Raw genomic sequence first — 112,925 nt, 5'->3', positions numbered from 1 at the left:
GGCTGGCAGCAGCAGCTACGATCTGCTCAAGAAACGCTTGAGCGATCAGGGCGATGTGCTGCTGGCCCAGGCTTCTGCGCTCAATGCTGCGCGCGTCGCAGCCTTCGGCAAGTCTGATCAGGCGCTGATCCTGCGCGCGCGTGCGCGCACCGAAAACAACTGCGTGGCGCGCGACATCGTGCGCATCGGCGAGCTGCTGCTGTTCGGTTTCAACGTCACCCTGGGCCTGCGCCGTGAAACCGCGCCTGGCGACGTGTTTGCTCTGTATCGGCTGGCCTCCAGCGAGGGCGCCGATGAGCTGGAAAGCGTGCCGCTGGCCGGCAGCTTCCTCGAGGACACGCGCTTCGGTTCCGATTTTCGCGAGCTCTACGCCTACTACAAGCAGGCGCAGCTGATCCAGTTGCGGGTGACGCAGGACAAGTTGCTCGCGGCTTTCCGGATTGGTGCACAGCTGGGTGATGTGCGGGTGTTCCGCTGGAACATCGATCGGGATGGCGCGCTTACTTACATCGACAATCGTGGTGAGCGCGACATGGCTTTGCCGCCGACCCACGATTTCGAGTGGATTCCCACCACCCGCGAAGATCACGTGGGCGGCAAGCATCCGCATGTGAACATCCTTGACACCGTGTTCGTGGAAACGGTTGGCGGGGATCTCACGATCAAGATCGAGAACAATAGCGAGACCGGGCTGGGCATCCATTCCGAGCCGGTCGAGGATCGTAATCAGTCTCTGGCGGACGCCGAGATTGCCTATGCCAGGCTCGGTTCGCTGATCCTGCTGCGCGTGCGCCCGTATCGCGAGCAGCTCGAACGTTATCTGGTCTACAACATCCGCACCCAGCAAGTGCTCCGCATCGATGCCATTGGCAAGGCCTGCGTGCAGTTGCCGGAAGACCACGGCATCATTTTCCCCGGTGGTTATTACCTGCAGTCCGGCGAATCGAAGCGTTTCGACATGCCCGGTGAGGTGGTCGACAACCTGCGTTTCAAGCGCATGATCCGTTCGCCCAATGGCGAGGATGTGCTGTACGTCTTCTATGCGCCGGGCATCGGCCACTACGGCCTGTTCACCTACAACCTGATCAACAAGAGTCTGGCCACGCCCATTCTCGCCAATGGCTACGCACGCTATCCGGATGGCCGGGTGCTGGTCTTCATGGCCGATAGCGGTGAGCCGACCCGCGTTCACCCCATGCAGCTGTGGCAGACGCCCTTTTGCAGCGAGGAACACGCGGCGGCTTCCCCCAAGGCGCAAGGATTTTTTGGTCGCGTCGGCAATGCTGAGCTGGTTCGCGGCATATCCGAACTGATGGCCATTGCGCGTGCCCTGCGCGAACAAACCCCTACCCGCACGGCCTACGAAGATCTGATCCGTCAGTGTGTGCGTGTGCAGGACGCTTACTTCTGGCTTGATGCTAACGAGGCAGGCGGCCTGCTTTCCGGCCTGAAGCAGATTGCAGAAGGCGCCCGGCAGACGCTCGACGAGTTCGAGAAAGTCGACAGCATCCGGCGCGAATCGGCGGCGGCACTCACGCGTGCCCAGAGTGAGCAGCGGATATTGATGACCGATGTGGCCAGCATGCTCTGGCACAAACCGGATGATTTCGTGCAGGCCTTGGGCCGCCTGCGTGAGCAGCGTGGCAAGTTGCTGTCCCTGCGCGAGCTGCGCTATGTCGAGCTGGGCGTGATCGATACGCTGGATGCCGATCTGGCGGCCGAACAGGGCCGGGTGGGCGAGCGTGCCGTGCAGTTCCTGGCGGGGGATGCCGCCTTCAATGGCTATCGCGAGGCGCTCGCCAGGCAGGCTGGCGAATTGTTGCAGGCTGCCAACACCAGCGAGATTGATCGAATGCTGGCGGCGCTGGATCAAACGGCCAGCGGTCTCGATCTGCTCACCGAGCAGCTGGGCAGCCTGCCCGGTGGCGATGCGGTGATGCGCACCCGCATCCTGGACCAGATTGGCGCGGTGTATGCCGAAGCCAACCGCCTGCGAGCCGAAGCACGTCGCACCCGTAAAGGGCTGGGGGCAACTGAATCCGCGGCGGAGTTCGGCGCGCAGTTCAAGCTGTTCGGGCAGGCTGTCGAGAACGCGCTGGATTTTGCCGACACGCCGGAGAAGTGTGATGACGCGCTGACGCGTCTGCTGGCCCAGCTTGAGGAGCTTGAAGGGCGCTTCATCGAGCAGGAGGCTTACATCGCCGATATCGCCAGCAAGCGCGAATCGGTCTATGAGGCCATCACCGCGCGCAAGCAGAGTCTGCTCGAAGCGCGCCAGCGCCGCAGCCAGGCGCTGGTGGATGCGGCCGAGCGGATCCTGGAGGGTGTGCAGCGGCGTGTCGCGCAACTGATTGATCTGCCCGCCGTGCATAGCTACTTTGCCGGTGACCCCTTGCTCGGCAAGCTGCGCAAGCTGATCGAAGAGCTGCGGGCCATGAACGCCGCCGTGGCCGCAGATGAGCTGGATACGCGCCTGAAAACTGCACGCGATCAGGCCCAGCGTGCAGTTCGGGATCGCGCCGAACTGGTCAGTGATGGTGGCAATGCACTGCGCCTGGGCAAGCACGCTTTCACGGTCAGCCGTCAGGCGCTGGATATCACGCTGGCGCCGCGCGATGGCAGCCTCTTCTACCACCTCACCGGTACCGACTATTTCGCGCCGGTTGCGGATGCGCGTCTGGATGCACTCAAAGCCTACTGGCAGCAAAGCCTGATCTCCGAGAGTGCAGCCCTGTACCGTGCCGAGTACCTGGCTGGCAGCTTGCTGGAGTCCGTGCTGGAAGGCCGGGGGCCGGTGGCATGGGATGCGCTGCAAACGCTGTGCTCACAGTCGGAAGGCGCGGCACAGCTTGCTGAGCTGGTGCGCAAACACGCTGCCGAGCGCTATCAGGATGGATATCAGAAGGGTGTGCACGACAGCGATGCCCTGCAGATCCTGACGCATCTGGTCAGCATGCAGTCTGAAGCGGGTCTGCTCGCGTTTGGGCCGCTGGAGCGGGCCTGGGCTCAGCTGTTCTGGTTCCACGGCTGCTTCGATGCCGAGCGTGACACCTGGGCGCGCGGAGCCCGCGCCGCCGAGCAGATGCGGACGCTGTTTGGCGCACGGGCCAGCTTTGAGCGTCTGGTGGGCGAGGTGGCCCGCAGCATGGCTGGCTTCATGCTGCGCTTTGGTTTGCCAGATGGACTCGATGAGGCAGCGGTGCTGACGCTGCAGGAGCGCGCTGCCGAATATCTGGTCAGCCAGCTGGCCAGCGAGCGTGGCGTGGAGGCCTGGGTGATTGCGGCTGCCGGGGAGGATCTGGCGGCTGAACTCGTCCGCCAGCTCGAGCGGGCCGGCAAGCTCAGCGCCTGGCAGCAGGATCTTGCCCACGCCCAGCCTGCCGAGCGTTGGGCGCTAGCCTGTGAATGGCTGCGCGCCTTCGATGCGGCACAAGCGCAGTCGGCTGCAGCCTGGGTGCCCGACGCGGCCATCCAGCTGGCCCAGCCGGCCCAGCGCCTGCGTGTGAACGCCCAGCTGGACCGGGAGCTGCAAGGCCTGCTCGGTGAACATCCGTGTATCGTCGGCGGTGTATTGCGTCTGAACCTGAATGATTTCTGGCAACGCTACATCGCGCACTGCCGCAGCGTGGTGCCGGCCTTTACTGCCTTGCAGGCCTTGCGCCAGGAACTGATCGGCCGCGAGAAGACGCGCCTGCGTCTGGCCCAGTTCCAGGCCAAACCTCTGGCCACCTTTGTGCGCAACCGCCTGATCGATGAAGTCTATCTGCCCATTGTGGGCGATAACCTCGCCAAGCAACTGGGTACGGTGGGTGAAGGCAATCGCACCGATCGCATGGGCATGCTGCTGCTGATCTCGCCACCGGGCTATGGCAAGACCACCCTGATGGAGTATGTGGCGGACCGTCTGGGCCTGGTTTTCGTGCGTATCAACTGCCCGGTGCTGGGGCATGAGGTGACCGGGCTGGACCCGGCCAGCGCTGCCCATGCTGCGGCCCGGCAGGAGCTGGAGAAGCTCAACCTCGGCCTCGCCATGGGCAGCAATGTGATGCTGTATCTGGATGACATCCAGCACACCAGTCCGGAATTCCTGCAGAAATTCATTGCACTTGCCGATGGTACGCGCCGCATCGAAGGCGTATGGGACGGCCAGCCTCGCACTTACGACATGCGCGGCAAACGCTTCGCCGTGGTGATGGCAGGCAATCCCTATACCGAGTCGGGCGATGTGTTCCGGATCCCGGACATGCTGGCCAACCGCGCGGATATCTACAACCTCGGCGATGTGCTGGCGGGCCGCGAAGCGGTGTTTGCGCTGTCCTACATCGAGAACGCGATCACCGCCAATCCGGTATTGCTGCCGCTGGCCTCGCGCGACCCGAAGGATGTGCACCGCCTGGTGCGCCTGGCCGAAGGCGAGGAAGTGGCAGGCAGCGAGTTTTCGCATGCTTACAGCGCTCAGGAACTGGATGAGCTCACAGCCCTGCTGCAGCGCCTGTTCCGTGCTCGCAACATGCTGCTGAAGGTGAATGCCAGCTACATCGCGTCAGCCGCGCAGCAGGAGGATTACCGCAGCGAACCGCCTTTCAAGCTGCAGGGCAGTTACCGCAACATGAGCAAGCTTGCCGCGCGGATTACGCCCCTGATGACGGATCAGGAGCTGGATTCCCTGCTGCGTGACCACTATCGCGGTGAGGCCCAGACCCTCACGACCGGCGCCGAAGAGAACCTGCTCAAGCTGGCCCACCTGCTTGAAGCGCCAACGCCTGAAGAGCAGGCGCGCTGGCAGGAAATCCGGGAAGAGTTCATGCGCCTTCGCAAACTCGGTAGCAGCGATGATGGCAGCACGCGAATTGCCAATACCGTGCTCGATCTGGCCCGGGCCGTCGACGGTCTCAAGCGCGATTCGCGCCTGGATGACAGCCTGCGCCAGGGGCTTACGGCACTGGCGGAAACGCTTGGCGCGATCAAGCCCAAGATCACCATCACGAACGCTGCGCCGGATCTGGCTGGCTTGGGCGAGTCCCTCAAAGGCATGACGGACGCCTACGATCGGGTGCTGCTGCCGTTGGTGACGGCCACTTATCACAAGATGAAACTGGACCATACGCTGTGGGAAGAAATGAAGCGCATGTCCGGTTACGTTGAAAAACTTGAAAAATCACTCGAAGCCGGGGCTGTCCGCAGCAAATCCGGTGACAAGGCCTGAGCGAGGAGAAGCAAGCGAATGAAGCGAACCCAGTATGCCTGGCCCCTGCCAGAGGCTATCAACGCTCGCCTGGGCAGCGAGAGCTGGGGCGCCCAGCGTGCCATCTTCGAGGCCGGGCATTTGCTGCTCGTGCTGCACACGCCGCCGCGTGGCGATGGCAACGAGCGTGAGCACGAAGTCTTCCTGCGGCTGCCCGAAGGCAAGTGGATGCACAAGGGGCTGGATCGCGGCGAGCATGCTCTGAACAAATACCTGGAGGACTATCTCGGCCTGCATGCCGAGTTGGAAGGGCGCTTCGAGAAAGCACACGGCATCGACGCGCTGTTTGCCATCATTGACAGCCTGATTCCGATTGCACGTGCCTCTGCCAACATGAAGGCTGCTCTGCAGTCTGCCCGCGAGCAACTGGGCAACGACCCGCGCATCATCGATTTTCGAGATCGCAGCGTCGAGATCGCGCGTGGTTTCGAGCTTCTGCTGGCGGATGCCCGCCTGGCGCTGGAGTTCCGCCTGGCACGCAGCGCTGAGGAACAGACCCGGGCCGCAGAGGCTGGCAACCGGGCCCAGCACAAGCTCAATACCCTGGCCGCTATCGCCTTTCCGTTGATGAGCGTATCGGCCGTATTCGGCATGAATCTGCACAGCGGGCTGGAACAGATGCCGGCGCTGCTTTTCTGGCTGGTGTTCATTGGCGGGCTCGGGCTCGGCATGCTGGTCAAGAGCTGGATCGGCGTCAGCGCGCCCGAAGCGGGCAGCAAGAAGAAGTCCGGACGATCCTGAGCGCCGCCATGCACGCCCACCTTGAAGAAGCCATTAACCGGCTCGAAGCCAGTTTTGTTGATCAGCGCCTCAGCGAAGAAGAGCGGCGCGGCCTGACTGAAGTGCTGCGAGAGGTACGGCCACTCGAAGAGAATCTGCGCCATGTGCGCAAGCTCGCGTTTGCAATTGCCCGCCAGCATCTGGGCGAGGACGCTGCCGTGCAGGATATCTTGCGTTGGCTGGAGGGCGTGATGCGGGCGCTTGATTCCGCGCGCCCAGCCCCTGCTAGCGCCAGCCACGCGGTTTTCTTCAGCCCGGGCCAGGACTGCCTGAACGCCATCCTGCAACGCCTGCGCCAGGCTGCCAGGCAGATCGACATCTGCGTGTTCACGATCTCGGACGACCGGATCAGCGAAGAGATCCACGCAGCATATCGGCGTGGCGTACGTATCCGCCTGATTACCGACAACGAAAAGGAAGACGATGTCGGCAGTGACATCGCCGCGCTGCGGCAGTCCGGCATTCCGGTCCGCGTTGATCGCAGCACCGCCCACATGCATCACAAGTTCGCGCTGCTCGATCAGAGCTACCTTCTCAACGGTAGTTACAACTGGACGCGCAGTGCCGCGCACAGCAATGAGGAAAACCTCGTCGTGAGCAAGGATGCGGCGCTCGTGGCGGCCTTCTCCACCCAGTTCGAACAGCTCTGGAGTGCTTTGGGCAACTGAAGTTTGCCTACGCCGGCCTTCCGGGCAGTCTCCGGCGGCGGCTCTTCACTTCGGGTCTGGCCCGCCGTCAAGAAAGAGACTCTGTTTCTCTTTGCGGAATCATCATGCATCCCATCCCGAGGTATTTCGTTCTTGCAGGGTTGAGCCTCTTTGCGCTGACGGCCGCCGCGCAGGAATCCCTGCGGCTGTGTCACAACCAGGACGAATCTTTTCCCTGGCTGCTTAAGCGTACGCCCGGAGTCAGCCAGATCATGGCCACCGAAGCGGCCAAGGCGCTGAAGATCAAGCTGGTTCTGCTGCCGATGCCGGGCGCCGGCTGTGTCGAGGCGGTGCAACAAGGCCGCGTGGATGGCGCGATCAGCATAGTCTTCCTGCCGGAACGGCTGACCAGCATGGTGTATCCGGGCCCGGCCAGCGGACCCGCCGATGTCCAGCAGCGCATGTACAACAACAGTGTCAGCCTGTTTCATCGCAAGCAGGACAAGCTGCTCTGGGACGGCAAGAAACTGCAGGTGAGCGGGGTGGTCGGTGTCCGGCGCGGCAATTTCGCGGCTCAAACCCTGCTGGCCATGGGGATCAAAGTGGATAGCACGTCCACGTCCTATGTGGAACTCTTCAAGCGCCTGGAGCGTGGCGAGATTGCTGCCGCTGTCATCGAGACTATCGACGGCAGCGAAATGCTTCGCCATACCATCAGCCTGCGCAGCCTGATTGAAATGCACCCGCAGCCCTTTGAGCGCGAGGCTTTTTACACCGTCTTCTCCAAGGCTTACGCGAGTCGCAAACCTCAGCTCGTGAAGGACTTCTGGAAGCAGTTGCAGCAACTACGGACTTCTCCGGAATTCGCCGGAAATGTGCAGTACCTGGTGCGCAATCTGGATTGAGCGGGCAGGTACCAGCCCTTCAACGCAAGGTGGAGCTGGCCAGCTTGGCGGCCAGGGCCAGCAGCACCGCACCGATACAGCGTTCGAACCAGACCATGCGGTGGCGCAGCCAATTCAGCACCTGAGGGGAGGAGAACAGGCTCGCGACCAGCCCGAACCAGAGCAGGGATTCGCCCACAAGCAGGATGCCGATCAGGGCGGTTTCGGCGTGCCCCAGCTCTGGCGTCAGCACCTGCGAGAGGATGGAGCCGAAATAGAGCATGGCTTTCGGATTCAACAGGTTGGTCAGGAAGCCGGTCACGAAGGCACGGCCGCCGGCTTGAGCGGCCTGAGCCTCGGGCAGTGCGCCACGCGAGCGCAGGCACTGCACGCCCAGCCAGCCCAGATAAAGCGTCCCGACGATGGCCAGCAGGCGGGAGAGCCCCGGCAGCGCTGCCAGCACCAGCGATAAGCCCAGCGCACAGATCAGGACATACACACCAATGGCACTGGCTACGCCGGCTGCGGCCCATAGCCCCGTCTGCCGTCCCGAGACGATCGAAAGACGCGTGACCACCGCGAAGTCCGGCCCCGGTGAAATCAGCGCCAGCGCGTGGATGCTCAGGACGAACAGCAGGGAGTCGAGGGACATGGAGAGGTTTCTTGAAACGCGAGGGCTTGCCGAATGCTACGCCGTCTCTCTCAGGTGCGGATGGCCCCCGGCAATTTCAATCTCCTATCGGCTGTCTTTGCGGCGGATTGCACTGTGTTCCGTGTCGTCCTACACGTTTGCTGTGGAGGGTAGCGGGAAAAGCCGGCTGACCCCGTAGGTGCAGGCTGCAATGGTGGCAAGAAATCCGGCCAGAAACCACGGGAAAGGCAGCACTCCGTAGGCCAAGGGCTTGGCGACACCGAGGAAGCTGCCGTAGAGCAGGCAGCCCGCTGAAATCCCGAACATCAGCTTGCGGCGCAGCGCCGAAGCCGTCTGGATGGTTTTCCTGATTCCCCATGAGTTCAAGCCCCACAGCAGCACGAGGCTCACCTTGGTCCACAGCTTGGGATTGTTCAGGTATTCGCTCAGCCCGTTCAGGTAGATGCCGACGCTGATCAGGATGGCGCCCGAGATCCACAGATGAGCTTCGCCCCAGTTGAAGACGTACCGCCAGACGGGGTGGCTGCTTTCCTCTCCACGCAAGACGCGGGCGAAGTGGAAAATCGCCATCATGGCCGCCACGGTTGCCATGAGGTGGTAGAAGGCCGCAAGTGCGACGATGAATTTTGCAGTCATTTTCAGGCCATCAATATCAGGGGCTTGTCGGGTGTTGTCGGCTCGCAGTGAGGCCGGCGCGATGGATCGTGTTCTCGGCTGCCCCGTTGTGGGAGCCCCCCGGAATCGGCCGGCACAAGCATTTGGCGGCAGATCAGGATGCCGTGCACACCAATGGCTAACCCAAGGAAAGAACAGGACTCCGTAAATGATAATGATTCCTGATTGGAGTTCATTTACGTATATCAATAAAGCCGGCCTGCGCGGAGCGAAACGCTCTGCCTGAACCTGCCGTCCTCCGCTCGTGCGTCAAATCGCGCCGGAGTAAAGCGGCAGGAATCCGCCCGGTGCGCGCGCTGCAGTTCTGATCAGCTGCGTTGGTGAGCGGCGCGACCAATCCCCGTCTTGCCTGGGGGTACGGCTTCAAGCTGTGTGCTTTGCGGAGTGATGTCCCAAGAGGGCGCGGTGCGTGCTGGCGCGTGAAGACATTCGCTAGCATCGATGGCTTCAACCCTTGCTGCCACTGGCGCCGAAAGGACACCGCATGATGGGTCGTATGTCGCCTCCGCCATGTACCACGGCTTTGCTATCGCATCTGGGGGCATTCTTGTGTGGCGTACTGGGGCTGGTACTGAGCGCCTGCGGCAGCCCTCCGGCGCCGCCTCAGCAAGCCGGCGTGCAAATGCACAAGGGTCCGATCTTCAACGAGGCGTTCACGGATGGTTTCATGATTGCCGTGGATGAACAGCGCTATCAGTTCCGCCCTCAGCTCATTGGCGAAATCCGCCTTGAAAGCGGCCAGCTCGTGGCCTGCGATCCGTTGGTCAGTTGCGATCTCCCCTTCACTCAAGCCGTGCCCGCCGGGCGTTTCCCGCTTCAACTGGCGATAGCCCGCAACGGGGAAGATGAGCGGATCGGTTTCGCCCGAATCGTCTTTGCCCCGGGGCGGATCGAGGCCTGGGAGCTGGCGCTCACCGCCGGCCAGGATCGCGCCAGCCTCAAGCCGGGCGAATTCTTCGGCTACGGCGTGGACAGCGGAACCGGCGCATTCATGGATCTGGCCGCCTTGCGCGAATTCGAAGCGCGGCGCCAGCGTGAGGGCGAGGAATTCGACGATGCTTTGTTCGAAGAACTCGACAAGCATTACCAGCACACGCGCAGCTGGCACCTGCTTGAAACCGCCAAGGGAACAGTGGCCATGTTCTCCAGTGGCTATGGCGATGGTGTGTATTCCACCTGGTTCGGTTACGACAGTCGCGGCAAGCTGATCGCTGCGATCACTGATTTTGGTCTGGTGCCTTGGGAGTGAGGGCTGGCAGGGGCAAAAAAGCTGGAATTCAAGGCTGTGTGGGGGGGAGCGTGAGGACCGGAGTAGCCTGAATTTAGGCTCCGACAATCCCCCAGATTCATACCTTCAGCCTGCGTCTGAACCACTCGCACGCTTAATTTTTTGACGAAATTGAGCCACCCTTACCCTAAGGTGTCTCAAAGAGTCTTTTGTGTTTTGGGGCATTAATCGACGTATAGCCCTGTCAAACTTACCTGCAGAAGCCCAACCTTTTTTGCTATTACAGGCTTTACAAGCCAACACAATGTTAAGGATAGAGTCAGTTCCTTCGCTGGCCAAAGGCTCTACGTGATCGCGACTGAAAGACTTCTTGCCTTCGTTATCAATAAGCTCGGAAAAACAGTAATAGCAACGTCCATCCTGTACTTGGTAAAGCTCAAAAATTTCTGATTTGGAATGACTAACTCCTCCCGCCTTAATCAGTGCAGATCGACGGTTGTGATTATGGTGCGCTTTGCGCCGGCGCGTTTCCTTTTCACACTCATTACGAAGCTGAGCTTGTTTGGCATACGAAATTTCAAGAACTACAAACCCCAGACCTTCTCTTCGGCTACATGCCAAATGCTTGGTTAAGTCAACAGTAGCACGGCGGCAAAAATGACATGTGGTTTCATTCCCAAGAAAAGCGGCAAACATTTCGGATGTCCCGTAGCTTTCAGAAGAACCATCACCCGTTGAGCGTAGATAGAGCCAAATTTCTTTGTGGTGACAAAGAATCTGGTCCAGAAGAAAGTTCAGTCGTGGCATGTAAATCTGCAATTAGATTTGATTTCATCAAATTTTGCTGCAAATCAGCATCCAAAACAAAAACCCCGCCGAAGCGGGGTTTTGTCTTTGAGGCTTTGGTGCAAAGCGCGCACCGGTCGCGGGGAAATCGTAGCGAGCGGGCCGAGGTCGAAACGCGGAGCGGAAACGTACGAATAGTACGTTGAGCACCACAGTTTCGAGATCGGCACGCGCAGTAGATTCCACGCGTGCCGGAGGGGTCACATGCCCATGCCGCCCATGCCACCCATACCGCCCATGTCAGGCATGCCGCCGGCCGGCTTGTCTTCAGCCAGTTCGCCGATCATGCAGTCGGTGGTGAGCATCAGGGATGCGACGGAAGCAGCGTTCTGCAGTGCGGTGCGGGTGACCTTGGTCGGATCCAGCACGCCCATTTCAACCATGTCGCCATACACGCCGTTGGCAGCGTTGAAGCCGAAGTTGCCCTTGCCTTCCAGCACCTTGGAGACGACCACGGAGGGCTCGTCACCGGCGTTCTGAACGATCTGGCGCAGCGGCTCTTCGATCGCGCGCAGCACGATCTTGATGCCGGCTTCCTGATCGGGGTTGTCACCCTTCACAGCGCCGATTTGCGAGCGGGCACGCAGCAGGGCCACGCCGCCGCCGGCCACGATGCCTTCTTCCACTGCAGCGCGGGTAGCGTGCAGGGCGTCTTCAACGCGAGCCTTCTTTTCCTTCATTTCGACTTCGGTGGCAGCGCCAACCTTGATCACAGCAACACCGCCGGCCAGCTTGGCCTTGCGCTCTTGCAGCTTTTCCTTGTCGTAGTCGGAAGTGGAAGCCTGGATCAGTGCTTCGATCTGGGCGACACGCGCCTGGATGGCGTCAGCCTTGCCCACGCCGTCGATGATGGTGGTGTTTTCCTTCTCGACTTCGATGCGCTTGGCTTGGCCGAGGTCAGCCAGCGTGGCCTTCTCGAGCGACAGGCCAACTTCTTCGCTGATCACTTGACCGCCGGTCAGGATGGCGATGTCTTCCAGCATGGCCTTGCGACGATCGCCGAAGCCCGGAGCCTTGACGGCAACAGTCTTCAGGATGCCACGGATGTTGTTCACCACCAGGGTGGCCAGCGCTTCGCCATCGACGTCTTCAGCGATGATCAGCAGCGGGCGGCCAGCCTTGGCGACTTGCTCCAGAACCGGCAGCAGGTCACGGATGTTGGAAACCTTCTTGTCGTACAGCAGCACGAAGGGGCTATCCATCGTGGCGATCTGACGATCCTGGTTGTTGATGAAGTAGGGCGACAGGTAGCCGCGGTCGAATTGCATACCTTCGACGACGTCCAGCTCGTTGTCCAGGCTCTTGCCGTCTTCAACGGTGATCACGCCAGCCTTGCCAACCTTGTCCATCGCGGTAGCGATGATTTCGCCGATGGAAGCGTCGCTGTTGGCGGAGATGGAGCCGACCTGAGCGATTTCCTTGCTGGTGGAACAGGGCTTGGAGACCTTCTTCAGCTCTTCGATCAGGGCTGCAACAGCCTTGTCGATGCCGCGCTTCAGGTCCATCGGGTTCATGCCGGCGGCCACGAACTTCATGCCTTCGCGCACGATGGCCTGGGCCAGCACGGTGGCGGTGGTGGTGCCGTCACCGGCGATGTCGGAGGTCTTGGAAGCGACTTCCTTGACCATCTGGGCGCCCATGTTCTCGAACTTGTCCTTCAGTTCGATTTCCTTGGCGACGGAGACACCATCCTTGGTCACGGTCGGGGCGCCGTAGGAGCGCTCCAGCACCACGTTGCGACCCTTCGGGCCGAGGGTGACTTTAACGGCATTGGCGAGAACGTTAACGCCAGCAACCATGCGTTCGCGAGCGGAATCGCCGAACTTGACTTCTTTAGCAGCCATTTATAGCTCCAGTGATATTCAGAAAATTCGTGGAATGAAAGGAGGTGCGCTGCGTGAGCGGAGCCTTTAGCCCGACCCGCATTCGTTGCGCGAAACCAGTCCTTACTCGATGACGCCGAAGATGTCTTCTTCGCGCATCACCAACAGTTCTTCGCCGTCGACCTTGACGGTCTGGCCGCTGTACTTGCCGAAGATGACCTTGTCGCCAGCCTTCAGTTGCAGGGCGCGCACGGAGCCGTCATCCAGCAGCTTGCCGGTGCCGACGGAGACCACTTCACCCATGTCGGGTTTTTCAACGGCAGAGCTGGCCAGAACGATGCCGGAAGAAGTCTTTTCTTCGGCTTCAACGCGCTTGACGACCACGCGGTCGTGCAGGGGACGAATCTTCATATCCACTCCTGTTAAGGGTTTGATTTAAAAAATCTTGGGTGCGTGGCACCCGGGGGAACCCGGGGAGGGCCGGGGCGGCTGACGCCGCGCTGTTAGCACTCTCCCCTGACGAGTGCTAATGATAGGGGCGGGGTGGGGCGGTTTCAAGGGACGACCGTTAACTATTTTTGTTACGCACCAACGGCTTGGGTAAGCCAAGGCGGCCCAAAGCCGCTGGCAGAGGGGCTGCCGACAAGCCTCTGCTGGGGTTGGCGATGCGTTACGGCGCCTTCTGTGCAGACACCGCTGGAGGTTTGCAGGTACTCGTCCCGAGCGGGCTCAGTCTGCGTGTTCGGCCTTGTGTCCGCGCCACACAGCGGGGTGGGTACTAATCAGGCTGGCGACGATGATCATGGCGATGCCCAAGATGGAGAGCAGGGAAATCCGGTCTCCCCACAGCAGCGTGCCGTAGAGGCTGGAGAAGATCACCGTCGAATAGCCTACGCTGGCCGTGACGATGGCCCGCCCGCGCCCGAAGGCCCGGCTCAACGTGAGCTGGCCGAGGCCGCCGCACAGTCCGACGGCGATCAGGTAGCCCCACTCAAGCTCACTCGCCTGCGTGGCAGAAGAAGATAGCCACAGCGCCACGGGCAAGGCCAGCAGGGCCGTAGTCAGGGAAAAGATGCACACGGTGCGCCATTCAGGCTCGCCGGCACGCCCCAACTCGCGCAGGTTAAGCTGCGCTACGCAGGTCAGAAAGGCCGACGCCAGGCCATAGGCTGCGCCCACCCACTGTTCCTGGGCAAAGCTTGGCTGCAGCACCAGTACCACACCGGCAAAACCCAGCGCCAGCGCGCCAAACACCGCGCGCGGTGGCGGCTGACGGAAAGACAGGATGCCCGCGAGAAACAGCGCCGAGGTGTTGTTAAGCGTGACTGCCGTGGCCAGCGGCAGGTGCGTGATCGCCAGGAAGTACAGCAGCATCGACAGGGTGCCGGCGGTGGAGCGGTACAGATGGCTTTTCCAGTGTACCGAGTACAGCGAACGCTGCTGCCACAGCACCCATGCGCCCAGGATCAGGGCCGGCACCAGACCACGTACACCCACGATCTGGCCGATGTTGAAATGGCTGCCAACGGATTTTACGCAGGCGCCCATGGTGGCAAACAGAAAGCAGGTCAGCAGCATCCACAGCGCGTTCATCTCGGCATCCCCTGAAAGGAGGCGCCATTCTTCGCCAGAAGACGTCGTATGACAAGCGCTGTTGTCAGCCCTCTTTCCTGCGCTCGGCTTCTTCGCTGGCCAGGCGCAGCCGCTCGCGGCTGTTGGAGAGGTGCAAGCGCATGCCGGCCCGGGCGTTTTCAGGATCACGCCGGGCGATGGCTTCGAGGATGCTCAGGTGCTCCTCGTTGGAGCGGCGCAGATAACTCTGCCCCGGCGCCGAGGAAAACACCGAGGTGTCCAGGCGCGTACGCGGAATCGTATTGATGCCGAGCTGACGGTAGAAATTCTCGAAATACGGGTTGCCGGTGGCCTGAGCCACGAGCAGATGGAACTTGAAGTCTGCGTCGACCGAGCTGCCGCCTTTGCTGAGCTCGTCGTCGAACTCGCGCAGGGCCTGACGCATTTCCTCCACCTGCGCATCCGTGCGACGCAGCGCAGCAAGACCTGCCGCCTCGGTTTCGACGCTAATGCGCAGTTCCAGCATGGCCAGCAGTTCGCGGATGGTCATGGCCGTGGCGCTGTCCATGTGCAGCGGCGAAGCCACTGGCTGGGCCAGCACGAAGGTGCCCACCCCATGGCGCGTCTCGACCAGCCCGGCGGCCTGCAGGCGCGACATGGTTTCGCGCACCACAGTGCGGCTCACGCCATGTTCGGCCATCACTTCGGGTTCAGTCGGCAACTTGGCGCCGGCCCGATAGACACCGTTGCGGATCTTGCCCGCCAGGTCGTTCATGACTGTCTCGACCAAGCTGGGGCCGCGTTTGCGGGCTGGCAGCAGCGAGCCATCTGCTTTGTTCATAGGGTTTTCCGCAGTCAGAGACAACGCTTATAGGAAACATTCATGCGCTCATTATACTGGCTGATAAGACGTACGACGACATACGACATATCTAGCTGAAGTCTGCGGCACCTGCCAGGTTTCATAAGGGCATTCGCCGAAAACCCTGATCCGAGGTCAGCATGATTGCAACGCACAGCAGCACCCCGATCGTGACCGAAATGCGGGTGATCCCGGTCGCCGGGCACGACAGCATGTTGTTCAACCTGTGCGGCGCGCACGGCCCCTATTTCACGCGCAACCTCGTGATCCTGCGCGACAACGCCGGCCACACCGGCATTGGCGAGGTACCCGGCGGCGAAGGCATCCGCCAGGCGCTGGAGCGCTCGATCAGCCTGGTGCTTGGCAAGCCGATCGGGCTCTACAACAGCGTACTCAACAGCATCCGGCGCAGCTTCGTGAGCGGCCACACCGCCCACCAGGCCACGGTGCATCAGGTCACCTCGGAATCCGAGGCGCGCGTGCTCAAGCAGCCGCACGAAATCAACCTGCGCATGGACAACGTGATCACCGCCGTCGAAGCCGCCCTGCTGGACCTGCTCGGCCAGCATCTGGGCGTGCCGGTGTGCGAGCTGCTCGGTACGGGCAAGCAGCGCGATGCGGTGCGCATGCTCAGCTACCTCTTCTATATAGGTGAGCGCCAGCGCACCGACCTGCCCTACCTCGCCGATGGCGGAGCGAAGAGCGAGTGGTATCGGCTGCGCAACGAAGTGGCCATGACGCCGGAATCCATCGTGCGGCTGGCCGAAGCCTCGGCCGAGCACTATGGCTTCAATGACTTCAAGCTCAAGGGCGGCGTGATGGGCGGCGAGGAAGAAATGGCTGCCATCGCCGCCATCAAGCAGCGCTTCCCGCAGGCCGGCGTCACCCTGGACCCCAACGGCGCCTGGTCGCTGAATGAGGCCATCGCGCTGTGCAAGGGGCAGGGCCATGTGCTGAGCTATGCCGAAGACCCCTGTGGGCCGGAAGCCGGCTACTCGGGGCGCGAGATCATGGCCGAGTTCAAGCGTGCCACCGGCATCCGCACGGCCACCAATATGGTCGCCACCGACTGGCGCCAGCTCAACCACTCGCTGAAGCTCGATTCGGTCGACATCCCGCTGGCCGACCCGCATTTCTGGACCATGCAGGGCTCGGTGCGCGTCGCCCAGATATGCGACGAATTCGGCCTCATCTGGGGCTCGCACTCGAACAACCACTTCGATGTGTCACTAGCCATGTTCACCCATGCCGCCGCAGCTGCGCCGGGCCAGATCACCGCCATCGACACCCACTGGATCTGGCAGGAAGGCCGCGAGCGCCTCACTACCGAGCCGCCGCGCATCGTCGGGGGCTGCGTCGAGGTGTCCGCGAAACCGGGCCTCGGCATCGAGCCGGACATGGATCGCATCCTTCAGGCCAACGAGCTTTACAAGAAAGTCGGCAGCGGCGCGCGCGATGACGCGATGGCCATGCAGTACCTGCAGCCCGGCTGGAAGTACGACCCCAAGCGCCCCTGTTTCGTTCGCTGAGGAAACTCGCTCATGACCCCCGCACAGCCCTACTCCGCCTTTCCCAACCAGTTTCGCCGCAATCTCATCGCCGGCCAGAAGCTGACCGGCTGCTGGTGCGCACTGGGCAGCCCGATCAGCACCGAAGTGCTGGGCCTCGCCGGTTTCGACTGGATCCTGCTCGACGGCGAGCACGCCCCGAACGACGTGCTCTCCTTCATCCCGCAGCTGATGGCGCTGAAAGACAGTGTCAGCGCGCCCGTGGTGCGCCCAGCCTCGAATGACGCTGTGCTGATCAAGCGCCTGCTCGACATCGGCTTCTACAACTTCCTCGTGCCCTTCGTGGAGAGCGCCGAAGACGCGGCCCGCGCCGTAGCCGCCACGCGCTACCCCGGTGCCGGCATGCGCGGCGTATCGGTGGCGCATCGCAGCAACCGATACGGCACGGTGAAGGATTACCAGCAGATCATCAACGACAACATCAGCGTGATCGTGCAGATCGAAAGCACCCTGGCGCTGAGCAATATCGAAGCCATTGCCGCCGTCGAGGGGGTGGACTGCCTCTTCGTGGGCCCCTCCGATCTGGCCGCCGGCATGGGGCATCTGGGCAATGCGGCCGATCCCGCCGTGCAGGCAGCTATCACCCGCATCTTTGCTGTGGCCAAGGCCGCCGGAAAGCCCAGCGGCATTCTGGCGCCGGCAGAAACCGATGCGCGTCGCTATCTTGAGATGGGCGCCACTTTCGTCGCTGTGGGCAGCGACCTGGGCGTATTCCGCAGCGGCACGCAGGCCCTGCGCGACAAATACCTCTGAACGACACGCCATCACCCATTCGCACAAGGAGTTTCGCAATGAGCAAGCTGGGTTTCGTAGGGCTGGGCATCATGGGCACGCCGATGGCGGCCAATCTCATCAAGGGCGGCCATGAGCTGGCGCTGTTCACCATCGGCCCGGTGGCCCCGGCGCTGACCGAGGCGGGCGGCAAGGTGTATGCCTCCGCCAAAGAGGTTGCGCAGCATTCCGACATCATTTTCATCATGGTGCCGGATACGCCGCACGTAGCCGCAGCCCTGTTCGACGAGCACGGCATTGCCGCGGGCCTCACCGCCGGCAAGATCGTGGTGGACATGAGCTCGATCTCGCCGATCGAGACCAAGGAATTCGCCGCGAAGATCCGCGCGCTGGGCTGTGAGTATCTGGACGCACCGGTTTCCGGCGGTCAGGTCGGCGCCGAAGCCGCCACGCTCTCCATCATGGTCGGCGGCAGCGAGGCCACGTTTGAAACTGTGAAGCCGCTGTTCGAGCTGATGGGCAAGAACATCACCCTGGTCGGCGGCAATGGCGACGGGCAGACCGCCAAGGTGGCCAACCAGATGATCGTGGCGATGAACATCCAGGCCGTGGGCGAGGCGCTGCTGTTTGCCTCCAAGGCCGGTGCCGATCCGGCGCGGGTGCGTCAGGCGCTGATGGGCGGCTTCGCCTCCTCGAAGATCCTCGAAGTGCATGGCGAACGCATGATCAAGCGCACCTTCAACCCGGGCTTCCGCATCGAGCTGCACCAGAAGGATCTGAACCTTGCCCTCACTTCGGCCCGCAAGCTCGGCGTGGCCCTGCCCAACACGGCCACCTGCCAGGAAATGTTCAACACCTGCGCAGCGCACGGCGGCGCGGCCTGGGATCACTCGGCGCTGGTGCGCGCGCTGGAGATCATGGCCAATTTTGAAGTCGGCCAGAAATCCTGAACCACGAACCCCCGGCTCCGCCCCCTGCAGCCCGGGCGGGTCGCTTAACAGAGCAGCCAGAACGCAGCACGGCTTTACCCGATGGCGTTGCACCCCTCCAGGTCAGCGCCGGACCCACACTCCAGGAGGACTCTTGATCATGAAGAAGGCAATCGGTTTCACGCTCGCGGCCATGACGCTTGTCATCGGCTCCACTTTCGCCCGGGCCGCAGATGTTGCGTGGCCGACGCGCCCTGTGCAGATCATCGTGCCGGCCGGCGCCGGTGGCGACACGGACTTCAACGCCCGCCAGATGGCACGTTACTTCGAGAAGATCACCGGCAAGACGATGATCGTCACCAACGTGAACGGCGGCGGCGGCACGATTGCCATGTCCCAGGTGGCCGGCGCGGCGCCGGATGGCAACACCATCTTGTTCGCCCACACCGGTCACCTGATCGTCAATGAAGTCTCGGGCCTGACCAACGACAAGTTCGACGCCAAGTTCGACATTTCCTGTATCGCCGCGGTCGACAAGAGCGTGGTGCTGGCCGCCGGCAAGAAGTCCGCCCTGAAGGAAGTGAAGGACATCGTCGCCAAGGCCAAGGCCGCACCGAACTCGGTGATCTACGGCACCGAGCTGGGCGGCTACTCGCACCTGCAGGGCCTGATCTTCCAGAAGCAGGCCGGCATCCAGATGAAGTTTGTCGACGTCGGCTCGGCTTCCGACAAGATCACCTCGTTGCTCGGCGGGCGCATCGATCTGGCCTCGATCTCCTACGGCCCGGTGAAGGATTACCAGGCCACCGGCGACATGTTCATGGTTGGCCAGTACAACAAGGCCCGCAACCCGCTGCTCGGCGAGATCAAGACCTTCAACGAACAGGGCATGACGTTCGACATGGAGAAGCCCTACATCGTCGCGTTCCCGAAGGGGACCAACCCGGCCATCATCAAGAAGATGTCCGACGTGATGGCCCAGATCACCAAGGATCCGGCCTACGCCAAGGCCCTGGAAGAGGGCTTCAAGCAGCCCGTGGCTTTCTACCCGACCAAGGAAGCGATCACCGAGCTGAACGCGGTGCGTGACGATTACATGCAGTACAAGGATCTGCTGCGTCAGAAGAAGTAAGCCTGCAGAGAGGGGCGCGCACCACGGCGCGCGCCCTTCGGCGCCCGGCTCTCAACCTTCTCCAGGAAAAACATCATGAGCAACATCCGAACACGCGAATTCGCGGTAGGCATCGTCTTTCTGCTGATCGGCCTTGGCTATCTGTACATGACCAGCCAGTTGCCCCGCAAGCAGTTCATCGACGCGGCCTTCGTGCCCTATGTGCTGGCCATCACGATGTGTCTGCTCGGCGGCTTCCAGCTGTGGGACGCCAGCAAGGTCGGCACCGACGCCCCGGCCAAGGCCGACGACAAGGCGGACTACCGCACCGTCGTGAAGACCCTCGGCCTGATCATCGCCTATGCAGCCCTGCTTGAGCCGCTCGGCTTTCCGGTGATCACGGCGATCTACCTGTTCGCCCAGTTCATCGTGCTGACGCCGAACGACCATCAGGTCAGCCTGCCGAAATATGCGCTGATCGCGGTGCTTACCTCAGCCATTGTCTACGCCACTTTCCGCTATGCCTTCGACATGCTTCTGCCGGTCGGTGTGCTGAGCGCCTTCCTCAACTGACAAGGGGCCCACCATGCTTGCATTGTTCCAGCAGGGCATCGAGATCGTTTTCACCTTCCAGGTGCTCGGACTCATCTTCTTCGGTACCGTGGTCGGCATCATCTTCGGTGCCATCCCCGGCCTCACCGCCACCATGGCGGTGGCGCTGTTCCTGCCCATCACCTATTCGCTGAGCGCCACCTCCGGCATTGCGCTGCTGGTGGGGCTCTACATCGGCGGCGTGTCCGGCGGCCTGATCTCCGCCATCCTGCTGAAGATTCCGGGTACGCCCGCCTCGGTAGCCACCACCTTCGATGGTGGGCCGATGATGGAAAAGGGTGAGGGTGCCAAGGCGCTCGGCGTCGGCATCTTCTATTCCTTCGTCGGTACCTTCGTCTCCATCCTGGCCCTGATCTTCATCGCGCCCACGCTGGCCAAGATCGCCCTGAGTTTCGGACCGCACGAGTACTTCTCGATCGCCATCTTCTCGCTCACGCTGATCATCACACTTTCCACCGGCTCGATGGTCAAGGGCGTCTTTTCCGGCGCCTTAGGCTTCATGTTCTCGACCGTCGGCATCGCCCCGGTGGATGCCATCACCCGCTTTACCTTTGGCCAGACCGAGCTCAATAGCGGCTTCGACATCCTGCCCGTGCTGATCGGCCTGTTCGCGATCTCCGAGATCATCAAGGTCGCCGAAGAGGTGAAGAGCGAGCAGCATGCCCAGATCCAGGTGGTCAAGCTGAAGGGCTTCGGCTTCTCGCTCAAGGAGTTCTTCGAGCAGGGCTGGAACTGCATCCGCTCCATCCTGATCGGCACCGGCATCGGCATCCTGCCCGGCATCGGTTCGGGCACCTCGAACATCGTGGCCTACATGGTGGCCAAGAAGCAGTCGAAGAACCCGGAGAAATTCGGCACCGGCTGCATCGATGGCATCGTGGCATCCGAAGCGGCTTCGTGCTCGGCCGTGGGCGGGGCCATGATCCCGCTGCTGACCCTGGGTATTCCGGGTGACACGGTGACGGCCATGTTGCTCGGCGGCTTCATGATCCACGGCATCCAGCCGGGGCCGTTGCTGTTCATGTCGCAAGGCCCGCTGGTGTATTCGATCTTCATCGCGATGATCGTTTCTGCCGTATTCATGCTGATCTGCGAGCTTTACGGCGTGCGCATTTTCGTGAAGATGCTGGCGATCCCGAAGCACATCCTGCTGCCGATCATCCTCGTGCTGTGCGTGGTGGGCGCCTTCGGCCTCGGCAACCGCATCTTCGACGTGGGCACCATCGTGTTCTTCGGTCTGGTCGGCTACGCCTTCGTGAAGTGCAAGATCCCGCAGACGCCCTTCATCATCGGCCTGATCCTCGGCCCGATGGCGGAGACCAATCTGCGCCGCGGCCTGATGCTCTCGGATGGCAACTTCATGGGCTTCCTGACCGAGCCGATCTCGGCCGGCTTCCTGGCTGTCGCAGTCGCGTCGGTGGTGCTGCACATTTACAAGACCCACGCTGCCCGGCGCAAGCAGCGCGCCGCCAGCCTGGCCTGAGCCAGCCCCCTCAGCAGACCGGTGATGCGCTCACCGGTCTGCTGCGTTGAATGTCATACGCCCTTCAAGCAGGCTTCGAAGGGCTTTGTGTCTTGTCAGGATGCGCCGGAGAACATGATGTTCGAGTTGAGCCAGATCCGCTGCTTCGTTGCCGTCGCCGAAGAATTGCACTTCAGTCGCGCCGCCGAGCGCCTGAACATGACCCAGCCGCCCTTGAGCCGCCAGATCCGTCTGCTGGAGCACAGCGTCGGCGCGCAGCTGCTCGAGCGCAGCAACCGCTCGGTGCGCCTCACCGCCGCCGGCAAGGCCTTTTTCCCCGAAGCCTCACGCATCCTGCGCATGGCCGAGGAGGCCGCCACCCTGGCGCGGCGGGTGGGCAAGGGCGAGGCAGGCTCGCTCGCCATCGGTTTTACGGCGGCCTTCGGCTATCACCTGCTGCCGCAGCTGGTGCGCCGCCTCAAGGTGCGTGCGCCCGGCGTGTCACTCACGCTCAAGGAGATGGTGAGTGCCGCCCAGCTTGAAGCCCTGAGCGCAGGCCAGCTGGATGTGGGCCTGCTGCGCCCGCACCCGGGCCACGGCGAGCTGGAAACTCACGCCCTGGGCGGCGAAACCCTGCTTCTGGCGATCCCCGAGCAGGACGCCGCGCTATGGCCCGCCGAGGTGGCGCTGAAGCTGCTGCAGGATCGCAACTTCCTGATGTATTCGCCCTACGAGGCGCGCTATTTCCACCAGCTGCTGGTGGGCTGCTTTGATCGCGCCGGCGTGGTGCCGCGCGTGGTGGAGCATGTGGGGCAGATCCACACGATGCTGGCACTGGTGGCCTCCGGCGTAGGCGTGGCCCTGATCCCCGAATCGGCCAGCGGCCTGCATCTGGAAGGCGTATTGCTGCGCAAGCTGCCTGAGTTGGGGCCGATGGTGGGGCGCGTGGTGTCGTTCCGGCGCGATAACGACAACCCCATGCTGACGCTGTTCCGGCGCGATGTGCTGGCCCCGCTGATGCTGTGAGCGCTCGCTTGTCGACCCTATCCAGAACTGCCGTAAACCCTAGTCACGATACAAAATCTGAATCAATTCAATCATTCATTGGTTTGATGGACGCATAAGCCAGCTCTAGGATTCGTCTCATACCCATCTGCCCTGTGCGGTCGATTTCCGGCCCGCAGGTTTGACTCCCGGAGGAGACAATGACTCAGACCCAAAGCGTAGCAGCCACCCTGGACGGCCCCGTACCTGCGGCCCAAGCCCCGGCGGCAAGCACACCGAAACTGGATTCCAAGGCCCGCTGGGGCATCCTGGCGATGCTCTTCCTGGTGACCACGATCAACTACGCCGACCGTGCCACGATCTCGATCGCCGGCCCGGAAATCCGCCGCGTATTCGAACTCTCGCCGGTGGAGATGGGCTACATCTTCTCGGCTTTCGGCTGGTCCTACGTGCTGGCCCAGCTGCCCGGCGGCTGGCTGCTCGACCGCTTCGGCTCCAAGATCACCTACTTCTTCTCGATCTTCCTGTGGTCGCTGTTCACGCTGATGCAGGGCGCCATCGGTTTCTTTACCGGCGGTGCTGCGGTGGCAGCGCTGATCTGCCTGCGCTTGCTGGTAGGCGCCGCTGAAGCGCCGTCCTTCCCCGGCAACAGCCGCATCACCTCGGCCTGGTTCCCGACGCATGAGCGCGGGCTGGCGGCCGCCATCTTCAACTCGGCGCAGTATTTCGCCACCGTGCTATTCGCCCCGATCATGGGCTGGATGGTGCATGAGCATGGCTGGGAAAGCGTGTTCTACGTGATGGGCAGCCTCGGCTTGCTGGTCGCGCTGCTGTGGCTCAAGATGATCCATAGCCCGAAGGCCCACCCCTCCATCAGCAAGAGCGAGCTCAGCTACATTGAGGAAGGCGGCGGTCTGGTGCATCTGGATGCCGGCCAGGGCGCAGCCAAGAAGGCCGCGCAGGTCGATACCTGGGCTTGTATCAAGGAGCTGCTGTCCAGCCGCATGCTGCTGGGCGTGTATATCGGCCAGTACTGCATCACCACGCTGACCTACTTCTTCCTGACCTGGTTCCCGGTGTATCTGGTCACCGAGCGCCACATGACCATCCTCAAGGCTGGTTTCGTGGCCTCGCTCCCGGCTGTGGCCGGCTTCCTCGGTGGCGTCTTCGGCGGCTGGCTGTCCGACCGCCTCACCCGCAGCGGCTGTTCGCTGTCGGTGGCACGCAAGACGCCCATCGTGTTCGGCATGCTGATGTCGATGAGCATGATCGCCTGCAACTACATCTCCACAGATGCACTCGTCATCGCCATCATGTCGCTGGCCTTCTTCGGCAAGGGCGTGGGCGCACTGGGCTGGGCCGTGGTGTCCGACACCTCGCCGAAGGAGGCCGGCGGCCTCTCTGGCAGCCTCTTCAACACCTTCGGCAACACCGCCGGCATTACCACCCCGATCGTGATCGGCTACATCGTGCAGGCCACTGGCTCCTTCGCTGGCGCCCTGGTGTATGTGGCGGCCTGCGCGGCCCTGGCGATCGCCTGCTACCTCTTCGTGGTGGGTGACATCAAGCGCGTGACGCTGAGCAAATCGATCCGCAACTGAACCTGACTCTCAGCCATGGCGGCCCGCATGGATGGGCCGCCAAGCACCCTCCCCCTCATTTTCTTCCTTGTGGAAAGAACGCCATGAACACACAAACGCACAGCACTCCGGTCATTCGCGAACTGCAAGTGATCCCCGTCGCCGGCCGCGACAGCATGGAGCTGAACCTCTCCGGCGGCCACGGCCCCTTCTTTACCCGCAACATCGTGATTCTCAAGGACAGCGCCGGCAACACCGGCCTGGGTGAAGTGCCCGGCGGTGAGAAGATCCGCCAGACCATCGAGGATGCCCGCCCGCTGATCATCGGCCGCACCCTCGGTGACTACAACGCCGTGCTGAATGCCATGCGCCGCACCTTCGCCGACCGCGATTCCGGCGGCCGCGGCCTGCAGACCTTCGATCTGCGCACCACCATCCACGCCGTCACGGCCGTGGAGTCGGCCTTCCTCGATCTGCTGGGGCAGTTCATGAACGTGCCAGTGGCGGCACTCCTCGGCGAAGGCCAGCAGCGCGATGCCGTGCAGATGCTGGGCTATCTCTTCTACATCGGCGACCGCAACAAGACCACGCTCGGCTACCGCGATGAAGCTGGCGCCGACAACGACTGGTTCCGCCTGCGCAACGAAGAAGCGCTCACTCCCGAAGCCATCGTGCGCCTCGCCGAAGCCACGCACGAGCGCTATGGCTTTCAGGACTTCAAGCTCAAGGGCGGCGTGCTCTCTGGCGAAGAAGAAATGGAAGCCATCATTGCCCTGCACGAGCGCTTCCCCGAAGCCCGCATCACGCTGGATCCGAACGGCGCCTGGTCGCTGGCCGAAGCCATCCGTCTGTGCCGCGATAAGCACGGCATCCTGGCTTACGCTGAAGACCCCTGCGGCGCCGAGAACGGTTATTCGGGTCGCGAGGTGATGGCCGAATTCCGCCGCGCCACCGGCCTGCCGACCGCCACCAACATGGTCGCCACCGACTGGCGCCAGATGGCCCACTCCTGCCAGTTGCAGTCCGTGGATATCCCGCTCGCCGACCCGCACTTCTGGACCATGCAGGGTTCGGTGCGCGTCGCCCAGATGTGCGAGATGTTCGGCCTCACCTGGGGTTCGCATTCGAACAACCACTTCGATATTTCACTGGCCATGTTCACCCATGTCGGCGCTGCTGCACCGGGCAAGGTCACCGCCATCGACACGCACTGGATCTGGCAGGACGGCCAGCGTCTGACCAAGGAGCCGCTGAAAATCGAAGGCGGCTACATCAAGGTGCCGGAGAAACCCGGCCTGGGCATCGAGATCGATATGGCCGAAGTGGAGAAGGCCCATCAGGCCTACAAAAACATGGGCCTGGGCGCGCGCGACGATGCGGTCGCCATGCAATTCCTGATCCCGGGCTGGACCTTCAACAACAAGCGCCCGTGCCTGGTGCGCTGAGGACATGAGCATGAATAGCCCTGCCTACACCCCCATCCCCAACAGTTTCAAACGCCGCCTGCAAGAGGGCGAAAAGCTGATCGGCTGCTGGCAACAGCTGACCAGTCCTTTCTCGGTTGAAGTCATCGGCCTGGCCGGCTTCGACTGGATGCTGCTCGACGCTGAACACGCGCCGAACGACATGCAGAATCTGGTCATGCAGCTGATGGCCCTCAAGGACAGCGCAAGTGCGCCGGTCGTGCGGCCACAGTCGAATGATCCGGTGCAGATCAAGCGTCTGCTCGATGCCGGCTTCTACAACTTCCTCGTGCCCTTCGTCGAGAACGCGCAGCAGGCCACCGCCGCCGTGGCCGCCACGCGCTACCCGCCCGAAGGCATCCGTGGCGTATCGGTCGCCACGCGCAGTAACCGCTACGGCACGGTGCCGGACTACCAGAAGGTGGTGAACCACAACATCGTGGTCGCCGTGCAGATCGAAACACGCTCGGCCGTGGCCGACATTGAGGCGATCTGCGCCGTGCCGGGCGTGGATGTGCTGTTCATCGGCCCCTCGGATCTGGCTGCCGGTTACGGCTACCTCGGCGATCCGGGGCACCCCGAGGTGCAGGCAGCCATCGCGACTGTCGTGGCCGCCGGCAAGAAGCACGGGGTGGCCGTGGGCATCCTTGCTCCGGTGGAGGCCGATGCGCGCCGCTATATCGAGATGGGCATCACGATGGTCGCGGTGGGCAGCGACATCGGCTTGCTGCGCGCCGGCAGCCAGACACTGCGCGACCGCTATGCCGGCGCTTGAACAGACATCATTCATTTTTCAGGAGAAGCAAATATGAGCAAGCTGGGTTTTGTTGGACTGGGCATCATGGGCACGCCGATGGCGGCCAATCTCATCAAGGGCGGCCATGAGCTGGCGCTGTTCACCATCGGCCCGGTGGCCCCGGCGCTGACCGAGGCGGGCGGCAAGGTGTATGCCTCCGCCAAAGAGGTTGCGCAGCATTCCGACATCATTTTCATCATGGTGCCGGATACGCCGCACGTAGCCGCAGCCCTGTTCGACGAGCACGGCATTGCCGCGGGCCTCACCGCCGGCAAGATCGTGGTGGACATGAGCTCGATCTCGCCGATCGAGACCAAGGAATTCGCCGCGAAGATCCGCGCGCTGGGCTGTGAGTATCTGGACGCACCGGTTTCCGGCGGTCAGGTCGGCGCCGAAGCCGCCACGCTCTCCATCATGGTCGGCGGCAGCGAGGCCACGTTTGAAACTGTGAAGCCGCTGTTCGAGCTGATGGGCAAGAACATCACCCTGGTCGGCGGCAATGGCGACGGGCAGACCGCCAAGGTGGCCAACCAGATGATCGTGGCGATGAACATCCAGGCCGTGGGCGAGGCGCTGCTGTTTGCCTCCAAGGCCGGTGCCGATCCGGCGCGGGTGCGTCAGGCGCTGATGGGCGGCTTCGCCTCCTCGAAGATCCTCGAAGTGCATGGCGAACGCATGATCAAGCGCACCTTCAACCCGGGCTTCCGCATCGAGCTGCACCAGAAGGATCTGAACCTTGCCCTCACTTCGGCCCGCAAGCTCGGCGTGGCCCTGCCCAACACGGCCACCTGCCAGGAAATGTTCAACACCTGCGCAGCGCACGGCGGCGCGGCCTGGGATCACTCGGCGCTGGTGCGCGCGCTGGAGATCATGGCCAACTTCGAAGTCGGCCAGAAGGCCTGAGCGGAAAGGGGATGCACATGAGCAGCCAGCGTTCTGCCGAAAGTCTCCTGCGGGACATGTTCCTCGCTGCCATCGAGGCCGCGCAGCCCGCTCACTGCATTCCCGCCTTCCTGCCGGAAGCGCCGCGCGGGCGGCTGATCGTGATCGGGGCCGGCAAGGCCTCGGCCGCGATGGCCGCTGCGGTGGAAGCGGCCTGGCCGGGCAAGCTCGAAGGCCTGGTCGTCACCCGCTACGGTTACGCCGTGCCCTGCCAGCAGATCGAGATCGTCGAAGCCGCCCATCCGGTGCCGGATGAAGCCGGCCTCACGGCCGCGCAGCGCATCCTGGATCTGGTCAGCGGCCTCACGGCGGACGACACCGTGCTGTGCCTGATCTCGGGCGGTGGCTCGTCCTTGCTGCCGCTGCCCCTGCCGGGCCTCACGCTGGCCGACAAGCAGGCCGTGAATCGCGCGCTGCTGGCCTCGGGGGCCTCGATTAGCGAGATGAACTGCGTGCGCCGCCACCTCTCCGCGATCAAGGGCGGACGCCTCGCCGCCGCCTGCCATCCGGCCAAGGTCGTGACCCTGCTGATTTCCGATGTGCCGGGCGACAAGCCCTGCGACATCGCCTCCGGCCCCACCGTGGCGGATATCACCACCTGCGAAGACGCGCTGGCCATCGTGCGTCGCTATGGCATCGCGCTGCCGGCGAACGTGCTCGAAGTGCTCGCCAGCCCGGCGGCTGAATCCATCAAACCGCTCGATCCGCGTCTCGAATATTGCGAGACGCACCTCATCGCCACGCCGCAGATGGCCCTCGAAGCCGCGGCCAAAGTGGCACTGGATGCCGGCGTGACGCCTTACATCCTCGGCGACAGCATCGAAGGCGAGGCGCGCGATGTGGGCAAGGTCATGGCTGGCGTGGCGCTGCAGGTCGTCCAGCATGGCCAGCCTTTCCGCACCCCCTGCGTGCTGCTCTCGGGCGGTGAAACCACGGTCACCCTGCGTGGCCAGGGGCGTGGCGGGCGCAACGTGGAATTCCTGCTGTCGCTGGGCATTGCGCTCGACGGCGCCGCCGGCGTGCATGCGCTGGCTGGCGATACCGACGGTGTCGATGGCGTCGAAGAAATCGCCGGAGCCTATCTCGCCCCGGACACCCTGCAACGCGCCTGGGAGCAGGGCATCCGCCCCAAGGACAGCCTCGCCAATAACGACGGCCATGGCTTCTTCGGCGCACTCGGCAACGCGGTGGTGACTGGCCCAACCCTGACCAATGTGAATGACTTCCGCGCCATCCTGATTGAGGAGCCACAGGCATGAAAACCGTGACCCTGCCTGGCGGCGAAGCAGTGCCCGCACTTGGTATGGGCAGCTGGATGATGGGTGAAGTGCGCGCCAACCGGGCGCGCGAGCTGGCGGCTCTGCAGGCCGGGCTGGATGCGGGGCTGAGCCTGATCGACACTGCCGAGATGTATGGCGATGGTGAATCGGAACGCCTCGTCGGCGAAGCCATCCGGGGTCGGCGCGACGGCGTCTTCCTGGTCAGCAAGGTTTATCCCTTCAACGCCGGGCACCGCAGCATGATCAGCGCCTGCGAAGCCAGCCTGAAGCGTCTCGGGACCGACCGGCTCGACGCCTATCTGCTGCACTGGCCCGGCTCCATCGCGCTGGACGAAACCCTGGAAGCCTTCGAGCGCCTGCAACGTGAAGGCAAGATCCGTTACTGGGGCCTGAGCAATTTCACCGCGCTCGGTATCGACGATGTGCTGAAGGCCTCTCACGGCAAGCTCCCGGTGTGCAATCAGGTGCTCTACAACCTTGGCCGGCGCGGCATCGAATGGGATCTGCAGCCCTGGTGCCGTGCGCACGGCATTCCGCTGATGGCCTACTCGCCGCTGGAGCAGTCGCGCCTGCTGCACGATCCGGGCCTCGGCCGCATCGCTGCCTCCCTGAACGTCACTCCGGCTCAGCTCGCGCTGGCCTGGCTGCTCGGTAACGAGCAATGCATCATCATTCCGAAGGCCTCGAGCCCGCCACGCGTACTCGAAAATGCCGCCGCCCTGTCACTTGAACTGGATGCCGCCACGCGCGCCGCCCTGAACATTTTTTTTCCACCTCCCGCAGCGGCCACGCCGCTCGAAATGCTCTGATGCAGGCTTGCTTCAGGCGTAAAACAGGGCAGGGCGCCGAACACTGTGCCATGGCACGGCAAGGCGATCCAGGCAAGTTATACGCTCGAAGGCAACTCCGCAGGACAAGACGAAAGTGAAGGAAACGCCATGAATATCCCGAATACCGGCAAGGCCCCACTGATCATTCGCATGCACCCGGCCGACAACGTGGCCGTCATCGTCGGCGTGGGTGGCCTGCCCGCCGGCACCGAAGTCGCTCCCGGCGTGGTGCTGCGCGAACATGTACCGCAGGGCCACAAGGTGGCGCTGGAGCCGATCGCCAAGGGCGAGGTGGTGCGCCGCTACGACGTGAGTATCGGCACCGCCCGCGAAGATCTCGCCAGCGGCCGCTGGGTGAATGAAACCCTGCTCGCCATGCCCGAGGCCGTGGGCCTCGAAGGCCTGCCGCTGGCCACCCGCAAGCCGCCGCAACATGCGCCGCTTGAAGGCCATACCTTCATGGGCTACCGCAATGCCGACGGCAGCGTCGGCACGCGCAACCTGCTGGCCATCACCACTACCGTGCAGTGTGTGGCCGGCGTGGTCGAACATGCCGCCAAACGCATCCGCGAAGAGCTGCTGCCGCAATATCCGAACGTGGATGGCGTAGTGGCGCTGAACCACACCTACGGCTGTGGCGTGGCGATCGACGCGCCCACCGCGATCATCCCGATCCGTACCGTGCGCAACCTCGCCCTGAATCCGAACTTCGGCGGCGAGGTGCTGGTGGTGAGCCTCGGCTGCGAAAAACTGCAGCCCGAGCGCCTCGATCTGCCCAAGGCGGTGATGCTCAAGCAGGAGAAAGACGACACGGCAGGCCTCGACGTGGTGTGCCTGCAGAACGAGCAGCACATCGGCTTCGGCGCCATGATCGATTCAATCATGCAGCGTGCTCGCGTCCATCTGGAGCGCCTCAACGCGCGTCAGCGCGAAGTCTGCCCGGCCTCCGCACTGGTCGTCGGCATGCAGTGCGGCGGCTCGGATGCCTTCTCCGGCATTACCGCCAACCCGGCGCTGGGCTATGCCGCCGACCTGCTGGTGCGGGCCGGCGCCACCGTGATGTTCTCCGAGAACACCGAGGTGCGCGATGGCGTGCGCCAGCTCACCGAGCGTGCCGCCACGCCCGAAGTGGGCCAGGCGATCATCCGCGAACTCGGCTGGTATGACGAATACCTGAAGCTGGGCCAGGTGGACCGCAGCGCCAACACCACCCCGGGCAACAAGAAGGGCGGGCTGTCGAACATCGTCGAGAAGGCCATGGGCTCGATCGTGAAGTCCGGCTCATCGGCGATTTCCGGCGTGATCTCGCCCGGTGAGCGCCTGGCAGACCGCGGCATCACGTCGGGCCTGGTGTATGCCGCTACGCCGGCTTCGGATTTCATCTGCGGCACGCTGCAACTGGCGGCCGGCATGAACCTGCACATTTTCACCACGGGCCGTGGCACGCCTTATGGCCTGGCCGAATGCCCGGTGATCAAGGTCGCCACGCGTACCGATCTGGCCCGCCGCTGGCACGACCTGATGGACGTGAATGCCGGCCGTATTGCTGACGGCGAGGCCAGCATCGAGTCCCTGGGTTGGGAAATCTTCCAGCTCATGCTCGAGGTGGCCAGCGGCCGCAAGACCTGGGCCGAGCAGCTGAAGCTCTACAACGCGCTGACTCTGTTCAACCCGGCGCCGGTGACCTGATCCGCCGCAGCCCGGATAGCAGAGAAGCCCGCAAATGCGGGCTTCTCTGTTTTTGTACCGGCCCTGCTGCGGGTACAAGGCTCATGGATTGTGCAAGGCCGCGCTGCGTAGCAGGCGTGCCTTGCTTTCGGAAAGATGCATGCGCAGTGCCGCGCGGGCAGCTTCCGGATCCTGGCGTTCGATGGCGAAGCAGATCTGCTCGTGTTCGCGCTGGGCGTGGTTCAGGAACTCCTCGGGCGAACGGCTGCTGAGGCGGCCCGGGCGCATGCTGGCACGAGTCATCAACAACTCGCTGACATAGTGGAAGAGCTTCAGGAAGTGCGGATTGCCAGCCGCCTCGGCAATCAGGCGGTGGAAGCGTAGATCCGGCTCGAGCGCATTTTCATCCCGCAGGATGGCTTGTTCGATGTCGCGCAAGGCCTGCTTCATGGCCTCCAGCTGCTCCGGCGTACGGCGTTGTGCGGCGAGCACCGCGGCTTCTGATTCCAGCCCGATACGCAATTCGAGCAGAGACACCACTTCCTGGATGTCCGTGAGATGGCCCGAATCAATATGGAATCCCTTGGCCGCTTCCTGCTGCAGCACGAAGGCGCCGGAGCCCTGACGCGTCAATACCCTGCCGTTGGCACGCAGGTTGGCAATGGCCTCGCGTACGACAGTACGGCTCACCCCGAACTCGCTGATCATTTTTTGCTCGCTCGGCAATTGGGTGCCGACAGCGTACTGGCCGGAGGTGATCCGTTCGGCCAGGGTGCGGGTCAGCTGGCCAGTCAGGGTTTCGCGCGGCCGGGCTTTAGTCATGCCGTACTCCTGTGGGCTACCTGTCATGATGACTTTTAACTCGTGTGACGTCTTGAACTTATTATATGACTAGTTTCCAGTGCTTTTTCTCCCCAAGGGAAAGCCCTGATGAAGACGTTCTAAGGCCGTATAAATCCAAAAATAGACATTTATTCAAGGATATATGTAAAAAACCTAGGGTAAACGTCTAGGGGTTTAGTGGGTTTGACGCCTTGGCTTCGTGCTCACTACTATTCAGCTCAACACGTATGACGACTGACAAGATGCGGCCCAGGCTCGCAGAACCAGGAGAAATGATGAAGATCGAAAGCATCCGCGGCACCGTATTCACCTACCCGAGCAAGCGCTCGGTGGATAGCGCGGGCCACTCCCATCCGGGACCGGAGAAGGACGCCAAGCTGGCGATGCTGACCATCACCTGTGATGACGGCAGCGCAGGCCATGCTTTCGGGCCGGTCGAAGTGATTCGCCAGCATGTGCTCGACGCTTTCTTCCGCAAGGTGATGATCGGCGCCGATCCCTTCATGCGCGAACAGATCTGGCAGGACCTCGCCCACTGGCAGCGTGGCAGCGCCGGCCAACTCACCGACCGCGCGATGGCGGTGGCTGATCAGGCGCTGTGGGATCTGGCCGGACGCAAGCTGGGCCAGCCGGTGTACAAACTGATCGGTGGTTACCGTGACAAGGTGCCGGCCTACGGCTCCACCATGTGTGGCGATGAGCTCAAGGGAGGTTTGTCCACTCCCGAGGAATACGCCGACTTCGCCCTCAAGCTGGTGGCGCGTGGCTACAAAGCCATCAAGCTGCACACCTGGATGCCGCCGGTGGCCTTCGCGCCGAATGTCGAGATGGACATCAAGTGCTGTGCCGCCGTGCGCGAAGCGGTCGGCCCGAACATCGACCTGATGCTCGACGGCTATCACTGGTACTCCCGCACCGAGGCGCTGAAGATCGGCAGAGCACTCGAAAAGCTCCAGTTCGCCTGGTTCGAGGAAATGATGGACGAGCAGAGCATGTCCTCCTACGTGTGGCTCACTCAGCAGCTGGATATCCCGATCCTTGGCCCGGAATACATGGGCGGCAAGCACCACACCCGCGCCGAATGGATCAAATCCGGCGCCGCCACCATTACCCGTGCCGGCGTGCCGGGCGTGGGCGGCATCACCCCGACCCTCAAGGTGGCCTACATGGCCGATGCCTTCGGCATGAATTGCGAAGTGCACGGCAACGGTGCGGCCAACCTCGCGGTATGCGCGGCGATCAAGAACTGCCAGTGGTACGAGCGCGGCCTGCTCCATCCTTTCCTTGAATACGACGAGGTGCCGGCCTATCTCAACAGCCTGGCCGACCCGATGGACAAGGATGGTTTCGTCCATCTGTCGCAGCAGCCCGGCCTGGGCGAAGACATCAACTTCGACTACATCGCCGCCCACACCGTCACGACTTACTAAGGACCTTCAAAGGCCCCGTCCGACAGAGACAACCAAGGAGACCCGCATGAAATTCAATCGCCTGCTTATTGCTTCCGCCGTCGCACTGGCCCTGGCCAGTGGTCTGGCCGCGGCCAAGACGCCGAACGATCAGCTGATCGTCGGCATGAGCATGAACAATCTGCTGTCGCTCGATCCGGCCGGCGCTACCGGCAATGATGTGGTCGAGGTGAATGCCAACATGTACGACTCGCTGGTCGAACTGGACCCGGCCGACACCTACAAGATCCTGCCGGGTCTGGCCGAAAGCTGGACGGTGGCACCGGACAACCGCAGCATCACGTTCAAGATCCGCAAGGGCGTTAAATTCCATTCGGGTAATCCGCTGACTGCTGAAGACGCCGCCTGGTCACTGCAGCGTGTGCTGAAGCTAAACCTCGCGCTGGCTTCGGTGTGGAAGAGCTATGGGTTTTCCGCTACCAATGTGGAGCAGAACATCCGCGCGCTGGATGCCGAAACCTTGGTGCTGACCCTGCCCGAGCCGACCGATCCGAAGCTGGTGATCTACACCCTCGGCACCTCGGTGGGCGCCATGGTGCTGGATCGCAAGAAGGTGTTGAGCAACGAGAAGGATGGCGACATGGGCAAGGCCTGGCTCACCACCAACGAAGCCGGCTCCGGCCCCTTCGCGCTGAACGACTGGCGCCAGAAGGATGTACTGCTGATGAGCCGCTTTGACGGCTACTGGCGCGGTCCGGCCAAGTTGAAGCGCGTGGTGCTGCGCCACATGACCGAATCGCAGACCCTGCGCCTGATGCTTGAGCGCGGTGATATCGATGTGGCCGCCGGCATGTCGGTGCCCGATGTGGAATCGATGAAAAAGAATCCGAATGCCGTGATCGAGGCGGTCAAGCGCGGCAATGTGTACTACGTGGCGGTCAGCGTGAAGGATCCGAAGTTCGCCGACAAGCGTGTGCGTCAGGCCATCCGTGCGCTCATCGACTATGACGGAATCAACAAGACGGTGATGCCCAACTACGGCCTCTACCATCAGCGCCCGGTGCAGATGGGCCTGCCGGCCACACTGCCCAACCCTGGCTACAAGCTCGATGTGCCGGCGGCCAAGAAGCTGCTCGCCGAAGCGGGTTTCCCGAACGGCTTCAAGACCACCATCCGGGTGCTCTCCGATCCGCCTTTCATCAACATCGCCACCAACCTGCAGGCCACGCTGGCCATGGGTGGCATCGAGGCCAGTGTGATTCCGGGTACTGGCAACCAGGTGTATGGCGCGATGCGTGATCGCAACTTCGAGATCATCGTTGGCCGTGGCGGCGGTGGGGCCGAGCCGCATCCGCACAGCAGCCTGCGCTCGCTGGTCTATAACCCGGACAACCGGGATGAGGCCAAGCTGACCAACTTCCAGGGCTGGCGCACCTCCTTCATCAGCCCCGAGATCAATGCCCTGATCGAGAAGGCCGAGATCGAGCAGGACGAGAAGAAGCAGATCGTCATGTATCAGGAAGTGCAAAAGCTCTACGACAGTCAGGTGGGGGCGATCCAGCCGGTGTCGCAGATGGTGGATACCGTGGTCTTGCAGAAGGATCTGCGGAATTTCCACAGTCACCCGGCTTCCACCACGCGCTGGCGCGAGGTCTACAAGCAGCGCTGAGTTCCCGATCGCTCATCCGCGCTCTGCGGATGAGCGCCTCCTGTTGCAACGGAGCATTCCATGTCGATCTTCTTTCCTTCTGGCCGTTCCGCGCGCCGGCTGACCGGTTTCGGCCATCGCCTGGGCATCGTGGCAGTGACCCTGCTGGGCTTGCTGGCCATGACCTTCTTCATCGGCCGCGTGATGCCGCTGGACCCGGTGCTGTCCATTGTCGGTTCGGACGCTGACCAGTCCACCTACGATCAGGTCTTCCACCAGCTCGGGCTGGATCAGCCGCTCTACATGCAGTTCGCCTACTACCTGCGCGATCTGTTGCACGGTGATCTGGGCCGTGCGCTGCTCTCTGGCAATGCCGTCACGGCCGACATCGCCCGCGTTTTTCCGGCCACCATCGAGCTGGCCACCATCGCGATTCTCTTTGGTACCTGCGTCGGCGTGCCGCTGGGCGTGTTCGCCGCCACCCGCAAGGGCCGCATGGGCGACCAGGTGGTGCGGGTGATCAGCCTGTGTGGTTACTCAGTACCCGTGTTCTGGTTCGGCATGATGGGCCTGATCATCTTCTACGCCTGGCTGGGCTGGGCCGGCGGCGCCGGGCGCGTCGATCTGGCCTACGACGGTCTGGTACAGAGCCGCACGGGCCTGCTTCTGATCGACTCGGCGCTGGCCGGCGAGTGGGAAGTATTCCAGAGCGCCATCCGCCACATCACCCTGCCGGCCTGCATCCTCGGCCTGCACTCGATGGCCTACATTGCCCGCATGACGCGCTCCTTCATGCTCAACCAGCTCAACCAGGAATACATCATCACCGCGCGGGTCAAGGGCCTCTCGGAGTTCGAGGTGGTCTGGCGCCATGCCTTCCGCAACATCCTGGTGCAGTTGCTGACCATCGTTGCCCTGGCCTACGGCTCGCTGCTCGAAGGCGCGGTGTTGATCGAAACCGTGTTCGCCTGGCCCGGCTTCGGCAGCTACCTCACTTCCAGCCTGCTGCTGGGCGACATGAACGCGGTGATGGGCTGTGTGCTGCTGATCGGCATCATCTTCGTAACCCTGAATCTGGTGGCCGATGCGCTCTACCAGGTGTTTGACCCCCGCACTCGATAAGGCAGGCACCATGACCACGACAACTCTTCCCGCTGTGGCCCGTGAGCAAACGCCGCAATCCTCCGCCCAGGCCCTGCGCCAGAATCTGGCGCGCAACCTGCGCAAGCTGGTGCGCAACCCGCTGTCGGTGGCGGGCCTGGTGGTGATCGGCGCACTGCTGCTGCTGGCCGCTTTCGCGCCCTGGATTGCCACCCACGACCCGCTGGCTCAGGATCTGGCCAACACCCTCAAGGCGCCGGATGCCGCACACTGGTTCGGCACCGACGAATATGGCCGTGACATTTTCAGCCGCCTTGTGTATGGCTCGCGCATCACGCTCTACATCATCTCGTTGGTGACCGTGATTGTCGGCCCGGTGGGGCTCGCCATCGGTGTGATCTCGGGCTACTTCGGCGGCTGGGTGGATACGGTGTTCATGCGCATCACCGACATCTTCATCTCCTTCCCCGGCCTCGTCCTCGCGCTGGCTTTCGTCGCTGCGCTCGGCCCGGGGCTGGATCATGCCGTGATCGCCATCGCACTCACCGCCTGGCCGCCGATCGCGCGTCTGGCGCGCGCCGAAACGCTGTCACTGCGCAAGGCTGACTACATCGTCGCGGTGCAACTGCAGGGCGCCTCCTCCACCCGCATCCTGCTGCGCCATGTGGCGCCGATGTGCCTGTCTTCGGTGGTGGTGCGCCTGACCATGAACATGGCCGGCATCATCCTCACCGCTGCCGGCCTCGGCTTCCTGGGCCTCGGCGCCCAGCCGCCGGTGCCGGAGTGGGGCGCGATGATCTCGGCGGGGCGCCGCTACATGCTGGAGTGCTGGTGGCTGGTGGCCATGCCCGGCGCCGCCATCATGTTTGCCAGCCTGGCCTTCAACCTCTTCGGTGATGGCATGCGCGACGTGCTCGACCCGCGCTCTGAATAAGGGAGTCTCCATGATGAATCTCGATCAAACCAATCTGGACCCCCTGCTGCAAGTGGAGGATCTGCACGTGAGCTTCACCAGCGGCGGCTCGCTGGTCGACGCGGTGCGTGGGGTGTCCTTCGACCTCGGCCGCGAGAAGCTCGCCATCGTCGGCGAATCCGGCTCAGGCAAGTCCACCGTGGGCCGTACCCTGCTGCGGCTGCATCCGAAGAGCGCCCGGATCACCGCCAGCAAGATGCAGTTCGGCGACATCGATCTCGCCACCTGCTCCGAGAAAACCATGCAGTCCATTCGTGGTCAGCGCATGTCGATGATCATGCAGGATCCGAAGTACTCGTTGAACCCGGTGATGCGCGTCGGTGATCAGATTGCCGAGGCCTATCTGGCGCACCACAAGGTCGCGCGTGCCGAGGCCAATCAGCGCGCGCTGGCGATGCTCGAAGCGGTGCGCATCCGCGATCCGCAGCGCGTGTTCCGCATGTATCCGCACGAAGTGTCCGGCGGCATGGGCCAGCGCATCATGATTGCCATGATGCTGATCACCGAGCCCGAAGTGGTGATCGCCGATGAGCCGACTTCCGCGCTCGACGTGTCGGTGCGCCTGCAGGTGCTGGCTACGCTGGATGATCTGGTTTCCAAGCGTGGCCTCGGCCTGATCTTCATCAGCCACGATCTGAATCTGGTGCGCAGCTTTTGCGACCGGGTGCTTGTGATGTATGCCGGCCGCGTCGTCGAGTCCATCGCCGCCGCCGATCTGGAGCATGCGAAACATCCTTATACCCAGGGTCTGCTGGCGTCCTTGCCGAGCGTGGACGTGCGCCGTGAGCGCCTGCCGGTGCTGCAGCGTGACCCGGCCTGGCTTACCGAATCCGTCGGCGTCTGAGGAGAAACAAGATGGCAATGATCGAAGTCGACAAGCTCAACCTGACCTTCGGCGAGGGCGAAGAGGCCAACCAGGTTCTGCATGACGTGAGTTTCGAAGTCGGCGATGGCGAGGCCTTTGGTCTGGTCGGTGAATCCGGCTCCGGCAAGACCACTGTGCTGCGCTGCCTTGCCGGCCAGTACAGCCACTGGAGCGGGAGCCTCGCCATCCACGGCGAGAAGCTTGGCCGCCAGCTCGATAAGGCGCGCTGCCGCAAAGTGCAGATGGTGTTTCAGGATCCCTACGGCTCGCTGCATCCGCGCCATACCGTCGAGACGGCACTGCGCGAACCGCTGGCGATCCACGGCATCGGCGACGCGAGCCGGCGTATCGACACGATCCTCACCAAGGTCGGCCTGCCGACCAATTTCCGCTATCGCTATCCGCACCAGCTCTCCGGCGGCCAGCGCCAGCGCGTGGCGATTGCGCGTGCCCTGATTCTTGAGCCGCGCATCCTGTTGCTGGATGAACCGACCTCGGCACTGGATGTGTCAGTGCAGGCCGAAATCCTCAACCTGCTGGCCGACCTGCGCAAACAGGAAGGCCTCACCTACCTGCTGGTGACGCACGATCTGGGCGTGGTCGCGCATCTGTGCGACCGCGTGGCGGTGATGCAGCAGGGCCGCATCGTCGATCTGATCGAGAGCGCCAGTCTGGTCGGTGCGGTACCCGAGCACCCCTATACCCGCATGCTGGTCGAAGCGAGCCGCCACTACAGCCGTGAGATGGCTGAAGTCGGGGCCGACCTCACTCCCGCTGAAGCCGTCTGAACCCAGGAGAATCCACCGTGGACATGATCCTCAACCGTTTCAAACGCGGCCTCGCTGAAGGCCAATTGCAGATCGGCCTGTGGTCGCATCTGTCGAACCATGTCAGCACCGAAGTCATCGGCGGCTCTGGCTTTGACTGGATCGTGCTGGACGCCGAACACTCGCCCAACGAAACCTTCCAGTTGCACCAGCAGCTCCAGGCCCTGTCCGAGGGCGGCAGCAGTGCCGTGGTGCGCGTGGCCTGGAATGACAAGGTGCTGATCAAGCGGGTGATCGACATTGGTGCCCAGACCCTGCTCATCCCGCAGGTGCAGAACGCTCAGGAGGCCGCCGAAGCGGTGGCCGCCACACGCTATCCGCACGACGGCGGTTTGCGTGGTTTCACCGGCCTGTCGCGCGCTTCGCGTTTCGGTCGCATCAAGGATTACCACCAGCGCGCTGCAGATGAAATCTGCGTGGTGGTGCAGGTGGAAACCGTTGAAGCCCTGGAGCAGATCGAAGCCATTGCTGCCGTCGAAGGTGTTGACGGCATCTTCATCGGCCCCGGCGATCTCTCGGCGGCCATGGGCTTCATCGGCAACCCCGGCCATCCGCAGGTGCAGGCCGCGATTGCAGACGCCGTGAAGCGCATTCGTGCCGCCGGCAAGCCGGCCGGCATCCTTACCGGCGACGAGGCCCAGGCGCGTCAGTACATCGAATGGGGCTGCTGTTTCACTGCCGTGGGAGCCGACATTGCACTGCTGGCGCGGGCCTCCGAGCAACTCGCGGCACGCTTTGCGCCGCTCAAGAACACTTGCCCACAGGCCGCCTGAGGCCGCGTTTCAATCACCGGACAGTCACAGGAGTTTCGACATGGAAAAAATCGGTTTCATCGGCCTCGGCATCATGGGCACGCCGATGGCGGGCCACCTCATCGCCGCGGGCTACCCGGCTTATCTGCACACTGTTGGCGAAGTGCCGCCCTCACTCGTCGCCGCTGGCGGCATCGCCTGCCGCAGCGCGGCCGAAGTCGCGGCGCAGGCCGATATCGTGATCATCATGGTGCCGGACACCCCGCACGTCGAAGCCGTGCTCTTCGGTGAAAACGGTGTGGCGGAGAGCATTTCTGCCGGCAAGGTGGTGGTGGACATGAGCTCGATCTCGCCGGTGGCCACCCAGGAATTCGCGCAGAAGATCGAAGCCCTCGGCGCCGACTACATCGACGCGCCGGTGTCCGGTGGCGATGTGGGCGCCAAGGCCGCCAGCCTGACCATCATGTGCGGCGGCAAGGACAGCGTCTTCGAGCGCGTGCGCCCGCTGTTCGAGAAAATGGGCAAGAACATCACCCTGGTGGGCGAGGCCGGTGCCGGCCAGATCACCAAGGTGGCCAACCAGATCATCGTCGCGCTGACCATCGAAGCGGTCGGCGAAGCGCTGTTGCTCGCTTCCAAGGCCGGCGCCGATCCGGCCCGGGTGCGTCAGGCCCTGATGGGCGGTTTTGCCAATTCGCGCATCCTCGAAGTGCATGGCGAACGCATGATCAAGCGCAACTTCGCACCGGGCTTCCGCATTGCCCTGCATCAGAAGGATCTGAACCTCGCCCTGTCCACCGCGCGTACGCTGGGCCTGTCGCTGCCCAACACTGCGACCTGCCAGGAGCTCTTCAACAGCTGCGCCGCACGGGGCGGTGACGCCTGGGATCACTCCGGCATGGTGCGCGCGCTGGAGCTGATGGCCAATTTCGAAATCGGGCAATCCGCCTGAGGAAAGGGCACGCGTGACGCACGATCCTCAGGTGCTCCTGCGCCAGATGTTCGCGGCGGCGGTGGCCGCCGCTCAGCCGGCACGTTGCCTGCCCCCCTTTCTGCCGCCGCCCCCGCGCGGGCGCTTGGTGGTGATCGGTGCCGGCAAGGCATCGGCCGAGATGGCGCGGGTGGTTGAAGGGCATTGGGCGCGGCCGCTCAGCGGGCTGGTGGTCACGCGCTACGGCTACGAGGTGTCCTGCCAGCGTATCGAGATCGCCACTGCGGCGCATCCGGTGCCGGATGAGAATGGCCTCAATGCAGCGCGCCGCATGCTTGAACTGGTGGGTGGCCTGACGGCCGACGACACCGTGCTGTGCCTGATTTCAGGCGGCGGCTCGGCCTTGCTGCCGCTGCCGCTGGAAGGGCTGACGCTGGCCGACAAGCAGGCGATCAATCGCGCCCTGCTGGCCTCCGGGGCCACGATCAGCGAGATGAACTGTGTGCGCCGCCACCTCTCGGCGATCAAGGGTGGGCGCCTCGCTGCAGCCTGCTATCCGGCGCGCGTGGTGACCCTGCTGATTTCCGATGTACCGGGCGATCATCCGGTGGATATCGCCTCCGGCCCAACCGTGGCTGATCCTACGAGCTGCGCCGATGCGCTGGCCATTGTCGAGCGCTACGGCGTGGTTCTGCCGGCCGCCGCACGCCGCTTGCTGGAGAGTGGCGAGGGAGAATCGGTGAAGCCTGGCGACCCGCGCCTGGCGAACAGCAGCTGTCACTTGATCGCCACTCCGGCGCTGGCGCTGGAAGCTGCGGCGAAACTGGCGCGCGAGGCCGGCTTTGCCGTCTTCAATCTTGGCGACAGCCTGGAAGGCGAGGCGCGCGACATGGGCAAGGTGATGGCCGGCATCGTACGCAACGTGGCGCTCAATCAGCAGCCCTTTCCGTCGCCCTGCATCCTGCTCTCCGGCGGCGAAGCCACCGTCACTGTGCGCGGTGATGGGCGCGGTGGGCGCAATGTCGAATTCCTGCTCTCGCTGGGCGTGGCGCTCGATGGCCTGGCCGGCGTCTGGGCCATGGCGGGTGATACCGACGGCGTTGATGGCCAGGAAGAGATCGCGGGCGCAGTGCTTACTCCGGATAGCCTGCAACGCGCCTGGGCACGGGGCATTCGTCCGCGCGCAGCACTGGACGCCAATGATGCGCATGGTTTCTTCGGTGCCCTGGGAGACTCCGTGATCACCGGGCCGACCCTGACCAATGTGAATGACTTCCGCGCCATCCTGATCGGGGCTGCGGGCTGATCGGCGGTGGCATGCATCCTGTTTTCCCTTGTCTGGAGCTGGTCATGAGAAATCCTGCCGGGCCTGTGCTGACCTTTCTGCTGGGCTTGTCCCTGAGCGGCTGCAGTCTGCTTGCGGCGCAGCCAGTATCGCCACAGGTCGCGCCTGGGAGCGCCAGCCGCCCTGTGCTCAATGCCGAGGAAGCTGGCCGTTTCACCCGGGAGCACTACTTCGCGCACAAGGGCCGGCTGTCGGCCCCCGAGCATGATCCCTGGCAGCCGCAGCCCATTGATCTGGCTGGCGTGAAGGCCGACTTCGTGGTCGGCGCAGGCGGCAGCCATGCCACCGTTCAGCAGGCGGTGAACGCAGCGATTTCCAGTGGCAAGCGCAGCCGTCAATACATCCGCATATTGCCCGGCACCTATACCGGCGCAGTGTATGTGCCGATCGATGCTGGCCCGCTGACCCTCTACGGCAGCGGCAAGCCTGAAGAGGTGAATATCGAGCTCACCCTGGATGCGCGCACCCCGCCGTCGGCCTACATCGCAGCGCTGAATCCGGCCGGTCAGTTCAAGGCGGGCGACCCGGCCTGGGCCATGTACCAGGTGTGCGCCGGCCAGGCCGCCGACAAGCCGATGGATACGCCCTGTGCCGCCGTGATGTGGGTGCAGGCCGATGGCTTCCAGCTCAAGAACCTGACGGTGACCAACACCCTGCTCGAATCGGTGATCGACGCCAAGCGCGAAGGCCATCAGGCGGTGGCCCTGCGCAGCGATGGCGATCGTGCCCAGTTCGAGCAGGTGCGCCTGATCGGCCGTCAGGACACTTTCCTGGTGAACGTCGGCGAGGCGCCCACGCCCACCAACAAGGTGGGCACTTATCCGCTGGACAAGATTGCGCGGGCTTACATCCGGGATGCCTACATCGAGGGTGATGTGGACTTCGTGTTTGGCCGCGCTAACGCAGTGTTCGAGCAGTGCGAGTTCCGTGTGGTGTCCACCCGCCGCAGCGTGCCGGCGATCGTCTTCGCACCGGACAGTGTGCCGGCCTCCTCGCTGGGCTTTCTGGTCATTCACAGCCGTATCACGGGTGACAAAGGCCATCAGGCGCTGAAGTTCTCCAAGCTCGGTCGCTCCTGGGATCAGGGTGCGGGCGGCACCGGCTATCTGCCGGGCAGCTCGCCCAATGGCCAGCTGGTGATCCGCGACAGCTATATCGACCAGAGCTTTGATCTCGCTGCGCCCTGGGACAAAGCGGCCACCACTGGCCGGCCGCATCGCGGTAATGTGGCCGCCAGCCGCAATTTCGATGACCCCGCCTTCAACCGGCTGTGGGAGTTCAACAACTACGGGCCAGGGGTACAGCTGGTGCCGTGAGCATGCGCCTGGCACTCTGAGCTTCCCTGATTCCTGCCATTTTCTGTCCTGTGGAGTATCTGCATGTCCTTCAAGAAATCTCATTCCCTGATCTGTCTGGCGATGGCTGCACTTGCACCGAGCGCCTGGGCCGTTACCGACATTCGTATCCCGGCCAAGATTTGCGACGTGACCGCTTACGGTGCCAATGGCGAGCGTCAGCAGATCGTGCTCAACACCACGCCGATCCAGCAGGCCATTGATGACTGCGCGCTCGCCGGTGGCGGCACCGTGCTGTTTCCGCCCGGCAACTATCTGACCGATCCGATCTTCCTCAAGAGCAATGTCCGCCTCAAGCTGGAAAAGGGCGCCATCCTGGTCGCCTCCAGCATTGAATCGAGCTATCGCGCCACGCCTGAAACCAAGTACGCCGAAGCCGAGAACGGCTGGCTGCCCTTCATTAGCGTGGCAGGCGCCGAGAACGTGGCGATCAGCGGCGAAGGCACGATCGATGGGCAAGGCGCGGTGTGGTGGGAGCGCTGGCGCAGCAATGTGCGCGCCAATCCGGCCAAGCGCGGCTCCACTGATCGTCCGCGCCTGATCTACATCCGCAACAGTCATAACGTGCTGGTGGAAGGCGTGACCATCACCAACTCGCCGAGCTTCCATGTGGTCATGCGCTACTCGGAAGACATCGACGTGACCCGCACCCGTATCGTCAGCCCGCCGTTTGCGCCGCACACCGATGCCATCGACCCGATCGACAGCCGCAACATCCGCATCACCCACAACTACATCGACAACAACGACGATCACGTGGCGATCAAGGCCGAGAAGGCCGATCCGCGCTATCCCGATGGCGTTACCAGCAACATCTACATCGCCCACAACACCATCAAGGGCGGCCGTGGCATCTCCATTGGCAGCGAGTCTGCGGGCGGCGTGTCGAATGTGCTGGTCGAGCACAACAGCTTCGAAGGCTCGATGTACGGCCTGCGCATCAAGAGCCCGCGCGGCAAGGCCGGCAAGGTGACGAACATCACCTACCGCGACACGAAGATGGTGAACGTCGGCGTGCCGCTGGTCTTCTCCGGCTACTACAAGAGCGCACCGGAGAATGCCGAGGAACTGGCCAAGGCCCTGGCCGAAGGCGGCTTCGTGGTGGGTGACCAGCTCTACCCGGCGGATTCCGATCCGGCCCAGGCCTTTGATGCCGTGAAGACGCCGCACTTCAGCAACATCCGCATCATCAATCTGGTGTCCACCGGCAAGAGTAAGGCTGCGGGTTACATCGTCGGCGTGCCCGAAGCCCCGATCAGTGCGTTCAGCTTCGAGAATGTGAAGATCGAGGCCGAGCGTGGTCTGCTGATCCGCAATGCCAGCGTCGAGGCACGCAAGTTCTCGCTCAAGGCGCGCATGGGTAACCAGCTGATCCTGCAGAAAGATGCCAGGCTGAACCAGAAGTAAGCAGCGTTCGAACCGGGGCCAGCCGAGCGGGCCCCGATCCACAACAAGAGAGCCCTCATGAAATACATCCGCAGCCTGCGCACGCTGTGTGCCGTTTCGTCCTGCCTGGGTCTGCTGGCCTGCGCGCCGACCAGCACCTATGTGTACGTATCGAGTTCGGTCAGCAAGAGCATTCTGGTTGCTGAGCTCGATCGTGCCCGTGGCACCCTCACGCCGCGCCAGACGGTCGCCGTCGATGGCACGGTGATGCCACTGGCAATCAGCCCGGACAAACGCTTCCTGTTTGCCGCCCTGCGCTCCAAGCCCTATGCCGTGGCGGCCTTCGCGATCGATCCGCAATCCGGCCAGTTGCGCCACCTCGGCAACTATCCCTTGCCTGAGAGCATGGCCAGCATTGCCACGGATCGCAGCGGTCGGTTCCTGCTGGCCGCCTCCTATGGCGGCAATCTGCTCAGCGTGAGCCGCATCAGCGCCAGCGGCGAAGTAGCGCCCGCGCACCAGATCATCCCGACTCCGCCGATGGCGCATAACCTGCAGGCCACGCCGGACAACCGCTTTGCCTTTGCCACCAGCCTCGGCGGCGATGTGTTGCTGCAATTCAGGCTGGATGCCACGGAGGGGCTGCTGAACCCGAATGCGCCGGCCGAGCTGGCTTTGCCGGCCAAGTCTGGTCCGCGCCATCTGGCGTTTCATCCGGGCGGCCGCTTCGTCTATCTGATGGATGAGCTCGACGCCCGTGTGCACTGCTTCAGCTTCGACGCGGCCAGCGGCACCCTGAGCCCGGTCGCCAGCTTCGGCAGCCTGCCGGCCGGCTTCAGCGGCAAGGTCGCCGGAGCGGATATCCACGTTACACCGGACGGGCGCTTCCTCTACACCTCGGACCGGGGTTCCAACACCCTGGCGGGCTTCAAGGTGGATGCCGAGACCGGTGCCTTGAACCTGATCGGCCACTGGCCCAGCGAAACCCAGCCGCGCGGCTTCAACATCGATCCGGCAGGCCGTTACCTGATCGAAGCCGGCCAGAGCTCCGGCATGCTCGGTGTGCATGCGATTCGCGCCGACGGTAGCCTTGAAAAGCTGGGCCGTTACCCGGCTGGCCAGGGCCCGAACTGGATCGAAATGATCAGCCTGCCACGCTGAAGTCTGCGACAAGAAAAAAGGGGGCTCGCCGGGCGAGCCCCCTTTGTTTGTCTGCAGTCTCGCTCAGGCCTGCGGATAGTCGACGTAGCCGACGCGCGGATCCGGCTGACCGTAGCCGTAGAAGCTCTCTGGCTTCGGCGTGTTCAAGGGCTGCTCGCGCAGGAAACGCAGCGGCAGATCCGGCGTGGCGATGAAGTCCTTGCCGAAGGCCACCGCATCGGCTTCGCCGCTGCTCAAGAGGGCATCGGCCTGGCTGCGGCTGAGGCCCTGGTTGGCGATATACACACCGCCGAAGGCCGCCTTGAGGGCCGGGCCGAGGCGCGGCGCATCCTGCGATTCGCGGGCGAACAGGAAAGCAATCTGGCGCTTGCCCAGTTCGCGGGCGACGTAGCTGAACGTGGCCAGCGGATCGCTGTCACCCATGTCGTGCGAGTCGCTGCGCGGTGCGATGTGCACGCCGACGCGGCCGGCGCCCCACACGCTGATGGCAGCGTCGGTCACTTCGAGCAGCAGGCGGGCGCGGTTTTCGAGACTGCCGCCGTACTGGTCGCTGCGCTGATTGGTGCTGTCCTGCAGGAACTGGTCGAGCAGATAGCCATTGGCACCGTGGATTTCGACGCCGTCAAAACCAGCGCGCAAGGCATTTTCGGCGCCCTGGCGGTAGGCTTCGACGATGTCTGCGATCTCGGCGGTGTCGAGTGCGCGCGGGGTCACGTAATCGCGCATCGGGCGCAGCAGGCTGACATGGCCGGCCGGTTGGATGGCGCTAGGGGCCACCGGCAGCTCGCCGTCCAGATAGTCCGGATGGGAGATGCGGCCCACGTGCCAGAGTTGCAGGAAGATGCGCCCGCCGGCGGCATGCACTGCGCGGGTTACCAGCTTCCAGCCTTCAACCTGGGCGTTGGACCAGATCCCCGGGGTATCCGGATAGCCCACGCCGAGCGGGGTCACCGAGGTAGCTTCGCTGAGGATCAGGCCGGCGCTGGCGCGCTGGGCGTAGTACTCGGCCATCAGCGCGTTGGGCACGCGGCCCTCGCTGGCGCGGCAGCGCGTCAGCGGGGCCATCACGATGCGGTTGGGCCACAGCAGATCGCCGGCCTGGAGGGGTTCGAAGAGGATGCTCATGGTGTGGGGTTCCTTGTGGGCTGCGGGGAGGGGGTCAGAGCTCGTGCTGCATCTTGCGCAGGAAGGCGGCGATCACCGATTCGTTGCGCGAATAGAAGATCCACTGGCCGATCTTGCGGGTGCTGACCAGGCCGGCGCGCTGCAGGCTGGCCAGATGCGCCGAGGCGGTGGAGTGCGAGAGGCCGGTTTTCTCGAAGATCTTGCCGGCACACACGCCCATTTCGAGCGGATGGGCCTGATCGGCGAAATGCTGCTCGGGCGTGCGCAGCCAGGCCAGGATCTCGCGCCGCGCCGGGCTGGCCAGCGCTTTGATGATCTCTTCCAGCTCGGTTTCGGCGAGCGTGATTGTTTCGTCGGAAGTGGAATTTTCTTTCGTCATGTAGCGAATCGTAATTCGCCATTAAACGAAATACAAGCGCGCGACAAAAAAAACCAGCCCGATGGAGGGGCTGGCGGGTGTGGATCATCCATGTGGTGGATGCGCCAATGCGGGTTCAGGGGGCTGATGTGGCGGCCTTCTTGGCCTTTTTCTCGGCCGCCTCGCGGGCGCGTTGATCGTAGCGGGCCGCGTCGGCCTTGGCTCGAGTGGCGCGTTCGGCCGCTTCCTGCTCTCGTTCTTGGCGGGCTTTCTCGGCCTCTGCCACGCGCGTCTTCTTGTCGGCATCGGCCTTGGCCTTGGCCTCCGGGCCAGGCTGGGCTGCCGGTGCCGGTTTCAGCGGGGGCGGCACGATCGGCGTGCCACCTTCCGGCGCCTCACCCCGGGGCGTGCCGCTCTGCGTAGGCACCGGCGGGCGGGTCGGCTGCGGGGCGGACTTCTCTGCATCCTCAAGTTCCAGCACCTTGGATTTGGCGCGTCGCTCGATCAGGTTGGCATCGATTTCGTACTGACGCACCACCTTCATGCGCTCGATATTGGCGAGGCGCGCCTTTTCGCGGCAGGCGTTGACCAGGAATTTGGCGTAGCAGGCGATGTCGTCGCGCTTGAACGCGGCTTCGGATTCGCTGCGGCGGGCATCCGCATCGCGCCGCAACTCCGCCGCCAGCTGTTGCTGCTCCTTCGCCTCGGCGAGGGTTTGGGGCGGCATCGGCAGGTCGGCCGAAGGCTGCGGGCCAACGGCCTGGGCCAGCGGGCAGGCGATCAACAGGAGGAACACAAGCTTCTTGATGGACATGGGGAGCTGGGCCTCGCGGGCCGGTAGAATGCGCATTGCTTCCAATTCTCCCAGACCCTACGGCCTTGATCCAGTTCCGTAATCTTGCGCTCGCGCGCGGCGCTCGTCGCCTGATCGACAATCTCTCCCTGCAGATCCACCCCGGCTGGCGCATTGGCGTGGTCGGCGCCAATGGCACCGGCAAGTCCAGCCTGTTCGCGCTGCTGCGCGGCGAGCTGCAGCAGGAGCAGGGCGATCTTGATATTCCTTCCGCCTGGACCATTGCCCATGTGGCGCAGGAGACCCCGGCGCTCACCTGCTCGGCACTGGATTACATCCTCGAAGGCGATGCCGAACTGCGCCGCGTGCAGCGGGATCTGGTGGCGGCTGAAACCGCGCACGATGGTCACCTGATCGGTGAGCTGCACACCCGCCTGCAGGAAATCGACGGTTACTCAGCCAATGCACGCGCCTCCACCTTGCTGCATGGGCTGGGCTTTGGTGACGCGGACTTCAGCCGGCCGGTGTCGGATTTCTCCGGCGGCTGGCGCATGCGCCTGAATCTGGGGCAGGCACTGATGTGCCGCTCCGACCTTCTGCTGCTCGATGAGCCGACCAACCACCTCGATCTGGATGCGGTGGTGTGGCTGGAAAAATGGCTCGCCGCCTATCGCGGCACTTTGCTGCTGATCTCGCACGACCGGGATTTTCTCGATGCCTGCGTCACCCACATCGCTTTTCTCGACGCGCAGAAGCTCACCCTCTACACCGGCGATTACGACGCCTTTGAGGATCAGCACGCCGCTCAACTCGCCCAGCAGCAGGCGCTGTTCGAGAAGCAGCAGCGTGAAGTCGCGCACCTGCAGAAATACATCGACCGCTTCCGCGCCCAGGCCACCAAGGCGCGTCAGGCGCAGAGCCGGATCAAGGCGCTGGCGCGAATGGAGCGGATCACCGCTGCGCACGTCGACACGCCTTTCGATTTCGCCTTTCCCGAGCCGGACCGTGCGCCGGACCCGATGGTGACGCTCAAGGATGTGCAGCTGGGTTATGGCGACAAGACCATCATCGCCAAGCTCAAGCTCGAATTGCGCCCCGGCGCGCGCCTGGGCCTCCTGGGGCCGAACGGCGCGGGCAAATCCACCCTGATCAAGCTGCTGGCCGGCGATCTGGCCGCCCAGAGCGGCACGGTACTGCTCGGCAAGGGCGTGGTGCTGGGCTACTTCGCCCAGCATCAGCTGGAGCAGCTGCGGCCGGATGAATCGCCGCTGCAGCATCTGATCCGCCAGGAGCCGATGACCCGCGAGCAGGAGTTGCGCGACTACCTCGGCGGCTTCGATTTCCGTGGCCCGATGGCCGACGCCAAGGTCGGGCCGTTCTCGGGCGGCGAGAAATCGCGCCTGGCGCTGGCCCTGCTGATCCGCCACAAACCGAATCTGCTACTGCTCGATGAGCCGACCAACCACCTCGATCTGGAGATGCGCCACGCGCTGACCCTGGCGCTTTCCGAATACGAGGGCAGCATGGTGTTGGTGAGTCACGACCGCGCACTGCTCAGAACCGTGTGCGACGACTTCCTGCTGGTGGCCGATGGCCTCGCGCAACCCTTCGATGGCGACATCGAGGACTACCTGGTGTGGCTTGATGCACGCCGCTCACGCGAGGCGGCTGCCAGGGTGGATGTGCAGGCGGCTGATGACAAGGCCACGCGGATTGCCAGCCGTGAAGCCGAAAAGGCCGACCGGCAGGCGCGCATCCAGCGCCGCCGACCCTTGCTCAAGGAGCTGGAGCAGCTCGAGCGCAAGTTGCAGGGCTGGCAGGGCGAGAAGAAGCTGCTCGACGAGCGCGTGTCTGACCCGGCGCTGTATGCCAGCGGCGATGGTGCGCTGGTGCAGAGCCTGCTCAAGCGTCAGGGCGAGTTGGGCGCCAGCATTGATGCCGGCGAGGAACGCTGGCTGGAGATTCAGACCGAGCTGGAGGAAATCGGCGAAGTCTGACAGCCGGACAAAGCAGACCGGTTCCAGAAAACACAAAGCCCCTGCCGGCGAACCGGACAGGGGCTTTTGCTTGCTGCGTGCTCAGCTTACTTGGTCGAGCACTTGTTCGGGTTGCCCAGCGGGTCGGAACCGAAAGCAGCCACGGTACAGGCGATGGTCTTGCCCGAACCGACGTACTTGCTGACCCACGAACCCTTACGGCCGAAAGCCACCCAGCCGGTGCTGCCAGCGGTACAGGTGCCGCCCAGATCGGCACACTTGCTGTAGCCGCTCGGATAATCACCGGTGCCGGACAGAACCGGTGCAGTGCTGGCCGAGGACGAAGCGGCAGCACTGGAGGCGGCGGCGCTCGAAGCAGCGGCCGAGCTGGCGGCAGCCGAGCTGGACGCCTTGCTGGACGACGCAGCGCTCGAAGTGGCAGCGCTGGAAGCCGCAGCAGAAGACGCAGCAGCCGAGGAGGTGGAGCCGCTACAGGCCGAAGCCGTCAGCACGGCGCCGTTCTTGCCCACGCCAGCGTAGGACGCCAGCTTGTCCTTCACGCACTGAGCCGGAACCGGCTCGTAGGTGTAGGTCAGCGAAGGCTTGGTGGTCAGCGTGGAGACCCAGGTGTCGGCGTTGATGCCACCCGATCCAGCAGAGGTCCAGGTGATGCCATAGGTAGCATTGCTGGCGGCGCTGGTGGTGTTGTTGCTGTCCAGATACCAGGTGCCGCAACCCACTGTGTCATAACGGCAGGTTACCGGTGAGATCGAGTTTTCGAAGTAGTTGCGTTCGATCAGCGCCTTGCCACCCGCACGAACGTTGATACCCGAATCGGTGATCTTGCTGTACAGGTTGTTGTAGGCATGCACGATACCGCCACGCTGCAGCGGCAGGCGGGCATTCACGTTGTTGTAGATGTTGTGGTGATAGGTCACGTTGCGCTGGAAGTCGGTAGTGCCACTGCTCTGGGTGTGGCCATCCAGGCCGACTTTCTTGCTGTCGTGAATGTAGTTGTAAGAGACCGTGGTGTGGGTCGAGTTCTTCTTGATGTCGATGGCCGACTCAAAGGTCAGGTCACCATCGGGCGAGCCATTGCACTCGTTGTTGACCGAGAACAGCTCGTTGTGGTCGATCCACACGTTCGGCGAGTTGTCGACGCGGATCATGTCGGCATCGTTGTTGGCACCGGCCAGCGCACCGATCTTCATGTTGCGGACGATCACGTTGCTGGAGTTGATGATCGGGATGCCGAAGTTGGCCGAGGAGCCGTTGGCGCCCTGAATGGTCAGGCCGTAGGTGAAGTCCTTGACCTCAACCTTGCGGTAAGCGTCGTTCCAGCGCGGGGTCGGGCAGTTGTGGTTGGCATCGATGGTGTGATCTTTGATCACCTGAGCGATCAGCGCGTCCTCGTTACCGGTATAGGTCAGGATCAGCGGCAGTTTGGCAGCCTTGGCGGCAGCGATTTCGGCGTTCATCTGGTCCATGGTGGCCGCGCTCTTGACGAGGGCACCGGCCACATTGCCGCCGTCGGTGGTGGCGAAACCACCGGTGTTGGCTGCGAATGCTCCGCCAGCCAGCAAGGCGGCGACGACTGCGACGGATGTCTTGAGGGTGAAGCTCATTGACTTGTCTCCTGCTTATATAGGTATGTTTTTGTGCAGCGCCACGCTTCGGATCGTTGCGCGGTGGCTGCGCCGACGCACTGTTTTTCGTGCGACGGCGTGAAATAAAACATTTTGTTGGGCGGAAAACAAGCCCTTATGGGCATAAATTATTGTTTCCTGTGACGGAACGCATTTGTTTGTTTTTGGCGCGGACAAACCCTGAAAAAAACGGCCCGATGGTTACACCTTGTCTGGCAAAAACAGGCTTGTCAGTTGGTTTTTGCGCTCATGTTGTCGGACTTTTGTTGTTGTTGTCTGTCTTGTTGTCGAGCAGGGGTGCAACACGTAAGGCAGTTTTTCCTGGTCCGGATGCACTCGTCAGACTGCCATTCCCGCAGCGTAGCCGCTGGCCCAGGCCCACTGGAAGTTGTAGCCGCCCAGCCAGCCGGTGACGTCCATGACTTCACCGACGAAGTGCAGGCCGGGCTGGCTGCGCGCCATCATGGTCTTCTGGTCCAGCGCGCGAGTGTCGACGCCGCCGAGCGTCACTTCGGCCTTGCGATAGCCTTCGGAGCCTGAGGGCTTGAGCTCCCACTGGTTGATGCTGGCGGCAAGCTGCCGCAGAGCTTTGTCGCCCGCCTCGGCAATCGGGCGGCCAGCGAGGCCCGCGCGCTCCACCAACAGCTCCGCCATGCGTCGCGGCAGCCATTGCGCCACCACGCTTACCACATGCTGGCGCGCGCCGTTCTTGGCAGCAAGCAGTTCGCTGTCCACCTTCAGGTCCGGCAGCAGATTGATGCGCAGGGCGTCGCCCGGCGTCCAGTAAGAGGAGATCTGCAGGATCGCCGGGCCGGACAGGCCGCGGTGGGTGATGAGCAGGTCTTCGCGAAAGAAGCCGGCGTTGCAGGTGAGCTCGACTTCCAGTGCAATGCCAGCCAGCTCGGCGAAGGGCGCGCTGCCGGCGTCGAAGGTCAGCGGCACGAGGCCGGGGCGCGGCGCGATCACCGGAATGTCGAACTGGCGGGCGATGCGGTGGCCGAAATCGGTGGCGCCGATCTTGGGGATCGACAGGCCGCCAGTGGCGATCACCACGGACTGGGCGAGTACGCTGCCGGCGTCGGTATCCACCCGCCAGCCCTCGTTTTCGCGCTGCAGGGCCTCGACCTTGCAGGGCTGGCGCCAGGCGACATTGCCATTGCTGCATTCGGCGACCAGCATGTCGATGATGTTCTGCGCGGAGTCGTCGCAGAACAGCTGGCCCTTGTGTTTTTCGTGCCAGGCAATGCCATGGCGGGCTAGCAGGGCGAGGAAATCCTGCGGTGTGTAGCGCGCGAGGGCGGAGCGGCAGAAATGCGGATTCTCGGAGTGGAAGTTAGCTGGGCCGGCCTGCAGATTGGTGAAGTTGCAGCGCCCGCCGCCGGAGATGCGGATCTTCTCGGCCAGCGCGGTGGCATGGTCGATCACCAGCACGCGCCGGCCGCGTTGCCCGGCCACGCTGGCGCACATCATGCCGGCCGCACCGGCACCGATCACCACTACATCGAAAGTCTCAGTCACAAGGCTTCTCCTCAATGGGCAGCATGATAGCCGGCGGCTTGCTGCCAGCCGGTAGAATGTCGCTACCAACAGGATTCCGGGGGCCCCATGAGCGAGGCTTATCTAGTCAATTTCACGCCACAGGAGACGCGCGTCGCGCTGCTCTACAACGGTGTGGTGCAGGAACTGCACATCGAACGCGAACATGCGCGCGGTTTCGTCGGCAACATCTATCTCGGCAAGGTGGTGCGCGTGCTGCCCGGCATGCAGTCCGCCTTCATCGATATCGGCCTGGAGCGCACCGCCTTCCTGCATGTGGCGGATATCTGGGTGGATCGCTCGGCCGGCGAGCAGCAGCGCCCGATCGAGCGCATCCTCACTGAAGGCCAGAGTCTCATCGTGCAGGTGCTCAAGGATCCGATCGGCACCAAGGGTGCTCGCCTGTCGACTCAGCTCTCCATCGCCGGCCGCCTGCTGGTGTATCTGCCGCAGGACAAACACATCGGCATCTCCCAGCGCATCGAGAGCGAGGCTGGCCGCGAAGCCCTGCGCGCCCGTCTGCAGGGATTGCTGCCCGGTGAGGAAAAAGGCGGCTTCATCGTGCGCACGCAGGCAGAGCAGGCCAGCGACGAAGAACTTGCCGCCGATATCGCCTACCTGCGCAAGCTGTGGGCCGAGATCCAGCTTCAGCGCACTGAAGGCAAGCCGCCTGCGCTGCTCTACCGCGACTTGAACCTCGCCCAGCGCGTGCTGCGCGATCTGGTCGGCAGCGACACCGAGCAGGTCATCATCGACTCGCGCGAGAACTTCCAGAAGCTCAGCCAGTTCGCCAGCGATTACATGCCGCGTGTGGCGCATCTCCTGGAGCACTACTCCGGCGAGCGTCCGCTATTCGATCTGCATGGTGTGGAAGACGAAATCCAGAAGGCGCTGGCGCGGCGCGTCGACCTCAAGAGCGGCGGCTACCTGATCATCGATCAGACCGAAGCCTTGTGCACCATCGATGTGAACACCGGCGGCTTCGTTGGCGCACGCACCTTCGACGACACCATCTTCAAGACCAATCTCGAAGCGGCTCAGGCCATCGCCCGCCAGCTGCGCCTGCGCAATCTGGGCGGCATCATCCTGCTCGACTTCATCGACATGGAAAACGAGGAGCATCGCCTCACCGTGCTGGCCGAGCTGACCCGCGCCCTGGCCCGTGATCACACCAAGGTTTCGGTCGGCGGCTTCACTTCGCTGGGCCTGGTGGAGATGACGCGCAAGCGCACCCGCGAGTCACTGGCCCATGTACTGTGCGAAACCTGCCCCACTTGCGGCGGGCGTGGTGAAGTGAAGACTGGCCGGACCGTGGCCTACGAAGTGATGCGCGAGGTGGTGCGTGAGGCGCGTCAGTTCAACGCGCGTGAATTCCGCATCCTGGCTGCGCCCGGCGTGGTCGATCTGTTTCACGACGAAGAAGCGCAGGCGATTGCCAATCTGCAGGATTTCATCGGCAAGCCGATTTCCTTCCATGCCGAAACCAGCTACACCCAGGAGCAGTTCGACATCGTGCTGCTCTGAGAAGCTGTTCCCGACCTGACTGCGAGGCCGCTCATTGATAACCGAGAGGACTCATGCGCAGCTCGGACTCCTCATTGATCAACGTAAACTCCGGTTCCTGTGCTGCGCTGCTACAGCCCCTGCTGACGGCCTCTCGCTACAGATCGTGAACAGCTTCCGAGCGTCTAGTGTCGGCCCATGAAAAAGCCCCCGCCGGGTAACCGGACGGGGGCTTTGTTTGAGTGCTGCCGATCAGTTACGGAAGGAGCACTTGTTCGGATTGCCAGCCGGGTCGGCGCCGAAGGCGGCGACGGTGCAGGCGATGCTCTTGTCCACACCGACGTACTTGGTCACCCACTTGCCCTTGCGGCCGAAAGCCACCCAACCGGTGCCACGACTCGGCGTGCAGGTCTTGCCTTCGTCAGCACACTTGCTGAAGTTGTTGGGGTAGTCACCCGTGCCGGAGAGGACCGGAGCGCCAGACGCTGCGGACGATGCAGCCGACGAGCTGGCTTTGCTGGACGAAGCGGCGGAGGAACTGGCCTTGCTGCTGGCTGCGGCGCTGGAGGCTGCCTTGCTCGAAGCAGCGGCAGAGCTGGCGGCTGCCGAGCTCGAAGCCTTGCTGGACGACGCGGCGCTGCTGGCGGCTGCAGCCGAGCTGGCGGCCTTGCTCGAGGCCGCGGCCGAAGAGGTTGCGGCGGAAGAGGCAGCAGCCGAGCTGGTGGAGCCGCTACAGGCGGCAGCCGTTAGCTGAGCACCGTTCTTGCCCACGCCGGCGTACTGGGCCAGCTTGTCCTTCACGCACTGCGGGCTGACCGGCTCGTAGGTGTAGCTGAGGGTCTTCGGGAAGGCGCCAGTGGTGGTCCAGCTGTCGGCGTTGATGCCGCCCGAACCAGCGTCGTTCCAGGTGATGCCGTAGGTAGCGTTATCCGCTGCGCTGGTGGCGTTGTTACCACGCAGATCCCACTTGCCGCAGTTGGCGGTGTCGTAACGGCAGGTGATCGGGTTCTTGGCGTTCTGGAAGAAGTTTTTCTCGATCAGTGCATAGCCACCGGTGCGCACGTTGATGCCCGAGTCGGTGATGCCGTCGTACAGGTTGTTGTAAACGTGGATCCAGCCACCGCGTTGCAGCGGCAGGCGGGCGTTCACGTTCTTGTAGTAGTTGTGGTGGTAGGTGATCTCGCGGCCGTTACCGATGTCGGAAGCCGAGGAGCCATCCAGGCCGACCTTCTTGCTGTCGTGGATGAAGTTGTACGACACGGTGATGTTGTGCGAATCCTTCTTGATGTCGATCGAGGATTCGAAGGTCAGGTCGCCGTCGGGCGAGCCATTGCACTCGTTGTTCACCGCAAACATTTCGTTGTGGTCGATCAGCACGTTGGAGGCGCTGTCGATGCGGAACATGTCTGCGTCGTTGCTGGCACCGCCCAGGGCACCGATCTTCATGTTCTTGACTACGACGTTGCTGGAACCACCGTTGATCACAATACCGAAGTTGGCCGAAGAGCCGTTTGCGCCTTCGATGGTGATGCCGGCGGTGTAGTTCTTCACCTCGACATAGCGGTAGGCATCGCTCCAGTGCGGAGCCGGGCAATTGTGGTTGGCGTCGATCGTCGAGTCCTTGACGATTTGGGCAATCAGCGCGTCTTCATTGCCGGTGTAGGTGATGTGCAGCGGATAAGCGCCGGTGGCCACCTTGCTGCCAGCGTCATTCACGCGGGCATTGGCGATGATGGTGTTGATTTCGGCGTAGGTCTTGGCGGTAAACTTGCGGGCGCTACCGATGTTGCCGTCAGCCGTGGCGAAACCACCGGTGGAGGCCGCGAAGGCGCTGCCGGCCAGCAGCGCTGCGACAACTGCAGCGGTGGTTTTGATCGTGAATCGCATGGGATTGCTCCTACTTCTAAAGTTTTATTCCGGGGGTGGCGCGGTAACACCACGAAGGCGTGCTTCTGCCGGGGTGAATTTGGACATGCGCAGAGGTATGTTCCCAAGCGCTTTCTTATGACCGTTCCTACACGGCGACGAACGGCTGTTGTAGGAGTTTGTCCTACAAAATCAGGCGGGATAATGTGAACGGTCCCACCCGTATTGACTTATTTTTCAAGGGTATACCGCCTATGCTGAGCCTTTCCCGCCCTCGCGCTGTCATATTCGACATGGACGGCCTGCTGCTCGATTCCGAACGTGTGGCCTTGCGATTTTTCGAGCAGGCTTCGCGTGAGTTGGGTACGCCCTGGTCCGCTGAGGTCGGCCTGTCGCTGGTCGGGCTTAATTCGAAAGATGCCAATCTTTTGATTTTAAAAGCCTTTGGCGAAGATTTTCCGCTCGAAGCCCATCGTCAGCGTTTCGGCGAACTGTACGAGGCGGCCATTGTGGCGGGGGACATTCCGCTCAAGCCCTATGTGCGTGAATTGCTGGATTATCTCGTGGCGGCGGACATTCCGCGTGGCGTGGCGACCTCCACGCGGCGCACGCGCGCCGAGGCCAAGCTTGCACGCGTCCATCTGCTGCCTTATTTCGGCGCGCTCACCTGTGGGGATGAAGTGGTGCGCGGCAAGCCGGCACCGGACATCTATGAACTGGCCGCCCGTCGGATCGGTGTGGAGCCACGTGATTGCCTAGCTCTGGAAGACTCGAATGCCGGCGTGCGCGCTGCGGTGTCTGCCAGCATGCCGGTGGTGATGGTGCCCGACCTGCTGCGCCCGGAGGCGGATATCCGTCGCTACGGCGTACCGGTAGTGGATTCGCTCAAGGATGTGCTGATCGCGTTGATGTAGTTTGACCACCAGCAGGCTGACACCCATACTCGAAAAGCCTTCATTCGACTGACAGGAGCTGCACACCATGGAGCCCAACCGTTTTCTCGTCATCGAATTTCTCGACGGCAAGAAGGAAAGCTTCACATTTCCCGCGCCGCCCAGCAGCCCGGCGGCCCGCAAGATGCGCCTGGAAGACTTCATGCAGGGCCAGTTCGTGGTGATCCAGCTCGAGCACGAGATCCAGCTGTTTCCGCTCAGTGCGATTCGTTCTATCCGCCTCTCGGGCTTCATGGGCCTTGGGCCCAACGATGAGATTGGTTTGCCGATCTCGGCAATCCGCGGCGCTGAGCAGATCTGAGCGCCTAGCTCAAAGCTGCATTTCCGGCACGTCGGCCGGGATTTCAAGTTCCGCTTCGGTGGCCGCAACCACCTCGGCCACGCTGACGCCCGGTGCGGTTTCGAGCAGGCGGGCACGGCCGTTGGCGAAGTCGATCACAGCCATATCGGTGACCACCAGATCCACGATGCGCGCCGAAGTCAGCGGCAGGCTGCATTCGCGCACGATCTTGGATTTGCCCTTGGCATTGTGCTGCATGGCCACGATCACCCGCCGTGCGCCGGTCACCAGATCCATGGCGCCGCCCATGCCGGGCACCATCTTGCCGGGAATGGTCCAGTTGGCGAGGCGCCCGCGCTGGTCTACCTGCAGGCCGCCGAGCACGGTCATGTCCAGATGGCCGCCACGGATCAGGGCGAAGGACATCGCGCTGTCGAAGGCGCTGGCGCCGGGCAGGGCGCTCACCGGCTTGCCGCCGGCATCGGTGAGGCGCGGCTGGGCCATGCCGGGGTCCGGTACGGCGCCGGTGCCGATGAGGCCGTTTTCGGACTGGAAATGGACGTTCATGCCGGCGGGCAGGTAATTGGTGACCAGGGTCGGGATGCCGATGCCGAGATTCACGAGCATGCCTTCGCGCAGTTCGCGGGCGATGCGGCGGGCGATTAGTTCTTGTGCGTCCATGGCTCTCACTCGTGGGCTATCAGGTAATCGACCAGCACGCCGGGGGTCATTACGTGATCGGGGCTGATCACGCCGGTCGGCACGATGCTTTCGGCATTCACGATCACGGTGTCGGCCGCCATTGCGACGATCGGGTTGTAGTTGCGCGCCGTGAGCGCGTACTGCAGGTTGCCGAGGTAGTCCGAGAGAAACGCGCCGACCAGCGCGAAATCTGCGCGCAAGGGCGTTTCGAGCAGGTATTCGCGCCCATTCACCTCGATCTTGCGCTTGCCTTCTTCAACGCTGGTGCCGATGCCGGTGGGCGTGAGCACGCCGCCCAGCCCGGCGCCGCCGGCACGGATGCGCTCGATCAGGGTGCCCTGCGGCACCAGCTCGCATTCGAGTTCCCCGGCCAGCATCTGTTGCTGGGTTTCCGGATTCAGGCCAATGTGGCTGGCGATCAGGCGGCTCACGGCGCGTGCCGTGATCAGCTTGCCGATGCCGCGGCCGGGCGCGGCGCTGTCGTTGGCGATTACGGTGAGATTCTTGCGGCCCTGACGGACCAGTTCATTGATGATGGGTTCGGGTGTGCCGACGGCCATGAAGCCGCCGATCATCAGGCTGGCTCCATCCGGGATCAGGGCCACGGCATCGGCAAGGGAAATGGTCTGCATCGCGTGTTCCGTCTGGAGTTGTCGGGGCGGGGAGGGCGCAGCCACCCCGCAGACAGGCGTGAATCAGGCCACGATGTGCAGGCCGGCATCCACGAAGATGGTGTCGCCGGTCATGCCCGAAGCGCCACCGCCGACGAGGAAGGACACCACGCGGCCGACCTCGTCGATCGATACCATGCGCTGGCCCGGTGAGCGCGTCACGGCCATGTCGATCAGCTCGTCGAAGTGGGCGATGCCGCTGGCGGCGCGGGTCTTCAGCGGGCCGGGCGACACGGCATAGACGCGGATGCCATGCTGGCCAAGCTCGTTCGCCATGTAGCGCACCGAGGCCTGCAGGGCGGCTTTTACCGGGCCCATGATGTTGTAGTTGCCGACGACCTTGTCGGCGCCGTAATAGGTCATGGTGACCAGCGCGCCGCCATCCTTCATCAGCGGCTCGGCGTAGCGTGCCATCTCGATGAAGGAGTGGCAGGAAATCTGCATCGACTGCAGGAAGCCTTCCTGCGAGCAATCCACGATCCGGCCGTGCAGATCATCCTTGGGGGCGAAGGCGATGGAGTGGATCACGAAATCCAGCTTGCCCCATTCGGCTTCGATCTGCTCGAACACGGCCTTCATCTCACCGGGTTTGGCCACGTCCATCTGCATCAGCAGCGAGCAGTCGATCTGCTTGGCGAGCGGCTCCACGTACTGCTTGCTCTTCTCGTTGAGGTAGGTCAGCGCGATGTCGGCGCCGAAAGCGCGCAGCTTGGCGGCACAACCGAAGGCGATGCTGTCGGCGTTGGCCACCCCCACGACGAGGCCCTTCTTGCCCTTGAGCATGTCGCCCACGCGGGAATTTTCGTCCCAGACCTTGGGCAGGGGGTCGATAGAGTTCGGATCGGTGAAGGTGGTGGCCATGCTTGCTCCTCGGAATCGGTTCAGGGAATGTTGCAGCGGCGGATGCTGCAAAGCAGCAAATTCAGGATAGCAGCCCTTTTCAGCATATGGCTATGGATGCTGCCTCGCGGCAATGACGCCAGCGTGACGATTGCCCGCAAGGGCCTGCCGCGATCACTTGCCTTGAGCCGCTTCAAGTTGCCGGCAATACAAAACCACTACAATGCGGATCCTGCTGTCTCCCCGCAGGGTGTTCACCGGTTTTCATGGAGCGCGGCCAGGCCGCGCCCTGCAAGGCTTTTCTCTTTCACGTTCGAGGAACAACACGATGTTCAAGATCCAGACGCTCAACAAGATCGCCGCCTGCGGCCTCGACCGCCTGCCGCGCGACAACTACGAATCGGCTACCGAGATCGTCAATCCGGACGGCATCCTGCTGCGCTCGGCCGACATGCACAGCATGGACATCCCGGCCTCCGTGAAGGCCATTGCTCGCGCTGGCGCTGGCGTGAACAACATCCCGCTGGACAAGTGCTCCGAGCGCGGCATCGTGGTCTTCAACACCCCGGGCGCCAACGCCAACGGCGTGAAGGAAATCGTCATCGCGTCCCTGCTGTTGTCCTCGCGCAATCTCTATGAAGGCATCACCTGGGCCAACACGCTCAAGGGCAAGGGCGACGAAGTGCCGCCGCTGGTGGAAAAGGGCAAGGCCCAGTTCGTTGGTCCGGAAATCCAGGGCAAGACCCTCGGCGTGATCGGCCTCGGTGCCATCGGCGTGCTGGTGGCGAATGCCGCCAACGCACTGGGCATGCGCGTGATCGGCTTCGATCCTTTCGTCAGCGTAGATGCTGCCTGGAAGCTGTCGCATGAAGTGCAGAAGGCCGCCAGCCTGGACGCGATGATCGCCGAGTGCGACTACATCACCATCCACGTACCGGCCACCAAGGACACCAAAAACCTCTTTAACGAAGAGCGCATTGCCCGCATGAAGAAGGGCGCGCGTCTGATGAACTTCAGCCGTAATGGTCTGGTCGACAACGCCGCCATCAAGGCCGCGATCGCTTCCGGCCATGTCGCTGGCTACGTCATCGATCTGCCCGAAGATGAACTGCTGGGCGTGGACAAGGTTCTGTGCGTGCCGCACCTGGGTGCCTCGACGCCGGAGTCGGAAGACAACTGCGCGGTGATGGCGGCCGACCAGACGCGTGAATTCCTCGAGCGCGGCAACATCAGGAATTCGGTGAACTTCCCGGCCTGCGAAATGGCCCCCACTGGCAAGACCCGCATCACGATCAGCAACAAGAACGTGCCCAACGTGATCAGCAGCCTCACCGCCGCTATCGGCGCCTCGGGCCTGAACATCGACGACATGCTCAATAAGAACCGTGGCGACTACGCCTACAACATCATCGACGTGTCCGGCGACGTGAGCGGCGATCTGGTCGCCAAGCTGCAGGCCGTGGATGGTGTGATCAATGTGCGCGTGATTCCGAACTGCAAGTAAGTCGTCGCAGCTTCCGCTAATCTGGAAAGGCCCGTCCGTGAGGACGGGCCTCTTTCCTTCTGGGCCGTACGTAGCCCACTTTGCTGGACCGGTAACACCCTGATGAAGCTTTCCTACCCCGTACTGGCCGTGCTGATGGCCTTCCTGAATGCCATCGGCCCCTTCGCCATTGATACCTATCTGCCCGCCTTCCCGGCCATGCAGGCCTCGCTGCAGACCGACGCGGTCGCCATGCAGCAGTCTCTCACCGCCTACATGATTCCCTTCTCGGTGATGATGCTGTGGCACGGAGCCATCTCTGATTCACTGGGCCGCAAGCGGGTGATCCTGGCCGGGCTGGTCGTCTTCCTGATTGCCTCCATCCTCTGCGCCAGTGCCGGCAACATCCATGTGCTCCTGCTCGGCCGCGCCCTGCAGGGCCTCTCGGCAGGCGCCGGCGTGATCGTGGGCCGCGCCATAGTGCGCGATCTGTTTGACGGCCCGGCCGCGCAACGCCTGATGTCCCACATCGCAATGGTGTTCGCGATTGCCCCGGCGATTGCGCCGATCTTCGGCGGTTTTCTCACCGAGCATCTGGGCTGGCGTGCCATCTTCTGGTTCCTGACCCTGCTGGCGGCGGTGCAGATCGTGATGACCTGGCGTGTGCTGCCCGAAACCCTGCCGCCCGAGAAGCGCCAGCCGTTGGCCGCCGGCCACATGCTGGCCGGCTACCGCGCGGTGCTGGGCAGCGGCCCCTTCGTATTCATCGCCCTGGCCATGAGCTTCATCTTCCTGGGCTTCTTCCTTTACGTGATGTCCGCGCCGGTGTTTCTGATGCGTCATCTTGGGCTGGGTGCCACCGAGTTCGGCTGGCTCTTCGTGCCGCTGGTGTGCGGCATGATCGGCGGTTCGATGACGGCGGTGCGCCTCTCGCACCGCTTCACCCAGTTGCAGGTGATCAAGCTCGGGTTCGCGATCACCGCCCTCGCAGCGGTATGGAATCTGGCGGCCAATTTGCTGTTGCCGGACAGTGTCGCGACCCGCATTCCGCAACTGGCGCTGCAGAGCTTTGCCATGAATCTGGCCTTCCCCAGCCTGACCCTGATCGCGCTGGATCTCTTCCCGGCGCGGCGCGGCATGGCCGCCAGCTGCCAGGGCTTCATCCATACGATGATCATGTCGGTGCTGGCCGGAGTGGTGGCCCCGATGGTGTGGCACTCCACCCTGACCATGGCGTGGACCATGGCCGGCTTCTGGGTGTGTTCGGTGGTTTTCTTCGCCTGGAGCCGACACCTGAGCGTTAAGCCCGGAAATGCACCGGAAAAATCCTGAAAAGCCGCTACAAGGGGATGTTTCTCCAGACTTAGAATGCTGACATCGTCATGAAAGCCGCCTGCCATGAAAAAACTCGTTCTTGCTTCGAATAACGCCGGCAAGTTGCGCGAATTCCAGGCCTTGCTGGCCCCGCTGGGCTGGACGGTGCTGCCGCAGGCCGAACTGGGCGTGCCGGAAGCGGATGAGCCACACTGTACATTCATCGAAAACGCCCTGCTCAAGGCCCGCCATGCCGCCGCGCATACCGGGCTGCCGGCCTTGGCAGACGATTCCGGTATCTGCGTGAATGCTCTGCAGGGGGCGCCCGGTGTGTATTCGGCCCGCTTTGCCGGTGCGCCGAAGTCCGACGAACGCAACAACGCCTTGCTCATTGAAAAGCTCAAGGGCGAGGTGGACCGCCGCGCCCACTACGTTTGCGTGCTGGTCATGGTGCGGAGTGCCGAGGATCCGCAACCACTGATCGCTGAGGGCGAATGGCACGGCGAGATCATCGATGTGCCGCGCGGCGCCGGTGGTTTCGGTTACGACCCCTATTTCCTGCTGCCCGAGATGGGCCAGACCGCCGCCGAACTCGATGCGGCACTGAAGAACGCCCTGAGCCATCGTGGCAAAGCCAGTCGCCTGCTGATCGAACGCCTGCGCGGACTGGGCTGAGATCATGGACGCCCTGCTCGAGCAGTGCCGCACGCGTTTTGCCGACACCCTCGCAGCCGCGCTGGCCGAATGTGGCTTGCGTCTGCCGGCCGTGCAGGAAGTGATACGGCGGGAGGCCGCCAGTGCCTTCCGTGAGCTGGCTGGCCTGCACAGCAAGGAGGAATACCAGCGCCTGCGCAGCGTCACGGCTTCGCGTATCAGCCTGGTGCACCCGGAGGATATGGACCTCACGGTGGCCCTGATCAATCTCAGCCACGCCCTGGGAGACGCCTGCGAACGCGAGTTGCCACGCCTGCACCTGCTCTTCATGCGCCTGCTCGGGCAGGACAGCTCTGTGCTGGACCAGCTTCCCGTGGGGCCGGATGCCGTCTGCGTGGCTTTGCGCGGGGTATGTGATTCCGGCGAGATCGCGCCGGAGCTGCGTCTCGAGCTGCCGGACCTGGTCCGGCCCTATCTGAGTGTGCTGCTCCGCGAGCTCTACAGCGGGCTCACCGAAACCTTGCAGGCGGCTGGCGTGGAGCCGGTGTCCCTGCTGCGCTCCGGCCAGGACGCAGGTGGCAGCGGCTACCAGCCGCTGCAGGAGCGGGTGCCGCTGGCCAGCGGCGATGGCAAGGGCTACGGCGGCCCCGGTAGCGAAAGTCTCAACATCGGGCGTACGCTGGATGGCCCCCTGGGTCAGTTGCAGGAGCGTTTGCTGCGCAATCGCCAGAGCGGCGCCGCAGCCAGTGCGCCGACCCTCGATCCGGCTCTGCTGGCGGCCATCATGGAACGCGTCTTCATCTGGCTTACCGAGCGCCAGCAGGCCGCCGCCGATGCTGCGCCGGGCAGCCTGGCCGAGCTGCAGGCCCTCCTGCCCGCCGCCAGCAATGCCACGCTGGATGCCATCAATCTGAGTTTTGACGTGCTATGCGCCGATGCCCGTCTGTGCCCACCAGTACGTGCCAGCCTCGCACGCCTGCGCCTGCCGGTAGCCAAGGCAGCGCTGATTGAGGGCGAGGTGCTGGGGCAGGCCGACGGGGTGGTCAGCCGTTTCCTTGAGGCTTTGCTGCGCCTGGGCTATGCCCTGGCGCCCGATGCCGCGGCGGCGGACCCGCTGTGTAGCGCCATCGATGCGGCGGTGCTGCGCATCCAGCGCGAGTTCGAGCGTGATCCCGCCGTGTTTGCCCGCGAAGCCGCGCTGCTGGGCGAGCATGAAGCGGCTTTGCTGGCCCGCCAGGCGGAAGCCTGCGCAGCTTTCCAGCCCGCCTTGCAGCAGGAGGCCCAGCGCGAGCATTCGCGCAATCGCGCCGCACGCGCCGTGCGGGCGCTATGCGCTGGCGATCTGCCACGGCCGGTGCGGGTCTTTCTTGAACGTCTGTGGGTACGTGTGCTGGCCGCGATCCACCAGCATGGTGGCGGCGAGAAATCGCCGGCCTGGCTGCGCGCCTTGCGCACTGCCAACCAGCTGGTCGAGAGTGTGCAGCCGCGCAGCGATGCGGCCAGCCGCGATGCCTTGCTGGCTGGCTTGCCGGGCCTGCTGGCCGAGCTGCGTGCCGGCCTGGATGCCATCGGTACGCCGGAAGCCTTGCGTGAGCGCGCTTTTCAGAGTTTCGCCAGCCTTCATGCGCTGGCCATGCAGGGGCGTGAGTCCGGGCCCTCATTGGGCGACGACATCCTGAAAGCGACGCCGCCCCGCCTTGAAGCCGCCAGTCAGCAGCCGGGTCTGCAATGGGTGCGTCTGGCGCCGGAAACCGACAGCCCGCCGCCCGAGTGGATTGCCCAGCTGGCGGCAGACCACTGGCTGGACCTGTGCCTGCCGGGCGAGGCCGGCAGCCTGCGGCTCCGGATCTGCGCCTGCGAGGGCAGCCCGAGGATGTATCTGGCGTGCACGCTGGATGCCACGCGTTGCCTGGTCATTCCGCAGCGCTGGCTACAGCAGGCCGAGGCTCGGGCACAGGCCTTGCCTGCCGGCGCGCTCTTCGAGCAGGCGGCCGAGACGGCGCTGCGCGCAGGGGCGGGCTATCATTGAACCGTGGAAGCCGCCCTGGCGCTTCCGGGAGCCCATCATGAAAAAAACCATTCCCCTGATTCTTGCCCTTACCCTCTCCTTGGCCAGCACCCTGAGCCTGGCTCAGAAACTGGAGCCGATTGCTGAAATTCCGCCGCCGCCCGCTGGTGCCAACGATCCTGAGCCGGAGATCACGATCCGCAATCGTGGCGGTGATCGCTATGAGGAATACCGCCTCCATGGTCAGCTCTACATGATCAAGGTGACCCCGCGTGTGGGCCCCGCCTATTACCTCGTATCCCGCGAGCGGGGCGGTGCATTCCAGCGTGTGAATGATCTGGATCGCGCCCAGATGATTCCGCAGTGGGTGCTCTTTAGCTGGTAAGCAGCGCTTGCCCACACAAGAAAGCCGCCTCGCAAGGCGGCTTTTTCATGCGCTTGGCTTGCCTCAGCGGGCTGGCTTGGCCACTGGTGAGCTGACCAGCGAATTGAGCCAGTTTTCCAGATTGGAGTAGCCGTTGCGGGCCAGCTTTGCGCCATCGGCCGGGTTCTTCGGATCTAGGCGCCGGGCGATTTCCCAGTCATCGGGGATGCCATCTCCATCCGTGTCGAGCGGCGGCGTGCCCTGCGGCACAGCGGGCCAGCTGCCAACTTCTTCCTGCGAGTCGATGATGCGGCCGCTGCCTTCGGAGACCTGCTCGATCACGCGTAGATCCACCGAATCGCGCCAGGGGTAGCTGGCCCCGACGTCACTGAGCACCCGAATGAAGGCGTCCAGGGCCGGCCAGGTGGTCACCGCCGGGGCGGCGAAAGCCTGCACAGCCACGGTGTATTTGTCCGGCGCGGGCTTGACCTTGTCGGGCGGCGCGCCCGCGCCAAGCAGCCTGGAGTTGTCCCGTGAAGCGGCCGGATTGCCCTGCATGAAATTGCCGGCCACAAAGAGCTGGATCTTGCCCGGCGTGGCCTTGTCGGTCATTACCAGTGGCTCGATCAGCACCGAGTATTTCGCCGGCTTGATGTAGTTGTTTACGTAATTGATGTTGATCCAGCCATCATTGGTGCCGGAGGCGTAGTCGCCCCAGCCGTAGATCACGTTGTTGCGAAAATCGATGCTGCCGGGTGCCGTGTTCTTGAAGTAGTTGTCACCAAAGCGTGGGTTGCGCCCGCGATGGTGGGCGTACACGTTGTGATGCAGCGATACGCCGCCATTCACGCGCAGCAGCGAGCCGTAACCGTGCGCGCCCTTGGCATGCACGCTCTTGTTGAGGCTCTCGGCAATCAGGCTCCACTGGATCGTGATATCAGCCACATCCCCTTCGGTGGACAGCGATTCGTCGGTGGACCAGCCGGCGCTCACATGGTCGATCACCACCCGGCGTGCGCCGTGCATCACGCCCAGGGCATCGTCTTCGGTCTTTGTCAGGTTGCCGAGGCGGAAGCGCATGTAGCGCAGCACCACATCGCTGGCATAGATGCGCGTGGTGTAGCCGGCCACCGTCACGCCGCCGCCAGGCGAGGTCTGGCCGGCAAGCGTGATATTGGGGTGGCGGATCGCCAGCGGCGACTGGAGATGAATCGTGCCGGCCACCCGGAACACCACCGTGCGCGGCCCTTCGGTTTCCACCGCCGCGCGCAGGCTGCCGGGGCCGGCGTCATTCAGGTTGGTGACGGCGATCACCCGCCCGCCGCGTCCGGCCACGGTATCGGCCCCGAAGCCCTCTGCGCCCGGAAAGGCCGGCAAGGCAAAAACGGCGGAAGAGGCGAGCAGCAGGCTGGCGGCCAGTGGCGCTCTGGCGAAACGCTGAATGGACATGATGGTGCGGTCTCCGGACAATGATGAAACCGCCTCTGACCGGGCGGATTGCTGCAGCATAACGAATGCGCCCCCGCAGAGGTGGCAGCGCGGCAGATATCACACCCATTCCAGCGGATTTCACAAACACCCCGACCATGAAGCCTGATTCCCTCGCCGTACGCGACTACCTGCAGGGCCTGCAGGATGGCATCGTCGCCACCCTCGAAGATTTCGATGGCCAGCCCTTCCGCACCGATGCCTGGCAGCGCCCGGAAGGCGGTGAAGGCATCACCCGGGTCATCGAAGGCGGCAACTTCTTCGAACGCGGCGGGGTGAATTTCTCGCATGTCTTCGGCAGCAAGCTGCCGCCCTCTGCCTCGGCCAACCGTCCGGAACTCGCCGGCAGCGGCTTCGAGGCGATGGGCGTATCGCTGGTGCTGCATCCGCGAAATCCCTGGTGCCCCACGGTGCACATGAACGTGCGCTTCTTCATTGCCCGGCCGCAGGATGAAGCGGCCGAGCCGACGTGGTGGTTTGGCGGTGGCATGGATCTCACGCCCTACTATGGCTTCGAGGACGATGCCCGCCACTTCCATGCCACCTGCAAACAGGCGGTGGCTTTTTTTGGGCCGGCGCTGCATCCGCGTTTCAAGGACTGGTGCGACAAGTACTTCCACCTCAAGCACCGCAACGAAGCGCGCGGCGTGGGCGGCCTGTTCTTCGATGATTTCAACGAGCTGGGCTTCGCCAACAGCTTCGCGCTGACCCGCTCGGTCGGCGACGCTTTTCTCAAGGCGTATCTGCCGATCATCGAGCGCCGTCGTGACACGCCTTACGGCGAGCGCGAGCGTGATTTCCAAGCCTACCGGCGCGGCCGCTATGTGGAGTTCAACCTGGTCTTCGACCGCGGCACCCTTTTCGGCCTGCAGTCGGGCGGGCGTACCGAATCCATCCTGATGTCGCTGCCGCCCGAGGTGAAGTGGCGTTATGACTGGCAACCGGAGCCGGGCAGCGCCGAGGCCAGGCTGTATACCGATTTCCTGCCGGTGCGGGACTGGGTCTGACGATGAACAAGCAGAAACTCCGCCGCACTCCGCCTCAGGAACTTGCTGTTGCCGCCGCAGGCTACCAGCGCGAAGCCGTCATCCCGCATTGCCCGACGTGTGCAGCGCCCTGTTGCAAGCTCGACAAGCTGGTGCTGGAGCTGGAATGGGCACAGGTCAAGGGCCTCTGGCAGCTCGAAGAATCACGCAAGGCTTTCGACAAACGCCTCGCCACAGGTCGGGGCCCGATCGAGATCCGCCCGGCCAACGGTCTCTACTACGCGCACAGCAAACCCTGCCCGGCCTTCGATGCGGCCTGCGGCTGCACGGTCTATACCACCCCGCTCAAACCGGTGGGCTGCAGTGATTTCCCGGTCTATGAAAACGAAGGTGAAATCATGGCCGATCTGCGCTGCGAGGCCGTGGACATCGAGGCGCTGAAGGCCGCGCTGACCCGTGATCTCGGGCCGGATACCCGCATCAGGCAGTCGGCCGACCGGGACTTCCCCTTTCTGGTCACGTTGTCCGTACAGCGCTAGTCCTGGCGGGTTTCGCTGGCGGGCCTGAAGAGGGCGTGGAACGCGCGATCGGCGCGCAGTATGTGGTTGGCCACCATGTCGACGATCAGGAAGTCGATCAACTCTGCCGCAGCGGCGGCGGACTGCGCTTGCGTTAGCTCGGCGCGCAGCCTGGCCGCCTTGCTGAGCAGGCGCGTGTGTTCCAGGCGGTGGGCGATGAGCCCCGGCCAGTCGGCCTCTCCCAGCACCTCTTCCTCATAGCGGAAGTGGCTGTCCAGGTCGTCGATGAGTCGATCGATGGCTGCGCATACGCTCGCCAGATTGCCTGGTTCCAGTTTGGCGGCCGTCTCTTGCACCCTCTCGACGCACTCGAACAGGCTGCGGTGCTGGGCATCGATCTGGCTATGGCCCGATTCGAAGTGGCGTCGCCACAGCAGGCGGGCATGGCGTACCGTCATCGCGTGATCCTGCGCATCACGCGGGGGGGCGGCCAGCACGACGCGGTTACGCCCTTCCGACTTGGCGCCGTAGAGCGCCTCATCGGCCCGCGACAGCGCGCGTCCGATGCTCTCATGAGGCGTGGCCCATTCCGCAACGCCGATGCTGACGCTGACCTTCAGGCCGCCACTGAAAGCCAGGCTGGCAATTGCCTGGCGAATCTTCTCGGCTGCCGTCGCTGCATGTCCGGCGTCGGCATAGGGCATCAGCACGGTGAATTCATCGCCACCCCAGCGGGTAACCAGATCGGATTCGCGGATGCAGGCTTTTACGGTCTGGGCGACCTGCTTGAGCACCTGATCGCCGATTTCATGCCCGCAGCTGTCGTTGATCGATTTGAAGTGATCGATATCAAAAATCAGGATGGCGACCGGATAGGCGTGGCGTTGTGCCCGCTCGTGTTCCAGCGGTGCCCGCTTCTCGAAGTGGCGGCGGTTCCACAGCCCGGTCAGGGCATCGGTTTCGCTCTGCGCGCGCAGCCGCTGCTCCAGCTCATGGCGCTCGGTGATATTGCTGGCTACCCACACCACAGCCTCTTCGCCGTCGACACGGAAGGCCAGGGCCTGCACGCGTCCCTCGAACCAGATGCGTTGCTGCGGCCCGTCGCTATTTAGCCCCTTCACGTCACTGCCGGCCAGCCCGTATTCCACCACATGCAGCGTGCCGGCCTGCAGTGCTTTGGCGATCTCAGCGAGGAACCAGTCGGCCTTCTCCGCCACCAGTACATCGCTGATGCGTTGCCCGACCAGGCCGCTGCCGTCGTGGTAGTAGCGGGCGTCCGAGCCACCCAGTACCGCCACGTAGCGGCCGCTGCGAGTCAGGATGAAGACTGGGTCGGGCAAGGCGCCGAGGATCTCGGTCAGTTCGGCGAGGGAGAACATGCGGGTGGCCCGGCGGTGTGCGTTGCAGAAACAGACCTTTTGTACGACAGGCGCGCCACTTTGTTAAGCCTGTACCCGAGGGCGATGCGGCATTCCGCCACGCTGCGCATGAAACAGGTGTTCGCCCTGACTGATTCGGTGGACCATGCTCAGTCCTTGCGCACGTCGGACCAGGCTGCACCGGTCAGGCTAGCAAGCTGGGCCGGGCTCAGCGGGAAGACCGAGAAGGGCGTGCCGGCTGCCGCCCACAGGCGCTCGAAGCGCAGCAGATCGGCATCCATCACCAGCCGTACCGGCTGGGCGTGGCCCAGCGGGGCGACACCCCCGATCACATAGCCGGTGGCGGTACGCACGAAATCGGCGTCCGCCCGGCCCAGGGTTTCGCCCACCAGGGCAGCCACCTTTTTCTCGCACACCCGGTTCTCGCCGCTGGCGATCACCACCACTGCCTGATCGCTCTGCTTGCCGCGGAAAACGATGGATTTAGCGATCTCGGCCACGCTGCAGCCCACCGCTTCCGCGGCCTCGGCCGAGGTCCGCGTCGGTTGCTCGAATTCGACCACCGTGGTGGAAACACCTGCCTCATCCAGAAGTTGCTGGATGCGGCGGGCGTTAGGGTGTTCGGCAGGCTTCATTTCAATGCCCCGCGAAATCGACCAGCGTGAACAGCTGCAGGCCTGAGTCACGCAAAAGCTGCGAGCCGCCCAGCTCGGGCAGGTCAACAATCGCCGCACCCTCCACCACCGTGGCGCCGAGGCGCTCGAGCAGCTTCTTGCCGGCCATCATGGTGCCGCCGGTGGCGATCAGGTCGTCGATCAGCAGTACGCGGTCGCCGGCTTTGCAGGCGTCGGCATGCATCTCGACGGTGGCGCTGCCGTATTCGAGTTCGTATTCCTCGGCGATCGTGGTGTAGGGCAGCTTGCCCTTCTTGCGGATCGGCACGAAGCCCACGTTCAGCTCATAGGCCACGATGGAGCCGATGATGAAGCCGCGCGCGTCCAGTCCGGCCACCACGTCGATCTTCTGGTGCATGTAGCGCAGCACGAAATGCTGCACCAGCACGCGGAGCGCCGCCGGGTCCTGCAGCAGCGGGGTGATGTCACGGAATTGCACGCCCGGCTGAGGCCAGTCGGGCACGGTGCGGATATGGTCGCGCAGATTGTTGGGGTCGAGCAGCATGGTTTCCTCCAGATAGCGGCAGGATTCTAGCCCGCCAGACGGCTCCGGGGCCGCTGCTATACTTTGCGCTTGACCGGGCGCAGACCCGGCCCCAAATGGGCTCCAGACAGCTGTTCCCCGGCTGCTGCCCCTGCTACTGCAAGAGAGATCATGAAAAAAGACGCATCGCACCACCTCGAAGCTTTCCTCTTCGGCAGCCGCTGGCTGCAAGCTCCGCTCTACCTCGGCCTGGTCTTCGCTCAGGGCGTGTACGTGTTCAAGTTCCTGCAGGAGCTGATCCATCTGGTGACTCACGCGGTGAGCTTCACCGAAGTGGACATCATGCTGATTGTGCTGGGCCTGATCGATGTGGTGATGGTGGCCAACCTGTTGTTGATGGTGATCGTAGGCGGCTATCAGACCTTCGTCTCGCGTCTTGATCTGGATGATCACCCGGACCAACCGGAATGGCTCTCGCATGTGAATGCCGGCGTGCTCAAGATCAAGCTGGCCACGGCGCTGATCGGCATCTCCTCAATCCATCTGCTCAAGACCTTCATCGAAGTCGGCAGCAAGATGGCCCAGGCCACCGATCCCTTTGCGCTGACTCGGCTCGAGCATGGTGTGATGTTCCAGATCGGCATCCACCTGACTTTCGTTCTCTCGGCTCTGGTCATGGCCTATACCGACAGGATCATGAACAGCACCCTGCTGTTGAGCAAAGACCTCGAACATTGATTCGTAGGGCGGGCTTCAGCCCGCCATGTCCGGTTGAGGCCGCACCTACGGCCCCAGCCATGTCAGCCCTAGCCGAAAACAAAGAGAGAACTTATATGGCCACCATCAAGCAAGCCGACCTGATTGACAGCGTCGCCGCCGCCCTGCAATACATCAGCTACTACCATCCGGTGGATTACATCAAGGGCCTCGCCCGTGCCTACGAGATGGAGGCCAGCCCGGCCGCCAAGGATGCGATGGCGCAGATCCTGATCAACTCGCGCATGAGTGCCGAAGGGCACCGCCCGATCTGTCAGGACACCGGCATCGTCACCGTCTTCCTCAAGGTCGGCATGAACGTGCAATGGGAAGGTTTCACCGGTTCGCTGGAAGATGCGGTGAACGAAGGCGTGCGCCGCGCCTACAACCATCCGGACAACAAGCTGCGCGCCTCGGTGCTGGCTGACCCGGCCGGCAAGCGCGCTAACACCAAGGACAACACCCCGGCAGTGATCAACATGAGCATCGTGCCGGGTGACAAGGTGGACGTGATCGTCGCCGCCAAGGGCGGTGGCTCGGAAGCCAAGAGCAAGTTCGCCATGCTGAATCCCTCGGACTCCATCGTCGACTGGGTGCTGAAAACCGTGCCGACCATGGGCGCTGGCTGGTGCCCGCCCGGCATGCTCGGCATCGGCATCGGCGGCACCGCCGAGAAGGCCATGCTGCTGGCCAAGGAAGCGCTGATGGAGCCGATCGACATCCTCGACCTGATCGAGCGCGGCCCCAAGACCCGCGCCGAAGAGCTGCGCATTGAGCTGTACGAAAAGGTGAACGCGCTGGGCATCGGCGCACAAGGCCTCGGCGGCCTGACCACCGTGCTCGACGTGAAGATCCTCGACTACCCGACCCACGCTGCCAACCTGCCCGTCGCCCTGATTCCGAACTGCGCGGCTACCCGCCACGCCCACTTCGAGCTGGATGGCAGCGGCCCGGTCTATCTGGACCCGCCTTCGCTGGACGATTGGCCCAGCCTCACCTACGACGCCTCCAAGGGCAAGCGCGTGAATCTGGACACCGTGACCCGCGAAGAAGTCGCCTCATGGAAGCCGGGCGACGTGCTGCTGCTCAACGGCAAGATGCTCACCGGCCGCGACGCCGCGCACAAGCGCATGACCGACATGCTCAACAAGGGTGAAAAGCTGCCGGTCGATCTGGCTGGCAAGTTCATCTACTACGTCGGCCCGGTCGACCCGGTGCGCGACGAAGTCGTCGGCCCGGCCGGCCCCACCACCGCCACGCGCATGGACAAGTTCACCGAGCAGGTGCTGGCACAGACGGGTCTCTTGGGCATGATCGGCAAGTCCGAGCGCGGCCCGGTCGCCATCGAAGCCATCAAGAAGCACCAGTCGGTGTACCTGATGGCTGTGGGCGGCGCCGCCTACCTCGTCTCCAAGGCGATCAAGGCCGCGCGCGTACTGGCCTTCGAGGATCTGGGCATGGAAGCCATCTACGAATTCACCGTTCAGGACATGCCGGTGACTGTGGCGGTGGATTCCACCGGCATTTCGGTACATGAAACCGGGCCGAAGGAATGGCAGGCAAAGATCGGCAAGATCCCGGTCAAGACGGCCTGAGTTGGACACCTCCAAAGCCCGCAGCGATGCGGGCTTTTTCATGTGATGGCAAAATTCCACCCATGAAGCGCTTCGAATTCCGCCTCGACATCAGCCCCACCCAATACCTCGCCTATTACCGTGGCGAGGTATTGCAGGTGGTGGTGAATCTGGCCAACGGCCAGACCATGAGCTTTCCGGCCGGGCTGCTGCGCGAATTCGTTTTGGCCGACGGCATCCACGGCGAATTCGTGCTGACCTGCGACGATCACAACAAGGGCGCCAGGCTCAGCCGCAGGCCGCGACCGCGCTCGATCCGGGTGCGCGCCTGAGACGCTGCACGATCTGTAGCGAGAGGCCGTCAGCAGGGCATCGATACGCACAGGAACCGGAGTTTATGTTGATCAATGAGGATTCCGAGCAGCGCATGAGCCCTGATCACGGCCTCGCAGTAAGATCGTGAACAGCTTCTGAGACTTGTCTGTCAGGGGCGCAGGCAGTGCTGGTCGGCCTGGCAAGCGAGTTGGCGGGCGCGCTGCAGATCGCGCTCCTGTTCCTGACCGACCATCCAGCCAGCCACGTAAGCGACAACCAGCAAGCCCAGCAGCATGGCTGCCAGGTGCGACAGGCTGAAAACCGGCAGGCGCCAGCCTGGCAGGCTGGCGAGGGAGCGGGGTGCGTTATCGGGATGCATGAGCTGTCCTCCGTAGTTCAGATTCATCAATTCATCAGTGCGAGGCCGAGGGATCCACGGCGCGCGTGGCGCGCGGGGCTAGCCAGATGCTGCAGGCCGCCACGAACAGGATCACGGCGATCAGCATGAACAGTTGGTTGGTGGCGAGCATCACGCTCTGGCCTTCGACCAGGCGTTCAAGCGAGCCGAGGGTGCCCGGGTCTTGCAAGGCATGGGCGGCTGAGCCGAGTGGATCGAGCTGGCTGGCGACGCCGGCCTGATTCACCGGATCGAGCGTGGCCACCATGTCGGCGCGGTTGAACTGGATGCGGTCTTCCCAGCTGGCGGTGGTCAGCGAGGTGGCAAAGGCCCCGGCGAGCGTCCGCAGGAAGTTCATCAGGCCGGCGGCCGAGGCGGTCTCGCGTTCTTCCACGCTGCCCAGGATCTGGCCAGTGAGCGGCACGAAGAAGAAGGGCATGCCGATGCCCATCACCAGCAGCGGCAGGGCGACCTGCCAGTAGGTCATGTCGGTGGTGCCGAAGGCGCGCCACAGGGTGACCGCGCCGAGCCAGGAGACGCCGAAGAAGACCAGCGGACGCGAGTCGATCTTGCTCGAGAGCATCGCTGCGAAGGGCGCGCACAGCACCGCCAGCACGCCGCTCCAGGCCGTGGCCATGCCTGACCAGGTGGCGGTGTAACCCATGTGCTGCTGCAGCCACAGCGGGGTCAGCACATTGGCGCCGAAGAAGGCGCCGAAGGCCAGCACCAGCGTGAGCACGCCGAAGGAATAGCCGCGATGGCGGAACACCCGCAGGTCCACGATCGGGTGGCGCTCGTTGAGCTCCCAGATCAGGAAGGCCGCGAAGCCGATCACGGCTACGATGGCGAGACCTACGATGAGTGGCGAGGAAAACCAGTCCAGATTCTTGCCTTCGTCGAGCATGATCTGCAGGGCGCCAACCCAGATGATCAGCAGGGCGAGGCCAATTTTGTCGATCGGTGCCTTTTCCAGACCAGTCTCGTAGCGCTTGAGCAGACCCCAACCGAACCAGGCGCATATCAGGGCGATCGGCACGTTGATGTAGAAGATCCAGGACCAGTGGCTCTGGTCGCAGATCACCCCGCCCACGATGGGGCCGAGAATCGGGGCGACCAGGGTGGTCATGGCCCAGATCGCTGTGGCTGCCGCGGCCTTGTCCTTCGGGAAGATGCGCAGCAGCAGGGTTTGCGACAGCGGCATGAGCGGGCCACCGGCCAGCCCCTGTAGCACGCGCGCGCCCACCAGCATGCCCAGCGAGTTCGAGAAGCCGCACAACAGGGATGCGAGGCCGAACAGGGCCATGGAGGTCACGAACACGCGTACCGCGCCGAAGCGCCCGGCCAGCCAGCCGGTGAGCGGTACGGTGATGGCCTCGGCCACCGCGTAGGAGGTGATCACCCAGGTGCCTTGGCTGCTGGTGACGCCGAGACTGCCGGCGATCGTGGCGACCGACACGTTGGCGATGGTCATGTCCAGCACGGCGATGAAGTTCGCCAGTGCCAGCACCAGTGCGCCGACAATCAGCATGCCCCCGCGCAGGGGCTGCTCGCCGTTGGGGAGAAGAGCCTGATTCATGGGGCGGTGCTCAGTTGGTGCTGCTGCGGGTGTCGATGGTGGCGTGCATGGAGAGGCCGACCTGCAAGGGGTGGGCGGCCAGATCGGTCGGGTCGAGCTCGATGCGCACCGGCAGGCGCTGCACCACCTTGATCCAGTTGCCGCTGGCGTTCTGCGCCGGGATGGCGGCGAAGGCAGCGCCGGTGCCGCCGGAGAAGCCGGCCACCGTGCCGTGGTAAGTCACCTTGTCGCCATAGATGTCGGCGCGCAGCTCAACCTTCTGGCCTACGCGCACGTCCTGCAGCTGGACTTCCTTGTAGTTCGCATCGACGTGCATGCGCGCCACCGGCACCACCGAGAGCAGGCTGGCACCGGCCTGCACGCGCTGGCCCACCTGCACCGCGCGGCGAGCCACCACGCCATCCACCGGCGCGCGCACTACGGTGCGCTGCAGGTCGACCAGGGCCTGATCGCGGCGGGCGCGAGCGAGCGCCACTTCGGGGTTGGTCTCGAGCGTGCTGTCGTCGATCAGCACTGAGTTCGCTTCACGCGAGCCGACGGCGGCGGCGCGGTTGGCGCGGGCCTGGGCGGCGCCGGCCTTGGCCGCAGCCAGTGCAGCCTGGGCCGCATCGAAGCTGTTGCGGGCGCGGCTCAGCTCTTCGCCGGAGACCGAGCCGGAGCCGGCCAGGGCTTCGCGGCGACGCAGATCGATACCGGCGCGTTCGAAATCGGACTCGGCCGAAGCGAGTTGGGCGGCGGCGCGCTGTTCGTCGGCTGCCCGTGCGGCGATCTGGGCCGAGAGGCCGCTATCGGTGGCCTGGTAGCCGCGCACCTTGCGCACTGCGCGGCCATATTCGGCTTCGGCCTGGGCCAGCGCCAGACGCGCATCGGTGTCGTCGATCACGATCAGCACATCGCCGGCCTTCACGGCCTGGGTATCGCTGACCTTCACTTCGCGCACGGTGCCGCCGACGGCGGGGGTGACCTGGGCAATCTCGGCGGCGGCATAGGCGTTGTCGGTGGTGACGAAGTGTGAGGCGTAGAGACCGTAGTAGAGGCTGTAGCCGACAACAGCCAGTGCTACGACGCCGCCGAGTGCGGTGAACAGGGTCTTGCGGCGCTGGCCGTTGCGGGCATCGATGGCGAGGTCTTCTTCGCTGACGGCGTGGATCTTGGCGGTGGAGGTCTGGGACATGATGGTTTTCCTTGAATTCGGGTCGGGGGAGAGGGTCGGGTTCAGTTGTGCTGGTAGCCGCCGCCGAGGGCACGCACCAGGGCCACGTCGAGGCTGAAGGCGCGGGACTGCAGATCGGTCAGGCCGCGCAGGCTGCTGAGCATCGCGTCTTCGGCGCTGAGCACGTCGAGGTAGTTCGAGAGGCCGCCGTCATAGCGGTTGCGGGCGATCTGCCATGCCTGTTTCGCAGCGCCGAACGCCGCTTCGCCACGCTCCAGACGCGGTGCCAAGGCACGCTGGCTCACCGCCGCATCGGCCACTTCACGCAGCGCCTGGGTCACGGTGCTGTCGTAGTTCGCCACGGATTCCTCGTAGTCGGCGCGGCGGCTCTTGTACTGCGCCTGCAGGCGGCCGCTGTCGAAGATCGGCAGGGAGATTGCCGGGCCGACCGAACCGATATCCGAACCAGACTTGAAGAGCTGGTCCAGCCCCAGGGATTGCACGCCGATGAAGGCGGAGAGATTCACGTTCGGGTAGAACTCGGCCTTGGCCGAATCGATGCGCTTGGCAGCGGCTTCGGCGCGCAGGCGGGCGGCGATCACGTCCGGGCGGCGGCCCAGCAATTCCAGCGCGAGCTGGCCGGGCAGGCCCGGCGCGTGGTCGAGGCGGATCGTCGGGCGGGCGATGGCGAGGCCACGGTCCGGGCCGGCGCCAAGCAGCTCGGCGAGGTAATTGCGCTGCAGGGCGATGCTCTCGTCGGCGGCCAGCAGATCGCCTTCGGCCGAGGCCTGGCGGGCTTCGGCGCCACGCACGCTGCCGAGCGTTTCGAGGCCGTTGGTATAGCGTTCCTGGAACAGCTGGGCGGTCTTGCTGCGCACTTCCAGCGCGGCGGCGGCGGTGTCGCGGGCGGCGTGCAGGCGGGCCAGCTCGGCGTAGCCACTGGCAATTGAGCTCGACAGCAGCAGCGCGGCCTGGGCGGCATCGGCGGCAGCGGCTTCGCGCTCGGAGGTGGCGGCAGCCACGGCGCTGCGGTTCTTGCCCCAGAAATCCAGCTCCCAGCTGAAATCCAGGCTGATCCGGCCGTAGTCGTTCCAGCCCTGCGGCGACATGCTCTTGGGCGTGAGGTAGTTGTAACTCTGTTTGGCTTCGGAAGCCGAGGCATTGGCCGTGAGCTGCGGCCCGCCGCTGGCCTGACGGGTCTGCACACCGGCTTCGGCGCGCTGCAGGCGGGCAGCAGCGGCGCGCAGGCTGGGGGCGCCGGCCAGGGCTTCTTCGATCAGGCGATCAAGCTGGGCATCAGCATAGTCATTCCACCAGCGATCCTGCGGCCAGCGTTGGGCGGGGGCGGCGAGGCTCTGCTCGGCGGACCAGTCTGCGGCAGGCTTGAGTGCGCTGAGCGGGCCGGTTTGCGGAATCTGGGCACAGGCTGCGAGGGCCAGCAGGCTGGTCAGCGCCAGGACGGTGAGGGAGGGTGAAACCCGCGCTGCAGCAGGGGTATTGGGGAGGGAGGGCACGACGGCTTCCTTATTAACTGTACTGTACGGTACAGTTTTAATTGACAGCGGCGCCTTGTCAAGCAAAACTGTACGGGTGAGTTTAAAAAAAGGTTTCAGCCATGCGGATCAAGTGCGAAGCACGTCGCCAGAACATCGTGGAAGTCGCCAGCGAGGTCTTCCGGGAGTTCGGCTTCGAGGCCGCCTCGATGTCCGAAATCGCGACGCGGGTAGGCGGCTCAAAGGCCACGCTGTACAGCTACTTCAGCTCCAAGGAGGAGCTGTTCGTGGCCGTGGTGCGCCAGTTTGCCGAGGCGCACATGCGCGAAATCTTCGCCCTGCTCGATCCTGCTGCGGATCTGGGCAACACGCTGCAGGTTTTCGGTGAACGCTTCCTGGGCCGGATCAGCCAGCCGGATATGGTTTGTGCGCACCGCAATCTGTTTGCGGAGGCCGGCAAGAGCAATGTGGGACGTCTGTTCTACGAGCGTGGCCCGCTCGAAGGTTTGCAGATGCTGGCCGACTTCATGCAGCAGGCGATGGCGCTGGGCAAGCTACGCAGCGAAGACAAGATGATTGCTGCCCACCATTTCCTCGGCCTGCTCAAGGCTGAGAGTCTGGAGCGCCTGCTGCTGGGCGTACAGGATGAGATCGAGCCGGCCAGCATTGCGCCGATGGTGGCACGTGCGGTGCAGGTCTTCCTGTGCGGCTATGCGCCGGCCACCGTCTGAGGTGGCCGGCGGCGGATCAGCTTACTTCGGCGCTGCGTCGAGTGCGTAGCGCGGGGAGCGCGGGCCGTACAGGATGCCGTTGGGGCGCGCGGCCAGCAGGCGCTGGCTGGTGACCCCGGCCACGCGGTGGCCCTGATCGCTGAGGGTGTTGACGATCTGGTCGACCGCCGCCTTGACCAGCATGCCGATCACGCCATTCCCGGAGTTGCCCTGATCCTCGTTGGTGGAGGCCGTGGCTGAGCCGATCCACAGCGTGTCGCCGCTGCGCAGATCCACCAGACGGCCGCTGCAGGTGACCCGCGTGTCGCTGGAGAAGATCTGGTAGCGCGTGCCGTAGTCGGTGATCTCGATGTACATCACGGTATCCGCGCCAAAGATCTCGTGCAGCTTGGCGGGCGCCACGGCGTGGATTTCGTCGGGCTGGGTCAGGCCGTTCTGGCGGAAGGTTTCATCCACCACGGTGACCGGATAGACGTAGTAACCGGACTCGGCCAGCGGGTAGCTGACGTAGGACATCACGCTGTTGCTGGCCTTGATGTCCGGTGACTTGTTCACCGGCGGCAGAACCAGAATGGAGCGCGGCTGGGCGCGCCGGAAGGCTGCGTAGTCATAGGCTTGCGGCGAGGTGGCGCAACCGGTGGCGAGCGCGGCCAAGGCCAGCAGCGGAACGAGCTTCAGGATGCGGATCATGCTTTGCCTCCGGCCAGTTTGCGGAGCAGGAAATCCATGTAAGCGGCCGATTCCGGGAACAGGGTCTTCTCGGTTTCGAAGGCCTGACGCGCCAGTTCCGGCTTGCCCTCGTTGATCTGCAGTAGCCCCAGATGGGCGTAGAAGCCGGGCGGCACGGATTTGTTGGCAGCCTTGGCCTCTTCGATGATTTTCTGCAGGGCGAGGATCTGCTCGGGGTGGCTGCTGCCCTCGTTCTTCAGATAGGCATACAGCTGCGGCTGATAGTCACCCCAGTAGTAGAGCGTGGGCGTGCGGGTGGCGCAGCCACCCGCCAGCAGGGCGGCCAGTAGCAGGCCGCCGAGTGTGGTCTTGATCCGCATCGGAAGCTGGTGCCTTTACTGGACGGGGCGCCAGGCGCCGCTCTCGACGCCGCGCACGAGATTGTTCACCGCTTCGCGGATGGCCAGATCCAGCACCTTGCCGTTGAGGGTCGAGTCGTAGCTGGCGGTGCCGCCGAAGCCGACCACCTCGCGGTTGGACAGGCTGTACTCGCCGGCGCCCTGCACCGAATAGACCACTTCGGAAGTCAGCACGTTGACCACGTTCAGATTCACCTTGGCATAGGCCACCTGCTCGCGGCCACGGCCCAGGATGCCGAAGAGCTGCATATCGCCGACTTCCTTGCGGCCGAACTCGCTGACGTCGCCCGTCACCACGTAATTGGCCCCCTTGAGGTTCTGCGCCTGCTTGTTGAGACCGGCTTCCTGGGCGATTTCCTGCATGTTGTCGCGGTCCAGCACGACGAAGCGGCCAGTCTGCTGCAGATGGGTGATCAGGATGGTCTTGGCTTGGCCGCCGAGGCGGTCGACGTTGTCGGAGAATACGCCGCGCAGATAGCTCGAACGATTGTCGAACTTGCCGACCGACAGCGGGCTGCGTGCGCCGGCATAGGGCTGGTTGGCGGTTTCGACCTTGGCTACGGCCAGGCTGCGGGAGGATTCGGTGGCGCAGCCGGCCAGCGTGCACAGGGCGGCCAGCAGCAACGGGAAGAAGGAAAGTTTTGTCATGTTCGGGTCCTCGACAAGGGGGCCGCCGGCATCGGCAGGCCGCGCGGAGCCCCGCAGCATACCTGATCGCTATGCCCAGCCCGGCATACGGTGCCTGACGGCAAGCTGACCATCGGTGAAGTCCTGCGTAGAGAGGCGAGCGGAAGCTGCTAGAAAGAGGGATCTGCCCTCAAGGAAGTTTTCATGCCCGCCCGCCCGCCAGCCTCCGATCTCGATGAAGACCGCCTGTTGCAGACCCTGCATGAGGAGCAGCGTCGCATCGGCTTGCGCCTGGGGCCGGTCAGCATCGTCTTGAATGTCGGCTTTGCCTTGCTGTTCGCGATCCTGCAGATCTGGCCACTCGCTGCCGCCTATTTGGGGGGAAGTCTTTATCATGCATGGGTATTCAGGGCGACTAGCAGGTCTGGTATTCCGCCGAGCAGGCTGCGGCTGTTGGTATGGCAGGTGATCTTTGCTCAGGCCCTGCTGGCGGTAATGTTGCTGGGCCCTGGGGCTGGCTTTCAGCTTTACCTGATCGGCACCCTGCTGCCGAGTTTTTCCAGCCTGAGCCGGCCGCTCTCGCACAAGCTCTTCCAGGGCGCGGTGATCGTTGCTTTCTTCCTGCTCTGCGACACCTGGCTGGCGACCGAGACCCCGCTCTACGCGCTGACGCCCACGCTCACCGCCGTCCTTCGCCACTTCAACATCATCGGTTTCTGCGCCATCCTGGCCTGGATTGCCCATGCTCATGCCTTGTCCGTGCATGAAGCGGAGCAGGCGCTGCACCGGATCGCCAGCAGCGATCCACTCACCGGCCTTGTCAACCGCCGCGCCATCACCGAACTCGCCGAACGCGAGATTGCCCGCAGCCAGCGCACCCACCAGCCGCTGTCACTGATCCTGTGCGATATCGATCATTTCAAGCGCATCAATGACAGCCACGGTCACGCAGCGGGGGACCATGTGCTGCAAACGGTGGCCAAGCTGCTCCAGGCGACCGTACGCGAGTACGACTGCGTGGCTCGCTGGGGCGGCGAGGAGTTCCTGATCCTGCTGCCGGATGCGACGGGAGCAGGGGCTGCCGCGATTGCCGAGCGCCTGCGTGCAGCCGTTGAGGCGTGTGTGATCAGCTTTGAGGGCCAGGCGATTCCGGTCACCCTGACCCTCGGTGTGAGCCTTCTGGACCCACAGGAAAACTGGCATGCCGCCATCAACCGGGCCGACGAAGCGCTGTATCGCGGCAAGGCCGGCGGACGCAATCGCGTCGAAACTGGCGTATAGATGCATCGGTTCCGTGCATAGAAGCCCTGCCTTGACGGACAATGGCGGTTGTTTCGCCATGTTGAACGAGGTTTCCAGATGAAGGCCAAGGGTTTCACCACCGCCATCCTCCACAGTGATCGCGCCGGCGGTATCGAGCATGGCTCACTGCACAAGCCGGTGCACAACTCGATCACTTTCGAGCATGCCAGCGCCGCCGATATTGCCGCCGTGTTCCAGGGCAAGCAGGCCGGCTTCACTTACGGTCGCCAGATCAACCCGACCGTGGTGGCGCTTGAGAAGAAACTCAGCCTGATGGAAGACGGGCTCGCTACCTGTTGCTTCGCCACCGGCATGGCGGCCATCAGCGCCACCTTCCTGGCGCTGCTGAAGGCAGGAGATCATCTGGTGTCGAGCGCATTCCTGTTCGGCAACACCAACAGTGTCTTCAATACCTTCAAGAACTTTGGCATCGAGGTCACTTTCGTCGATGCCACCGATGCGCAGAATGTTGAGGCCGCACTGCAGCCGAACACCCGCGCAGTCTTTGTTGAAACCATTGCCAACCCCTGTACCCAGATCGCCGATCTGGCCGCCATCGGCCAGCTCTGTACGGCGCGCGGCCTGCTCTACGTGGTCGACAACACCATGACTTCGCCATGGAACTTCCGCCCCAAGGCAGTGGGCGCGCATCTGGTGATCAATTCACTGTCGAAATACATCTGCGGCCATGGCAACGCTTTGGGCGGTTCGGTGACCGAGACCGGCCTGTTCGACTGGAGCCGCTTCCCCAACCTGATCGAAGGCTACAAGACCGGCGCGGCCAGCAACTGGGGCCTCACCCAGATCAAAAAGAAGGGCCTGCGTGACATGGGCGCCACGCTGGCGCCTGAAGCCGCGCACCACATCGCCATCGGCGCCGAAACCCTGCCTCTGCGCCAGCAGCGTGCGGCTGACAACGCTGCCCGGCTCGCCGCCTGGTTTGCCGCGCAACCGGCGATTGCCAGGGTTTTCCATCCGAGCCTGGCGAGTCATCCGCAGCACGCGCGCGCCCGCGAACTGTTCCGCAACTTCGGTGGCCTGATGGCCATCGAGCTGAAGCCGGAAGTGGATTGCTTCAAGTTCCTCGATGCGCTGGAGCTGGCCGTGCTGGCCAGCAATCTGGGCGACAACCGCACGCTGGTGATTCCGGTGGCGCACACCATCTACGCCGAGATGGGGCCGATGCGCCGTGCCGAGATGGGGATTGCTGACGGCACTGTGCGCATCTCGGTCGGTATCGAGGATGCCGACGATCTCATTGCCGACTTCGAGCAGGCGCTGGCCAAGGCCGGGTGATTGTCCGTGCGGGCCGGTTCCGGCCGGACCGCAGCGCAATCTGTGTCTGACAGCATGCGGCGATTGAGCCTGCTGGTTCCGGTTGCTGCCCCCGTGCTTGGCCGGCGAGGGCTTCAGGCAGGCATGCTGCAGGGGGCCGGCGGAGGCGCTGGCCGGCAATGCGCTTCGTGCTCCGTTTCCGCAAACACTTCCTGGGCGGCGAACAGGCTATTCAACGCAGCCGGAAAGCCGGCGTAGACGCTCATCATCATGATGGTCTCAATGATCTGCTCGCGGCTGCAGCCGACATTGAGTGCCGCGTGGATATGCACCTTGAGTTGCGGTTTTGCATTGCCGAGCGCCGTCAGGGCAGCGACTACACCTATCTCGCGAGATTTCAGATCGAGGCCGGGGCGGCTGTAGATGTCGCCAAAGGCAAAGGACACCAGCAGGCGGGCGAAATCCGGCGCGATGTCCTGAAGTGCGGCGATCACCTTCTCGCCGGCCTGACCATCAACTTCGGCGAGTTTTGCGAGGCCGTTCTGGAAGCGGGTTTCTTCGTGATTCAGCATGTTTGATCTCCGTGTTTGCTGCATTCATGGAGATGCGCAGGGCGTCGTGATACCCGTCCACCTTGTCGGCCAGAAAACCCGCCAGAGCCTGCAGGCGGGCGATTTCCTCGCGGACGTGAGCAAGCTGGGCTTCTATCATCGCGCAGCGTTCGGCCTGCGTGCTGCTGCCTTCTCGTCGTAATCCGGCGTAGCGCAGCATTTCGGTGATGGACATGCCAGTTTGACGCAGGCGCATCAGGAAGCGCAGCCAGTCCAGATCCGCTGCCGTATAGCGCCGCCGCCCGCCGGCATCCCGCGCTACGTTCTGGATCAGGCCGATCCGCTCGTAGTAGCGCAGGGTGTGGGGGCTCAGACCGGTGCTCGCGGCGAGCTGCTGAATGCTGAGTTGCGTATCCATGGTGGCATTCTCGAAGTTTGAGTGCACTCGAAGTCAAGCACGCCGTGCTGCCCGGTGGCAAGGCGGCCAGCGCCAGGCCGGGCTTAGCGGAGATACGAGCGCAGGGCGGCAACGACCTGCTCGACATCCTGCGTGCGCTCTTCGGGCGTGGCTTCCGGATCCCCCAGATGCTCGCGGATGTGGCCTTCCAGCACTTGGTTCATCAGCCCGGCTACCGCACCGCGCACAGCCGCGATCTGCTGCAGTACGGCCGCACAGTCGCCACCTGCATTGAGCGTGGTTTCCAGCGAGCGCAACTGGCCCTGGATACGGCGTACGCGGGTCAGCAGGGGTTTGCGATCACGGATGGTATGGGCCATGGCAGGTCTCGGGTTTATACTGGGGGGGAGTATATACACCGAGCACAAACAATCATGCAATCGCGCCCTTCCGCTCATCACTGCCTGCAAGCTGGCCAGTTCGACGCCGGCAATCCGCTCGCCGAGCGCAAGACGCGCTGGGCGGTAATCCTCACCGCCGTGATGATGGTGGCCGAGATCGCCGGCGGCTGGTATTTCAACTCGATGGCGCTGCTGGCCGACGGCTGGCACATGAGCTCGCATGCGCTGGCCCTGGGGCTGTCGCTGCTGGCGTATGCGCTGGCGCGGCGCTATGCGGCGGATGCGCGTTTTTCTTTCGGCGCCTGGAAATTCGAGGTGTTGGGCGGCTACACCAGCGCCCTGTGCCTGGTCGGCGTGGCGCTGCTGATGGTATGGGAGTCAGCGCAGCGCCTGTTTTCCCCGCTGCCGATCCGCTATGACGAGGCCATGCTGATCGCGGCCATCGGGCTGGGCGTGAATCTGGTCTGCGCCTGGCTGCTGCACGATTCGCATGGGCACGGGCACGATCATGAGCACGAACATCACCATGATCACACGCACGACCATCATCACCACGACCTGAACCTGCGTGCGGCCTATCTGCATGTGCTGGCCGATGCGGCCACCTCGGTCGCCGCCATCATCGCCCTGTTCGCCGGCAAGTTGTGGGGTGCGGACTGGCTCGATCCGCTGATGGGCATTGCCGGCGCGCTGCTGGTCGGCAAATGGGCCATCGGCCTGCTGACCCAGACCGGCCGCGTGCTGCTCGACGCCGAGATGGATGCGCCGGTGGTGGAGGAAATTCGCGAGGTGATCGCTGCCAGCCCGGTGCCGGCCACGATCCGCGATCTGCATGTGTGGCGAGTGGGCAAGGGCAGCTATGCGGTGATCCTGAGCCTGACGGCGAGTGAGCCGGTGAGTGCGGAGTACTTCCGCGCCCAGCTGGCGATCCATGAAGAGCTGGTGCACATCACCGTCGAGCTGGAGCCACAGCCTGTCGTGTAATCCGTTTGTCATCCTGCGGTAATCCGCCGGCAGCAGACTGCGGGCCTTTCTACGAGGCCCGAAGTTCATGAAATATTCCCTTGCGGCAGGATCCTGCCTGCTGCTCGCCAGTCTGCTGACCGCTTGCGGTGGTGCCGGCTCCAGCGAGTCAGCCACGCCCTCCTCTTCTTCCAGCGCTACCAGCAGCCTTGCTTCTTCCGCGGCCAGCGTCAGCAGCAGTGCCTCAAGCGCCAGTGCGGCGAGCAGTGTGGGGGCTTCGTCGGCTTCCAGTTACAGCGTGGCCGCGCTGAGCTTTGATCTGGAAACCGAAAACATGGCTGCCGCGAGCGGTGATGTCGATGATCCTGCTATCTGGGTACATGCCACGGATCGCAGCAAGAGCCTGGTGGTGGCCGCAGTCAAGGATGGCGGCCTGAGGGTTTATGACCTGCAAGGCCGGGCGGTGCAGAGCATCGCTGCCAGCATCCTGGTGCATGACACGGCCGGCAAGAGCCGCTTCAACAATGTCGACGTGGTCTATGGCTTCAAGCTGGCCGACGGCACGACGGTCGATCTCGCGGTGGCCAGCGATCGTGGCCAGGATCTGATCCGGGTCTGGAAGATTGATGGCGACAGCGCCGCTCCGCTTACCGACATCACTTCGGCCACGCCTTTGCGCCTGTTCCCGCTGGTGCCAGCGACTGGCAGCGAGGCGGACAGCAGCAAGGATGTGTCGATCAAGGTTTCCAAGCAGAACACGGTGTATGGACTGACCCACTGGAGCGACAGCGCGAGTGGCAAGCACTATGTGCTGGTGAATCAGCGCAAGCAGGCGCGGGTGCAGCAGTTCGAGCTGGTGGCCGAGGTGGGCGGTACGGTCAACGTGGCAGCCGTGAGCGGACGTGACTGGCGCTTCCCCTATACCTACAAGGGCCAGAGCCTGCTGGAAGCGAGCGACACTGATGCCTCGCGCGATTGGAGTCCGCAGTTTGAAGGCATGGTGGTGGATCAGCGCAACGGCATCCTCTACGCCGGCCAGGAAGACGTGGGCATCTGGCGCATCAATCTGAAGACCGGCGAGAAACTCGATAGCACGGCGCCTTTCTACGAGACCCGAGGCAGCGGCGTGGCGAGCTATGTGGACGGGACCACCAGCGTCAAACACAGCTTCTTCAACCCGGAGAGTCGCATCTCGCGCGATCTGGAAGGCCTCAGCATCTACTACGGCCCGGACGGTGGCGGCTATCTGATCGCCTCCAGCCAGGGCGGCGCGCATGGCACCGGAGCTACCCTGGCTGATGCGCCGTATGACGACAGCTTCGTGGTACTTACGCTCGACGGCAGCAAGACGCCGGTCTTCAAGGGCGGCTTCCGCATCAGCAAGGGCGCGGCCGGGCAGCTCGATGGGGTGCAGGAGTGTGATGGCGCGGACGTGATTGCGTTGCAGCTGCCGGGCTATCCCTATGGCGTGTTCATCAGCCAGGACGGCTATAACGACGACCTGGACAATCTGAGCGATGTGACTCACCAGACCAATCTGAAGTACACCTCCTGGGAAAAGATCGCCACCGCGCTCGGGCTGGCTAAATACGACAGCTTCGATCCGCGCAAATTCTGAGCATGTGAGCGCCGGCCCGCTGGCTGGGCCGGCGCTCAGGCGGGTTTCTGAGAGGGCGGCTAGGCGCGTTAAACTCGGGGTTTCCCTGAATCACCCGTTGCCCGATGTTCGCGTTGCTTCGACGTTTTGGCCTGGATGGCTTCATCCTTGCCCTGCTGGCTTCTGCATTGTTTGCCGCTGTGTGGCCGGAGCTTGGCCGCAGCGGCGGTCTGCTCCATCTGGACTGGTATGCCAGCTGGGGGGTGGCCGTCGTTTTCCTGCTCTACGGTTTGGGCCTGTCGCCAGCGCGGATGCGCGCAGGCTTGCTCAACTGGCGCCTGCACTGCGTGGTGCAGGGCGCTACCTTCATCCTCTTTCCGCTGTTGGGGCTGCTGCTGGATGCCATGCTCGGCAAGTTGTTTGCCGCGCCGCTGGCACTGGGCCTGTTCTACCTGTGCGCCCTACCCTCCACCGTGTCGTCTTCGGTCACGATGACTTCCATCGCCCATGGCAACGTGCCTGGCGCGATCTTCAATGCCAGCCTGTCCAGCCTGATCGGGGTGTTCATCACGCCGCTTTGGGTGAATGCCTATCTGAAGACCCAGGGCGCCGGCCTGCCGCTCGGGCCGGTAATCGGCAAGATCGTGCTGATGGTAGTTGTGCCCATCGTGCTCGGCCAGTTGCTGCGACCCCTGCTGCTGCGCCAGCTGGAGCGGGCTGCGCCGGTGACGCGCTGGCTGGACCGCGCCACCATCGTCGCCATCGTGGCCAACTCCTTTGCCGATTCGGTGCACGAAGGCGTGTGGGCGCAGCAAGGCATCCTGACCCTGCTGGCGATCGCAGCCATCGCGGTTGTCCTGTTCTGGGGCGTAATGGGCCTTCTGGCGCTGTTGTGCGACCGGCTCGGTTTTTCGCGTGAGGACCGTATCGCAGCCCAGTTCTGCGGCTCCAAGAAATCGCTTGCGGCCGGGGTGCCGATGGCCGGCATCATGTTTGCCGGCAACCCGGCGCTGGGCCTGATCATCGCGCCGATCATGATCTTCCACCTGTTGCAGTTGGTGATGGTGAGCGTGCTGGCGCGGCGCTGGGGGCAGCAGCACAAGGCCTGACTATCGACGCAACCGGCGTGGCCAGGGCAGCCAGTTCCAGCCGAGGCCGTGTCCGCTGGCGAGCTGCACAATGAGGCGCAGACCCAGCCAGCCGGCCAGCGCCATGCCGATCACCAGCAGACCGTAGGACAGGCGCCAGTCCAGACCGGCGGTCCACACGCTGAACTCGGACATGCCGCCAATGCTGGCGACCAGATTCAGCGGCAGGAAGATCACGCTGATCAGGGTCAGGTTCTTCAGCAGGGTGTTGACGTTGTTGTTGATGATCGCGCCGCGCGCATCCATCAGGCCCGAGAGCACGCTCGAGTAGATCGCGGCCTGGCGCGCGCACTGCTGCATATCCAGCACCGTGTCGTGCAGCATCTCGGTCTGCACGGGATTCAGCTCAAGGCGATGGGTGGCGCTGCGCAGCTTGGCGAGCACTGCCGCATTGGCTTCGATGCCGTCCACGTAGTAGATCAGGCTCTCGGAGAGGGCCAGCATCTGCAGGTAGTAGCGGTTCTCCATCGACACGCTGATCTTGCTGCCCAGCTCGGCGTTGATCTGCTTGATGACTTTCAGGTGGCCCAGATAGTGGTGCACCGTGTGCAGCAGCAGCTTGAGCAGGAAATCGCTGAGGCTGTGGATGCCGCGGAATTCGCGCTCCGAGAAGTCCGGCTCGCCTTCGGCGGTGACCAGCACCACCGCATCGGGGCGCACGAAGATGCCCACCGAGGCCACATCGAAGCGCAACTGGGCGCCGATCGAAACGTTCTTGGGGCGCTTCCAGATGATGTTGGCGGCGCCTTGCGCACCGAACTCGACACGCGGGATCTCTTCCGGGTCCAGTGCGGCGTCGAGATCGTAATCATCGAGCCCGAGCGTGCTGCGCAACTCCTCGCGCTCGGCGCGATCCGGCGCGGCGTAGACACGGATCGGCGCTGCGGCCGGATCGCCCTCGGCTTGCTGGATGGTGCCGGCCTGCAGGTTGAAGCAACGTTTCATGGCGGGGTCCGGGAATGGATCTGCCCGAGTATAGGGGCTGGCCTGGCGGCGGCGATGCCGTTTAGAAGCCGGCGGTGATCCCTGTGAACACGATAGTGTCGAGATTGGTTGCGTCGCCGCGTACCTTCTCGCGGTATTTCTGCAGCATCGCGACCTGCAGGCCCAGTGTCGAATTGATCCGTGTCGACAGGGCACCCTGCATGGCGAAACGGGTGCCGCCGCTGACCGAGTCCGGATACACCACCAGGCGATGGGTGAAGCGCGAGTGCTCGGAAATGTCGTAGCGCAGCTCGGAGCCGAGCAGGCCTTCGATGCCACGCGAGGCCTCCTCGCCACGATAACGCTCTTCACTGTAGGCAATACCGGTGTAGGCGTTGAAGCTCAGGGTGTCCGAGGCAAAGAGATGCGAGCCTAGGCCACCGCCCGCGCTGCCGCGCGACTGGAGCTCCTGCACGCCATCGCGTTCGGCACCTAGCGCCAGGTAGCCGAACATGTCCTGACCGAAGCTGCGTTCGCTGCGGAAATCAGCGTTGATGTTGTCGGTATCGCGTTCACCGTTCTCGGTGCCGCGTACTGCGATCACGTTGGCGAGCAGGCGGCGGTTGGCGGTTGTCCGCACCGCATCGAGGGTCATCGAACCCTGGCTGGAGTTCGTGGAGCCTTGCTGCAGTGTGATGCCGAGGCCGAAGGAGCCGTTCCACTTGTCCGAAGGCGCATCGATTTCCGGCGCCCGGGCAAGGTTGTTGAAGAGCGGATCCTTTACTTGCGATGGCAGGGGTGGTGGTGGTGGCGCGGGGGGGGGCGACTCGGTTTCTTCAGGGGCCTGGGCGAGGGCTCCGGTGCTGGCCAGCAGGCACAGCAGGGGCAGGATGTTGCGATACAGCGGGCTGGACATGGATCGTTCGGGAGAGTTGAAGCTGGTGTGAGTGTGCCTCGTGGCAGGAGTTCCGTGCCGGAATGAAAAAGGCCTGCTTGCGCAGGCCTTGGGCCGGACGCTGCAGGCGCCGGTTCAGCTGGCAGCCTTGCGGGTGCGGGTTGTCTTGGTCGTTGCCGGTTTCTTGGCGACCTTGGCCTTGGCTGCGGGGGCCGCTGCCGTCGCCTCTTCGCCCTCGGTCACCGCGACGGCCTTGGCTGCACCCGCCTTGGGAGCCTTGGGGGCACGTGGCTCGAACTCGAAGCCGACCTTGCCGGCCTTGGCATCCCACACCAGCATGGCCGAGAACTTGCGATGCGTGCGTGAAGACACGAACAGGCGCAGCAGATCCGTCTTGCCGGTGGTGAGCAGTTTCTGCATCTGCTCGATTTCGATCGGCTGCTGCAGGATCACCTTGCCGGAGCGGAAGTCGCAGCTCTTTTCGGGGCCAACAGCCTTCTCGCAGACATAGGTGGTGCCGTGTTCATACACGCCACTGGCACACTTGGGGCAGCTGCCGAGGCTGGTCTGGGCCGAGAAGTCCGGCGCTTCGGCGGCTTCACCGTCACGTGGCTGACCGAAGTCGAACTCGGGCAGTTTGTCGTCATTGAGGCGAATTTCGGCGTTGAAGGCACGCCCCATCTTGTTGCGGAAGCCCAGCAGCGGGCCGACGCGGCCGGTGGTGAGCAAGGTTTCGATCTCGTGCGGTTCGAACTGGCGACCGGCGACGATCTTCCACAGCGAGTAGTCGCAATCTGAGCACTGGAATTTCTTGTAGTTCTCGCGGATCAGGCCGCCGCATTTGGGGCAAGGGGCTTCGAGAATGCCGAAGTCGCCGGGGATGGTGTCTGAATCGTAGGTCTTGGCGCGTTCCACGATCTCGCGCGTCATGGCCTCGATGTGGCCCATGAATTCGGCACGCGTGAGCAGGCCCTTCTCCATCTGCGCCAGCTTGTATTCCCACTCGCCGGTCAGCTCGGCGGAAGACAGCTCGGTGATCCCCAGACCCTTGAGCAGGGTGATCAGGGAGAAGGCCTTGGCGGTCGGGATCAGCTCGCGGCCTTCACGCAGCATGTAGGTTTCGGCGATCAGGTTCTCGATGATCTGGGCGCGGGTGGCCGGCGTACCGAGGCCACGGCCGCCCATCGCAGCGCGCAACTCTTCATCGTCGACCAGTTTGCCTGCGCCTTCCATGGCGGAGAGCAGGGTGGCTTCGTTGTAGCGTGCGGGCGGCTTGGTGACGCTGGCCTTGACGTGAATTTCTTCGGTTGTCGAGCCTTCGCCAGCCTGTACCGGCACCAGCGAGCCGGTTGCCTCTTCGCCCTCGATCGCGGCTTCCTTGCCATAGATGGCCAGCCAGCCAGCGTTCACGAGAACCTTGCCCTCGGTCTTGAAGGCCTCGTTCTCGACGCGGGTGATGCGGGTGGTGATCTGGTATTCAGCGGCCGGGAAGAATACGGCGAGGAAACGCTTGGTGACCAGGTCGTAGATCTTGTACTCGGCTTCGCTCAGGCTCTTCGGCGCGGTACCGGTCGGCACGATGGCAAAGTGGTCCGAGATCTTGGCATTGTTGAATATGCGCTTGTTCGGCTTGACCCAGCCACGCTTGATGATTTGGGTGGCAAAACCGATGTACTCGTCCGGCAGCGCACCGAGAATGCCTGGCACGGTCGCCACGTAGTCTTCAGGCAGGGCGCGCGAATCGGTCCGCGGATAGGTCAGCACCTTGTGCTTTTCGTACAGGGCCTGGGCCAGCTGCAGGGTGGTGCGGGCTGAGAAGCCGAAACGGCCGTTGGCCTCGCGCTGCAAGGAGGTCAGGTCGAAGAGTAGAGGCGAGAGCTGAGTCGAAGGCTTGGACTCCTCCTCAACCTTGCCCGGCTTGCCGGCGCATTTGGTGCGGATGGCGTCGGCCTTGGCCTTGTCCCAGATGCGCGGCGCGCTGGCGTGCTCGTCATCCTCCGGCTTCTTGAAGTTTTCGTCGAACCAGCGGCCGGCATATTCGCCAGCGGAGACGCCGAACGTGGCTTCGACTTCCCAGTAATCGCGCGACTTGAAGGCGCGGATGCGTTCTTCGCGTTCGACTACGATGGCCAGCGTCGGCGTCTGTACCCGGCCCACGGTGGTCAGATGGAAGCCGCCGCTCTTGGAGTTGAAGGCGGTCATGGCGCGGGTGCCATTGATGCCGATCAGCCAGTCACTCTCGGCGCGGCACATTGCCGCTTCGCGCAAGCCACTCATCTCGTTGGCCGTGCGCAGACGCTGGAAGCCGTCGCGAATAGCCTGTGCGGTCATGCTTTGCAGCCACAGGCGCTGTACCGGCTTCGCGGTGCCGGCGTGCTGGGCTACATAAGTAAAGATCAGCTCACCTTCGCGCCCCGCGTCACAGGCGTTGATCAGGCCGCTCACGTCCTTGCGCTTGATCAGCTTGGTCAGGAGGCGCAGGCGTTCAGCACTCTTCTCGATCGGGTTCAGTGCGAAGTGTGGCGGGATCATCGGCAGGTGGGTGAAGCTCCACTTACCGCGCTTGACCTCGAATTCCTCCGGCACAGCCAGCTCAAGCAGGTGGCCGACGGCTGAGGACAATACGTAGTCATCGCTCTCGAAATAGTCGCCCTGGCGGGTAAAGCCGCCCAGCGCCCGGGCAATATCCTGAGCAACAGAGGGTTTTTCGGCGATGATGAGTTGTTTGGTCATGGTGGCCTGGACAGGCAAAAAAACGCGGCTGTAAAGCCGCGGTTGTTGAAACTGCTCTGGATGATAGAAGTGCTGCGCCCGGCGGCGCAAGTTTTCCCGCTGAAAGCCGGCTCTTGGCTTTCAGTGCACGGCTACCGTGGTTTGCCACTCATCCTCGACGGTTTCGACTTCGTCGGTGAGCAGCTCATCGAGAATCAGGGCGTCGACACTGGCACGCTCCTGCCACAGCACCATCAGCACGATGACCTTGAACTGGGACAGGCCGATCTCTGCCTCAGGCAGCGCCATGGCTCGTTCAATGGCCATTTCGCGCCTGCGCATATCGAGCACGCCGGCACTTTCAAGGAAGCTCATGAAGCCGCGGCTGGCAACGTCCAGGCGGGCGCTTTCCGCTTCGGTGAAGATGCGCATCGAACCGCTGGCCGGTTTGGGGGCCGCCTGACTGGCGACTAGGCGCAGGCCGCTGAGCCATTCGACCGCTTCGGCGATGTCGCCTTCTTCAAAACCGACGGCAGTGAGTTTGCGGGTCAGTTGCTCCGGCTCTTCCGGGCAGGCATCCGCGTAGCCATAAGTCTCGAACAGATAAACCAGAATGTCGATCATGGCAGCTCCTGCTTGTGTGCCGCCAAACGGCGCGGCACTAGGTGATTCTTTGGAACCGGCCCCCGGCCAAGCGCGCAATGCGTCCGTCGAGTTCCAGTGTGGTCAGGATGGCGAAGAGCGCATCCGGCGTCAAGCCCGCCCGAGTGCCTAGTGTGTCCGGATCGACCGGATCAAAGCCCATCTGACCGAGCAAGCCGAGCTCCTTCGCGTCAGCGCTTGCCTGGGATACCACCGGGGCGATGTGGGCGTTGTGGGCCCAGTCGAGCTCTTCGAGCACATCCTGGGCGCTTTCGACCAGCTTGGCGCCCTGCTTGATCAGGCGATGGCAGCCACGCGCCTGCGGTGAATGGATCGAGCCGGGAATCGCAAACACATCACGCCCCTGTTCGATCGCCGTGCGGGCGGTGATCAGCGAACCGGAATCCACCGCCGCTTCCACCACCAGCACACCGCGCGCGAGGCCAGAAATGATGCGGTTGCGGCGAGGGAAGTTGTAGGGTGTCGGTGGCGTGCCGAGCGGGAATTCCGAAATCACCAGGCCATTCTCGGCAATGCGCCGGGCAAGCGCGGCATTGCGTGCCGGGTAGATCCGGTCGGCTCCGGTGCCGATCACCGCGATGGTGCTGCCGGCGGCTTTCAGCGCGCCGCGATGGGCTGCCGCATCGACCCCCAGCGCAAGGCCGCTAATCACGGTAAGGTTGGCGGCCGCAAAGGCTTCCGCGAAGGCCTCAGCATTGGCTTCACCCTGCGGTGTGGCAGCACGTGCGCCAACCATGGCGATGGCTGGCTGCTGCAGCAATTCGACGCGTCCCTTGGCGTAGAGAAGGCTGGGAGGGTCGGCGATCTGCAGCAGCGCCTGGGGATAGGTGGCGTCGCCAAGAGTCAGGATGGCATTGCCAGGCTCATTAGCCCAGACCAGTGCGGTTTCGACCAGGGCGCTGTTGTCGTGGGTACGGAGGGCGGTGGCAAGCTTCTCACCGATCACCTGCGCCAAAGAAAACTGCCCGGCGGCAAAGATCCGCTCGGGCAGTCCGAAGGTAGCCAGCAGCTCTCGCTGCCGTTCCGGGCCGATGCCCGGAATCAGGCACAGGCGCAGCCAGTAGCGCAGGTCGCTGGCGCTCAATGCGTCAAGGCGCGCTGACCTTGTCGCCGACCTTGACCGGGCCGGTGGCGTCCATTACCAGGGCGTAGGAAAGCCGATTGAAGGTGCGGAACACATAGGCCAGGCCGATGCGGGAGTCCGGCAGATTGACCTTCTGCGAGCTGCGCAGGCTTTCCAGATAGGTGACCGTGCCGTTCACCCGCGTCAGTGCAACCAGATGGCCAGGTTCCATGCCTTGATCACGGCCGGCGGCGATAGCGATGACCGAACCACGGCCTGCGTCGCTTACGCCATCGTAAATGGAGGCTACGGAAGTCTGCAGAGAGGCTGCTGGCGGGTGCGGCGGTGCTGCCATCAAGCTCGTCTTGGATGAGGGCTCCAGGCGATTGCCAGCAATCACTTCACTGACCGAGTCGGTCAGTGCCAGTTCGGCGACCTTGCCGTTGGCTTCGGGCTGCACCACGCGGGCCTTGGCAACCAGTTTGGCTTCATGGCCCAGCACGGCACCCGAGTACGGATCCTTGATCGGCTGGGCGCGGCGATAAATGTCCCATGCGTCGATGCCGGGCGTGAGGTTGCGGGCGTAAGTGGTGTCACCACGTGCGCCGACAATCACACGGCTTTCCTGGTTGGCGACGATGGTTGGCAGCGCGGGATTGTCACCATACTCGTCGACCAGCGGTTCGACGAGGAAGGCACGGATGGCTTCCAGCGGGATGCTGGCGATCGGGGAAAGAGCGTCTTTGGAATACACCTGAGGTGACAGGCGGTCCCCCCCGGTCACCTGACCATCGACTGACTTGCCGATCGAGAGAGTGCCGTTGGCACGATCCAGCACCACCACCTGACCCGGATAGATCAGGTGCGGATTGCGGATCTGCTCCTGGTTCATCTTCCAGACTTCCGGCCAGCGCCAAGGCTGCTTGAGGAACATGCCGGAGATACCCCACAGGGTGTCACCCTGTTTGACCGTATAGCTGTCTGGCGCACTATCGGCGATCGGCGAATTGTCGGCGGCACCGGCGTAAGCGGTGGCCATGGCCACGATCAGTGCGAGAAGCGATTTTCTGAGCATTGCGAACCCCGTAAATGGTTGGTCGCGGCGCGGAGTCGTTCCGGAAACGCTAAACTCCTCGCCTTGTTAGGCGTGCAGGCTGCTTTGCAGCCGGCCTATTCATTACTTGACCAGACGCTGCAGATATTCAAGTTTTGCGTTAGATTCTGCATGTAGCTCACTCATCCAGCAAGGGTTTTTCAGACAAATGGCGCTGCTGCCCATCCTCCGCTATCCCGATCCCAAACTGCATACCAAGGCCAAACCGGTGGCTGTTGTGGACGAGCGTATCCGCAAGCTGGTGCGTGACATGGCTGAGACCATGTACGAGGCACCGGGCATTGGCCTGGCCGCCACCCAGGTTGATGTGCATGAACGCGTCATCGTCATTGATGTCTCTGAAGACAGAAGTGGCCTGCTGGCCCTGATCAACCCGGAAATCATTGCGCGCGATGGCGAGCAGACCTGCGAAGAAGGTTGTTTGTCGGTGCCAGGCATCTATGACACGGTGACTCGGTCCGAGCATGTGACGGTACGTGCCCTGAACGAGAAGGGCGAGCGGATCGAGTTCGAGGCCGATGGCTTGCTCGCCGTATGTGTGCAGCACGAGATGGATCACCTCGAAGGCAAGGTTTTCGTCGAATATCTCTCGCCTCTCAAGCAGAACCGCATCAAGACCAAACTTGCCAAGAAGGCACGCATTACGGCTTGATGCACAGGACTGAGCCATACGCGTGCTGGGCGCTCGGTGAGCACTTCCTACCGACACTGTCGGTGCATGTTTGCCCGGTCCTCAATCCTCAGTCTTCGCAACCCAGAAAATGAAAATCGCCTTCGCCGGAACCCCGGAATTTGCCGCCGTCGCCTTGCGCGCCATCCTTGCCGCAGGTTTTGAAGTGCCGCTGGTGCTGACCCAGCCGGATCGCCCGGCCGGGCGCGGCATGCAGCTGCAACCCTCGGCGGTCAAATCTGTCGCGCTGAAACACGGCATTCCGCTCGACCAGCCCGAAAAGCTGCGCACCTCCGAGCAGCAAGCCGCGCTCGCTGCCTGTGGCGCGGATGTACTGGTGGTGGCCGCCTACGGCCTGATCCTGCCGCAGGTGGTGCTGGATCTGCCGCGCCTCGGTTGTCTGAACATCCACGGCTCACTGCTGCCACGTTGGCGCGGAGCGGCGCCAATTCACCGCGCTATCGAAGCCGGCGACGCCGAGACAGGCATCACCATCATGCAGATGGAAGCCGGGCTGGATACTGGCCCCATGCTGCTCAAGCGCGCCGTGCCTATCCTGCCGGACGACACCACCGCTCGCCTGCACGACACCCTCGCCGCACTGGGCGGCGAGATGATCGTCGCGGCGCTGCGGGCGCTCGAAAATGGTCCCTTGCCGGCAACGGTCCAGCCTGAAGACGGCGTCACCTACGCCCACAAGATCGACAAGGCCGAGAGCCAGCTCGATTTCCGCCAGCCCGCCGCTGTGCTGGCGCGCAAGCTGCGCGCATTCGACCCCTTTCCCGGTGGCGCGGCGAACATCGCCGGCACGCCGCTCAAGCTGTGGGCAGGTGAAGCAATGCCGGGTTCTGGCGAACCCGGCACGGTGCTGAGCGCAGATGCAAACGGTGTTGTGGTGGCCTGTAGCGAAGGCGCCTTGCGCCTGACCGTGCTGCAGAAGCCGGGCAGCAAACGCCTGCCGGCCGGGGATTTTCTGCGCGGTTTTGCGCTGACAGCCGGTGCCCGCTTCGATCTGCCCGCCTGAACCAGGATTGAATCTTTTTTCCTGACCCCCATCTAAGCTTCGCGTGCATGAGCACGGTTTATTTCTGGAAGGCAGGTTAAGACAATGTTCAACTGGCTCAAGACTTCGATCCTGATGGCGGGCATCGTGGCCTTGTTCGGCGTGGTCGGCGCGATGATTGGCGGCAAGCAGGGCATGATCCTGGCGCTACTCTTCGGCGGCGCGATGAACGTGTTCTCCTACTGGTTCTCGGACAAGATGGTGCTGCGCATGTACAACGCGCAGGAAGTCGACGAGGCCAGCTCGCCCTACCTCTACAACATGGTCAGGCAGCTCGCTCAGCGCGCCCAGTTGCCGATGCCCAAGGTGTACATCATTGATGAGCACCAGCCCAACGCCTTCGCCACCGGCCGTAATCCGGAAAACGCTGCCGTGGCGGCCACCACCGGCATCCTGCAGATGCTCACCGAGCGCGAACTGCGTGGCGTGATGGCGCACGAGCTGGCCCATGTGAAACACCGCGACATCCTGATCTCGACGATCTCGGCCACCATGGCCGGCGCGATCTCGGCGCTCGCCAATTTCGCGATGTTCTTCGGCGGGCGTGACGAGAATGGCCGCCCGGCCAATCCGATTGCCAGCATCGCCGTCGCCTTGCTTGCTCCGTTGGCCGCCAGCCTGATCCAGATGGCAATTTCTCGGGCGCGTGAATACGAAGCCGATGCAGGCGGTGCCGCTTTCTGTGGCGATCCGGATGCGCTGGCCGACGCGCTGCAGAAGATCGACTACTACGCGCGCGGCATTCCGATGCCGGTGGCGGACGAGCATCCGGCCACGGCGCAGATGATGATCATGAACCCGCTCTCGGGCGGTGGCTTGGCGGGTTTGTTTTCGACTCACCCGCCGACCGAAGAACGCATTCGTCGCCTGCGTGCGATGCGCTGAAGTAGCGGGGCTGCTGTAGGGCGGACTTCAGTCCGCCACCACGTCCCGCGTGCGGCTGAAGCCGCACCTACGAAATCCAAAGCCCGGCCTCGCGCCGGGCTTTATTCATTCCGGCAAGGGTGCAAAGAGCTCGGCGATGTCGGCTTCGCTAAACTTCAGCTCGCCCTCTGCGTCGCCACTGAGCACCGCAGCGGCCAGCGCGGATTTCTTCTCTTGCAGGGCGACGATGCGCTCTTCGATGCTGCCGGCGGCGATCAGCTTGTAGACGAAGACGGATTTGCTCTGGCCGATGCGGTGCGCGCGGTCTGTGGCCTGATCCTCGGCCGCCGGGTTCCACCATGGGTCGAAGTGGATCACGGTGTCCGCCGCAGTGAGGTTGAGGCCCACCCCGCCGGCCTTCAGGCTGATCAGGAAAAGCGGCACCTTGCCGCTCTGGAAAGTTTCCACCGCGTCCTGACGCTTGCGGGTCTGGCCGGTGAGCTTCACATAGCCGATGGCAGCCTGTTTCAGCTCGGCTTCGATCAGGCTGAGCATGTTTGTGAATTGCGAGAACAGCAGCACCCGGCGGCCTTCCTCGATCAGCTCGGGCAGCATTTCCATCAACAGATCGAGCTTGGCGCGCTCCTTTACCCGCTGGGCGCTAGCCAGATCAAGCAGGCGCGGATCGCAGCACACCTGACGCAGCTTGAGCAGCGCATCGAGAATCACGATCTGGCTGCGCTTGAAGCCCTTGTCGGCGACCACCGCACGCACCTTCTCGTCCATCGCCGCGCGCACGGTCTCGTAGAGATCACGCTGGCTGCCGGCCAGTTCCACCGTGCGCAGCACGATGTTCTTGGGTGGCAATTCGCTGGCCACGTCTTCCTTGCGACGCCTCAGGATGAAGGGCTTTACGCGGCGTGAGAGCAGCTCGCGGCGCAGGCTGTCGCCATTCTTTTCGATGGGCGTGCGCCAACGCCGGGTGAAATCGCGGTTGTCACCGAGAAAGCCCGGCAGGAGGAAATCGAACTGGCTCCACAGCTCGCCGAGGTGGTTCTCCATCGGCGTGCCGGTGAGGCACAGGCGGTGCCGCGCATCGAGCTCGCGCACCGTGGCGGCGGCCTTGCTGGCGGCGTTCTTCACGGTCTGCGCCTCATCGAGAATCAGCAGGTGGTAGCTGTGCGCCTTGAGCTGCTCGGCGTCGCGCCACACCAGCGGATAGGTGGTGAGCACCACATCATGCTGGCCAATCGCCGCGAAATCGCGCTGCGGGCCGTGCAGAGCCAGCACGCGCAAGGCCGGCGCGATATGCGCAGCTTCGCGCTGCCAGTTGAAGACCAGCGAGGTCGGCAGCACCACCAGCGCCGGGCGTTCCAGACGGCCGGCCTGCTTCTCGGTGAGCAGGTGGGCGAGGGTCTGGGCGGTCTTGCCGAGGCCCATGTCGTCGGCGAGGATGCCGGCCAGATCGAGCGCGCGCAGCTGCTGCAGCCAGGCCAGACCCTCAAGCTGATAGGGGCGCAGCTGCAGGCCCATGCCGGGGGGCTGGGCCACCGGTGCGGGACGGGCCAGTTCGTGCAGACGCTGGCGGGCGACCTGCAGGGCCCGCAGGCCGTCCTGCGAGCGGGGCGGTGGAATCTCGCTGAGTCGGGCGGCGTCCAGCGGTGAGAGGCGCAGGCGGGCGCTACCGTCGAAGAGATCGAGGAAGGCCCGCAGCACCGGGCGGATGCGCGCCACCGGCAGGCTCACGCGCTGACCTTCATCCAGCGTGAGTTGCAGACGGGCGTCGTCCGCGAGCTTGTCCAGCCCGCCGGCACGGGTCACGACCGGATGTTCCAGCAGCCCAGCCAGCAGCGGCGCCAGCTCGACGCGCCGTCCTTCCAGCTCGAAGCCCAGGCTCACCTCCAGCCAGCCGTTTTCGCCGGGCTCGATGTCGCTGAAGAAGTCGTCGATCTCGACGATGTGATGGCGGAAATCGCCCGTCAGTTCGAGTGCCCAGCCGGCGGCGCGCAAGGCCGGTGCGAGCCGGCTCATCCAGTGCTGCCAGTCCTCTGCGGCGGCGAGACCGAAGAGGTTCTTTTCGGTGGGCTGCGACCAGTACTGGAACAGGCCGCGCGGGAGCGCCTCGAAACCGAGGCGCGCCAACAACTCCAGCTCGCGCTGCTCGGCGGCGGTATCGCGCACGAGGCGCACGGTTTCACTGCCCAGCACGCGGAACTCGCGCGTGTCGTCCAGCGCCACCTCGATGCCGGCGTAGTCGAAAGCGGGCTGGGCGAAATCCAGCCAGTCGCGGAACAGCGGCGGGTACTGGCGCCAGCGCTTGGCGGTGTCGACCATGCGGCTGTAGAGGCGCAGGCGCGGCTGCGGCGCTACGCGCACTTCGCGCAAGGCCGTGGCGCGGCCCTGCGGGCGTGGCAAATCCGGCGCGAATTCGGCCAGCTCGCGTGCCACCACGGCTGCATCCACCGGGCGCAGGGGCGGTGCGCCGAGCAGGCGGCTGGCCTGGCGCGGTGGCAGGCCCAGTTCCAGCGGGCCTGCACAGTGCCCCTTTTCATCCAGATACCAGGGTGGTTCGGTTGGCAGCAGGCGCAGGCCGGCGAGCCCTTCGATGGCCGGATGCAGGCAGCCGTCTTCACGCATCTGCCAGCCTAGCCGTGCGCTGCGTGCCGGGCCCGGCTGCAGGACGCCGTGCTGTAGGCTGCTGAAATGGCAGCGACCCGTAGCCAGCAGGCGCGGCAGCAATTCTTCGACCTTGCAACCATCGAGGCGCAGGCGCAGGTAATAGCCATCACGATCGCGCGTCAGCCACAGCGCCCGCAGGATCGCGATGTCATTGTCGTCAACGAAAGCTGGCGGCTGGATCAGGGCGCGCTCGATATTGCTCCACTCGGCCGGTCGCTCCGGAAAGCCACCATCCAGCGCCGGGCGGATCTTGTACAGGCGCACCGAGAGCAGGCGTTCGTCCGGCGAGGCTTCGAGCAGATAGAAAAGCTGTTCGCGACTGCGCGTGGCCTGGCGCTTGGCAGGGGCCTCCACTTCTTCACGAAAGTTGCGCAACCAGGCCAGCACGGCCAGGTCCGGCAGGGCCTTTTTCTCGCCGCGTTGCTCGATGGCGGCCAGCAGTGTGGCAACGCAATGTTTGCAGGCGCTGCCCACCGGGCAGGTGCAGGAGGCATTGATCTGCATGCCGCGCTTGGCCGGGTGGAACACGATGCGCACCGTGTAGGGTCGCCGCTCCGTGCCTTGTACCAGCGCGCTGACCTCGAAGTCGCTGACATGCAGCTGGCTGACCGCTGGCACATAAGCCTCACCCTTGGCCATCCCGGCCGGGCCGAGGGCACGCAGGATGTCATCGCGGGTGAAGTGACGGGCAGGAGCGCTGGCGTGCATGAAGCAGAATTCGCGGGCAAAGGAGCCAGTTTAGGGCCTGTTCACAATTACCGCGCCAGTCACGCTCATGTGTTGCGGGATGCAGCCCAAGGCGGGGCGACGAAACAAGGGTGGCCCCCTTGTGAGGAGTACCAACGCGGCGATGCGCCCGCATCACATGAGCCCTGTGGGTTGGCCGGTTCAGCCGCGCCCACTGCGTTGCACTCGTTGCCAAGGGGATCACCCTTGGCTGCCTCGTGCGCCTTGTTGGCACGCCTGAACCGGCCAACGTGATCTGGTGGGGTAAATGTGAACAGGCCCTAGCCCGGACAGCCGATGATCCAGCCTTCAAGCGGATCGACTTCCGCCGGCAGCCCGAAACCTTCGTCGCGCAGCAGCCAGGCGCGGGCGGCCTGCAGCAGGGCCAGCACGGCGTCGAGGCTGTCGCCGCTGGCGTCATCAAGCAGCGGCCCGGTGAGCGCCGGACTCAGCTTCAGCGTCAGCCCGGCTGCGCCTGTGTTCAGGCCCATGATGATTTTCTCCCGTTCCGCGCGGCGCTCGGGCGTTTGCCTGGCGCGCTCGTCACTCTTGTAGGAGGCCTGCGTAAAGCGGCGCGTCAGCAGGGCCGGATAGGCTTCCAGCGCGATCCGCTGTGGGTCTCCCGTGTGCAGGGCAGGCAGGCTGAGGCCGGCGGCGAGCAGGCGTGGCGCACCCTCGAAGAACATCAAGCCGACCGGCGGATTGACCAGCTTCATCGGGCTGTGTGAGCGCGCCGGCCCGTCGCAGGCGCGGTGCAGGTAGCGGCTGCCCATCGGCCGACGCTCGCGCACGCCATCCAGTGCGGCCTTGAAGGCCGGTTTGCCGAGCCTGCAGATGTGCCGGATCAGCCCGGCCCAGTCCTGTGGCCAACCAAGTTGCACGACGAGCTCGCGCGGCAGGCCAAAGGGAAAATCGAAACCGCCAACCCAGGGGCCGGGGCGTTGCAGCACCGCTTCGAAGCTGGCCCAGTCCGCACAGCGCTCGATGTCCGCCACCGCCAGGGTATTTCCGCGCAGCCATCCGCTGGCCACGGTGATCGGTTTGCGCCGGCTGGGCGCGGAGGTGAAGTCCACGCCCAGCAGCAAGGGCGCGTTCATCTCCACTCGCCGCGCAGCTGTGCGATGCGTGCGCGCAGCTCGACCGGCTTGAGCCCTTCCGGCGCCAGTGCCTCGCCGACGACCAGCTCCACCCGGTTGCGCAGGCCGCGCGGGAAGAGCTTGCTCATGGCACAGCCGTAGGCGCGCGAGAAATAGCCTCCCCACAGGCCGCGCAGGGCCATTGGAACGACTGGCACCGGGTTGCGGCGCAGGATCTTGTTGAGGCCGCCCTTGAAGGGGCCGATCTCGCCGTCGCGGGTGATCGTGCCTTCGGGGAAGATGAAGATCAGCTCGCCGGCGTCCAGCGCGCGGGCAATTTCTTCATAGGCGCGCTGCACCGATTCGCGGTCCTCCTGCGCGCTGGCCACCGGAATGCAGCGGCTGGCGCGGAACAGCCAGCGCACGAAGGGTGTGCGGTTGATCTGGTGATCGATCACGAAGCGCGGCTGGCGCGGCAGCACGCCCATCAGGATCACCGCATCGGCGAAGCTCACGTGGTTGCACACGGCGAGCGCCGGGCCGCTGGCCGGCACATTGGCGAGGCCGCTGGGGGCTACGCGGTAGATGCTGTGGGTCAGCGTCCACGCGATGCAGCGCAGATAGAACTCGGGCACGGCGCGGTAGATCAGGCCGGCAACCAGCAGATTCAGCAGCGCGCAAACCAGGAACAATTGCGGGATCGTGAGCCCGGCGGCGAGCAGCCCAGCCGTGATGCCGGCCGAGGCCACCATGAAAGCGGCATTCAGGATGTTGTTGGCGGCGATGATGCGCGAGCGTTCGGCCACATTCGAGCGGCTCTGCATCAATGCATACAGTGGTACGGTGAAAAAGCCGCCACCGACGCCGATCATCACCATGTCGAGGAGGATGCGCCAGCTGGCGGGCTTGGCCAGGAAACCCGCCAGGGTGAGCGCTGCTGGCGTACCGGTGGGGCTGGCCAGCCACAGGTCGAAGGCAAACAGGCTGATGCACAGCGTGCCCAGCGGCACCAGGCCCAGCTCCACATGCTTGCCCGACATGCGCTCGCACAGGAAGGAGCCCGTCGCGATGCCGACGATGAAGGTACCCAGCAAGGTGGTAACCATCAGCTCATCGCCGCCCAGCACACCCTGCACATAAGGGGCGAACTCGGTCAGCAGCAGGGCGCCGAAGAACCAGAACCACGAGATGCCCAGTAGCGCCATGAACACAGTCTTGTTGCGCGCGGCGAGCTTCAGGTTGCGCCAGGTTTCGGCGATGAAGTTGTGGCTCACCTTGAGCTCCGGCGCGGGTGAAGGCGCCGGCGGAATGCGCCGGCTGGCCGCGTAACCCAGCCCCGCTACGATCACCGTGAGCACGCCGCACAGGTCCGCTCCGATCTGCGGAATGGCCATCAGCAGGCCGGAGAGCACGCTGCCGGCAAGGATCGCCACGAAGGTGCCGCTCTCCACCCAGGCATTGCCGGCGACAAGTTCGTCCGGATGCAGGTGCTGCGGCAGGATCGAATACTTGAGCGGGCCGAAGAAGGTGGAGTGCAAGCCCATCATGAACAGGGCGAAGAGCAGCAGCTCCACATGGCGGGTGAAGAAACCCACGCTGGCGACCACTGCGATACCGATCTCCACCGCCTTGATGATGCGGATCAGGCGGCTCTTGTCGTACTTGTCCGCCAGCTGGCCAGCCAGCGCCGAAAACAGGAAGAAGGGCAGCACGAATAGCCCCGCCGCCAGTTGCACTGCCACCGCCGGCGCCAGTCCGAGCACCTGGCCGGCCTGGAAGGTGATCAGCAGCAGCAGCGTGTTCTTGAACACGTTGTCATTGAACGCGCCACAGAACTGCGTGAGGAACAGCGGGCCGAATCGACGGGCGCCGAGAAGCTGCAGGGTGGAGCGGGAAGGTTCGATGGACATGCGCAGGGAGCCGGTCAGGATGCCGGGCGAGGATAACGCAGGCCAGGGCCTGCGGCGAGCCTCACAGCTGGCAGCAGCGCAGTGCCACTGGTCGAGTTTCCGTGAATTAAGTCACGGATCCTGCTTAGGATTCCACGCACATAACAAGCAGTTTCGGGGAGTGAAGCAATGCGTCAGGTCTTTCTGGTCGGAGCGGTGGCCGCTGTCATGCTGGCCGCGTGTGGCGGCGGTAGCAGTGGAGGAGCCTCCGCGTCATCGGTTTCGGTTCAGGCGAGCAGCACAGCGGCCAGCAGCATCGCCAGTTCCAGCACGGCGAGCAGTGCCAGCGGAGGTTTGGGCCTCAGCAATGGCTTCAGCGCCTTCTACTCCGACCCGAATTCGCAGGTGCGCAACTGGGTAGCCGCCAATCCCGCTGACTCACGCACCGCCACCATCAACAGCGCGATCGCCCAGCAGGCCTTCGGCAAGTGGTTCGGCGAATGGAGTGGCGATATCGCCACTGCCGTGAGTGGCTATGCCAGCGCGGCGCAGAGCGCCGGCAAGATCCCGTTGCTGATTGCCTACAACATTCCCAGCCGTGATTGCGGCTCTTACAGCGCCGGCGGCTCCAGCGGTGGTGACGCCTACAAGACCTGGATCAGCGCATTTGCTGGTGGCATCGGCAGCAAGCCGGCGATCGTGATCCTTGAGCCGGACGCGCTGATGCAGCTCGACTGCCTGCCCTCGGATGCCGACCGCACGGCGCGCCTAGCCCTGCTCAATTACGCCGTCGACCAGTTTGCCGCCAAGGCTCCGAATGCCTGGGTCTATATCGATGCAGGCCATTCGAACTGGAAGAGTGCGGCTGATACTGCTACCCGCTTGATCAATGCCGGTGTGGCGCGGGTGCGTGGTTTTGCCCTGAACGTGTCCAACTACCGGGCCGATACCGAACTGCAGACCCACGGCGCGGCCGTGATCGCGCAGCTTCAGCTCCAGGGCAGTGCCGCCAAGCCTTATGTGATCGACTCTTCGCGCAACGGCAATGGCCCGAACGGCAGCGAATGGTGCGACCCGGCCGGCCGCAAGGTCGGTGCCACCAGCAAGGTGCTGAGCCTTGGTAGCGGCATGGAGATGGCGCTGTGGCTCAAGGCCCCGGGCGAAGCCGATGGCTGTGCAGCCGGCGCCGGCCAGTTCTTGCCGGACCTGGCCTATCGCCTCGCCACGGGCGGCTGAGCCCCTTAGCCCGGCGCTTGCCGGGCTTTTTACGCCTGGAAGATGCTCCGCATGAAACGCCTCCTGCCTCTCATCCTGCTGCTGCTCAGCGCGTGCAGCGAACCCCTGCCTGCCGACAAGGAGATCTATGCCGGCGACTGGGAGGGTCCTGGCATGCTGCTGTCGATCAGCAGTGACGGCCGCCTGTATTACCAGCGCGCCCAGGGTAGCAGCAGTACCTCGCTGGATGTGCCGATCCAGCGTTTCGAGGGCGACAACATCGTTGCCGGGCTGGGGCCGGCCTCGGCCACCTTCGTTGTCAGCCAGCGTCCGCACCCGGAGCAGGGTGAGTGGGTGATGGTGGTGGATGGCGTGCGTCTGGTGCGCCAGGAGTAAGCGCGCCGGGTGGCACAAAACCAGTGCAAGTGGCCCTGCAGCAAGCCCGCAAGCGGTTTTCTGAATTTCACTACATCTAGTCGGGTTATTGGTATCTGCTACTAGGTATAGTTGTCATCGGCTTGACTCCGACTAAATACAGCCCCTACACTCCGTCCCGACGGTGTCGGGAAGCCAGCTCGCTGGCGCTGCCCCCGCAACTGTGACCGGCGAGTGCCGGCATGCCACTGGGATGATCCGGGAAGGCTGCCGACAGGCTTTGACCCGGCAGCCAGGAGACCGGCCGTCACACAGATAAAACATCAACTGGAGCGGGGTGTCTCCGGGGCCGATGCGACGCTGCCTGCAGGCCTGCGTTCACCGCCCCCCGGCATGCCGTTCCCCATCAAGAGAGAGAGCCGGCATGCAACATTCCGCCATCGCGGTCGAGGCCGCCCGCAGCAGCGCGCCCAGCAGCATTTCCAGCAGCGAATCCGACTTTGCCGCCAGCCAGGCAGGTCTCGAGCTGATCCGCCGCAATGGCGCTGTGGTGCCCTTCCAGGCTGAGAAAATCAGCGTGGCGCTGTCCAAGGCTTTCATCGCTGTCGAGGGTGGGCAAGGCGCCGCTTCGGCGCGCATCCGCGAGCTGGTGAATCAGCTTACGGCGACTGTGGTCGGTGCGCTGACCCGCCGCCTGCCTGGCGGCGGCACGGTGCATATCGAAGATGTGCAGGATCAGGTCGAACTGGCCCTGATGCGCGCCGGCCAGCACGATGTGGCCCGGGCCTATGTGCTCTACCGTGAGAAGCGCTCTTCCGAACGCGCCGCCCAGCAGGCTGCCGTGCCCGCTGCCGCGCCGGCCCGCCTGCATGTGCTGGATGGCGACGAGCGTCGCCCGCTGGATGAAGTTGCCCTGCTTGGCCAGATTCGTGAAGCCTGCGTTGGCTTGGGGGATGTGTCCGCTGAAACCGTGCTCGAACACGCCCTGCACAATCTCTACGACGGCGTACCGGTGGCTTCCGTGCGTCAGTCTCTGGTGCTTGCGGCGCGCACCCTGATCGAACGTGATCCGGATTATTCCAAGCTGGCTGCCCGCCTGCTGCTGCGCAGCGTGAGCATCGAAGTGCTGGGTGAGGAGCTGGGCCAGGTCGCCATGGCTGCGCGCCTGCCGGAAGCTTTCCCAGGCCTGATCCGCGAAGGCGTCAAGGCAGGCCTGCTCGATGCGCGTCTGGCTGAATACGACCTGCCGCGCCTGGCTGCCGCCCTGAAGGCCGACAACGATCTGCGCTTTGACTACCTCGGCCTGCAGACGCTCTACGACCGCTACTTCCTGCACATCGAAGAGCGCCGCATCGAGCTGCCGCAGAGTTTCTTCATGCGCGTGGCGATGGGACTGGCACTGAATGAGATCGACCGCGAAGCGCGCGCCATCGAGTTCTACCAGCTGCTTGCCAGCTTCGATTTCATGAGCAGCACGCCGACCCTGTTCAACAGTGGCACCTGCCACTCGCAGCTCTCCTCCTGCTATCTGACCACGGTAGCTGACGATCTGGACGGCATCTATCAGGCGGTGAAGGAAAATGCCCTACTTCAGAAGTATGCCGGTGGCCTGGGTAACGACTGGACCCCGGTGCGTTCGCTGGGCAGCCGCATCAAAGGCACCAACGGCAAGAGCCAGGGCGTGATCCCCTTCCTCAAGGTGGTCAATGACACGGCGCTGGCCGTGAATCAGGGCGGCAAGCGCAAGGGCGCGGTGTGTGCCTATCTGGAGACCTGGCACCTCGACATCGAGGAGTTCCTGGAGCTGCGCAAGAACACTGGCGATGAGCGCCGCCGCACGCACGACATGAACACCGCCAACTGGATTCCGGATCTCTTCATGCAGCGCGTGATCGCCGGTGAAGACTGGACCCTGTTCTCGCCTTCCGATGTGCCCGACCTGCACGAGAAGTTCGGCAGCGCCTTCCGCACTGCCTACGAGGCCTACGAAGAGAAGGCCGCACGTGGCGAGCTCAAGCTGCACAAGAAGCTGCCTGCCGTGCAACTGTGGCGCAAGATGCTGACCATGCTGTTCGAGACCGGCCATCCCTGGATCACCTTCAAGGATCCGTGCAACCTGCGCTCGCCGCAGCAGCATGCCGGTGTGGTCCACAGCTCCAACCTGTGCACCGAGATCACCCTCAACACCTCCGACACCGAGACCGCCGTGTGCAACCTCGGCTCGGTGAACCTGCCGGCCCACCTGGTGCAGATCGAAGGTGAGTGGCAGCTCGATCAGGCCAAGCTCGCCCGCACAGTCAGCACCGCCATGCGCATGCTCGACAACGTGGTCGACATCAATTTCTACGCCACCCCCAAGGCGCGCACTTCCAACCTGCGCCACCGCCCGGTGGGCCTCGGCGTGATGGGCTATGCCGACTGCCTGCACCGCATGGGCCTGCCTTTCGCCTCGAATGAAGCCGTCGAATTTGCCGATCGCTCCATGGAAGCTGTCTGCTATCAGGCCTACTGGGCCTCCAGCGAGCTGGCCCGCGAGCGTGGTGTGTACTCCAGCTACCGTGGCAGCCTGTGGGATCGCGGCATCCTGCCGCACGAGTCGATTGCCCTGCTCGAAGAAGGTCGCGGCGAAGCGGTGGAAGTGGATCGCAGCGCGCGCCTCGATTGGGATGCCCTGCGCAGCCAGATCGGCCGCCACGGCATGCGCAACTCCAACTGCGTTGCCATCGCACCTACCGCCACCATTTCCAACATCATCGGTGTCTCCGCCTGCATCGAGCCGGATTATCAGAACCTCTACGTGAAATCCAACCTCTCCGGTGAATTCACGGTGGTGGGCGAACACCTGGTACGCGATCTGAAAGCCCTGGGCCTGTGGGATGAAGTGATGATCGCTGACCTGAAGTATTTCGATGGCTCGCTGGCCCGCATCGACCGTATCCCGGCCGAGCTTAAGGCCCGTTACGCCACCGCTTTCGAGGTGGACGCGGTGTGGCTGATCGAAGCCGCCGCGCGCCGCCAGAAGTGGATCGATCAGGCCCAGTCGCTGAACCTGTACCTGGCTGCGCCCTCGGGCCGCAAGCTCGACGAGATCTACAAGCTGGCCTGGAAGCGTGGCCTGAAGACCACCTACTACCTGCGCACCCTCGGTGCCACCGCCATGGAGAAAACCTCCGCCCCGGTCGAGCAGATCAATGTGCCCGCCGAGCCCAAGTTCTGCTCCATCGACAACCCCGAATGCGAGGCCTGCCAATGAGCTCCCTGAATTTCGAAGACTGGGGCAGCCCCGCGCCCGCCCTCCAGCCGGTGGCGACCGGCTCCGCACCGGCGCCGCAGGCGGCTGCGCCGGTGCCGCGTGGTGTCACCGGCAACATGCCGCACCCTGCACTGGCTGCCGTGCGCGCGCAGGACAAACGCATCGTCAACGGTCAGGGCGATATCAACCAGCTCGCCCCGTTCAAGTATCCGTGGGCCTGGGATTTCTTCCTCAACGCCAACAAGAACCACTGGACCCCGCTCGAAATCTCGATGGCGCAGGATGTGCATGATTACCAGCACAAACTCACGCCGGCCGAGCGCCATGTGTTTGAAAACGTGCTGGCTTATCTCACCACGTCGGACATCCTCGCCATGCGCAACATCGGCCTGGCGGTGATGGAAAAGATGAGCGCGCCCGAACTGCAGATCTACCAGGCGCGTCAGGTGTACGAAGAAGCGCTGCACACCTGGACCTACCAACACTGCATCGAAACCCTGGGCATCGATCAGCAGGAGATCTACAACCGCTACCGCGTGGTGCCCGAGATCAACGCCAAGATTTCGCTGGCCAACCGTCGCCTCGAGCGTGTCATGCGTTCGGACTTCGACCTCGCCGATCGCGACAACCTGCACGAGTTCGCGCTCTCCTACATGTTCTTCGCCGGCATCTTCGAAGGCTGCTGGTTCTACAACGGCTTCACGCCGATCTTCGCCCTGCAGCGCCGCGGCCTCATGAAGGGCGCGGCCGAGCAGCTGCAGTACATCATGCGCGACGAAGTGCTGCACTGCGCCTTCGGCATCCGCGTGGTGCGCGAGCTGCTCAAGGAAGAGAACCTCACACTCGATCCGCGCGCCGTGCAGGAGTTGTGGGAAGAAGCTGAAGCCGCTGAGTCAGGCTATGCCGGCTACATCCTGCGCGAGCCCATCCTCGGTTACTCGGCGGATCTGCACCGTGCCCAGTTCCGCTTCATCGCCAACCGCCGTGCGCGTCAGATCGGCCTGGCCGAACCCTTCCCGGGCGCCGAGAACGTGCTGCCCTGGCTGGACGAGCAAGCCAACCTGCGCAAGGAGAAGAACTTCTTCGAGACCCGCGTTACCGAGTACCAGACTGGCGGGGCATTGAGCTGGGATTGAGGTGTGTTGGAGTATGAAATGAAAAGGCCTCGCAGTCGTAGGGACAAGCTGAGACCTAGATTTTCAGGGACCAAATCTAGATCCGATTTCGCTAAACCCAGATTTGGGTGTGGAATTGGGGATAAGTCTAGATTTGGTCCGAAAGAAATCTTGACGCTAGATCGCTAAATCCAGATTTTCTCAAACAGCTCTGCGCCAGCAGGGCCATGCACTTTGTATTGGCAAGCTCAGGAGGCTGCTGCAAGAGGCGCGACGATGGAAGCGAAGCCAGCTCTTCTCCACGCTGATGCGCCTTGGGGGCTTTGATAGCCATCTTCAGACGCCACTATGGATACACGTTGGTGTATTTGTAGTGGCGTAGAGGCTGAGAGCGAAAGAAATATTTCAAATGGGACTACTGCTTAACGACAAGCCCCACAAATTTTGATCGCCTACCACCATGGCTTCGAGTTGAAACAATGGTGGCCTATCCGTTTCTGGGTTGGTTGCAGCTCGAAGGTCTTGAATGACATAACTCGCAAGACACTGTCTGACCTTTATGCGTACAGATGGCCTACCCCCGAAATTTTCATCGCTAATCAGCTGCTGTTGAGGAAGCGTCAGTAAACGGTGGGGAGCCAAATCAATGTCGACAAGGGTCTGCCACTCGACGTCATCCGCACTGAAATGCTGGGCTTCGGTTTTTGTTAGTGTCGCCGCTGAGATCCGGCCCAAAGCAAAGTCTCGAAAAGACTTCCTGCTCGCGCACCATGCACGCACATGCCACCGCCGCCCCGCATGAACAATTGCGTGTGGAAAGACTAAACGGTTTGCGGGCTCAGGGTTAGTCATTGATGCATAGCGAATAACGACGCCCTGTTTCGCAATGCAGGCTCGCCGCAGGATGGCAAAGATCGCAGGGTCGTTGTTGGACAGGTCAAGCCTTGCGTCATGCAATACAGCTCCCTCTCCAGAATCAGAGGCCATTACGATCCGCGCATAGTCATCCAGACTTGAATCGTTCAGATCGCGCGCTCTGGCTGCCAGGTGATACACCTTCTCCCCAAAGTTGTTCTGCAGCAATCCTTCATGCGAAAGGCGAAACTCAGAGAGCAAGCGACTGGCTTGCACCACGGTCAGCCCAAAAAGAGTTCGTAACCGAGAGTTCTCGATTTGCCCCTCCCACTTGAGGACGGTCTCTAGGATGCCTGTTCGCTGATCACGCAGGGTGGGCTTGTTTCCTGTTGCCAAAAAAACCCCTTTGGATATGTTGGTGTTATTCTGTTGCTGTTAATGATAACCGCGCAGCACAGAAGTAGGGCGCGGGCCTAACCGTTGTCGAATGACTCCTTCCCAGCCCCTTCCCTTCGCGGCTTCGCCGCTACGGCGGCCCCTCACGTCAAACGTTAGAGCTCTATGAGATTCAGCGCTGCCAAACGGATCGCCGAGTGTTGGGTTGAAGCTTCGACAGATGGTCAAGCTGTATTACATCTGGAGAAAATCCAATCGTTGCCTTATGGATGGGTGTTCTTCTACAACTCCCCGGAGTTCATTGCCGATTCATCAAATGCTGAGGCTTCATTGGTTGGCAATGTGCCGTTCCTTATCGAACGCACAAACGGTGAGCTTCGCGTCTTGGGGTTGAATTACAAGGAACGTCTACGGGAGATCGAAAAGGAGCTTCCGGCTGCTTGCCTTGGTATGTCACCCGAGGTGGCCCGGTGGTGAGCTCTAACAATTCCGTCGAGAGGGACGGTTTGCAAGCTGCGCTTGCAAATTCCCTCCGCCGCTTTGCGGCTCCGGCCGCCCCTCACGTCAAACGTTAGGCTGCTTTGCTCATGACTCGAACTCGGTACAGGACAACCTCAATCTCCTTGGGCTGGCTCAGCATCGTTT

The 112,925-nt window shown here is 63.6% G+C and carries 100 protein-coding genes and 1 riboswitch (1 of these 101 running past the window's edge); of the genes, 59 read left to right on the top strand and 41 right to left on the bottom strand.

What is annotated here, in order from left to right; genetic code table 11:
- The 4 genes from Q3Y64_RS09455 to Q3Y64_RS09440 form a co-directional block, all read left to right on the top strand.
- Positions 1 to 5,206, top strand: the 3' portion of a protein-coding gene (locus tag Q3Y64_RS09455; protein ID WP_303561291.1) for a DNA repair ATPase. The gene continues 53 nt to the left of window position 1, outside the view; 5,206 of the gene's 5,259 nt are visible here — the last part of the coding sequence; its start codon lies off the left edge, out of view; its stop codon occupies positions 5,204 to 5,206.
- An 18-nt stretch (positions 5,207 to 5,224) separates the two neighbouring features.
- Entirely contained in the window at positions 5,225 to 5,986 is a 762-nt protein-coding gene (locus tag Q3Y64_RS09450) for a hypothetical protein (protein WP_101940426.1), read from the top strand.
- Positions 5,987 to 5,994: 8 nt separating this feature from the next.
- Positions 5,995 to 6,693, top strand: a complete 699-nt coding sequence (locus Q3Y64_RS09445) for a phospholipase D-like domain-containing protein (protein ID WP_303561288.1) — start codon at positions 5,995 to 5,997, stop codon at positions 6,691 to 6,693.
- Between the two features lie 104 nt (positions 6,694 to 6,797).
- Entirely contained in the window at positions 6,798 to 7,577 is a 780-nt protein-coding gene (locus Q3Y64_RS09440; protein ID WP_303561286.1) for an ABC transporter substrate-binding protein, read from the top strand.
- Positions 7,578 to 7,596: 19 nt separating this feature from the next.
- Here the strand turns inward: Q3Y64_RS09440 and Q3Y64_RS09435 are convergent, their stop codons facing one another.
- The gene (locus Q3Y64_RS09435; RefSeq protein WP_303561284.1) at positions 7,597 to 8,208 is read right to left on the bottom strand and encodes a LysE family translocator; all 612 of its coding nucleotides are present in this window, start codon (positions 8,206 to 8,208) and stop codon (positions 7,597 to 7,599) included.
- A gap of 129 nt (positions 8,209 to 8,337) precedes the next feature.
- Positions 8,338 to 8,844 (bottom strand): hypothetical protein, encoded by a 507-nt coding sequence (locus Q3Y64_RS09430; protein ID WP_303561283.1) that lies wholly within the window; start codon positions 8,842 to 8,844, stop codon positions 8,338 to 8,340.
- A gap of 661 nt (positions 8,845 to 9,505) precedes the next feature.
- Between Q3Y64_RS09430 and Q3Y64_RS09425 the strand changes: the two genes are divergently transcribed.
- Positions 9,506 to 10,132: a DUF4241 domain-containing protein gene (locus tag Q3Y64_RS09425; RefSeq protein ID WP_170023196.1), complete on the top strand. Its 627-nt coding sequence runs from the start codon at positions 9,506 to 9,508 to the stop codon at positions 10,130 to 10,132.
- A 105-nt stretch (positions 10,133 to 10,237) separates the two neighbouring features.
- Here Q3Y64_RS09425 and Q3Y64_RS09420 read toward each other — a convergent pair whose 3' ends face one another.
- The 5 genes from Q3Y64_RS09420 to Q3Y64_RS09400 form a co-directional block, all read right to left on the bottom strand.
- The gene (locus Q3Y64_RS09420; protein WP_303561280.1) at positions 10,238 to 10,918 is read right to left on the bottom strand and encodes an HNH endonuclease; all 681 of its coding nucleotides are present in this window, start codon (positions 10,916 to 10,918) and stop codon (positions 10,238 to 10,240) included.
- 239 nt (positions 10,919 to 11,157) lie between these two features.
- Positions 11,158 to 12,801 carry a chaperonin GroEL gene (gene groL, locus Q3Y64_RS09415; RefSeq protein WP_101940418.1) on the bottom strand — a complete coding sequence of 548 codons (1,644 nt, stop codon included), beginning with the start codon at positions 12,799 to 12,801 and terminating at the stop codon, positions 11,158 to 11,160.
- Positions 12,802 to 12,903: 102 nt separating this feature from the next.
- Positions 12,904 to 13,191, bottom strand: coding sequence for a co-chaperone GroES (gene groES / locus Q3Y64_RS09410; protein WP_101940417.1), 288 nt, complete (start codon positions 13,189 to 13,191; stop codon positions 12,904 to 12,906).
- Positions 13,192 to 13,509: 318 nt separating this feature from the next.
- A complete protein-coding gene (locus Q3Y64_RS09405) occupies positions 13,510 to 14,373 on the bottom strand; it encodes a DMT family transporter (protein WP_101940416.1) in 864 nt (287 codons plus the stop codon).
- A 64-nt stretch (positions 14,374 to 14,437) separates the two neighbouring features.
- Positions 14,438 to 15,193: a FadR/GntR family transcriptional regulator gene (locus Q3Y64_RS09400; protein ID WP_303561273.1), complete on the bottom strand. Its 756-nt coding sequence runs from the start codon at positions 15,191 to 15,193 to the stop codon at positions 14,438 to 14,440.
- A 161-nt stretch (positions 15,194 to 15,354) separates the two neighbouring features.
- On the opposite strand from Q3Y64_RS09400, the gene Q3Y64_RS09395 reads away from it, so the two are divergent.
- The 14 genes from Q3Y64_RS09395 (at position 15,355) to garD (ending at position 31,213) form a co-directional block, all read left to right on the top strand.
- Complete coding sequence (locus Q3Y64_RS09395; protein WP_303561271.1) at positions 15,355 to 16,743, top strand: enolase C-terminal domain-like protein; 1,389 nt, start codon at positions 15,355 to 15,357, stop codon at positions 16,741 to 16,743.
- Positions 16,744 to 16,755: 12 nt separating this feature from the next.
- Positions 16,756 to 17,535, top strand: a complete 780-nt coding sequence (garL, locus tag Q3Y64_RS09390; RefSeq protein WP_303561269.1) for a 2-dehydro-3-deoxyglucarate aldolase — start codon at positions 16,756 to 16,758, stop codon at positions 17,533 to 17,535.
- 38 nt (positions 17,536 to 17,573) lie between these two features.
- On the top strand, positions 17,574 to 18,464 hold the full coding sequence (gene glxR, locus Q3Y64_RS09385) for a 2-hydroxy-3-oxopropionate reductase (RefSeq protein ID WP_303561267.1): 891 nt from the start codon (positions 17,574 to 17,576) through the stop codon (positions 18,462 to 18,464).
- 139 nt (positions 18,465 to 18,603) lie between these two features.
- A complete protein-coding gene (locus Q3Y64_RS09380) occupies positions 18,604 to 19,575 on the top strand; it encodes a tripartite tricarboxylate transporter substrate binding protein (RefSeq protein WP_303561265.1) in 972 nt (323 codons plus the stop codon).
- A gap of 75 nt (positions 19,576 to 19,650) precedes the next feature.
- On the top strand, positions 19,651 to 20,127 hold the full coding sequence (locus Q3Y64_RS09375; RefSeq protein ID WP_303561263.1) for a tripartite tricarboxylate transporter TctB family protein: 477 nt from the start codon (positions 19,651 to 19,653) through the stop codon (positions 20,125 to 20,127).
- A 13-nt stretch (positions 20,128 to 20,140) separates the two neighbouring features.
- Positions 20,141 to 21,649, top strand: a complete 1,509-nt coding sequence (locus Q3Y64_RS09370; RefSeq protein WP_303561261.1) for a tripartite tricarboxylate transporter permease — start codon at positions 20,141 to 20,143, stop codon at positions 21,647 to 21,649.
- 24 nt (positions 21,650 to 21,673) lie between these two features.
- The gene (locus Q3Y64_RS09365; protein ID WP_303561259.1) at positions 21,674 to 22,654 is read left to right on the top strand and encodes a LysR family transcriptional regulator; all 981 of its coding nucleotides are present in this window, start codon (positions 21,674 to 21,676) and stop codon (positions 22,652 to 22,654) included.
- 179 nt (positions 22,655 to 22,833) lie between these two features.
- Positions 22,834 to 24,234 (top strand): MFS transporter, encoded by a 1,401-nt coding sequence (locus Q3Y64_RS09360; RefSeq protein ID WP_303561257.1) that lies wholly within the window; start codon positions 22,834 to 22,836, stop codon positions 24,232 to 24,234.
- An 83-nt stretch (positions 24,235 to 24,317) separates the two neighbouring features.
- Positions 24,318 to 25,658 (top strand): glucarate dehydratase, encoded by a 1,341-nt coding sequence (gudD, locus tag Q3Y64_RS09355; protein WP_303561254.1) that lies wholly within the window; start codon positions 24,318 to 24,320, stop codon positions 25,656 to 25,658.
- A gap of 10 nt (positions 25,659 to 25,668) precedes the next feature.
- Positions 25,669 to 26,451: a 2-dehydro-3-deoxyglucarate aldolase gene (gene garL / locus Q3Y64_RS09350; RefSeq protein ID WP_254048161.1), complete on the top strand. Its 783-nt coding sequence runs from the start codon at positions 25,669 to 25,671 to the stop codon at positions 26,449 to 26,451.
- A 33-nt stretch (positions 26,452 to 26,484) separates the two neighbouring features.
- Positions 26,485 to 27,375, top strand: coding sequence for a 2-hydroxy-3-oxopropionate reductase (gene glxR, locus Q3Y64_RS09345; protein WP_303561251.1), 891 nt, complete (start codon positions 26,485 to 26,487; stop codon positions 27,373 to 27,375).
- Between the two features lie 17 nt (positions 27,376 to 27,392).
- Positions 27,393 to 28,673 (top strand): glycerate kinase, encoded by a 1,281-nt coding sequence (locus tag Q3Y64_RS09340; protein WP_303561249.1) that lies wholly within the window; start codon positions 27,393 to 27,395, stop codon positions 28,671 to 28,673.
- Positions 28,670 to 29,503, top strand: coding sequence for an aldo/keto reductase (locus Q3Y64_RS09335; RefSeq protein WP_101940404.1), 834 nt, complete (start codon positions 28,670 to 28,672; stop codon positions 29,501 to 29,503). The genes Q3Y64_RS09340 and Q3Y64_RS09335 overlap by 4 nt, the downstream gene beginning before the upstream one ends.
- 129 nt (positions 29,504 to 29,632) lie before the next feature.
- Entirely contained in the window at positions 29,633 to 31,213 is a 1,581-nt protein-coding gene (gene garD, locus Q3Y64_RS09330) for a galactarate dehydratase (protein WP_303561246.1), read from the top strand.
- A gap of 81 nt (positions 31,214 to 31,294) precedes the next feature.
- Here the strand turns inward: garD and Q3Y64_RS09325 are convergent, their stop codons facing one another.
- Positions 31,295 to 32,014 (bottom strand): FadR/GntR family transcriptional regulator, encoded by a 720-nt coding sequence (locus tag Q3Y64_RS09325; RefSeq protein WP_101940402.1) that lies wholly within the window; start codon positions 32,012 to 32,014, stop codon positions 31,295 to 31,297.
- A 293-nt stretch (positions 32,015 to 32,307) separates the two neighbouring features.
- On the opposite strand from Q3Y64_RS09325, the gene Q3Y64_RS09320 reads away from it, so the two are divergent.
- The 12 genes from Q3Y64_RS09320 (at position 32,308) to Q3Y64_RS09265 (ending at position 45,788) form a co-directional block, all read left to right on the top strand.
- A complete protein-coding gene (locus tag Q3Y64_RS09320) occupies positions 32,308 to 33,465 on the top strand; it encodes a mandelate racemase family protein (protein ID WP_216821609.1) in 1,158 nt (385 codons plus the stop codon).
- A 46-nt stretch (positions 33,466 to 33,511) separates the two neighbouring features.
- Positions 33,512 to 35,113 carry an ABC transporter substrate-binding protein gene (locus tag Q3Y64_RS09315; protein WP_101940400.1) on the top strand — a complete coding sequence of 534 codons (1,602 nt, stop codon included), beginning with the start codon at positions 33,512 to 33,514 and terminating at the stop codon, positions 35,111 to 35,113.
- Positions 35,114 to 35,173: 60 nt separating this feature from the next.
- Positions 35,174 to 36,214 carry an ABC transporter permease gene (locus Q3Y64_RS09310; protein WP_101940399.1) on the top strand — a complete coding sequence of 347 codons (1,041 nt, stop codon included), beginning with the start codon at positions 35,174 to 35,176 and terminating at the stop codon, positions 36,212 to 36,214.
- Between the two features lie 10 nt (positions 36,215 to 36,224).
- The gene (locus Q3Y64_RS09305) at positions 36,225 to 37,127 is read left to right on the top strand and encodes an ABC transporter permease (protein ID WP_101940398.1); all 903 of its coding nucleotides are present in this window, start codon (positions 36,225 to 36,227) and stop codon (positions 37,125 to 37,127) included.
- Between the two features lie 10 nt (positions 37,128 to 37,137).
- The gene (locus tag Q3Y64_RS09300; protein ID WP_303561237.1) at positions 37,138 to 38,010 is read left to right on the top strand and encodes an ABC transporter ATP-binding protein; all 873 of its coding nucleotides are present in this window, start codon (positions 37,138 to 37,140) and stop codon (positions 38,008 to 38,010) included.
- Positions 38,011 to 38,021: 11 nt separating this feature from the next.
- Positions 38,022 to 38,819, top strand: coding sequence for an ABC transporter ATP-binding protein (locus Q3Y64_RS09295; RefSeq protein ID WP_101940397.1), 798 nt, complete (start codon positions 38,022 to 38,024; stop codon positions 38,817 to 38,819).
- 23 nt (positions 38,820 to 38,842) lie between these two features.
- Positions 38,843 to 39,631, top strand: a complete 789-nt coding sequence (locus Q3Y64_RS09290) for an aldolase/citrate lyase family protein (protein ID WP_254048182.1) — start codon at positions 38,843 to 38,845, stop codon at positions 39,629 to 39,631.
- A gap of 40 nt (positions 39,632 to 39,671) precedes the next feature.
- Positions 39,672 to 40,562, top strand: a complete 891-nt coding sequence (locus tag Q3Y64_RS09285) for a 2-hydroxy-3-oxopropionate reductase (protein ID WP_303561235.1) — start codon at positions 39,672 to 39,674, stop codon at positions 40,560 to 40,562.
- Between the two features lie 13 nt (positions 40,563 to 40,575).
- Positions 40,576 to 41,847, top strand: a complete 1,272-nt coding sequence (locus Q3Y64_RS09280) for a glycerate kinase (protein WP_303561233.1) — start codon at positions 40,576 to 40,578, stop codon at positions 41,845 to 41,847.
- A 44-nt stretch (positions 41,848 to 41,891) separates the two neighbouring features.
- Positions 41,892 to 43,202, top strand: coding sequence for a putative acyl-CoA thioester hydrolase (locus tag Q3Y64_RS09275; protein ID WP_101940394.1), 1,311 nt, complete (start codon positions 41,892 to 41,894; stop codon positions 43,200 to 43,202).
- 63 nt (positions 43,203 to 43,265) lie between these two features.
- Positions 43,266 to 44,648 carry a glycoside hydrolase family 28 protein gene (locus tag Q3Y64_RS09270; RefSeq protein WP_303561230.1) on the top strand — a complete coding sequence of 461 codons (1,383 nt, stop codon included), beginning with the start codon at positions 43,266 to 43,268 and terminating at the stop codon, positions 44,646 to 44,648.
- A 57-nt stretch (positions 44,649 to 44,705) separates the two neighbouring features.
- Entirely contained in the window at positions 44,706 to 45,788 is a 1,083-nt protein-coding gene (locus Q3Y64_RS09265) for a lactonase family protein (RefSeq protein WP_303561228.1), read from the top strand.
- Positions 45,789 to 45,851: 63 nt separating this feature from the next.
- Here the strand turns inward: Q3Y64_RS09265 and Q3Y64_RS09260 are convergent, their stop codons facing one another.
- The 3 genes from Q3Y64_RS09260 to Q3Y64_RS09250 form a co-directional block, all read right to left on the bottom strand.
- Positions 45,852 to 46,913, bottom strand: coding sequence for an alkene reductase (locus tag Q3Y64_RS09260; RefSeq protein WP_303561226.1), 1,062 nt, complete (start codon positions 46,911 to 46,913; stop codon positions 45,852 to 45,854).
- A gap of 34 nt (positions 46,914 to 46,947) precedes the next feature.
- A complete protein-coding gene (locus Q3Y64_RS09255; RefSeq protein WP_101940390.1) occupies positions 46,948 to 47,292 on the bottom strand; it encodes a helix-turn-helix transcriptional regulator in 345 nt (114 codons plus the stop codon).
- A gap of 115 nt (positions 47,293 to 47,407) precedes the next feature.
- Positions 47,408 to 48,121 carry a hypothetical protein gene (locus Q3Y64_RS09250; RefSeq protein ID WP_101940389.1) on the bottom strand — a complete coding sequence of 238 codons (714 nt, stop codon included), beginning with the start codon at positions 48,119 to 48,121 and terminating at the stop codon, positions 47,408 to 47,410.
- 29 nt (positions 48,122 to 48,150) lie between these two features.
- Between Q3Y64_RS09250 and Q3Y64_RS09245 the strand changes: the two genes are divergently transcribed.
- Positions 48,151 to 50,061, top strand: coding sequence for an ATP-binding cassette domain-containing protein (locus Q3Y64_RS09245; RefSeq protein WP_303561708.1), 1,911 nt, complete (start codon positions 48,151 to 48,153; stop codon positions 50,059 to 50,061).
- Between the two features lie 86 nt (positions 50,062 to 50,147).
- Here Q3Y64_RS09245 and Q3Y64_RS09240 read toward each other — a convergent pair whose 3' ends face one another.
- On the bottom strand, positions 50,148 to 51,665 hold the full coding sequence (locus Q3Y64_RS09240; RefSeq protein WP_303561224.1) for a hypothetical protein: 1,518 nt from the start codon (positions 51,663 to 51,665) through the stop codon (positions 50,148 to 50,150).
- Between the two features lie 360 nt (positions 51,666 to 52,025).
- The gene (locus tag Q3Y64_RS09235) at positions 52,026 to 53,204 is read right to left on the bottom strand and encodes an NAD(P)/FAD-dependent oxidoreductase (RefSeq protein ID WP_101940386.1); all 1,179 of its coding nucleotides are present in this window, start codon (positions 53,202 to 53,204) and stop codon (positions 52,026 to 52,028) included.
- Between the two features lie 87 nt (positions 53,205 to 53,291).
- On the opposite strand from Q3Y64_RS09235, the gene rng reads away from it, so the two are divergent.
- A complete protein-coding gene (gene rng / locus Q3Y64_RS09230) occupies positions 53,292 to 54,746 on the top strand; it encodes a ribonuclease G (RefSeq protein ID WP_101940385.1) in 1,455 nt (484 codons plus the stop codon).
- Positions 54,747 to 54,977: 231 nt separating this feature from the next.
- On the opposite strand, the gene Q3Y64_RS09225 is transcribed toward rng, so the two are convergent.
- The gene (locus Q3Y64_RS09225; RefSeq protein ID WP_101940384.1) at positions 54,978 to 56,612 is read right to left on the bottom strand and encodes a pectate lyase; all 1,635 of its coding nucleotides are present in this window, start codon (positions 56,610 to 56,612) and stop codon (positions 54,978 to 54,980) included.
- A 233-nt stretch (positions 56,613 to 56,845) separates the two neighbouring features.
- On the opposite strand from Q3Y64_RS09225, the gene Q3Y64_RS09220 reads away from it, so the two are divergent.
- Both Q3Y64_RS09220 and Q3Y64_RS09215 read left to right on the top strand, forming a co-directional pair.
- Entirely contained in the window at positions 56,846 to 57,505 is a 660-nt protein-coding gene (locus Q3Y64_RS09220; RefSeq protein ID WP_101940383.1) for an HAD family phosphatase, read from the top strand.
- Positions 57,506 to 57,572: 67 nt separating this feature from the next.
- Complete coding sequence (locus tag Q3Y64_RS09215) at positions 57,573 to 57,845, top strand: hypothetical protein (RefSeq protein ID WP_101940382.1); 273 nt, start codon at positions 57,573 to 57,575, stop codon at positions 57,843 to 57,845.
- A 9-nt stretch (positions 57,846 to 57,854) separates the two neighbouring features.
- On the opposite strand, the gene Q3Y64_RS09210 is transcribed toward Q3Y64_RS09215, so the two are convergent.
- The 3 genes from Q3Y64_RS09210 to fabI all read right to left on the bottom strand — a co-directional run bounded on the left by Q3Y64_RS09210 (position 57,855) and on the right by fabI (position 60,058).
- The gene (locus Q3Y64_RS09210; protein WP_303561218.1) at positions 57,855 to 58,505 is read right to left on the bottom strand and encodes a 3-oxoacid CoA-transferase subunit B; all 651 of its coding nucleotides are present in this window, start codon (positions 58,503 to 58,505) and stop codon (positions 57,855 to 57,857) included.
- Positions 58,506 to 58,510: 5 nt separating this feature from the next.
- A complete protein-coding gene (locus Q3Y64_RS09205; RefSeq protein ID WP_170023227.1) occupies positions 58,511 to 59,158 on the bottom strand; it encodes a CoA transferase subunit A in 648 nt (215 codons plus the stop codon).
- Positions 59,159 to 59,221: 63 nt separating this feature from the next.
- On the bottom strand, positions 59,222 to 60,058 hold the full coding sequence (gene fabI / locus Q3Y64_RS09200; protein ID WP_368506647.1) for an enoyl-ACP reductase FabI: 837 nt from the start codon (positions 60,056 to 60,058) through the stop codon (positions 59,222 to 59,224).
- A gap of 307 nt (positions 60,059 to 60,365) precedes the next feature.
- Here fabI and Q3Y64_RS09195 point away from each other — a divergent pair, with 307 nt between their 5' ends.
- From Q3Y64_RS09195 to Q3Y64_RS09175, 5 genes are all read left to right on the top strand, one after another.
- Positions 60,366 to 61,541 carry a phosphoglycerate dehydrogenase gene (locus Q3Y64_RS09195; RefSeq protein WP_303561216.1) on the top strand — a complete coding sequence of 392 codons (1,176 nt, stop codon included), beginning with the start codon at positions 60,366 to 60,368 and terminating at the stop codon, positions 61,539 to 61,541.
- A gap of 102 nt (positions 61,542 to 61,643) precedes the next feature.
- Complete coding sequence (locus tag Q3Y64_RS09190; RefSeq protein WP_303561215.1) at positions 61,644 to 62,852, top strand: multidrug effflux MFS transporter; 1,209 nt, start codon at positions 61,644 to 61,646, stop codon at positions 62,850 to 62,852.
- 66 nt (positions 62,853 to 62,918) lie between these two features.
- The gene (gene rdgB, locus Q3Y64_RS09185) at positions 62,919 to 63,509 is read left to right on the top strand and encodes an RdgB/HAM1 family non-canonical purine NTP pyrophosphatase (protein WP_303561214.1); all 591 of its coding nucleotides are present in this window, start codon (positions 62,919 to 62,921) and stop codon (positions 63,507 to 63,509) included.
- Between the two features lie 4 nt (positions 63,510 to 63,513).
- Positions 63,514 to 65,517, top strand: coding sequence for a DUF1631 family protein (locus Q3Y64_RS09180; protein WP_303561213.1), 2,004 nt, complete (start codon positions 63,514 to 63,516; stop codon positions 65,515 to 65,517).
- A 37-nt stretch (positions 65,518 to 65,554) separates the two neighbouring features.
- Entirely contained in the window at positions 65,555 to 65,881 is a 327-nt protein-coding gene (locus tag Q3Y64_RS09175; RefSeq protein WP_101940374.1) for a DUF2782 domain-containing protein, read from the top strand.
- 63 nt (positions 65,882 to 65,944) lie between these two features.
- On the opposite strand, the gene Q3Y64_RS09170 is transcribed toward Q3Y64_RS09175, so the two are convergent.
- Positions 65,945 to 67,309, bottom strand: a complete 1,365-nt coding sequence (locus tag Q3Y64_RS09170) for a polysaccharide lyase family 1 protein (RefSeq protein WP_303561208.1) — start codon at positions 67,307 to 67,309, stop codon at positions 65,945 to 65,947.
- A gap of 137 nt (positions 67,310 to 67,446) precedes the next feature.
- Between Q3Y64_RS09170 and hemF the strand changes: the two genes are divergently transcribed.
- Positions 67,447 to 68,355, top strand: coding sequence for an oxygen-dependent coproporphyrinogen oxidase (gene hemF, locus Q3Y64_RS09165; protein WP_303561206.1), 909 nt, complete (start codon positions 67,447 to 67,449; stop codon positions 68,353 to 68,355).
- A 2-nt stretch (positions 68,356 to 68,357) separates the two neighbouring features.
- The gene (locus Q3Y64_RS09160; RefSeq protein ID WP_170023235.1) at positions 68,358 to 68,873 is read left to right on the top strand and encodes a hypothetical protein; all 516 of its coding nucleotides are present in this window, start codon (positions 68,358 to 68,360) and stop codon (positions 68,871 to 68,873) included.
- Here Q3Y64_RS09160 and Q3Y64_RS09155 read toward each other — a convergent pair.
- From Q3Y64_RS09155 to Q3Y64_RS09145, 3 genes are all read right to left on the bottom strand, one after another.
- Positions 68,870 to 70,231 carry a diguanylate cyclase gene (locus Q3Y64_RS09155; RefSeq protein ID WP_303561203.1) on the bottom strand — a complete coding sequence of 454 codons (1,362 nt, stop codon included), beginning with the start codon at positions 70,229 to 70,231 and terminating at the stop codon, positions 68,870 to 68,872. The two genes, Q3Y64_RS09160 and Q3Y64_RS09155, sit on opposite strands and share 4 nt — an antisense overlap.
- A 149-nt stretch (positions 70,232 to 70,380) precedes the next feature.
- On the bottom strand, positions 70,381 to 70,866 hold the full coding sequence (locus Q3Y64_RS09150) for a YbaK/EbsC family protein (protein ID WP_101940369.1): 486 nt from the start codon (positions 70,864 to 70,866) through the stop codon (positions 70,381 to 70,383).
- Between the two features lies 1 nt (position 70,867).
- Positions 70,868 to 71,410, bottom strand: a complete 543-nt coding sequence (locus tag Q3Y64_RS09145; protein WP_101940368.1) for an adenine phosphoribosyltransferase — start codon at positions 71,408 to 71,410, stop codon at positions 70,868 to 70,870.
- 150 nt (positions 71,411 to 71,560) lie between these two features.
- On the opposite strand from Q3Y64_RS09145, the gene Q3Y64_RS09140 reads away from it, so the two are divergent.
- From Q3Y64_RS09140 to Q3Y64_RS09130, 3 genes are all read left to right on the top strand, one after another.
- Positions 71,561 to 72,127 (top strand): TIGR00645 family protein, encoded by a 567-nt coding sequence (locus Q3Y64_RS09140; protein WP_101940367.1) that lies wholly within the window; start codon positions 71,561 to 71,563, stop codon positions 72,125 to 72,127.
- 95 nt (positions 72,128 to 72,222) lie between these two features.
- Entirely contained in the window at positions 72,223 to 73,740 is a 1,518-nt protein-coding gene (locus Q3Y64_RS09135; RefSeq protein WP_303561197.1) for a fumarate hydratase, read from the top strand.
- Between the two features lie 62 nt (positions 73,741 to 73,802).
- Positions 73,803 to 74,051, top strand: coding sequence for a DUF2835 family protein (locus Q3Y64_RS09130; protein WP_101940364.1), 249 nt, complete (start codon positions 73,803 to 73,805; stop codon positions 74,049 to 74,051).
- 152 nt (positions 74,052 to 74,203) lie between these two features.
- Here the strand turns inward: Q3Y64_RS09130 and Q3Y64_RS09125 are convergent, their stop codons facing one another.
- The 4 genes from Q3Y64_RS09125 to Q3Y64_RS09110 are packed head-to-tail and all read right to left on the bottom strand — an operon-like array spanning position 74,204 to position 78,674.
- Positions 74,204 to 74,413, bottom strand: coding sequence for a hypothetical protein (locus Q3Y64_RS09125; RefSeq protein WP_143707311.1), 210 nt, complete (start codon positions 74,411 to 74,413; stop codon positions 74,204 to 74,206).
- Between the two features lie 34 nt (positions 74,414 to 74,447).
- On the bottom strand, positions 74,448 to 76,007 hold the full coding sequence (locus Q3Y64_RS09120; protein ID WP_254048159.1) for a DHA2 family efflux MFS transporter permease subunit: 1,560 nt from the start codon (positions 76,005 to 76,007) through the stop codon (positions 74,448 to 74,450).
- A 10-nt stretch (positions 76,008 to 76,017) separates the two neighbouring features.
- Positions 76,018 to 77,181, bottom strand: a complete 1,164-nt coding sequence (locus Q3Y64_RS09115; protein WP_170023244.1) for an HlyD family secretion protein — start codon at positions 77,179 to 77,181, stop codon at positions 76,018 to 76,020.
- A gap of 41 nt (positions 77,182 to 77,222) precedes the next feature.
- Entirely contained in the window at positions 77,223 to 78,674 is a 1,452-nt protein-coding gene (locus Q3Y64_RS09110) for an efflux transporter outer membrane subunit (protein WP_303561190.1), read from the bottom strand.
- A gap of 101 nt (positions 78,675 to 78,775) precedes the next feature.
- Between Q3Y64_RS09110 and Q3Y64_RS09105 the strand changes: the two genes are divergently transcribed.
- Positions 78,776 to 79,384: a TetR/AcrR family transcriptional regulator gene (locus Q3Y64_RS09105; RefSeq protein ID WP_101940361.1), complete on the top strand. Its 609-nt coding sequence runs from the start codon at positions 78,776 to 78,778 to the stop codon at positions 79,382 to 79,384.
- A gap of 21 nt (positions 79,385 to 79,405) precedes the next feature.
- Here the strand turns inward: Q3Y64_RS09105 and Q3Y64_RS09100 are convergent, their stop codons facing one another.
- From Q3Y64_RS09100 to Q3Y64_RS09090, 3 genes are read right to left on the bottom strand one after another with little or no spacing between them, the layout of a single operon-like run.
- Positions 79,406 to 80,074, bottom strand: a complete 669-nt coding sequence (locus Q3Y64_RS09100; RefSeq protein WP_303561187.1) for a DUF799 domain-containing protein — start codon at positions 80,072 to 80,074, stop codon at positions 79,406 to 79,408.
- Positions 80,071 to 80,433, bottom strand: coding sequence for a DUF4810 domain-containing protein (locus Q3Y64_RS09095; protein WP_101940359.1), 363 nt, complete (start codon positions 80,431 to 80,433; stop codon positions 80,071 to 80,073). Before Q3Y64_RS09095 ends, Q3Y64_RS09100 begins: the two co-directional genes overlap by 4 nt.
- 15 nt (positions 80,434 to 80,448) lie before the next feature.
- The gene (locus tag Q3Y64_RS09090; RefSeq protein ID WP_101940983.1) at positions 80,449 to 81,120 is read right to left on the bottom strand and encodes a CsgG/HfaB family protein; all 672 of its coding nucleotides are present in this window, start codon (positions 81,118 to 81,120) and stop codon (positions 80,449 to 80,451) included.
- Positions 81,121 to 81,303: 183 nt separating this feature from the next.
- Between Q3Y64_RS09090 and Q3Y64_RS09085 the strand changes: the two genes are divergently transcribed.
- A complete protein-coding gene (locus Q3Y64_RS09085) occupies positions 81,304 to 82,380 on the top strand; it encodes a GGDEF domain-containing protein (RefSeq protein ID WP_303561180.1) in 1,077 nt (358 codons plus the stop codon).
- Between the two features lie 78 nt (positions 82,381 to 82,458).
- Entirely contained in the window at positions 82,459 to 83,697 is a 1,239-nt protein-coding gene (locus Q3Y64_RS09080) for a cystathionine gamma-synthase family protein (protein WP_303561178.1), read from the top strand.
- 113 nt (positions 83,698 to 83,810) lie between these two features.
- On the opposite strand, the gene Q3Y64_RS09075 is transcribed toward Q3Y64_RS09080, so the two are convergent.
- From Q3Y64_RS09075 to Q3Y64_RS09065, 3 genes are all read right to left on the bottom strand, one after another.
- Positions 83,811 to 84,248: a carboxymuconolactone decarboxylase family protein gene (locus tag Q3Y64_RS09075; RefSeq protein WP_303561176.1), complete on the bottom strand. Its 438-nt coding sequence runs from the start codon at positions 84,246 to 84,248 to the stop codon at positions 83,811 to 83,813.
- Positions 84,190 to 84,645 carry a MerR family transcriptional regulator gene (locus Q3Y64_RS09070; RefSeq protein ID WP_303561174.1) on the bottom strand — a complete coding sequence of 152 codons (456 nt, stop codon included), beginning with the start codon at positions 84,643 to 84,645 and terminating at the stop codon, positions 84,190 to 84,192. Before Q3Y64_RS09070 ends, Q3Y64_RS09075 begins: the two co-directional genes overlap by 59 nt.
- A gap of 83 nt (positions 84,646 to 84,728) precedes the next feature.
- Entirely contained in the window at positions 84,729 to 85,004 is a 276-nt protein-coding gene (locus Q3Y64_RS09065; RefSeq protein WP_303561172.1) for a metal/formaldehyde-sensitive transcriptional repressor, read from the bottom strand.
- Between the two features lie 54 nt (positions 85,005 to 85,058).
- On the opposite strand from Q3Y64_RS09065, the gene dmeF reads away from it, so the two are divergent.
- From dmeF to Q3Y64_RS09050, 3 genes are all read left to right on the top strand, one after another.
- The gene (gene dmeF, locus Q3Y64_RS09060; RefSeq protein ID WP_303561170.1) at positions 85,059 to 86,009 is read left to right on the top strand and encodes a CDF family Co(II)/Ni(II) efflux transporter DmeF; all 951 of its coding nucleotides are present in this window, start codon (positions 85,059 to 85,061) and stop codon (positions 86,007 to 86,009) included.
- 67 nt (positions 86,010 to 86,076) lie between these two features.
- Positions 86,077 to 87,606 (top strand): phytase, encoded by a 1,530-nt coding sequence (locus tag Q3Y64_RS09055; protein ID WP_303561168.1) that lies wholly within the window; start codon positions 86,077 to 86,079, stop codon positions 87,604 to 87,606.
- A 104-nt stretch (positions 87,607 to 87,710) separates the two neighbouring features.
- Positions 87,711 to 88,694, top strand: coding sequence for a bile acid:sodium symporter family protein (locus tag Q3Y64_RS09050; protein WP_101940351.1), 984 nt, complete (start codon positions 87,711 to 87,713; stop codon positions 88,692 to 88,694).
- On the opposite strand, the gene Q3Y64_RS09045 is transcribed toward Q3Y64_RS09050, so the two are convergent.
- From Q3Y64_RS09045 to Q3Y64_RS09020, 6 genes are all read right to left on the bottom strand, one after another.
- Positions 88,695 to 89,678 (bottom strand): magnesium transporter CorA family protein, encoded by a 984-nt coding sequence (locus Q3Y64_RS09045; protein WP_101940350.1) that lies wholly within the window; start codon positions 89,676 to 89,678, stop codon positions 88,695 to 88,697.
- A 61-nt stretch (positions 89,679 to 89,739) separates the two neighbouring features.
- The gene (locus Q3Y64_RS09040; RefSeq protein ID WP_303561163.1) at positions 89,740 to 90,573 is read right to left on the bottom strand and encodes a YdiY family protein; all 834 of its coding nucleotides are present in this window, start codon (positions 90,571 to 90,573) and stop codon (positions 89,740 to 89,742) included.
- A 114-nt stretch (positions 90,574 to 90,687) separates the two neighbouring features.
- Complete coding sequence (locus Q3Y64_RS09035; protein WP_303561162.1) at positions 90,688 to 93,285, bottom strand: DNA topoisomerase III; 2,598 nt, start codon at positions 93,283 to 93,285, stop codon at positions 90,688 to 90,690.
- 120 nt (positions 93,286 to 93,405) lie between these two features.
- Entirely contained in the window at positions 93,406 to 93,888 is a 483-nt protein-coding gene (locus tag Q3Y64_RS09030) for a DUF494 family protein (RefSeq protein ID WP_101940348.1), read from the bottom strand.
- Between the two features lie 37 nt (positions 93,889 to 93,925).
- Entirely contained in the window at positions 93,926 to 95,011 is a 1,086-nt protein-coding gene (dprA, locus tag Q3Y64_RS09025; RefSeq protein ID WP_303561161.1) for a DNA-processing protein DprA, read from the bottom strand.
- Positions 95,012 to 95,015: 4 nt separating this feature from the next.
- A complete protein-coding gene (locus tag Q3Y64_RS09020) occupies positions 95,016 to 96,065 on the bottom strand; it encodes a LysM peptidoglycan-binding domain-containing protein (protein ID WP_101940346.1) in 1,050 nt (349 codons plus the stop codon).
- Between the two features lie 187 nt (positions 96,066 to 96,252).
- Between Q3Y64_RS09020 and def the strand changes: the two genes are divergently transcribed.
- From def to htpX, 3 genes are all read left to right on the top strand, one after another.
- On the top strand, positions 96,253 to 96,756 hold the full coding sequence (gene def, locus Q3Y64_RS09015) for a peptide deformylase (RefSeq protein WP_101940345.1): 504 nt from the start codon (positions 96,253 to 96,255) through the stop codon (positions 96,754 to 96,756).
- Between the two features lie 109 nt (positions 96,757 to 96,865).
- On the top strand, positions 96,866 to 97,798 hold the full coding sequence (gene fmt, locus Q3Y64_RS09010) for a methionyl-tRNA formyltransferase (protein WP_303561157.1): 933 nt from the start codon (positions 96,866 to 96,868) through the stop codon (positions 97,796 to 97,798).
- Positions 97,799 to 97,882: 84 nt separating this feature from the next.
- Positions 97,883 to 98,722 carry a zinc metalloprotease HtpX gene (htpX, locus tag Q3Y64_RS09005; protein ID WP_303561154.1) on the top strand — a complete coding sequence of 280 codons (840 nt, stop codon included), beginning with the start codon at positions 97,883 to 97,885 and terminating at the stop codon, positions 98,720 to 98,722.
- 105 nt (positions 98,723 to 98,827) lie between these two features.
- Here the strand turns inward: htpX and Q3Y64_RS09000 are convergent, their stop codons facing one another.
- The 3 genes from Q3Y64_RS09000 to Q3Y64_RS08990 form a co-directional block, all read right to left on the bottom strand.
- Complete coding sequence (locus Q3Y64_RS09000; protein WP_303561152.1) at positions 98,828 to 102,088, bottom strand: DEAD/DEAH box helicase; 3,261 nt, start codon at positions 102,086 to 102,088, stop codon at positions 98,828 to 98,830.
- Positions 102,089 to 102,387: 299 nt separating this feature from the next.
- A complete protein-coding gene (locus Q3Y64_RS08995; RefSeq protein ID WP_303561150.1) occupies positions 102,388 to 103,203 on the bottom strand; it encodes a DUF429 domain-containing protein in 816 nt (271 codons plus the stop codon).
- On the bottom strand, positions 103,200 to 105,092 hold the full coding sequence (locus Q3Y64_RS08990) for an MFS transporter (protein ID WP_303561148.1): 1,893 nt from the start codon (positions 105,090 to 105,092) through the stop codon (positions 103,200 to 103,202). Before Q3Y64_RS08990 ends, Q3Y64_RS08995 begins: the two co-directional genes overlap by 4 nt.
- Before the next feature lie 168 nt (positions 105,093 to 105,260).
- Here Q3Y64_RS08990 and Q3Y64_RS08985 point away from each other — a divergent pair, with 168 nt between their 5' ends.
- The 4 genes from Q3Y64_RS08985 (at position 105,261) to Q3Y64_RS08970 (ending at position 111,050) form a co-directional block, all read left to right on the top strand.
- A complete protein-coding gene (locus Q3Y64_RS08985) occupies positions 105,261 to 106,307 on the top strand; it encodes a glycoside hydrolase family 6 protein (RefSeq protein ID WP_303561145.1) in 1,047 nt (348 codons plus the stop codon).
- Between the two features lie 51 nt (positions 106,308 to 106,358).
- The gene (locus Q3Y64_RS08980; protein WP_303561143.1) at positions 106,359 to 106,682 is read left to right on the top strand and encodes a hypothetical protein; all 324 of its coding nucleotides are present in this window, start codon (positions 106,359 to 106,361) and stop codon (positions 106,680 to 106,682) included.
- A 144-nt stretch (positions 106,683 to 106,826) separates the two neighbouring features.
- Positions 106,827 to 106,985: riboswitch (cobalamin riboswitch) on the top strand.
- Positions 106,986 to 107,085: 100 nt separating this feature from the next.
- Positions 107,086 to 109,914, top strand: coding sequence for a ribonucleoside-diphosphate reductase subunit alpha (locus tag Q3Y64_RS08975; protein WP_303561141.1), 2,829 nt, complete (start codon positions 107,086 to 107,088; stop codon positions 109,912 to 109,914).
- A complete protein-coding gene (locus tag Q3Y64_RS08970; RefSeq protein WP_101940337.1) occupies positions 109,911 to 111,050 on the top strand; it encodes a ribonucleotide-diphosphate reductase subunit beta in 1,140 nt (379 codons plus the stop codon). Before Q3Y64_RS08975 ends, Q3Y64_RS08970 begins: the two co-directional genes overlap by 4 nt.
- Positions 111,051 to 111,434: 384 nt before the next feature.
- Here the strand turns inward: Q3Y64_RS08970 and Q3Y64_RS08965 are convergent, their stop codons facing one another.
- Positions 111,435 to 112,280, bottom strand: coding sequence for a YafY family protein (locus Q3Y64_RS08965; protein ID WP_303561137.1), 846 nt, complete (start codon positions 112,278 to 112,280; stop codon positions 111,435 to 111,437).
- Positions 112,281 to 112,445: 165 nt separating this feature from the next.
- On the opposite strand from Q3Y64_RS08965, the gene Q3Y64_RS08960 reads away from it, so the two are divergent.
- Positions 112,446 to 112,757 carry a YrhB domain-containing protein gene (locus Q3Y64_RS08960; protein ID WP_303561135.1) on the top strand — a complete coding sequence of 104 codons (312 nt, stop codon included), beginning with the start codon at positions 112,446 to 112,448 and terminating at the stop codon, positions 112,755 to 112,757.
- Positions 112,758 to 112,925: the final 168 nt, after the last annotated feature.

The sequence above is a fragment of the Uliginosibacterium sp. 31-12 genome, from assembly GCF_030548425.1.
GTDB lineage: Bacteria > Pseudomonadota > Gammaproteobacteria > Burkholderiales > Rhodocyclaceae > Uliginosibacterium > Uliginosibacterium aquaticum.
Note: the sequence above shows the minus strand (reverse complement) of the source record. Positions and strands in the feature narration are given on the sequence as shown.

Coding starts and splice junctions, on each gene's coding strand:
- Q3Y64_RS09450 (WP_101940426.1), top strand. CDS start 5,225: ATGAAGCGAACCCAGTATGCCTGGCCCCTGCCAGAGGCTATCAACGCT.
- Q3Y64_RS09445 (WP_303561288.1), top strand. CDS start 5,995: ATGCACGCCCACCTTGAAGAAGCCATTAACCGGCTCGAAGCCAGTTTT.
- Q3Y64_RS09440 (WP_303561286.1), top strand. CDS start 6,798: ATGCATCCCATCCCGAGGTATTTCGTTCTTGCAGGGTTGAGCCTCTTT.
- Q3Y64_RS09435 (WP_303561284.1), bottom strand. CDS start 8,208: ATGTCCCTCGACTCCCTGCTGTTCGTCCTGAGCATCCACGCGCTGGCG.
- Q3Y64_RS09430 (WP_303561283.1), bottom strand. CDS start 8,844: ATGACTGCAAAATTCATCGTCGCACTTGCGGCCTTCTACCACCTCATG.
- Q3Y64_RS09425 (WP_170023196.1), top strand. CDS start 9,506: ATGCACAAGGGTCCGATCTTCAACGAGGCGTTCACGGATGGTTTCATG.
- Q3Y64_RS09420 (WP_303561280.1), bottom strand. CDS start 10,918: ATGCCACGACTGAACTTTCTTCTGGACCAGATTCTTTGTCACCACAAA.
- groL (WP_101940418.1), bottom strand. CDS start 12,801: ATGGCTGCTAAAGAAGTCAAGTTCGGCGATTCCGCTCGCGAACGCATG.
- groES (WP_101940417.1), bottom strand. CDS start 13,191: ATGAAGATTCGTCCCCTGCACGACCGCGTGGTCGTCAAGCGCGTTGAA.
- Q3Y64_RS09405 (WP_101940416.1), bottom strand. CDS start 14,373: ATGAACGCGCTGTGGATGCTGCTGACCTGCTTTCTGTTTGCCACCATG.
- Q3Y64_RS09400 (WP_303561273.1), bottom strand. CDS start 15,193: ATGAACAAAGCAGATGGCTCGCTGCTGCCAGCCCGCAAACGCGGCCCC.
- Q3Y64_RS09395 (WP_303561271.1), top strand. CDS start 15,355: ATGATTGCAACGCACAGCAGCACCCCGATCGTGACCGAAATGCGGGTG.
- garL (WP_303561269.1), top strand. CDS start 16,756: ATGACCCCCGCACAGCCCTACTCCGCCTTTCCCAACCAGTTTCGCCGC.
- glxR (WP_303561267.1), top strand. CDS start 17,574: ATGAGCAAGCTGGGTTTCGTAGGGCTGGGCATCATGGGCACGCCGATG.
- Q3Y64_RS09380 (WP_303561265.1), top strand. CDS start 18,604: ATGAAGAAGGCAATCGGTTTCACGCTCGCGGCCATGACGCTTGTCATC.
- Q3Y64_RS09375 (WP_303561263.1), top strand. CDS start 19,651: ATGAGCAACATCCGAACACGCGAATTCGCGGTAGGCATCGTCTTTCTG.
- Q3Y64_RS09370 (WP_303561261.1), top strand. CDS start 20,141: ATGCTTGCATTGTTCCAGCAGGGCATCGAGATCGTTTTCACCTTCCAG.
- Q3Y64_RS09365 (WP_303561259.1), top strand. CDS start 21,674: ATGCGCTCACCGGTCTGCTGCGTTGAATGTCATACGCCCTTCAAGCAG.
- Q3Y64_RS09360 (WP_303561257.1), top strand. CDS start 22,834: ATGACTCAGACCCAAAGCGTAGCAGCCACCCTGGACGGCCCCGTACCT.
- gudD (WP_303561254.1), top strand. CDS start 24,318: ATGAACACACAAACGCACAGCACTCCGGTCATTCGCGAACTGCAAGTG.
- garL (WP_254048161.1), top strand. CDS start 25,669: ATGAATAGCCCTGCCTACACCCCCATCCCCAACAGTTTCAAACGCCGC.
- glxR (WP_303561251.1), top strand. CDS start 26,485: ATGAGCAAGCTGGGTTTTGTTGGACTGGGCATCATGGGCACGCCGATG.
- Q3Y64_RS09340 (WP_303561249.1), top strand. CDS start 27,393: ATGAGCAGCCAGCGTTCTGCCGAAAGTCTCCTGCGGGACATGTTCCTC.
- Q3Y64_RS09335 (WP_101940404.1), top strand. CDS start 28,670: ATGAAAACCGTGACCCTGCCTGGCGGCGAAGCAGTGCCCGCACTTGGT.
- garD (WP_303561246.1), top strand. CDS start 29,633: ATGAATATCCCGAATACCGGCAAGGCCCCACTGATCATTCGCATGCAC.
- Q3Y64_RS09325 (WP_101940402.1), bottom strand. CDS start 32,014: ATGACTAAAGCCCGGCCGCGCGAAACCCTGACTGGCCAGCTGACCCGC.
- Q3Y64_RS09320 (WP_216821609.1), top strand. CDS start 32,308: ATGATGAAGATCGAAAGCATCCGCGGCACCGTATTCACCTACCCGAGC.
- Q3Y64_RS09315 (WP_101940400.1), top strand. CDS start 33,512: ATGAAATTCAATCGCCTGCTTATTGCTTCCGCCGTCGCACTGGCCCTG.
- Q3Y64_RS09310 (WP_101940399.1), top strand. CDS start 35,174: ATGTCGATCTTCTTTCCTTCTGGCCGTTCCGCGCGCCGGCTGACCGGT.
- Q3Y64_RS09305 (WP_101940398.1), top strand. CDS start 36,225: ATGACCACGACAACTCTTCCCGCTGTGGCCCGTGAGCAAACGCCGCAA.
- Q3Y64_RS09300 (WP_303561237.1), top strand. CDS start 37,138: ATGATGAATCTCGATCAAACCAATCTGGACCCCCTGCTGCAAGTGGAG.
- Q3Y64_RS09295 (WP_101940397.1), top strand. CDS start 38,022: ATGGCAATGATCGAAGTCGACAAGCTCAACCTGACCTTCGGCGAGGGC.
- Q3Y64_RS09290 (WP_254048182.1), top strand. CDS start 38,843: ATGATCCTCAACCGTTTCAAACGCGGCCTCGCTGAAGGCCAATTGCAG.
- Q3Y64_RS09285 (WP_303561235.1), top strand. CDS start 39,672: ATGGAAAAAATCGGTTTCATCGGCCTCGGCATCATGGGCACGCCGATG.
- Q3Y64_RS09275 (WP_101940394.1), top strand. CDS start 41,892: ATGAGAAATCCTGCCGGGCCTGTGCTGACCTTTCTGCTGGGCTTGTCC.
- Q3Y64_RS09270 (WP_303561230.1), top strand. CDS start 43,266: ATGTCCTTCAAGAAATCTCATTCCCTGATCTGTCTGGCGATGGCTGCA.
- Q3Y64_RS09265 (WP_303561228.1), top strand. CDS start 44,706: ATGAAATACATCCGCAGCCTGCGCACGCTGTGTGCCGTTTCGTCCTGC.
- Q3Y64_RS09260 (WP_303561226.1), bottom strand. CDS start 46,913: ATGAGCATCCTCTTCGAACCCCTCCAGGCCGGCGATCTGCTGTGGCCC.
- Q3Y64_RS09255 (WP_101940390.1), bottom strand. CDS start 47,292: ATGACGAAAGAAAATTCCACTTCCGACGAAACAATCACGCTCGCCGAA.
- Q3Y64_RS09250 (WP_101940389.1), bottom strand. CDS start 48,121: ATGCGCATTCTACCGGCCCGCGAGGCCCAGCTCCCCATGTCCATCAAG.
- Q3Y64_RS09240 (WP_303561224.1), bottom strand. CDS start 51,665: ATGAGCTTCACCCTCAAGACATCCGTCGCAGTCGTCGCCGCCTTGCTG.
- rng (WP_101940385.1), top strand. CDS start 53,292: ATGAGCGAGGCTTATCTAGTCAATTTCACGCCACAGGAGACGCGCGTC.
- Q3Y64_RS09225 (WP_101940384.1), bottom strand. CDS start 56,612: ATGCGATTCACGATCAAAACCACCGCTGCAGTTGTCGCAGCGCTGCTG.
- Q3Y64_RS09220 (WP_101940383.1), top strand. CDS start 56,846: ATGCTGAGCCTTTCCCGCCCTCGCGCTGTCATATTCGACATGGACGGC.
- Q3Y64_RS09215 (WP_101940382.1), top strand. CDS start 57,573: ATGGAGCCCAACCGTTTTCTCGTCATCGAATTTCTCGACGGCAAGAAG.
- Q3Y64_RS09210 (WP_303561218.1), bottom strand. CDS start 58,505: ATGGACGCACAAGAACTAATCGCCCGCCGCATCGCCCGCGAACTGCGC.
- Q3Y64_RS09205 (WP_170023227.1), bottom strand. CDS start 59,158: ATGCAGACCATTTCCCTTGCCGATGCCGTGGCCCTGATCCCGGATGGA.
- fabI (WP_368506647.1), bottom strand. CDS start 60,058: ATGGCCACCACCTTCACCGATCCGAACTCTATCGACCCCCTGCCCAAG.
- Q3Y64_RS09195 (WP_303561216.1), top strand. CDS start 60,366: ATGTTCAAGATCCAGACGCTCAACAAGATCGCCGCCTGCGGCCTCGAC.
- Q3Y64_RS09190 (WP_303561215.1), top strand. CDS start 61,644: ATGAAGCTTTCCTACCCCGTACTGGCCGTGCTGATGGCCTTCCTGAAT.
- rdgB (WP_303561214.1), top strand. CDS start 62,919: ATGAAAAAACTCGTTCTTGCTTCGAATAACGCCGGCAAGTTGCGCGAA.
- Q3Y64_RS09180 (WP_303561213.1), top strand. CDS start 63,514: ATGGACGCCCTGCTCGAGCAGTGCCGCACGCGTTTTGCCGACACCCTC.
- Q3Y64_RS09175 (WP_101940374.1), top strand. CDS start 65,555: ATGAAAAAAACCATTCCCCTGATTCTTGCCCTTACCCTCTCCTTGGCC.
- Q3Y64_RS09170 (WP_303561208.1), bottom strand. CDS start 67,309: ATGTCCATTCAGCGTTTCGCCAGAGCGCCACTGGCCGCCAGCCTGCTG.
- hemF (WP_303561206.1), top strand. CDS start 67,447: ATGAAGCCTGATTCCCTCGCCGTACGCGACTACCTGCAGGGCCTGCAG.
- Q3Y64_RS09160 (WP_170023235.1), top strand. CDS start 68,358: ATGAACAAGCAGAAACTCCGCCGCACTCCGCCTCAGGAACTTGCTGTT.
- Q3Y64_RS09155 (WP_303561203.1), bottom strand. CDS start 70,231: ATGTTCTCCCTCGCCGAACTGACCGAGATCCTCGGCGCCTTGCCCGAC.
- Q3Y64_RS09150 (WP_101940369.1), bottom strand. CDS start 70,866: ATGAAGCCTGCCGAACACCCTAACGCCCGCCGCATCCAGCAACTTCTG.
- Q3Y64_RS09145 (WP_101940368.1), bottom strand. CDS start 71,410: ATGCTGCTCGACCCCAACAATCTGCGCGACCATATCCGCACCGTGCCC.
- Q3Y64_RS09140 (WP_101940367.1), top strand. CDS start 71,561: ATGAAAAAAGACGCATCGCACCACCTCGAAGCTTTCCTCTTCGGCAGC.
- Q3Y64_RS09135 (WP_303561197.1), top strand. CDS start 72,223: ATGGCCACCATCAAGCAAGCCGACCTGATTGACAGCGTCGCCGCCGCC.
- Q3Y64_RS09130 (WP_101940364.1), top strand. CDS start 73,803: ATGAAGCGCTTCGAATTCCGCCTCGACATCAGCCCCACCCAATACCTC.
- Q3Y64_RS09125 (WP_143707311.1), bottom strand. CDS start 74,413: ATGCATCCCGATAACGCACCCCGCTCCCTCGCCAGCCTGCCAGGCTGG.
- Q3Y64_RS09120 (WP_254048159.1), bottom strand. CDS start 76,007: ATGAATCAGGCTCTTCTCCCCAACGGCGAGCAGCCCCTGCGCGGGGGC.
- Q3Y64_RS09115 (WP_170023244.1), bottom strand. CDS start 77,181: ATGTCCCAGACCTCCACCGCCAAGATCCACGCCGTCAGCGAAGAAGAC.
- Q3Y64_RS09105 (WP_101940361.1), top strand. CDS start 78,776: ATGCGGATCAAGTGCGAAGCACGTCGCCAGAACATCGTGGAAGTCGCC.
- Q3Y64_RS09100 (WP_303561187.1), bottom strand. CDS start 80,074: ATGATCCGCATCCTGAAGCTCGTTCCGCTGCTGGCCTTGGCCGCGCTC.
- Q3Y64_RS09095 (WP_101940359.1), bottom strand. CDS start 80,433: ATGCGGATCAAGACCACACTCGGCGGCCTGCTACTGGCCGCCCTGCTG.
- Q3Y64_RS09090 (WP_101940983.1), bottom strand. CDS start 81,120: ATGACAAAACTTTCCTTCTTCCCGTTGCTGCTGGCCGCCCTGTGCACG.
- Q3Y64_RS09085 (WP_303561180.1), top strand. CDS start 81,304: ATGCCCGCCCGCCCGCCAGCCTCCGATCTCGATGAAGACCGCCTGTTG.
- Q3Y64_RS09080 (WP_303561178.1), top strand. CDS start 82,459: ATGAAGGCCAAGGGTTTCACCACCGCCATCCTCCACAGTGATCGCGCC.
- Q3Y64_RS09075 (WP_303561176.1), bottom strand. CDS start 84,248: ATGCTGAATCACGAAGAAACCCGCTTCCAGAACGGCCTCGCAAAACTC.
- Q3Y64_RS09070 (WP_303561174.1), bottom strand. CDS start 84,645: ATGGATACGCAACTCAGCATTCAGCAGCTCGCCGCGAGCACCGGTCTG.
- Q3Y64_RS09065 (WP_303561172.1), bottom strand. CDS start 85,004: ATGGCCCATACCATCCGTGATCGCAAACCCCTGCTGACCCGCGTACGC.
- dmeF (WP_303561170.1), top strand. CDS start 85,059: ATGCAATCGCGCCCTTCCGCTCATCACTGCCTGCAAGCTGGCCAGTTC.
- Q3Y64_RS09055 (WP_303561168.1), top strand. CDS start 86,077: ATGAAATATTCCCTTGCGGCAGGATCCTGCCTGCTGCTCGCCAGTCTG.
- Q3Y64_RS09050 (WP_101940351.1), top strand. CDS start 87,711: ATGTTCGCGTTGCTTCGACGTTTTGGCCTGGATGGCTTCATCCTTGCC.
- Q3Y64_RS09045 (WP_101940350.1), bottom strand. CDS start 89,678: ATGAAACGTTGCTTCAACCTGCAGGCCGGCACCATCCAGCAAGCCGAG.
- Q3Y64_RS09040 (WP_303561163.1), bottom strand. CDS start 90,573: ATGTCCAGCCCGCTGTATCGCAACATCCTGCCCCTGCTGTGCCTGCTG.
- Q3Y64_RS09035 (WP_303561162.1), bottom strand. CDS start 93,285: ATGACCAAACAACTCATCATCGCCGAAAAACCCTCTGTTGCTCAGGAT.
- Q3Y64_RS09030 (WP_101940348.1), bottom strand. CDS start 93,888: ATGATCGACATTCTGGTTTATCTGTTCGAGACTTATGGCTACGCGGAT.
- Q3Y64_RS09020 (WP_101940346.1), bottom strand. CDS start 96,065: ATGCTCAGAAAATCGCTTCTCGCACTGATCGTGGCCATGGCCACCGCT.
- def (WP_101940345.1), top strand. CDS start 96,253: ATGGCGCTGCTGCCCATCCTCCGCTATCCCGATCCCAAACTGCATACC.
- fmt (WP_303561157.1), top strand. CDS start 96,866: ATGAAAATCGCCTTCGCCGGAACCCCGGAATTTGCCGCCGTCGCCTTG.
- htpX (WP_303561154.1), top strand. CDS start 97,883: ATGTTCAACTGGCTCAAGACTTCGATCCTGATGGCGGGCATCGTGGCC.
- Q3Y64_RS09000 (WP_303561152.1), bottom strand. CDS start 102,088: ATGCACGCCAGCGCTCCTGCCCGTCACTTCACCCGCGATGACATCCTG.
- Q3Y64_RS08995 (WP_303561150.1), bottom strand. CDS start 103,203: ATGAACGCGCCCTTGCTGCTGGGCGTGGACTTCACCTCCGCGCCCAGC.
- Q3Y64_RS08990 (WP_303561148.1), bottom strand. CDS start 105,092: ATGTCCATCGAACCTTCCCGCTCCACCCTGCAGCTTCTCGGCGCCCGT.
- Q3Y64_RS08985 (WP_303561145.1), top strand. CDS start 105,261: ATGCGTCAGGTCTTTCTGGTCGGAGCGGTGGCCGCTGTCATGCTGGCC.
- Q3Y64_RS08980 (WP_303561143.1), top strand. CDS start 106,359: ATGAAACGCCTCCTGCCTCTCATCCTGCTGCTGCTCAGCGCGTGCAGC.
- Q3Y64_RS08975 (WP_303561141.1), top strand. CDS start 107,086: ATGCAACATTCCGCCATCGCGGTCGAGGCCGCCCGCAGCAGCGCGCCC.
- Q3Y64_RS08970 (WP_101940337.1), top strand. CDS start 109,911: ATGAGCTCCCTGAATTTCGAAGACTGGGGCAGCCCCGCGCCCGCCCTC.
- Q3Y64_RS08960 (WP_303561135.1), top strand. CDS start 112,446: ATGAGATTCAGCGCTGCCAAACGGATCGCCGAGTGTTGGGTTGAAGCT.